Below are 115,343 nucleotides of genomic sequence, written 5' to 3'. Positions count from 1 at the left end.
GCGCCTGATCCTGGACACCCTCGAGGCGCGGTACCCGATGTTGCTAGGGACGATCCGCGACCGGCACACCGGCACGCGTCGGGCATTCGTGCGGTTCTACGCCTGCGAGCAGGACCTGTCCAACGACGCACCCGACACGCCACTGCCTGAAGAGGTGATCGCCGGCAAGGAACCGTTCATCATCCTCGGCGCAATGGCCGGGGGATAGCCCGGCGAGTACCCGGCGGTCATGGTCCTGCTGGGGCTCCCACTGCTGGCCGCCGCGCTCTACGTCCCGACCACCGTGATCGACGTCGACGCAAACGTCGTCGCCGGCGATGCGACGGCGGCGGTGTGCTGGAAGCCGCAGACGTGCAACCGGATCGGACTGGCACTGTGGAGTTCGGCGAGCGCGGTCCAGCGGCGCGGTCTCTTTGCGCGGGTTGTGGCGGTCGCTCGGCAGGTCGTGCAGGTCGTTGACGGCCAGGACCGCTCCCACACCAGCGGGCGTACGGGGGACGGTTGTGGTGCCGCGCGGGTGGTCCACACCGTCGACGGTAGGAAGGGCAACGGCTTCCCGCCTCACCCGTCAAAACCAACCGCCTCCCCCGGCAGAGGGACCCCGGCGGGACGTCACCGGGCTGTACCGGTTCAGGCGTTCCGACTGTTGGAACAGCGAGGCGCGGCCTGGGGTGGTGCGCCCGCGGCCCGCTCCACATCGGTTGTGGAGCGGGCCGTGCTGCACGTGGGCCATACCGGGCTGGCTCAGACGAGCCAAACACCGGTGTCAGGTGCTTGGTTGGCCACGTCTTAGTTCGTTATCTAGGCGGTATTGACGTGACGCAGGTCACTCCGGTTGACTCCGTGCCGGAACCGCTTCCGCAACCGGTTCCGTATCCCGCGTTAACTCATCAGACACACGCGCGGAGGGAGGCGGGGATGCCGATCACCATCGCCGACGTGGCCGCGCGGGCCGGGGTCAGCAAGACCACTGTGTCGCGGGTACTCAACGGCAAGGGCGAGCTCGACGAGACCACCGCGGCGCGTGTTCGGCGGGTGATCGACGAGTTGGGCTACGTGCCGAGTGCCCGCGCGGTCGGGTTGGCCCGCGGCCGAACGCAGATCGTCGGCATGCTGGTGCCGTCGCTGACATGGCCGTGGATGGGGGAGGTCGTGCAGGGCGTCGTGGACGTCGTGGAGAGCGCGGGGTACGGGCTGCTGCTGTTCACCTGCAACCGGGGTGAGGAGTCGATGCGGCAGTTCGCCTCGCAGGTGTCCGCGAAGTCGTTCGACGGGCTGCTCGTGATCGAGCCCGAGGGCACCCTCGACTACATCGCCGACCTGCACCGCGGTGGCCTGCCGGTGGTCCTCATCGACGACCGCGGCCACCAGCGGCCCTTTCCGTCAGTCGCCACCACCAACCGCAGTGGTGGCGAATCCGCCGCCCGCCACTTACTCGAGCTCGGCCGGCGTCGACCGCTCGTCATCACCGGCATCGAGGCTTTCGGCTGCACCCAGGAGCGGCTGGCGGGGTTCGCCGAGACGTACGCCGACGCGGGCCTGCCGCTGGACCCGCAGCTCGTGGTCGAGGGCGACTTCACCTACGACTCGGGTCGGGACGCGGTCGACGGGCGATTCAAGGCCGGCATCGAGTTCGACGCCGTCTTCGCTCACAACGACCTGTCCGCTGGCGGCGCCCTGCAGGCGATCCGCGAGGCGGGTCGTACGGTGCCGGACGATGTCGCGGTTGTCGGCTTCGACGACGTCCCGTACGCGGCACACACCGAGCCGCCACTGACCACAGTGCACCAACCGATGCGCGAGATGGGAGAAGCCGCGGCCCGGATGCTCATGTCGTACTTCGAGGGCGTGCCGCTGCCCGACGCTCCCACCGTCATCCCCACCACCCTGATCACCCGCACCTCGACGGTCTCGGCCCTCGCCGCGACGCACCTCGCCTAACCCCCACGCCGCCCAAGGGCGGCCTTGCCAACGCAAGCAAGAGAGCGCTCTACAGGATGGTCGGGGTCCGCCCAACCGCCCCGACCGCTCCCAGATTTCCCACCGCCGCCATGACAATGGGAGGAATACATGCGCGTGAGACGTACGCTCGCGCTCGCCCTCGCGAGCGTGACCGCGATCGGACTGCTCGCCGCCTGTGGCGACAGCCCGAACGCCAACAAGAACAAGGCTCAGACGGCCACCGTGCTGAACGTCGGCATGCCGAACGGACCGCAGACCGAGAACCACAACCCGTTCCTCACCACGTCGGCTGCTAGGTCGCTGGGCTACGCCTACCAGATCTACGAGCCGCTGATGATGTGGAACCCGGTCAAGCCGGCCGACCCGATGAAGCCGTGGCTCGCCACCAACGCCGAGTGGGCGCCCGACTACACGTCGGTCAAGGTCACCATCCGGGACGGCGTCAAGTGGTCCGACGACAAGCCGCTCACGGCCGAGGACGTCGCGTACACCTACAACCTGGTCAAGGACAACGACGCCCTGAACGACCAGGGCACGCCGTACAAGGAGGTGAGCGTGAGCGGCAACGTCGTCACGCTGACCTTCGACAGCCCCCAGTTCGTCAACCAGCCGAAGGTGCTGTTCCGTGTCCCGATCGTGCCCAAGCACATCTGGGAGAAGATCAGCGACCCGAAGACCGACATCAACAAGAACCCGGTCGGCAGCGGCCCGTACACGTTGAAGTCCTTCACCCCGCAGACCACCACCCTGTCGGTGCGTACCGGCGGCTACTGGCAGGACCTGCCGCAGGTGAAGGAGCTGCGCTACACGTCCTACACGGACAACAACGCGCAGACGACCGCGCTGGCCAACGGCGAGTCGGAGTGGAGCTTCGTCTTCATCCCGAACTACAAGACGGTCTTCGTCGACAAGGACCCGGCCAGCCACAAGGTGTGGGCGCCGGCGGTCCTCGGTATCCACGGCCTCTACATCAACACCACCAAGAAGCCGTTCGACAACGTCGCCCTGCGCAAGGCCATGAACATGGTCGTCAACCGCGAGGACATCTTCGTCCAGGCCGAGGCGGGGTACTTCCACCCGCAGGTGAAGAGCGTCACGGGTCTGCCGAGCCCGGCCGGCGACTCCTTCATCGCCGAGGAGTTCAAGGGCAAGGAGCACGCGGTCGACGTCGAGGGCGCCAAGAAGCTGCTCACCGACGCCGGCTTCAAGCTCGACGGCACCACGCTCAAGGACCCGACCGGCAAGCCGGTCAAGCTGACCCTGACCGACCCCGCCGGATGGTCCGACTACCAGACCAGCCTCGAGATCGTGAAGGACAACCTGTCCAAGATCGGCATCGCGGCGACCGTCGACAAGGCCAATCAGGACGCCTGGTTCAAGAACGTCGAGGCGGGCAACTTCGACGCGACCTTCCGGTGGACCGAGGGCGGCGCCACGCCGTACGACATCTACCGGACCGTCATGGACGGTGCGCAGCTGAAGCCGATCGGCACCGCCTCCCCGGCGGGCAACTTCGGCCGCTTCAACAACCCGGAGGCCACCGCGGCGCTGCGGGCGTACGCGGCCGCGACGAGCGACGCCGACCGCACCACGGCGATGGCCACGCTGCAGCGGATCTTCGTCGACCAGATGCCGATGATCCCAGTCGGCGCGGACCAGGTCGGCGGCGCGTACAGCACGAAGAACTGGGTCGGTTGGCCCGACGATGCGAACCCGTACGGCGCGATGCAGCCCACCCAGCCCAACGCGGTGGACGTGGTCCTGCACCTCAAGCCGGCCGGTAGCTGATCAGCAACACCGCCTCCCCCGGGTGGCCACCGGCCACCCGGGGGAGTGGCACCCGTCTCCACAGTGGCATCACGTCACCTCGGTGACATGGACACCCCCAGACAGGAACTCGGCATGACGGTGAGCGAAAGCGCGGCGGCGCCGGGCAGCGAGGTGGTGCTGGAGGCCGTCGGCCTGACCAAGCACTTCTCCGTCCGTCGGCGGTTACGCGACCTCTTCTCCCGGACGCGGGCCAGCGTCCACGCGGTCGACGACGTATCGTTCGAGCTACGCCGCGGTCGGGTGACGGCGCTGGTCGGCGAGTCCGGCTCCGGCAAAACGACGGTCGCCCGACTCCTGGCCCAGCTGTACCCCCGCACCGGCGGCGACATCCTGTTGCACGGCGTATCGACGTCGGTCCGCGGCGGCCGCCGCTTCCGCGCCTACGTCCGACGCGTGCAGTTGATCTTCCAGGACCCGTTCGCGTCGCTGAACCCGGTGCACACGGTGCGGTATCACCTCACCCGGGCGCTGCGCATCCACGGCAACGCCGGCCGCACTTCCGAAGACCTCGAGCGGGCCCTCGCCGAGCTGCTCACGCGTGTCAGTCTCACGCCACCCGAGCGGTACGTGGACAAGTTCCCCCACGAACTCTCCGGCGGGCAGCGGCAGCGCATCGCGATCGCCCGAGCGCTGGGCGCCAACCCTGAGGTACTCCTCGCCGACGAGCCGGTCTCCATGCTCGACGTCTCCATCCGGCTGGGCATCCTCAACCTGCTGCGGGACCTCAAGGATCGACTGAACCTGGCCATCCTCTACATCACGCACGACATCGCCTCCGCCCGGTACTTCGCCGACGAGACACTGGTGATGTACGCCGGACGCATGGTCGAGGGCGGTGACAGCGAGACCGTCACCCAGAGCCCAGCCCACCCGTACACCCAGCTGCTCATCGAGTCCGCCCCGGACCCGGACCGCATCGCCGGAATCGCCGCCACCACCGCACAGGACCGCGGAAACGGGGAGCCACCAAGCCTGATCCGGCCGCCGGCCGGCTGCCGGTTCCACCCTCGTTGCCCGCACGCGATGCCGCGCTGCACCACCGACCTGCCGCCGCGGCTTCCAGTCGATGACCAGCCCGGCCACTGGGCGGCGTGCTGGCTCTACGACCCGGCCACTGTCGCCGCCGAGGTACCCGGATCGGTGGCCGGCGATCCGACGCTCCCGGCCCCACCGGCCCTCACCCTCTCGGAGGAGGCACGATGACGTTCCTGCTGCGGCGCATCGCCTTCTACCTGTTCACGGCGTGGGCGGCCATCACGCTCAACTTCTTCATTCCCCGGATGATCCCGGGCGACCCGATCAGCTCGCTCCTGTCGAGGTACCAGGGGCGGCTCAGCACCGACGCCATCCAGTCGTTGCGCGTGCTCTTCGGGCTCGACAAGAACCAGAGCCTGTTCGAGCAGTACATCGACTACTGGATCCAGCTGTTCCACGGCAATCTCGGCGTGTCGTTCACGTTCTTCCCGTCGCCGGTGTCGGAGGTCATCGGCAACAGCCTGCCGTGGACGCTCGGCCTGGTCGGCATCACCACGATCATCAGCTTCCTGCTCGGCACCGGGCTCGGCGTGGTGGCCGGCTGGCGGCGCGGCTCGTGGATCGACGGCCTAATGCCGGCCACGACGTTCCTCTCCTCGATCCCATACTTCTGGCTGGGTCTGGTCGCGATCGCGCTGCTGGCCGGCCCAGGGAGCTTCTTCCCGTCGTCCGGTGGCTATGAGCCGGGCCTGGTGCCCGCGTTCGACCAGTACTTCATCCCCAGCGCCGTGCAACACAGTCTGCTGCCCGCGGCAACGATCTTGATCTCGTCGATGAGCGGCTGGGTTCTCGGGATGCGCAACATGATGGTGACCGTCTCGGCGGAGGACTACATCACCGTCGCCCACGCGAAGGGCCTGTCGGAGCGGCGGGTGGCGTTGAGCTACGCAGCCCGCAACGCCCTGCTGCCGAACGTCTCGGGCTTCGCGCTGGCGTTGGGGTTCATCGTCGGCGGCACGCTTCTGGTGGAGATCGTCTTCTCCTACCCGGGCCTCGGATACCAGCTGTTCCAGGCGGTAGGCGCCAAGGACTATCCGCTGATGCAGGGCATCTTCCTGATCATCACGATCGCCGTCCTGGTGGCCAACCTGCTCGCCGACGTCGCCTACCTGCTGCTCGACCCCCGCACCCGAAAGAGTGGCTGACCGATGACCATCTCGTCCTCCAGCATTGAACAGGTCATTCCGGGCCAAGGGTCCATGGCCCAGCCGGCCCTCGAGCCGACCAAGAGCAAGCGAGAGCGGTTGCGCTTCGTCTCGAACGCCAAGGTGGCCACCGGGCTGGGCATCCTCGCCGTCTACGTCCTCTTCGCGATCATCGGGCCGTGGGTCGCGCCATACGACCCGGACGCGCGCAGCTCGGACCTGGTCCAGCCGCCGTCCGCCGAGCACTGGTTCGGCACGACCCATCTCGGGCAGGACATCTTCAGCCAGATCCTGGTGGGCACGCGCGGCGTGGTCGTCGTCGGTCTGATCGCCGGGGTGGTGGCGACCGTGTTGTCCGTCCTGATCGGGGTGACGTCCGGATACCTCGGTGGCGCCGCCGACGAGGGCCTCTCCGCGGTCTCCAACGTGTTCCTGGTGATCCCGGCCCTGCCGCTGATCATCATCGTGACGTCCACCATCAGCAACGCCGGCGACCTGATCGTCGCGCTCGTGATCGGGTTGACGTCGTGGGCGTGGGGCGCCCGCGTGCTGCGCGCACAGACCCTGTCGCTGCGCCGCCGCGATTACGTGGAGGCGGCGCGGGCCAGCGGTGAGAAGACCTGGCGCATCATCGGCTTCGAGATCCTGCCCAACCTCACCGCGATCATCGCGTCCGGCTTCGTCGGTACCGTCATCTTCGCCGTCATGTCGGAGATCACGCTGGCCTTCATCGGCATCTCGTCGATCTCGACGTGGAACTGGGGCACGATCCTGTTCTGGGCGCAGGGCCAGCAGGCCCTCGCGCAGGGCGCCTGGTGGTGGTTCGTTCCCGCCGGGCTGGCCATCGCGCTGCTCGGCACCGCGCTGTCGCTGGTGAACTTCGGCATCGACGAGTTCGTCAGCCCGCGCCTGCGCAGCAGCGGCAAGACCCGGATCAAGAACGCGGCCGGGCACACCGTGCGGATGCGGGTCGGCTTCACCCCGGTCCTGGATCCGCCGCGACCGGGCCCGCCGGGGAACGTTCCGACCGGCGCTGTCGTGGTGAGCAACACCGACGGGAAGGGTGCCGGGCGATGAAGCGACCCGTCCTGGAGATCCGGGACCTCAACGTCGACTACGGGCTGGGCGACGACGCCGTGCACGCGGTCCGGAACGTGAACCTCACCCTGCACCGCGGTGAGGTGCTCGGGCTGGCGGGGGAGAGCGGCAGCGGCAAGTCCACCCTCGCCTATGGGATCACCCGGCTACTGCCCCCGCCCGGTGTGGTCAGCGGCGGATCGGTGCTCTACCACCCGTCCGGCGGCGAGCCGATCGACATCATGGCGCTCACTCCGGCCGAGCTGCGGCGTTTCCGCTGGGCGGAGACGTCCATCGTGTTCCAAGGCGCGATGAACTCGCTCAACCCGGTGCACAAGGTGTCCACCCAGCTGCTCGACGTGATCAAGACGCACGAGCCGACGATGAGCAGATCGGCCCGGTTGGCCCGCGCCCGCACCCTGCTGAAGATGGTCGGCATCTCGGCCGACCGGATGGACAGCTATCCGCATCAGCTCTCCGGCGGCATGCGCCAACGCGTCATGATCGGCATGGCGCTCGCCCTCGAGCCGCAGATCGTCATCATGGACGAGCCCACCACGGCGCTCGACGTCGTGATGCAGCGGCAGATCCTTCGCCAGTTGGTCGAGCTGCGCGAGCGGCTGGGCTTCTCGGTCCTGTTCATCACGCACGACCTGTCGCTGCTGGTGGAGTTCTCCGACCGCATCGCCATCATGTACGGCGGCCGGATCGTGGAGGAAGCGCCCGCCGCCGCCCTCTACCGCGACCCGCTGCACCCGTACAGCGATGGCCTCTTGCACTCCTTTCCCGCGCTGCGCGGCCCGCGCCGCGAGCTGACCGGCATCGCCGGCTCTCCGCCGGACCTGCGCGCGATGCCGACCGGCTGCGCCTTCCACCCGCGCTGCCCGAAGGCGTTCGACCCGTGCGCCGGGGAATTGCCGGTGCTCGGCGCGCCGCCGGTGCCGGACGGGCGGACCCGGACCGTGGCCTGCTGGCTGCACCCGACGAAGGACACCGCCCCCCTGATACCGGCACCTCGCAAATGAGGAGAAGCATGACCACAACCAGTCCCCTGACCAGCGCGCAGTCCGACCTCATCGCCGGCCTGCCACCGAACTTCCGGTGGGGCGTCGCGACGTCCGCGTACCAGATCGAGGGCGCGGTGCACGAGGACGGCCGAACCGCGTCGATCTGGGACACCTTCTGTCGGGTGCCGGGCGCCGTCGCCAACGGTGAGACCGGTGACGTGGCCTGTGACCACTACCACCGCATGCCGCAGGACGTCGCGCTCATCCAGGACCTCGGGGTGGACACGTACCGCTTCTCGGTGGCGTGGCCACGGGTGCAGCCCGGCGGCCGGGGCCCGGCCAACCCCGCCGGCCTGGCGTTCTACGACCGCCTCGTCGACGAACTGCTCGGCCGCGGCGTCGACCCCTGGGTGACGCTGTACCACTGGGACCTACCGCAGGAGTTGGAGGATGCCGGCGGGTGGCCGGCCCGGGACACCGCCTATCGGTTCGCCGACTACGCGATGCTCGTCTTCGACCAGCTCAGCGACCGGGTGCGCTCCTGGACCACCCTCAACGAGCCGTGGTGCTCGGCGATGCTCGGCTACGCGTACGGGGCGCACGCCCCGGGCCGCCGCGACTTCACCGCCGCCATGCACGCGGTGCACCACCTGCTGCTCGGCCACGGCCTGGCCACTCAGCGGATGCGCGCCGCCGCGACCCGCCCGGTCGAGCTCGGCATCACGCTGAACATGGGTACCGCCGTGGCGCAGACGGACAGCGAGCTGGACCGGGCGGCGGCGCGCCGCGCGGACGGTCTGGGCACCCGGATCTACCTGGACCCTCTGCGGTACGGGCGCTACCCCTCCGACGTGCTCATCGACCTCGCCGCGCGCGGGGTCGAGCTCCCGGTGCGCCCGGGCGACCTGGAGATCATCTCGGCGCCCCTCGATCTGCTCGGCGTCAACTACTACAGCAGCCACGTCTTCTCCGGAGTGGACGACAACGGGCGCGCCGAGGACGCGGACGGCAACCCGGTGGAGCGGGCAGTGCCGCGCGGTCTGCCGACCACGGCGATGGACTGGGAGATCTTCCCGCAGGGGCTGACCGACCTGCTGGTCCGGATCAGCCGGGACTACCCCGGCCTGCCGATCGTGATCACGGAGAGCGGGGCGGCGTTCGACGATCGGCCGGACGAGACCGGGTTCGTGCGCGACGACGACCGGACCGCGTACCTCGCGACGCACGTCGCGGCCGTGGCTACGGCCCGGCAGGCCGGCGCGGACGTGCGCGGGTACTTCGCGTGGTCGCTGCTCGACAACTTCGAGTGGGCGTACGGCTACGACAAGCGGTTCGGCATCGTCCGGGTCGACTACGACACGCAGGCGCGCGTCCCCAAGCAGAGCGCGCTCTGGTACGGGGACACCGCGCGGCGGGTGCGCAGCGGCGTGTCCGAGTAGTACGGCGGCCGGTCCGAAGAAAGACATGAAGGAGAAGAGCGTGTTCGACCTCGCCGCCCTGCCGCCGACCTTTGTCTGGGGCGCCGCCACCTCGGCGTACCAGATCGAGGGCGGAGTGACCGCTGACGGCCGTAAACCCTCGATCTGGGACACCTTCTGCCGCGTCCCGGGCGCGATCGACAACGGCGACACCGGCGATCTCGCCTGCGACCACTACCGGCGGTGGCCGGAGGACATCGCTCTGATGCGCCGACTCGGCCTCGACGCGTACCGATTCTCGGTGGCTTGGCCGCGGGTAATGCCCGACGGCGTCGGCCGGCCCAACCCCGCTGGGATCGCGTTCTACGACCGGCTCGTCGATGGCCTGCTCGCGGCCGGCATCCGCCCGTTCGCCACGCTGTACCACTGGGACCTGCCCCAGGTGCTACAGGACCGCGGCGGCTGGCCGGCCCGCGACACCGCGCTCGCCTTCGCCGACTACGCCGCCACCGTAGCCGCTGCGCTCGGCGACCGGGTCACCGACTGGATGACCGTCAACGAGCCGCTCTGCTGCGCCTGGATCGGGTACCTGGAGGGCCGGATGGCGCCCGGAGAGCGCGACCTGACCCGCGCGGTGTCCGCCTCGCACCACCTGCTGCTCGGCCACGGGCTGGCCGCCGCCGCGGTGCGCGCCAACGCCACCGCGCCGGCGTCGGTCGGGGCCGTGTGCAATCTCAGCCCGATCGAGCCGGCCAGCCGCAGCGACGCCGACGTCGCCGCCGCCGTACGCGCCGACGGCCACGTCAACCGCTGGTGGCTCGACCCGCTCTTCGGCCGCGGCTACCCGCCCGACATGCTCGACACCTACCGGGTCGCCCCGCCCGTCCGCCCCGGCGACCTCGAAGCGATCGCCGCGCCGCTGGACTCCTTCGGCCTCAACTACTACTTCCGGCAGGTCGTCGCCGACGATCCCGGCGGGCCCGCGCCGTACGCCCGCCAGGTGCCCGTGCCCGGCGCCCTCGAGACCACGATGGGTTGGGAGAGCCACCCCGCCGGCCTGACGGAGTTGCTCGTCCGCCTCGCCGAGGATTATGGCGCCACCAGCATCTACGTCACGGAGAACGGCTCGGCGTGGCGGGACGAGGTCGGGCCGGCGGGAGAGGTCGAGGACAAGCGGCGCACCGAGTACCTCGAACTGCACCTGGAGGCGTGCGCGGCCGCCGCCGCCCGGGGAGTCCCGGTCGACGGCTACTTCGCGTGGTCGCTGCTGGACAACTTCGAATGGGCGTACGGCTATGACAAGCGATTCGGCCTCGTGTACGTCGACTACCTCACCCAGCGCCGCACGATCAAGGCCAGCGGACACCGGTACGCGGAGGTGATCCGAGAGCACAGGCAGCGTCGGCAGGCCTGAAGCTGCTGACGACGAGGGATTTCAGCTCCGGCCGGCGGGGGTCTACGCCGCGGCCCACGGCCACCGCACGATCTTCGGTCGTCCTCACAAGTCATCGGTGATCAACGCGGTGGCCGTCCTCATGCTCGTGCCACGCCCAACACCCGAAACCAGGTGCCGTCAGGTGCTGGGGTTTGCCGACCCTCAGCCAGGCGAGTGCCAGAGGTATCCACGGCGCTGTGACATGTTGCCCACACCCAGGGGTCAGCGAATCCGACAGCCGATACCTCCGGTCGGGCCATGGGCACCGACGAGGGCGTGCGGGTCTGGCTCCGCCGGCATGGAGCTGAGCAGATCGCGCATCCCGGGGGCATCGACGGGTACTTCGAGACCGTCCGTGAGGTGCTGACGCTTACAGATACCGCTGCACTTCCGTGAGCCGCTCGGTGAGGAAGGCGCGCTCGACTTCGTTGTCGGTGAGGGTCAGCGCCTCTTCGTAAGCCGTCACGGCCTGGGGCCACTGCCTCAACTGGCGCAGGAAGTCGGCGCGGGCGGCACTGAGATATCCGTACGTGGCCAGGGCCGGCTCGGCGAGCAACGGCGCCAGCGCGTCGAGTCCGGCCCGGGGACCGTCGCGCAGCCCGATCGCGACAGCGCGATTGAGATCGACCACGGGCGAGGGCCACAGGCGGAACAAAGCATCATAGAGCCCGACAATCTGGGTCCAGTCGGTGTCCTGCCACGTCGGCGCCTCGGCGTGCAGGGCGGCTATCGCGGCCTCCAGGGCGTACCGCGTCGGCGGTCGTCGGCGCAGCACATCGGTCAACAACGACTGACCTTCGACGATGAGCTGCCTATCCCAGCGTGAGCGGTCCTGCTCGGACAGGAGCACCAGGCGCCCGTCGGCGGTCAATCGGGTGTCCTGACGCGACGCTATGAGGAGCAGCAGCGCGAGCAGAGCGCTGACCTCGGCGTCGGTCGGCATGAGCAGATGCAGCATGCGGGCCAGCCGGATCGCGCAATCCACCATGTCCTGGCGGACCAGATGGGCGCCGACCGGTGCGGTGTGACCGGTGGTGAAGATGAGATGGACGACCTCGAGTACGACGCTGACCCGCTCCTCGAGTTGGTCCGGATCCGGTACTCGGTACGGGATACGTGCCGTGGCGATCTTCTTCTTGGCCCGGGTGATACGAGCGGCCATGGTCGCCGGCTGCACCAGGAACGCGCGGGCTACCTCGGACGTGGACAACCCGCACACCAGGCGCAGGGTCAGGGCGACCTGCACCTCTCTGGACAACGCGGGGTGGGCGCAGGTGAAGATGAGTCGCAGCCGGTCGTCGACGAGGCCGTTCTCGGGTCCCGGCACCGTCTCGTTCGCGACAAGCAGCGGCATCTTGCGACGGAACACCGACTCACGGCGCAGGACGTCCCGGGCCCGGTTACGCGCGATGGTGGTGAGCCAGGCGCCCGGTCGGTTGGGGATGCCAGCCTCCGCCCAGGTCTCCAGGGCCTGTGCGAACGCGTCTTGGGTGCACTCCTCGGCGAGGTCGAGGTCGCGGGTCAGATGGGCAGTGGTGCTGAACACCTGGGCCCAGTCGCGGCGGTGCGCCTGCGCGACCGCCGCGACGACCTCATCGTTCATCCGTGGTTAGCCACTTCATCCGTGGTCGACCACCGGACGGATTTCCACACCGCTGTGTGTCGCGTGCACCTCGGGGAGCAGCGTCACCATAGACAGAACCTCGTCCAGGTCGGCTGCCTCGAGCAGGTAGTAGCCGCCGAGTGCTTCCTTGGTTTCCAGGAACGGCCCGTCCGTCGTGATGATCTGGCCGAGCGCGTCCGAGCGCAACGAGGTGGCCGTGGGGGCCAGTTCCAGCTGTTGCCCGTCGATGATCCGTGAGCCGGCTTTGGCGACGAACGCCTCGTGGGCGGCGTCGTGCGCCTTCCACTGCTCGTCGGTCATCGCGTCCCACTGCTGAGCGTCGCCGTAAATGAGGATCATGTACTTAGCCATATCTCATATCCCATCGTGTGCCGGCCCCTCTGTGGTTGCCTCTACATCACGACGAGCCGGGAGGGTGGCAGATCGACAGCTGGAACGAAATTCTGGGCCCGATGACCTGGGAATCATCGCAGGCCTCACGATCCGGTCAGGAGCGCTCTGCACGACGGTACCGCCTGTAGGTCCCGCGGCGCGCCCATCCCGCGCCCCGTGCCGACCCTGGTGCTGACTGGAGCCGGTCGAGTTGCTTGGCTTCGGGGTGGCCACCGTCCGTATCATCTCGGCATGGTGCTGAACCCGGAGGTACGGTTCAGCCGGCGGGCGGTGCTCCTGGCCGCCGGAGGGCTGCTCGTCGGTTGCTCACCGCAGCCCGTGGCCGACAACGTCCACCTGCGACTGGCCACCGGGCCGGCGGGAGCGGTATACCGGCGGATCGGCGGTGCGCTGGCTGATCACATCTCCGAGCAGGTGCCAGGTGCCACGGTGACCACCGTGCCGAGCGGGGCTTCCACCGACAACATCCGGATGCTGCGGGCCGGCGAGGTGCACCTTGGGCTGACGAGCCTGGATGCGCTGATCACGACCGACGGCAGCGCGCCCGACGGGCTCTCGGCGATATGCCGGCTCTACGACAGTCACCTGCATCTCGTGGTCATGGCCGGTTCGGCGATCGACGAGTTCCGGGATCTTGCGGGCAAACGCATATCCCTCGGTGCCCACGACTCGGGCACAGAGTTCACGTCGCTGCGGGTTCTGGAACTCGGCCCGGTGAAGGCCGACGGCCGGTACCTCAGCCAGGCCGAATCGGCGGCGGCGCTGCGCGACGGCAGGATCGACGCGATGTTCTCCCTGACGGGCGTCCCGACGCCGGCCATCACCGAGCTGGCGCAGCGGCACCCGATCCGGCTGATCCCCTTGGACGCACAGGCGGACGCGCTCTTCACGGCGTACCCGGGTCCCTACGCTCCGGCCATGATCCACGCGACCGCCTACGCCGGCGTCCCGGCCACCCGCACCGTCGCCGTGCCGAACGTGCTGCTCGCGCGCAACGACCTGCCCGATGACCTGGTCTACGCCATCACCGACACCATCTTCACGCACACCGGCACGATCACCTCCGCCAGCCGCGACGGCGCCGAAGCCCTTCCCGAAGCGTGGCAGATCAACGTGCGTACCGGGATCTCCACCGCATCGGTCCCGCTCCATCCGGGCGCGGCGGCCTGGTTCCGCGACCGCAAGCGCTGACGCGGGACAGCCAGGCCGACAACGGAACCGGGTCCTCAGACCGGCGACCGAGCCGGGGCGTTGGACGACGAGGCCACCTGCGGAACGCGCGGCAACGCAACCACTGCGGCGAACCCGTGTCCGGACCCGTCCGGACGCGGCAGGCCCTCCTCCAACCGCAGCTCGCCCCCGGCCGCCGCGACCAGGTCGGCGCAGATCGCCAGTCCCAGGCCGGTCCCGGACACGTTCTGGTGGCGCGGCGACCGCCAGAACCGTCGTAGCGCCTGGGCCCGCTCGGAAACGTCGATTCCCTGGCCGTCGTCACGAACAGCGAGCGCAACCACGCCACCGGCCGCGGGGTCGTTGCGGTGCCCGGCGTTCGCATCACCGGGGACAACTCGGGCGGTCACCTCCACGGCCTGCGCGTCCGACAGCCGTAACGCGTTGCTGATCAGCTCGTCCAGGACGCTGCCCAGTCCGCCCGGCGGCTCCAGCAACCGCAGCCCCGGCGGCACGTCGACGGCCAGTGTCTGCCCCGCCGTGGCTGTCAGTGCCCGCCACCGGTCCACCCGGGTCGCCAGCACCTCGTCGAGATCCACCGGCGACGCCTTCCGCATGCTCTCCATCCGCGCACTGGCCTGCAGCGAGTTCAGCATCCGCTGCATCGCCTTCAGCTCGTCGACGGCGACGTCGTACACCTGCTGCCCGTCGCCCTCGGGCCGCAGGTGTGGTGCGAGGCTCTCCACCGCGAGCCGGAGGCTGGTCAACGGGTTGCGCAACTGGTGCGACGCGTCGGACACGAAGGCCCGCTGCCGCTGCACGGCGTTCTCGACGGCGTCCATCATGGTGTTGAACGACTCCGCCAGCCGCCGCAGCTCGACCGGGCCGGCCTCGGCGTCGGCGCGGATCGTCAGGTCGCCCTCGGAGATCCGCGAGGTCGCCGCGTCCAGTTTGCGCACCGGCCGCAGCACCCACGCCGATACCGGCCAGGCGACGGCCGCCAGTGCGATCAACGGCAGCAGCCCGAGCCCGGCGAGTCGGGCCCAGCGTACGAGGATGAGTTCGCGCGTCTTCGACAGGTCGGAGATCGTCACGACGGCGCCGACGACCTCACTGTCCCGGCCCACCGGCTCGGCCACAACGAGCGCGGAGTCGTCCCACGGCGCCCATTCCCAGGACGGTTCGGACCGCGCCCCGGCCAGCGCCGCGGTCACGATCCGGGGCAACGCCGGCTCTGCGCGCGCGGCCTCCTGGTACGCACCGGCCGGTCCGAGCAGCACCTCGCCCGACGTGTCGATCAGCGCGACCGGGATGCCGTAGAGCTCGTGGTAGCGCGTCAGCTCCTGCTGCAGCGCCTCGGTCCGCCCGGTCGACAGCGCGGTCTCGGCCAGCGAGGCGAACCGGCCGACGTCGTTGAGCCGGTTGACGTACGTCTCCTGCATCTCCCGTTCGGCCACGGTGACGCTGAGCGGCACCCCGAGCGCCGCGACGAGCAGCACCGCGAGGGGAACCAGGACGACGAGCAGGCGGCGGTGCACGGCGCGTCAGCCGATCAGCTCCGGCTGGTCGGCCAGGAGCCGATAGCCGACGCCGTGGATCGTGCGGATGACCACGTCCGGCCCCAGCTTGTGCCGTAGCGCCGCGATGTGGGTGTCCAGGGTGCGACTCGACGACTCCCAGGTCGCGCCCCAGATCTGGTCGAGGATGACGTCGCGGCTGACCACGTTGGGCGCCCGCCGGGCCAGGAGCAGGAGCAGCTCGAACTCCTTGCGGGTCAACGGCACGGGCGTGCCGTCGACGGTGACCTCGCGGGTGCCGACGCCGATCCGCATCGGGCCGAGCAGGAGCGGCTCGTCCGAGTGGCTGAGGGCACGGGCGGCCCGGGTGCGCCGCAGGACGGCGTCGATTCGGGCGAGCAACTCAGGGATGCCGAACGGCTTGACGATGTAGTCGTCGGCGCCGGCGCGCAGGCCACGGACCCGCTCGTACTCCTCGGATCGCGCGGTCACCGCGATGACGGCGGTCTGCGGGTGGTCCCGCAGCTTGCGGATCACGTCGAGCCCGTCGCCGTCGGGTAGACCCAGGTCGACGAGGACCACGTCGGACGGCGCGGCACGCACGGCCTCCGCGGCGGTGGCGATGCGGTGAACCTCGAAGCCCGCCTGGGTCAGGACCGTCACCAGACCCCGCGCCACGCGGTCGTCATCCTCGATGACGGTTATCCGCATACCGGCGGATTGTACGGCCCGGGCGGGCGCTCGTGTTGGCCCGCGAGTTCTTGGGATTTCTCTGACACCATCCGCGTCCCGGCCAGCCGAGACTGGGGCCACTCATTCACCGAGGAATGTGCATGCGCTGATGAGGAGGCCGCTGTATGAGAACGACCAGCAGGTACCGGGCCACCACGCGGATCATCGCCGCGATCGGCGTCGTCTCGCTCGTCGCCGCCTGTTCCGGCAACGGAGGCGCCGCCGGCGGAGGCGACGCCGAGAGCTACCCGGACCAGAACATCACGATCGTCGTGCCGTTCAGCGCGGGCGGCCCGACCGACACCGTCACCCGCATGATCGCCGAACCGATGGCCGCCAAGCTCGGTGCCAAGATCGTCGTCCAGAATGTCGAGGGCGCAGGCGGCACGGTCGGCGCCGGCGAGGTCGCGCGGGCCGAGCCGGACGGCTACACCGTGCTGATGCACCACATCGGTATGTCAACGGCGCCCGCCCTGTACAAGAGCCTGGGCTACCAGCCGCTCGAGGACTTCGAGATGGTCGGGCTCGTCACCGAGGTGCCGATGACGGTCGTCGCCCGCAAGGACTTCGCGCCCGCGACGCTCCAGGACCTCGTGACCCACGTGAAGGCGAACGCCAACAAGGTCACGCTGGCCAACGCCGGCATCGGCGCCGCATCCCACCTGTGCGGCCTGCTGTTCCAGACCGCCGCCGGGGTCAAGCTCCAGGAGGTCCCGTATGAAGGCACGGGCCCTGCCCTGACCGACCTCGTCGGCGGCCAGGTCGACTTCATGTGCGACCAGACGACCAACACCAGCGGCCAGATCGCCGCGGGCAAGGTGAAGGCGTACGCGGTCACCACACCGGAGCGGGTGAAGAGCCTGCCCGACCTGCCCACCACGGCCGAGGCCGGGCTGCCCCAGCTCCAGGTCAGCGTGTGGCACGGTCTCTACGTCCCGGCCGGCACGCCGCAGGAGATCGTCCAGAAGCTGTCCGAGGCGCTGAAGGTGGCCCTGGCCGACCAAGGCGTCGTCGACCAGATGGCCAAGCTCGGCACCGCGCCGGTCCCGGCCCAGGACGCGACCCCGGAGGCGCACCGGGCCAAGCTCGAGGAGCAGCTCGGCACCTGGGCGAAGATCATCGCCGACGCCGGGGTCAAGGTCTCCTGAGGTGGAACGCCGCCGGTCCTTCCCGGACGTCCTCGCCGGGGGAATCTTCGTCCTGATCGGTGGCGCGTTCGCGCTGGGGTCGCTCGGCTACGAGCTGGGCACCCCACTGCGGATGGGCCCCGGCGCCTTCCCGCTGCTGGTCGGCGCGACCGTGGCCGTCCTGGGCCTGGCGATCGTCATCAAGGGGCTCATCGCCGGCGAGGTGGTCTCGTTCGGGCCGGTGCCCTGGCGTGCGGTCGCCGTCATCGTGCTCGCGGTCCTGTTCTTCGGATTCACCGTCCGGCGCCTCGGATTCGTACCGACGTCGGCGGTGACCGCCCTGCTCACCACGCTGGCCAGCTCACGTGTACGGCTGCTCACGGCCGTGGCCGTGGCCGCCGGGCTGACCGTGGCCAGCACGCTCATCTTCGTCGTCGGACTGCAGCTGCGGATCCCGCTATGGGGCCCGTGGCTGGGGTTCTGACGCGACATCCGGATTGAGGCATGGAACTCCTCGACAACCTCGCGCTGGGCTTCTCGACGGCCCTCCTGGTCCAGAACGTCCTCTACTGCTTCGTGGGAGTGCTGCTCGGGACCGCGGTCGGCGTGCTGCCCGGCATCGGGCCGACGGCGACGGTGGCGATGCTGCTGCCGATCACGTTCAGCTTCGAGCCGGTGACGGCGCTGATCATGCTGGCCGGCATCTACTACGGCGCACAGTACGGCGGCTCGACGACCGCCATCCTGATCAACCTGCCCGGTGAGTCGTCGGCGGCGGTCACCGCGCTGGACGGGCACGAGATGGCCCGGCAGGGCCGGGCCGGCCCGGCGTTGGCCGCCGCCGCGGTCGGGTCCTTCATCGCGGGTACGGTGGCCACCGTCGCGCTGGCCGTCGCGGCACCACCGCTTGCCAGCGTCGCGTTGAAGTTCGGCCCGGCCGACTACTTCTCGCTGGTGCTGCTCGGCCTGATCGTGTCGATCACGCTGGCGCGCGGCACGGCGCTCAAGGCCCTGGCGATGATCGCGCTCGGCGTGCTGCTCGGCACGGTCGGCCAGGACATCTACACCGGCACGCCCCGGTTCGTGTTCGACCAGCGCGAGCTGTACGGCGGCCTCGACTTCGTGTCGGTCGCCGTCGGCATGTTCGGGGTGGCCGAGATCCTGCGCAACCTGGAGAACGAGCAGACCCGCACTGCGGTCGTCGGCAAGGTGAAGAACCTCTGGCCGACCCGCGAGGACCGGCGCCGGATCGTCGGCCCGATCCTGCGGGGTACTGGTCTCGGCGCCGCGCTCGGCGTCCTGCCCGGCGGTGGCCACGTGCTGGCTTCGTTCACCTCGTACGCCGTCGAGAAGCGGATCTCGAAGCGGCAGCAGGAGTTCGGGCGCGGCGCGATCGAGGGCGTCGCCGGCCCCGAGTCGGCGAACAACGCCGCCGCGCAGACGTCGTTCATCCCGCTGCTCACCCTGGGCCTGCCCGCCCACCCGGTGATGGCGCTGATGGTCGGCGCGTTCATCGTCCACGGCATCACCCCCGGCCCGAACGTGATCACCGACGAGCCGGCGCTGTTCTGGGGCCTGATCGCGTCGATGTGGATCGGAAACGTGCTGCTCGTGCTGCTGAACCTGCCGCTGATCGGCATCTGGGTGCGCATGTTGCGCATCCCGTACCAGGTGCTGTTCCCGATGATCATCCTGTTCGCCGCGATCGGCACCTACTCACTGAGCTTCAACGCGTACGACGTCTACGCGATCGTGTTCTTCGGGATCCTGGGCTACATCCTGATCAAGTGCGGCTGCGAACCGGCGCCCCTGCTGCTCGGCTTCGTCCTCGGCCCGCTGCTCGAGGAGAACCTGCGGCGTGCGCTCATCATCTCCCGCGGCGACGCGTCGGTCTTCCTGACCCGACCGATCTCCGCGGTGCTCCTGGCCCTGGCCGTGGCAGCGCTCGTCGTCGCCGTGCTCCCGACGATTCGCAAGCGCCGCGCGGTCGTGTTCGCCGAGGAGGAGTAGGCCGGCCGGTCTGTTCCAGTGGTGGTGCGAGCGACCGGTGCAGGGAGCACAGCGGATCACTCGTCCGGTCCCGGATCGGCCGGTCGCCTTGTGCCCGAATCCGGACCGGCTGGCGATCCGGTCCAGCAGGATTGTCCACGTGACGAGTGACAACCCGCACCGATGGTCCGACCGGACCGCCTGGGTCGGCCGGTTCAACGCCCCGCTGCGCTCGTTCCTGCGCACCGAGACCGGCGGCGCACGGGTGGTGCTGGTCGCCGCGGTGGTGGCGCTCATCTGGGCCAACGTGCACATGTCGTCGTACGAGTCGCTCTGGGGCACGTCCTTCACCGTCCAGCTCGGCGACTGGCCCGTGTCACACGACCTGCGTACCTGGGTCAACAGCGGCCTCATGACGTTCTTCTTTCTGGTCGCCGGGCTGGAGCTGCGCCGCGAGTTCGACATCGGAGAGCTGCGCGAGCGACGTCGGCTGGCGTTGCCGATGCTGGCCGGGCTCGGCGGCATGCTCCTGCCGATCCTGATCTATCTCGCGTTCAACGCCGGGCACACCACCGCCGTGGGCTGGGGCGCGGTGATGGCCACCGACACGGCGCTCGCGCTGGGCGCGCTGGCCGTCTTCGGGCCGCGCTTCTCGGATCGGTTGCGGGGTTTCCTGTTGACGGTCTCCGTCATCGACGACCTGGTCGCGATCGCGGTGCTGGCGATCGCCTATCCGGAACATCCTTCGTCAACGGCGCTGATCGTCGCGGCGGGAATCTTCGGCCTCGTCCTGCTCGTCCGGGCCTGCAGCGTGCGGTTCGGACTGGTCTACGCGCTGCTGGGGGTGGCGGCCTGGGTCGCGGTGTCGGAGTCCGGTGTCGACCCGGTCGTGGTGGGTCTGGTGATGGGACTGCTCACCTACGCCTACGCGCCCGGTCGCACCGAACTGCAGCGGGCGAGCGACCAGTTCCGCCTCTTCCGGGAACAGCCCACCCCGCAGCTCGCCCGTTCGGCCCGGGCCGGGCTCGCCTCGGCGCTGTCGCCGAACGAGCGGTTGCAGAACATCTACCATCCGTGGGCGAGTTACGTGATCGTGCCGCTCTTCGCGCTGGCGAACGTCGGGATCGTGATCGACGGCGATCTGCTGGCCAGGGCCGTGACCTCCTCGGTCACGCTCGGCATCGTGGCGGCGTACGTCGTCGGCAAGCCGGCCGGCATCGTGGCCACCTCGTGGTTGGTGGCACGGCTGAGCGGCAACCGGTTCCGCCCACCGGTCGGCTGGGTCGCCGTCGCCGGGGTCGGCACGGTCTCCGGCATCGGGTTCACCGTGGCCCTGCTGATCGCCACCCACGCGCTGCACGGCCCCGCCCTGGAGGAGGCGAAACTCGGCATCCTCGTCGCGACGATTGGTGCGTCCGTCATCACCTGGCTGGTGTTCCGCGCCGCTGCCCGGCTCTCGCCGGCGCGCCGTGCGCGGGCGCTGTTGGGCGTCGCCGAGAGCATCGTCGATCTGATGCTTCCGGTTGATCCGGAGCGCGATCACATGCGCGGGCCGCGCGAGGCGCCGGTGACGGTCGTGGAGTACGGCGACTTCGAGTGCCCCTACTGCGGGCAGGCCGAGCCGGTGGTCCGGGAGCTGTTGGCCGACTTCGCCAACATCCGCTACGTCTGGCGGCACCTGCCGCTGACCGACGTCCACCCGCACGCCCAGCTCGCCGCCGAGGCGGCCGAGGCGGCGGGGGAGCAGAGCGCGTTCTGGGAGATGCACGACCTGCTCCTCGTGCACCAGGACGCGCTCAACCCAGATGATCTGCTCGGTTACGCCGAACGGCTCGGCCTGGACCTCGACCGGTTCCGGGAGCACATGGTCGAGCGCGAGGCCGTCGACCGGATCGCCGAGGACGTCGACTCCGCCGACCTCAGCGGCGTCACCGGAACCCCCACCTTCTTCATCAACGGCCGGCGCCACCACGGCGCGTACGACATCACCGCGCTCTCGGCGGCGGTGAAGGCGGCGTTCGCCAGCGCGAAGCTGCGCCCCGAGTACCACCGTCGGGATCGCGGCAGTCGCCGCGAGGAGGGACCCGCCAGCTGAACACCGAGCACGACAGCGGCGCGATCCATCTGATGACCGGCACCGGCCGCACGACGTGGTCGACGAGGACGAAGTCACCGCCCTGTCCGCCTCGGACCCTAAGCACGTCGGAACCGGTCCGGGTGGCGGGGGAGCGGGGCCGGTCCTGGTGGCACACCCACCGGACCCGGTCCCGCGACGCGCCTCAGCACGGCGTACACCATCCTGCTGCTCCCGAACTCGGAGACGGTCACGAGTTCCCAGCCGAACGTCTCCAGCACCTCCGCGGCGGCGATGGCCTGGGTGACCCGGTCGCCGCCGACTCCGTGCGAGACGACGGACAGCAACCGGTAGGGATAGCCGCGCAGGTCGACGCGGTTGCCCAGGACCGCGTCGGCGGTGACTGTCCGGGTGCGGGCGATCTGCTCGGGAGCTTCGCGGGCTGGCATTGCAATACCCTAGTTGCCGCTCTCCCGGGCAGCCGTGAGCGGCAACGGCCGGTACTGGTCGTTGCCGTTTCCTGGTGGAGCGCGCACGGCGGGTCTGGCGAATCGCCGGACCGATGGTATGAATGCATCGTGGCGTCGTCGCAGAACGTAGACCTGATGGGCAACGTCCGCGCGCTGGCCGAGGATGCGCTGCCGATCCTCATGCCGGGGGCCCGCGTCGCGCCGGACACCGATGAGGTCATCATCCCCGTACCCGGCGGTCGGGCCCGCGTCTCCCTGGTTCCGCTGCTGCGCCTCTGTCTGGATCAGCCCCGCCAGATGTGGCCCGACCTGCTGGCCGACTGGGTGGCGGCGATCCGCCGCCAGTTGCCCGCGCGGGTCACCCCCGACGAACTCGGGCCGGCCGAGCTCGGGCAGCTCCGGCTGCGGCTCACCCCGGCGGCCGCGACCGCGGAGGCCGACAGCTACCTCGCGATGCCGTTCGGCGAGCACTTCACCGCGGCCGTGGTGATCAATCGGTCCGATCGCCTGGAGATGCTCACCCTCGCCCAGGCTGGCCAGCTCGGACGCGAGCCCGTGGAGTTGGTCCATCTCGCCGTGCGGCAGACGGTGCAGCACGAGCTGGCCGCGCTTGACATACGCGATCATGCGATGCCGGGCGGTGGGTTGGTTCGCCTGCTCGCCGCGGACGGCAACCCCTTCGTCACGACCGCGCTCATGTCGCTCAAGCGGTTCCTGCCGGACGCCGTCGAGTACGGCGCGCTGGTCGCGGCGCCGCGCTACAGCGCGGTGCTGCTGCACCCGGTGGATGCCCCGGTGAACGACAGCGCCGTGGCGCTGCAGCGCCTGGCCATGTCCATGTTCACCGCGGCCGACGATCGTTGTTCCGACGAGATCTTCTGGTGGCACGACGGCGAGTTCCATCCGGTACGCATCGTGGCTGGCGAAGCCGGCACGGTGCAGGTACGAGTGCCGGAGTCTCTCGCCGCGGTCGTGGAGCGGCTGGACCGCGATCACTGAGCGCCCTGGCGCCTGTATCGAACTCGTGAGCGCCGTGGTGCTTGATCTGGTCGCTGTGTCGAGACGAGCGCCGCGCTGGTGCGACGCCGCAGGTGGGTGAGAATGACGGCATGCCGAGCCGCCTTGCCGTCATCGCCATCGACGCCAGCCGACCACGACTCATCGCCGACTTCTGGTGCGCGGTTCTCGGCTGGCAAGTGGTGAATGAGGACGATGAGGTGATCACCATCGCGGCCGCCGACCGTGCCTGGCCGATGATCGACGTGGTGGCTGTGCCAGAGAACAAGGTGATCAAGAACCGGCTGCATTTCGATCTGCGTGCCGATGGCGTGACCACCGCGGCGGAGCTCGACCGGTTGTTCGCCCTCGGTGCACGACGCGTCGACGTGGGACAGCCCTCTGACGTGAGCTGGGTCGTGCTCGCCGATCCTGAGGGCAACGAGTTCTGCCTGCTCTCACGCGCTGTCCAGGAGCTCTAGGACAGCGCACGGAGACCTACGCGGCCAGGACCTTGTCGAGCTTCTGTGCGGCCAGGGCCTGGTCCCGCTGCTCGGTCAGGAATCGCAGCGCCGCCTCGCGCTCGCCCTCGTCCCAGCTCTGGCGCAGCCCCTCGTAGAACGCGGCCTGCTCCGACAACTGCCGCGCGCCCTTGGCGGACGCCGCGCGAGCCCGCTCCTGACACAGCTCGGCGAGCTGCGTCGCGGGCTCGACGGGCGACGCCGTGCCGTTGATCACCCGCCAACCGGGTAGTTGATGCCAGTGCGTGCGGCGCTTGCGCGGATCCTGGGCGAAGTCCCGCTCGGCCACGTCGGCGAGGCGCTCGGGCGGCCAGCTGTCGATCTTCTCCAGGCCGGTCTCCAGCACGAACTGCCGCGTCTGATCGGCCGCCGCGTCGGAGAGCAGATCCACCGTACGCGGGCCGGATCGAACCTCGTCCATCCGGACGCCGTAGGTCATGATCCAGCTGGTGAACGGCATCACGAGTGGCTGCACGCCGGCGGACACCCAGCCCTCGGGGCGAGTGGGTGAGCCGGAGTAACCGATCCAGGCCAGGGACCAGTCGACCGGCTCCCGAACCAGCGTCGTCCCGACGCCGGTCCCGCGGATTGACCACTCTCCCGGAAGCTGGGGCCGCAGCTCCGACAGGATCTGCCGCCAGCGCCGCGCCTTCTCAGCAGACGACATACGAACCTTTCGCAGCGGGTGGAACCGGGACCGGGTGAGTCTATCCGCCCAACGGTCGCTTCGTCGGGCGTAGCTCCTCCGGTGCGCTGGGCAGATCCAGCGTCGTCTGCACGTTGTTGGACCAGCTCGGGGCGATGCCGGTCTTCAGACCGGTCTTGAGGTCGTAGGCGTGCGCGACCTCCCAATCGAGGTCACCGGTCACGGGGTCCTTGTACTGCCGCTCGAGGATGACGTCCGGCCGGAAGTCCTGGTCGCGTACCTTCGGAGTCTCGACGCCGTCGGCGTCGAAGCCGACCTCGGCGCGCAGCCGGAAACCCGATTCCGGGGTGAACATGCTGTCCGCCTCGGCGTCGATAGCGTTGGCGAGGTGGCGGTGGGCTTCGGTGCCCATCGCCGTCCGCTCCACGATCAGGTCCGCCACCTCGTCGGGGTAGCCCTTCGCGATGAGCTCCTCGCGCTGCCGCTGGTAGCCCTCCCGTTGCAGAATCGCGTCCTTGTTCTGGTCGACGTGGTCCCACGCCTCGTCGACCATCTCCTGCAGTCGCGGGGCGACCTCGTTGCGCGCCTTCTCGATCTCCGCCACGCTGGCGTCCTCGCGCTTGCCCAACTCGGGGTCGTTCTGTGCGCGCCGCGAGTCCGAGCCGTCACCCTGCGAATCGGTGGGCTTGCCGTCGCGGGAGCCCGGTCCGCCGGGCCGGCCGTCCGCGGCGGCCTCGGCGATGGCCTGGTGGCCCTCGGCGATGGTGGTGGACTTGCCGCTGCGGCTTCTCCGGGGGCGCGGCACTCCGCCGTCGCCGCCGTCGCTCCCGTCACCACCGTCGCCGTGCGGTCCCTTGGGCTTCGCCACGATCCCCCCAGTCAGCCGTTGATGAGCTTGGAGAGGTTGGTGAGGCTGGTGACCAGGGCGGTGGTGTAGCTCAGGATCCGGCCCGCCCACTTGAGCACGGCGGCGGCGATCTGCACGGCGATCACCGGGATGGTGACCACGAAGATCGCCTCGACGGCCCACACGACCACGCGCGCGACCAGGTCCGCGATGAGGTCACGGACGATGTCGCGGGTGAAGGAGACCAGGTTGCCCGCGGCCTGGGTGGCGGCCCCCATCGCGGCGGCCGTCCCGCCCAGGCCGGCGATCGCGTCGACGTTGTTCACCATCAGCGACTGGTACGCCTGGGCGGCGTGCCCCTGCCAGTCCGGCACGTCCCCGGCCAGATGTGCCTGCAGATCAGCTGCCATCCGCTGCAGGTGGGTAGCCATGTTGTCCCACGTCGCCGCGTGCGAGGCGACCACGTCGGGCATGCCGGTCAGCCAGTCGAGCATCTCCCGCAGTGGCTCGAAGTACTCCATCGCCCAGCCGAGACCGTTGGCCAGCAACGCGCTGAACGGGTCGAGCACCGTGGCCACGACATCCAGGCCGAAGGCCGCCCCGGCGAGCAGGTCGTCGACCCAGCCCTCGCTGCGGATCGCGTCCACGAGCCCCTCGACGCCGTCGGCGAGCGAGGAACCGGTCCACACCTCCCGGGTGGACGTGACATCCGCGACCAGTGATTCGTCGGTCATCCGCCCAGCCGGCTTCCGTCCACGACGCTCACGGCGCGGCCACGGATCTGCCCGGGAATCGACCCCTTGCCCAGAGCCCCGCTGTCCATGCGCGCCTCCCCCGAGTAGCCCCCGGGAACGTGGAGATCGCAGCGTCTCCGAACGCCTCGCAGGACGGCGTCGATTGTAGAACACCGACTCACATTCGGTGGGTACGGCATGGCTCTGGGTACGGCAGTCGGGAATGGGAGTCCCCGCCGTCCGGCGGACGGCGGGGACTCCATAGTGGTCCGACGGGCTACTTCAGCGCGAGGGTCCGGGCGTCGGCGGCGATGACGCTGGCGACCTCGACCGGCACCAGCTTGCCGGCCTGCCGGTCGACGTAGTTGGCCAGTTCGGCGTACTGGGCGTGGGCGAGCTTCACGGTCATCGCGTTGATCGCGGCGGCCTCGGCGCCGGAGGTGAGGATCAGGTAGCCGAGGCCGGCCTGGCTCACCGTCACGGTGAAGGTGCTGGTCGCGATCGCGGTGCCCTCCGGGCCGGTGACCTCGGCGCGGATGGTGTGCCTGCCCGCAGTCAGCCTGCCCAGGTCGAGCTTGCGGCCCGCGGCCGACTTCTTGCCGTCGAGGGTGACGGTGACGGTGTCCGCGTTGGTTGCGGCGACCGCGATCACCGGGGACTGGGCCCGGTCGAGGCGAGCCCCGTCGGCCGGCGACGTGATCTCCACGGTCGGGTCGGTGGAGGCCCGCTGCATGAACGCGGAGTTCCACCCGACCAGCTCGGACGCTCGGTTGGTGATGATCGCGTCGGTGCCGATCCGCTCCAGCCGCTGCCACAGGCCGGCGGAGTCCATCGTCCAGGCCATCACGGCGACCCCGGCGGCGTGCAGCGGGGCGACCACCTCCGGCTTTGCCAGCAGCGCGTTGCCATCCGGGTTGTAGGCGGTCAGGTGCAGCTCCCTGGCGATCGCCACCGGGTCGGCGTCGAGGCTGCTGCGCAGCAGGCCGAGCGGCAGCTCGGGGGCGAGTTCGTATGTGTACTTCAGGGCGTCGACCTCGAAGCTCTGGACGAAGACCCGGCCCATCATCTGCTCGTCGCGGATCACCTGGATGATCGTCGCGACCTCGTCCCTGGTGTGCTTGCCCTTGATCTCCAGCAGCAGGCTGCCGCCGCGGGTGCGCAGGTCGGCGAGCTGCTCGGCCAGGGTCGGCACCCGCTCGCCGACGTAGTGCGGGCCGAACCAGGAGCCGGCGTCGAGCGCCTTGATCTGCGCGGCGGTCAGGTCGCGGATGTTGCCGGTTCCGTCGGTGGTTCGGTCGACGGTGCCGTCGTGCAGGATGAACGGAACTCCGTCCTTGCTCGGCTGGACGTCGTTCTCGATCCAGTCGGCGCCACCCTTGCGCGCGATCTCCTGCGCGACCAGGGTGTTCTCCGGCGCGGCGGCGGACGCGCCGCGGTGCGCGATGACCGTGAACGGGCTGCCCTCGGGGCGGATGTAGCCGTTGGGCGGCAGTTCGGTGACGGTGACGTCGTCGTACGAGACGGTGGCGCCGTTGACGAAGAGCGCCTGGACGCCGGCGGCGGAGCGCTGGAGGCTGTTGGTACGCATGGCCTCCCGGCCGTCGAAGATCCAGCGAGCCTGGTTGCCGTGCACCTCGACGGCGACCCGGACATCGCGGCCGGTGCCGGCGGCGTACGGGGCGGAGGCGGTGTTGGTCACCACCCAGGCGTTGGCCGTGGTCCGCTGGGCGAACTCGAGTCCGTTGGCGGCGGTGGTGCCGCTGCGCATGGTGGCGATCCACCACGGGGTGGCGCCGTCGGCCGGGACGTCGATGCCGAGCGACGCCCAGCGGGTCGCGGCGGAGACCGACTCGAACCGCATGGTCGCCTCGAGCCGGAAGTCGTTCAGGTGCCGACCGAAGGTGATCTTGTTGTTCGCGCTCGAGCTGGCCGAGGTCCCGTACAGCCGGCCGTTCTCGACCTTCCAGGCGCCGTCGACCGCGTTCCACCCGGCCGGCAGCGACCCCTAGGAGAAGTTCTCCGAGACCACGACGTTGCCCGGTTCGGCGGCGGCGGGCGCCGAGGTCGCGATGGCCACCGCGGCGGCGCCGCCGGTGACGGCGAGCGCGGCGATGACGGCTGCGGCCCGGGTACGCGTGGCGACGAGCCTCGTCGCGGCGCGCCCGAGCGGCGATGGTGCGGGAAGGACAGTCATGGTCGGGACGCTACGAAGCGCACCCGAATCCATGATCAATTGGACGTGGCCACCGCCGGAACGCCGGGTGTACGCGACCCGCCCCGGCCGGGCGGGCGGGCCACGGACCCAGGCCGGCAGGCGGCGACGGACGCAGGTCGCCGGACGCGCGCACGGCGCCCGGCGACCTGCCCGATCGGTGTCGGGGTTACCGCAGTTGCAGGCGGAACGACTGGGCGGCCGTGCCGTTGCAGGCGTACTGCACCAGTTGGACGCTGTCGGCGGTGGAGCCACCCGGCACGTCCAGGCACTTGCCGCTGAGCCGGTTGACCAGCCGATAGTAGCCGCCGGTCTCCGGTACCGCCTGCCACTGCTGGTTGTTGCCGCCGCTGTAGGTCCAGAGCTGGATCGGCGCGTTGTCGGCGGTGGACACGTTCGTCACGTCGAGCGCCCGGGCGCTGTTGTTGCGGTTGTTCACCCGGACGTAGCCGCCGCTGGTGGGCTGGAACTGGTACTGCTGGGCGAAGCTGGCGTTGCAGGCGTACTGCTGGATCGCGGTGCCGTTGGCGGTGCCGGCGGCGCGGGCGTCGACGCACTTGCCGTTGCCCCGGTTGACCAGGCTGTACCAGGCGGTCGGGGAGATCGGGTCGGTGGGCGGGGGAGTGGTGCCACCACCGCCGCCGAGCCAGAGCAGCCCGTCGATGACGAAGCGGTTCTGCACCTCACTGGCAAACGTGGACGACAACGGCACGTTGTTGGCGTAGTCCATGGCGTTGTGGCCGAAGTTCGCGTACAGCATCTTGTAGTTGGTGTTGGTCCAGATGATGGGGTAGTAGCCGCTGTACCAGGTCTGGTTCGGGTCGGTGCCCAGCGGGAAGCTGCTCGGGTCGACCGAGGCCAGGATGTTGATGCTCGGGTTGGTCCGCAGGTCGCGGCTCCAGCTGTACCACTCGCTCACCGACGAGGTGAAGGTGGCGGGCAGCCGGACGGTTGACGGGTGGGTGCGGTTCTCGACCCGCAGCGTGGCGGTGGTCGGTCCCCAGGTGTTGGTCTGGAACGCGCCGGTGCCGAGGAACTGGTTGTGGTACCAGTCCCAGCCGCCCGGGTTGTCGGTGTACGCCGAGACGTGGAAGCCGAGCCAGGCACCACCGCCGCGCATGTACTGCTCGAAGGCGGGACGCTGGGCGGCCGGCGGCAGGTCGTCGAGGAAGATCACCACCTGGTACTGGGCGAGGTTGGCGGTGTTCAGCCGGCTCCAGTCGTTGGTGGCGGTGTAGGAGAAGTTGTACTCCGCGGCCCGCTGCGGGAACCACTGGTTGGCTTCGCGAACGAAGCTGATGTGGGCAGCGTCCCAGGTGCCGTTGTAGAAGGCGATCACGTTGAAGGCCGGGGCCGCGGCCCGGGCGCTGCCGTGGGCGGGCAGGGCGAAGACGGTCGCCAGTGCCAGGCAGAGCGCGAGGAACTGGGCCAATCTTCGGGTCACGGTGCTGCGGGTACGGGCGATCATGGCGCGTCCTCTCGGTTGTCGTCGCGCTGGGGTGTCGAGACGGGGCGCAACGATCGATGACACGCTATGTCTGTCCGGATCTTGTGTCAATATCGGACTTAAGCGAATTAAGCAAGTTGCGAGTCTTGCGGCGATACCCGGACTAACTGTAATGACTCTTTACCAATAGTCGCAGCAAACCCGCCCGATCCACAACAGAGGTCGTGCGAGTCCATCTAGGAGGCGGCACGGACGGGGCACAACCGGATCGGGCCGGCGGTGACAATGATCCAGTGAGCCTCGACATCGATCACATCTACGTGCCCGTCAAGTTCGACCTCGGTGGCACGGTGCAGGACATGGAGCCGGTGATCCCGCTGCTGGCCCGGTTGGGCGCTGTCACGGTCGACGTGGTCGAGCACGAGGAGACCCGGGCTTACAACATCTCGTACCTCGCCACCCATCCGCCGGTGCTGCAACTCTCCCTCGGTACGTCGGCGGTGCGGATCGGTCGCACCACGTGGGACACCAGCACGCAGGTCGTGATCTACCCGGCGCTCGGGGTGCTCTCGGTGGACCTGAGGTTCGCCGCACCGGAGCCACCGGTGAGCACCGAGGACATCTGCCGGTTCTACGACGACCTCGTCCACGAGAACACCCTCGACTACTTCCGCTACCTGCGTGACCTGGACACCTTCCCGTCGAACCTGGCGGGGCACCTGCGCACGGTCGAGGCCGAGACGCCCGACCCGGGTGGGCTGACGGTCTCGGCCTACGTCCAGGCGATCCGCGGAATCCTCCAGGGCTCGGCCGGATTCGAGCCGCGCGAGCGGTGCTACCCCTTCCAGAACATGCGGCAGTTCTTCGTGCTGCGCGGTCCCGAGCCGGACGAAGGCGCGCCCGTCGTCGAGTCGCTGCTGCGGCTCGCCACCCTCCCGGAGGCCACCGGGGCGGCGACTGACGAGGGGCCGCTGCGGCTACGCGGCCTGGTGGTGCGCACCACTGGATGGTCGACGGTGGCCGTCCTGCACGACGGAGTCGAGGGCGGCGCCGCGGCCCTGCGGCTGGTTCAGGACATGTACGGGCAGATCCATGCGCAGTGGTTCTTCTGCCAGCTCTGGGTGGGGGTTGACCCGAACGACCGCGACGAACTCGTCGGGCCCGGGCACTCCCTCGGCGCTCGCATCACCCAACTCGCGCGGGTGCAACTGCAACTCGCCCGGGGCCTGGCCGAGGTCGGCAACGTGGACCTGATGTACCGGGATCCGGTGCGGATCGCGGTCGCCACCTTCCTGATCGAAGGGCTGCGGGTGACCCGGCACCTGGCGGCCGCCCGGCAGCGTCTGGAACTGCTCCGCACTAATCTGAGCCAGCTCTTCGGGCTGCAGACGGCGCTGTTCCAGCAGCGGCTCCAGTGGCTCTTCTCGATCACCGCGGTGGCCGGGGTCGCCGCGCTCCTGCCGGAGATGTTGCAGGTCAACAGCATGCCCTGGCGGATCGTGACGGTCGCGTTGTTCGGCACGCTGGCGGTGTTCTGCTGGCTGCTGATCCGGCTGCTCGGGCGCGCCGGCCCCACGGCGGAGCGGGCGGGCCAGCGACCCATCCGAACCCGCACAACGCGGTGGGGTGCGCCCGGGTGGATGCGGCGGCTGCGCCGGCGGGTCGCGTGGCCTGCCGTCCCAGGCGTGCGTCGCGGGCCAACCGACTGACGATCTCGACGGGACGTCGAGGGCCTCAGTCGCGGTGGCGAGTCGCGCGAGTGATTCGTTTGCTGGTGCGGCCGCGGGGTAATGGGGCGGTTGTGACGAACCCCGAGCAGAGTCAGCAGCGGCAGGAGGAAGCGCTCGAGACCGGTGCGCTGTATCAGGACGCCGAGGGACGGCGAACCAGAGACCCGGGCGCCGGAGCCGAGAACGCCGACAGCGAAGCCGACCGCAACGCCGAGCACCTCAGGCGCGGCGAGGTCGGTCCGGGTGTGCCGGAAGAGTAGCGAGCGCCAGCGGTCGCGAGACGCCAGCTCCAACCGTTATCGCGCGCTGCGCAGGTTGAGAATGTAGGCCGCGGTAAGCGCGACGGCACGATCTTCGTCGTGGGACAGATCTGCCAGGGCGCGTGACGCCGTGCCCCCCGGGATGTCCGCGAGCGCCTGGGTCAGCCGTCGACGTGCAGACGATTCAGTGTCGTGGGCGAGGCGGTCGACGAGCCGAGTGGCGATCTGATCCGCCGACGTGGGATCACTCGCCAGCGCGCCCAGCGCATCGGCTGCATCCACGTCATTCGTCTCCTCGACGATCATGTCGATGAGCGTCGGGACCGCCTCGACTACTCCACGTGCCCCGAGCGCCAGCGCCGCATGCCTGCGGACCACGAGGTCGGGTCTCGTGAGGGCGTCGCGCAGCAGTGCGGTCGCCGCGCCGTCCGGAATCTCGGCGATGGACCGGACGGCACGTTCCCGCACCTCGGCCACGGGTGAGCCGAGGCCCTCCGCCAACAGCGCCAATCCGCCGTCGCCCGATTGGGCCAGAGCCCATCGAAGAGCTCCGGCGACGTTCGGGTCCGTCTCGCTCAACGCTGCCTCGACCAGAGCCTCCACCGGCACCGGAACCCGTTCGACCGAGGACAAGGCCGCGCGCTGCCGCTTCCCGGCGCTCTCCGACCCCAGGGCCTGCAGTAGCGCGACGGTCTGGAGGACGTCCTCCCAGCCGACGGGCTCCGCGGCACCGATCCGACGGAGTCGGGTGAGCAACTCCATCTCCCCGGCGATGCGTTCTCGCGTCTGGCGGATCAGGTCGTCGACGAGCTCCGAGGGGGTGAAGCCGGGATCATCCAGCGCGCGCCCGACTTCACGCAGCGACAGCCCCAATGACCGCAGGCTCTCGATATGGAAGATCCGCCGGATGTCCTCGCTGGAGTACTCGCGATAGCCACCCTCGGTGCGGCCCGTCGGCCGCACCAGGCCGAGCGAGTCGTAATGCCGCAGCATGCGGGCGCTGACCCCGGACCGTCGTGCCACATCACCGATCAACACTGCGTATCACCCCTCCTGGGCGGTCCTGCCGAGGGCTACGACGCGCTTCGCCTCCTCGATCGCGAGCTCGAACCCGGAATCCGGGTCGCGCAACAGCCGTTCCGTGGCGATCGCGTGCTGACGCCGGCGAGGGTCGACATCCGTCTTGGCCGCGCAGAGGGCCGGCATGATCACCTCACCGAGCGCGATCAGCGCCCGGCTGAGACTCAACTGCGTCGTACGCTCGCCGCGCCCGAGCTGGTTCGCCAGCACCGCGGCCAACTCGGCTTCTTCGCCTTCGGGCACCAGTGCGACCGCTGCTCGCCAGGCGCTCCGCGCCACCTCGTCGTCGGCGTCGGTCAGCAGCGCCCGGGTGATCGCCGGCCACGCCTCCCGATCCCCGATCTTGGACAGCGTGTGCAACGCCTGGCTTCGTGCCTGCGTACGCTCGGAGCGCAGTTCGCCGACGAGCTTCGGGACCGTCATCGACGGTGAGTGGCGGGTGAGTGCCCAGGTGAGCATCTCGCGCACGTAGAAGTCGGGCTCGATCGCGCACCGCTCGACGAGCTTGTCGATGAACCGCGGGTCAGGTGCCGTGCCGACCGCCAGCGCTGCCTGCAGCCGTACGGACGAGCTGCCGTTCTCCAGCCCCTGGAGAGCTCGCATCGCGATCGTGTCCCCCTCTGGCCTGGTCATCCGGACCACCTCCTCGGCACAGTGAAGACCTTGTCACGGTGTCAAGGTCAAGCAGGGCTACGCCGTGAATCGGCCGGCCACCCGCTGCCGACCGAGCGAGTGGGTGATGATCGCCTCTTCTCCGCCGACTCGTGTCACAGGACGGCGCGGGCCGGCGTCTGGTGGGTGACACGCTCGGGAACGATGAGACGGGAGCCAGCATGGCCAGCACGCAGAGCGCGGTGGGGCTATGAGCGCGGACCGCCGCCCGGACCCCGCCACCGCGGTGTTCGTCGCCCATCGCAACCTGCTCTTCACCGTCGCCTACGAGCTGCTCGGCTCGGCGGCGGACGCGGAGGACGTCCTGCAGGAGACCTGGCTGCGCTGGGCGGGCGTCGACCTCGACGCGGTGCGGGACCAGCGTGCCTACCTGGTCCGGATCACCACCCGGCAGGCGCTCACCCGGCTGCGTACGCTCGGCCGCCGCAAGGAGACCTACGTCGGCCCCTGGTTGCCCGAGCCGCTGCTGACCGCGCCCGACGTGGCCGAGGACGTCGCGCTCGCCGACAGCGTCTCGATGGCGATGCTGCTGGTGCTGGAGACGCTCGCGCCGACCGAGCGGGCGGTGTTCGTGCTGCGCGAGGTGTTCGACCTCGGGTACGACGAGATCGCGGAAGCTGTCGACAAGAGCCCCGCCGCGGTCCGGCAGATCGCCCATCGGGCGCGGGCGCATGTCGCCGCCCGCCGCCCGCGCGACGTGGTCTCTCCGGCCGAGACGCGGGCGGCGCTCAAGGCCTTCCAGCGGGCGGTCGAGACGGGCGACCTGCAGGGCCTGCTCGACATCCTGGCGCCGGACGTGGTCGCCCTGAGCGACGGCGGCGGGGTCAAGCAGGCGGTGCCGCGGCCCGTCGTGGGGGCCGACAAGGTGGCCCGCCTGTTGGCCGCCGGCGTGGGCCGGGTCGGTGGCGAGGCGTCGCTCGAACCGGTACAGGTCAACGGCTGCCCGGCTCTGATCATGCGGCTCAACGGGGAGATCGACGGCGTCGTGGCCCTGCGCATCGACGACGGCCTCGTCACCGGGCTCTACTACGTCCGCAATCCGGAGAAGCTGTCGCGGGTGGAACGGGAGACCGCGCTGAGCCGTTGAGCCAGGGGCCTGCGTCAACCGCCCGGGACGCGCATGCGCCACGCGTCGGTGACGAGCTCCGTCAGACGCTCGACGCTCACCTGCGTCAACCGCAGCATCACCAGGGGCAGCCCGTCATAGGCGGGAGTGGTGAAGAAGACCTCGGGCTCGCCGAGGAGCAGGGCCTGCTTCTCGGCTTCGTCGCCGACGTAGAGCACGGCGATGTCGGTGCGGATGCGGCGCGCAGCGCCGGGCCTGCGTTCCGGGTAGGACCAGACGAACCCTTTGTCGGCGACCCGGAAGTCGAAGCCCGCACTGTCGATCTCGACCACGTCCGGCAGCGCCAGCGCCAGCCGACGCACATCGTCGGCGTCAGCCATCGAGGTCGCTCCAGCACACCGCCCGCTGCATCGCTACAGCCTAGTGACCGCGGTGCTCAGCTCGCCGCGAGCAGCGCCATGATGTTCTTCTCGGTGACGTCGGGGCCGGTCAGCTGCCCGGCGACGGCCCCGTCCCGCAGCACCAGGACGCGGTCACAGGAACCGACGAGCTCCTCCAGATCGGAGGAGATCAGCATCACCGCGAGCCCGTCCACCGCCAGGTCGTCGATGAGGGACCGCACCTCGGACTTGGTGCCGATGTCGATGCCCCGGGTGGGCTCGTCGAGCATCAACACCCGCGGGTGGGTGGCGAGCCAGCGGGCCAGCAGCACCTTCTGCTGGTTGCCGCCGGAGAGTTCACCGACCGGCTGGCCCGGGCTGGTCGCCTTGATCCGTAGCCGGCGCATGAAGGTGTCGACGATCCGGTCGAGGCGGGCGTCGGAGACGATGCCGGCGCGGGAGAGCCGGGGGAGCGCGGCGAGCGCGATGTTGTCGCGTACCGACAGCGAGGCGATGATGCCCTCGGTCGTTCGGTTCTGCGGCAGCAGACCGACGCCGGCGCGGACGGCGCCGGCGATCGAGCGCTGGCGCAGCCGGGCGCCGGAGACCGTCACCTGACCGGCGTCCAGCGGCATGGCGCCGGCGATCGCCTTCGCCGTCTCGCTGCGGCCGGCGCCCAGCAACCCGCTGAGGCCGACCACCTCACCCGGCCGCAGGTTGATCGACACGCCACCGAGCACGTGGCGACGGGTGAGACCGGTGGCCTGCAGGATCGGCGGGTCGGCCGGCTCGGTGGCCACGCCTCCGGGGCTGGGCGTCCCGAGCGTCACCCGGCGGCCGAGCATCAGCGACACGAGCCGCATCCGGTCGAGGCCGGCGAGCGGGCCGGTGTGCACCACGCGGCCGTCGCGCAGCACGGTCGCGCGGTCGCAGATCCGCTCGATCTCGGCGAGGCGGTGGCTGACGTAGACGATCGACCGGCCCCGGGCCCGCAGCGTGTCGAGCATGGTGAGCAGCCGGTCGACCTGCTCGTCGTCCAGACCGGCCGTGGGCTCGTCAAGCACGATCACCGACGTACCCATGGCGACCGCGCGGGCCACCGCGACCAGCTGACGGATCCCGCCGTCGAACGACTCGAGGGGCTGGCGTACGTCGATCCGCAGGCCGCAGCCGGTCATGATGTCGCTCGCCCGGGTGTTCATCGCCGCGACGCTGATCAGGCCGAGCCGGCGCGGTTCGTGGCCGAGGAACAGGTTGCGGGCGACGCTCATCTGCGGAACGAGGTTGGCCTCCTGGTGGACGGCGCCAATCCCGGCGCGCTCGGCGTCCCGGGGCGAGCCGAACCGTACCGGCGCTCCGCACAGCCGGAGTAGCCCGGCGTCCGGTGGATCGATGCCGCAGAGCACCTTGACCAGCGTCGACTTGCCGGCGCCGTTCTCACCGAGGACGGCGTGCACCTCGCCCCGGCGAAGCGTGAACGAGACGTGGTCGAGCGCGCGTGTGCCGGGGAAGTCCCGGACGACGCCGGCGGCTTCGATGACGGTGCTCGTGCCTGCCACGGTGCCTCCTCGCAGCGACCGGCGAGCCGATTGAGGCGAATGATTGCGTACGGCGGGTGGAAAGGTAAAGACGTCAGGGTCGGGCGACGTGCAGCCGGACGGCCCGGTTGGCCAGCTCGTCGAGCACGTCGTGCGGGGCGGCGTCGTCGGTCACGAGGTGGTCGATCTCGTCGGTGGGGACGGTCTGCACCATGGTGTCGACTCCGATCTTGGTGTGGTCGGCCAGTACGACGATCTCCTCGGCCGCCGCGGCGAGGGCCCGGTCGACGCTGGCCACCTGCATGTTCGGCGTGGAGACGCCACGTTCGGCGGTGAGCCCGTTGCCGGAGATGAAGGCGCGACGCACCCGCAGACCGGCGAGCGAGCGCTCGGCGGCGCTGCCGACCAGCGCGAGGATGGCGCCGCGCAGCGTGCCGCCGGTGAGGACGACCTCGACCCGCGGCGCGTTGGCGAGCGCCTGGGCCACCAGCAGGGAATTGGTCACCACGGCGAGCTCGGCGTGCCGGGTGAGCTGCTGGGCGAAGAGCTGCGTGGTGGTGCCGGCGCCGACGACGATGGCGTCCCCGTCCTCGACGAGGGAGGCCGCCAGCTCGGCGATCGCGGCCTTCTCGGTGGCGGCGAGCTGGGCCTTCTGGGCGTACGTCGGCTCGCGGGAGAGCGCGCCGGGCAGGGTGGCCAGCGCGCCGGGCAGGGTGGCGCCGCCGTGATGGCGGTTGAGCAGCCCGTCGGCTTCCAGGATCCGCAGATCACGCCGGACGGTGACCTCGGAGGACTGCACGGCCTGGGCGATGTCCCGGAGCGAGACCGCCCCGTTGGCATGCATCAGCTCGAGGATGCGTTGCCGGCGCTCGGCGGCGAACATGGTCCGCCGGCCCTCGGTCGCCGTCCGGGCGTCGTCGCCAGGTGCCACGTGGTCCTCTCCTCGTGAACGAGTCGGTCTGGTTCTGATCGTACTCGGTAGCGCCTCCGCGCCTGGTGACCGCGTTTCGGGATCGTTTCTGATCGGAACTGATCGAACAGTATTGACTTGGGATCGTGACGGTGATTGATTGTTTCTCAACGATTTCCGGCAGACCGCCACCCGACCCGACCGGTTTCCACCCGGCCCGGTGCCCGGGCGCTGCGGCCTGCCCTCTCACGCCACGCTCGTGAGAAAGGGGCCCTGAACGATGAGGAAAGCAGTCACCGCGCTGGTCGCCGCGGCCTGCGTCGTCGCCGGCGTGCCGAGCGTCGCGCACGCCGAGGCCAGCTGGCAACCGGGGACGCCACCGATCACCACCCCCTGGACCGACCAGGTGTCACCGGACAACGCGCTTCCCGAGTACCCCCGCCCGCAGCTCGTCCGTCCGAGATGGGCGAGCCTCAACGGGGTCTGGCAGTTCGCCGGGGCGCACGAGGGCGAAGCCCCGCCGATCGGAGAGCAGCTCAGCGAGCGGGTGCTCGTGCCGTACCCGATCGAGTCGGCGCTGTCGGGCATCCAGCGGCACGAGGACCGGATGTGGTACCGGCGCGCGTTCGACGTGCCGGCGAACTGGCGGGTCGGCGGCGACGAGCGGCTGCGTCTGCACTTCGGCGCCGTCGACTACGACGCCACCGTCTGGGTCAACGGCGTCCAGGTCGCCACCCACCGCGGCGGCTACGACAGCTTCAGCGTCGACGTCACCGACGTCCTGCGCGGCCGCCGCGCCCAGGAGCTGGTGGTCGGCGTCGAGGACCGCACCAACCAGACGTGGCAGCCGGTCGGCAAGCAGCGCAACGTGCCGGACCGGGGCATCTTCTACACGTCGTCGTCCGGCATCTGGCAGAGCGTCTGGATGGAGCCGGTGTCGGCGAGCCACGTCGAGCGGCTGCCGATGACGCCGGATCTCGACGACGCCAGCCTGCGGGTCACCCCCGAGGTCGCGGGCGGCAACGGTCGTACGGTGGAGGCCGTCGCGTACGCCGGCAACAAGGTCGTCGGCCGCGCGTCCGGCCCGGCCGGCACCGAGCTGCGCGTACCGGTGCCGAAACCGCGGCTCTGGTCGCCCGACTCCCCGTACCTCTATGACCTGAAGGTGCGGGTGCTGAACGGCCGGAAGGTGGTCGACCAGGTCGACTCCTACTTCGGCATGCGCGAGGTGAGCAAGGTCAGGGGCGCCGACGGCAAGCTCCACCTGGCCCTCAACGGCAAGATCCTGTTCAACATGTCCACTCTGGATCAGGGCTACTGGCCGGACGGCATCTACACGGCGCCCACCGACGAGGCGCTGCGCTTCGACATCGCCGAGACCAAGCGGCTCGGTTTCAACACGATCCGCAAGCACATCAAGGTGGAGCCCGACCGCTGGTACTACTGGGCCGACCGGCTGGGCCTGATGGTGTGGCAGGACATGCCGTCCATGCGTACCGGCGGCATCCCGCCGGTCGACGCGCAGCAGGAGTTCGAGCGGCAGCTCAAGGAGATCGTCGCCGAGCACCAGAGCTGGACCTCGATCACGGTCTGGGTGCCGTTCAACGAGGGCTGGGGCGAGTGGGAACGCACGGCCACCGGGCGGATCGCCGACGAGCTGCGCGCCCAGGATCCGAGCCGGATGGTCAACGCGCACAGCGGGGTCAACTGCTGTGACTCCAAGGGCGACTCCGGACGCGGCGACATCATCGACTTCCACCAGTACCTCGGCCCCGCCTCGCCGACGCCGAGCGGGGACCGGGTCGCCGTGGACGGCGAGCACGGCGGGCTCGGACTGGAGGTGCCCGGGCACATGTGGTTCGGCGAGGGGCACGGCTACGAGATGACGCCGGACAGCGCCACCCTCACCCGGCGCTACGTGGAGAACCAGCGTGACCTGCTGACCGTGGCCAACCGGTGTGGGCTCTCCGGCGCCGTCTACACCCAGACCACGGACGTGGAGCACGAGGTCAACGGCTTCTACACCTACGACCGCCAGATCAAGAAGATGGACTTCGACCGGGTCCGGGACATCAACCGGGCCATCGTCCGCTCGGTGGACGGCACCGGCGGGGACGCGCCGCAGCTGCCGCCGGGCACGCCCGGCCTCACCGGGGTCAGCTGGTGGCCGCTGGACGAGGGCAGCGGCACCGCCACCGACGACCGGGCCGGCGAGCACGACGGGACGCTGGTGAACGGCGCGACCTGGACGACCGGCCGCACCGGCGGCGCCGTTCAGCTCGACGGGGTGAACCAGTACGTCGACACCGGCGCCGCGATCCTCGACACCACCGGCAACTACACCGCCTCGGCCTGGGTCAAGCTGGACAGCCTCGGCGGCTTCGCCACCGCGGTGAGCCAGGACGGCACCAACCACAGCGCCTTCTTCCTGCAGTACTCGGGCGCCGACAACCGGTTCGCGTTCAGCTTCGCCGGGGTCCGGGCGCTCGCGCCGACCGCACCGGAGCCCGGCCGCTGGTATCACCTGGTCGGCGTGCGCGACGCCGCCGCCGGCACGCTGACGCTCTACGTCGACGGACAGCCCGCCGGCACGGCCAGCTCCTGCTTCGGCGAGACGTCCACCGGACCGACCGTCATCGGGCGGGCCAAGTTCAACGGCGGCCCGGTCGACTACTGGCGCGGCGCGATCGACCAGGTGCGGGTCTACGACCGCCCGCTGTCCGCCGCCGAGGTGGGCCAGCTCTACTCCTCCGGAGGGCTCCGGTGAGGCGAACCCGCCGCACCGCCGTCGCCGCGGCGGTGCTCGCCGCGGCGACGGCCGCCCCCCGCACCACCTCCCCGCGACCGACAACCCCGCCCCAGGAAGGAAACGCCATGTCCAGGACATCCAGATTGGTGGCGGTCGCGCTGGCCGCCCTCCTGACCACCGCGGCCTGCGCCAAGAGCGAGGACGGCGCAGGCACGCCGGAACCGGCCGGCAGCGCGGGCAACCAGGTCGTGCAGAGTTCGGGCGCCACCGGTCCGACCTGCACTCTGCAGAGCTTCGGCGGGCAGAAGTTCGACCTCAAGAAGGACGTGGTCGGCTTCTCGCAGTCGGAGAAGGAAGCCAACCCGTTCCGGATCGCCGAGACCAGGTCCATCAAGGACGAGGCCGCCACGCTGGGCATCGCCAACCTGCGCGTCACCAACGCGCAGTCCCAGTTCTCCAAGCAGATCTCCGACGTGCAGCAGCTCATCGCCCAGGGCGCCAAGCTGCTGGTCATCGCGCCGCTGAACTCCGATGGCTGGGAGCCGGTGCTGCGGCAGGCGGCAGAGAAGAAGATCCCGATCATCACCATCGACCGCAAGATCAACGCTCAGCCGTGCACCGACTACCTCACCTTCATCGGCTCGGACTTCTACCAGCAGGGCCAGCGGGCGGCCGACCGGATGATCGAGGCCCTCGGCGGCCAGGGCGACGTCGCCATCCTGCTCGGCGCGCCCGGCAACAACGTCACCACGGACCGGACCAAGGGCTTCAAGGACCAGATCCAGCAGAAGGCCCCAGGCATCACCATCTCCTTCGAGCAGACCGGCGAGTTCACCCGCGAGAAGGGCCAGCAGGTTACCGAGCAGCTGATCCAGTCCCGCCCCGGCACCAAGGGCATCTACGCCGAGAACGACGAGATGGCGCTCGGCGCCGTCACGGCGCTCAAGGGCGCGGGCAAGTCGCCCGGCGACGTGAAGATCGTGTCCGTGGACGGCACCCGCGCCGCCGTGCAGGGCATCGTCGACGGCTGGCTGGCCGCGGTCGTCGAGTCGAACCCGCGCTTCGGGCCGCTCGCCTTCTCCACCGCCCAGAAGTTCCTGGACGGGGAGGGGATCCCGGCCACGGTCATCATCAGCGACCGGGAGTACACGACGGCGAACGCCAAGGAGAGCCTGGGGAACGCCTACTGATGGCTACCGCGGTTCTGCAGGCCCGGGGAATCTCGAAGGGGTTCCCCGGGATCCTCGCCCTCGACGACGTGTCGTTCCGGCTCGACGCGGGGCAGGTGCACGCCCTGGTCGGCGAGAACGGCGCCGGCAAGTCCACCCTCATCAAAGTGCTCACCGGCGTCTACCGGCCGGACCGCGGGACGCTGCTGCTGCACGGCGAGCCGGTGAGCTACGACAACCCCCTCGCCGCCCAACGGGCCGGGATCTCGACCATCTACCAGGAGGTCAACCTCGTCCCGCAGATGAGCCTCGCGCAGAACCTGCTGCTCGGGCGGGAGCCCCGCAGCCGGTTCGGGGTCATCGACACGGCGCGGTTGAACGCCGAGGCTGAGCGGGTGATGACCCGGTACGGCATCCGCACCGACGTACGCCGGCCGCTTCGCTCGCTCGGCATGGGCACCCAGCAGATGGTGGCCCTGGCCCGCGCGGTCTCCGTCGAGGCCCGCGTGGTGATCATGGACGAGCCCACCTCGGCCCTGGAACCGCGGGAGGTGGACACCCTCTTCGGCGTCATCGCCGACCTGCGGTCCCAGGGCATCTCGGTGGTCTACGTGAGCCACCGCCTCGACGAGCTGTACCGGATCTGCGACCGGGTCACCGTCCTGCGTGACGGCCGGGTGGCGCACGCCGGGCCGCTCGACGAACTGCCGCGGGTGGACCTCGTCGCGCTGATGCTCGGCCGCGACCCGGCCGAGATCCGGCGGGAGGGCGCCACGAAGTTCTCCGGTGAGCACACGGCCGCTGCCGGCGACCCTCTGGTGGAAGCCCGCTCGGTGTCCCGCCGGCCCGTCCTGCACGACGTGTCCGTGCAGGTACGCCCGGGCGAGGTGGTCGGCCTGGGCGGGCTGCTCGGCGCCGGACGCAGCGAGACCGCCAAGGCGATCGCCGGGGCCCTCCCGGTCGACGGCGGCTCCGTGACCGTGGCCGGGCAGGAGGTACGGCGTGGCTCCCCGGCCGCGTCGATCCGGGCCGGCGTCAGCCTCGTCCCCGAGGACCGCAAGGCCGAGGGCATCGTGCCCACCCTGTCGGTCCGGGACAACATCGCGCTGGCCGCCCTGCCCCGACTGTCCCGCTCCGGTGTGGTGTCCGAAGCCAGGATCGACCGGCTCGTCGACAGCTTCATGCGGCGGCTGCGCATCAAGGCCGCCTCGCCGCACCAGAAGGTCTCCGAGCTGTCCGGCGGCAACCAGCAGAAGGTCCTGCTGGCCCGGTCGCTGGCCACCGGCGCGAAGGTGCTGCTGCTCGACGAGCCGACCCGCGGCATCGACGTCGGCGCCAAGGCCGAGGTGCAGGCGCTCATCGACGAGCTGGCGGCCGAGGGGCTCGGCGTGCTGCTGATCTCCTCCGACCTGGAGGAACTCGTCGAGGGCGCGGACCGGGTCGTCGTGCTGCGCGACGGCGCGGTCGCCGGCGAGCTGAGCGGTGACGAGGTGACGGAAGAAGCGATCATGGCGACGATTGCCGCGACGGGAGACACCGATGGCTGAGACCGCGGCCGCGCCGCGCGCGTGGGGCGGGCGCGTACGCCTGCTCGGGTGGCTGCAGGAGTACGGCGTGTACGCGTCGGTGCTCACGCTCCTGCTGTTCAACGTGGCGTTCACGCCGCACTTCCTGGAGGTGGCGAACTTCCGGACCCAGCTGATCCAGGTGGCGCCCATCGTGATCACCTCGCTCGGCATGGCCCTGGTGATCGGCACCGAGGGGATCGACCTCTCCGTCGGTTCGGTGATGGCCCTCGCCTCGGCGATGGTGGTGCTCTACCTCGGATACGGCGCCCCGGTCGCGATCATCGCCGCCCTGATCGCCGGCGCGGCCGTCGGCGCGGGCGGCGGTGCGCTGGTCGCGTACGTGGGGGTGCAACCCATCGTGGCGACGCTGGCGTTGCTGGTGGGCGTACGCGGCCTGGCGAACGTGCTGGTGCCGCAGCTCACCGAGTTCCGCAACCCCACGCTGATCACGCTCGGCAGCCGATCGGTGCTCGGCCTGCCGCTCGTGGTCGTCATCGCGGCGGTGCTCACCGTGCTGGTCGCGTTCCTGGTCAAGCGCACCACCTTCGGCCGCCAACTCGTGGCCGTGGGCGGCAACCGGGCCGCGAGCCGGCTGTCCGGCCTACCGGTACGGCGCATCCTGGTCACCGTCTACGTCATCTCCGGCCTGCTCGCCGCGGTGGCCGGCGTCCTCGCCACGTCGCGGCTCCAGGCCAGCGACCCCACCTCCCTGGGCCTGCTGATGGAGCTCTCCGCGATCACCGCCGTGGTGGTCGGTGGCACCCCGCTCACCGGCGGTCGGGTCCGGGTCCTCGGCACGGTGATGGGCGCCCTGCTCATCCAGCTGCTCCAGGCCACGCTCATCAAGCACAACCTGCCGCAGTCCTGGACCCAGATGGCCCAGGCGGTCATCATCCTGGCCGCCGTCTACGCCGCTCGAGGGAGGCGCGCATGACCACCACCATCGCCGACGCGGACACCGGCGCCGAGGCGCGACGCAGACCGGGCGCGCTGCGCCGCGAACGGATCGGCCACCTCCTGCAGCACCACGGCGCGCTCGTCGTGCTGGCGGTCACCGTCCTGGTCGGGGCCGCCACATTCGACTCGTTCGCCACCCCGCAGAACGCCGCGAACATCGTGGTGTCGTCGTCGTTCCTGGCCATCGTCGCGATCGGGATGACCTTCGTCATCATCAGCGGCGGCATCGACCTCTCCGTCGGCTCGTCCTTCGTGCTAGCCGGGGTGCTGGCCGCCTACGGCTCCCGGTACGGGCTGCTCGTCGCGCTGCTGCTGCCGCTCGCGGTGTGCGGTGCGATCGGGCTGATCCAGGGCCTGATCGTGGCGCGTACCGGCATGGCGCCGTTCATCGTGACCCTGGCCGGGCTGCTCGGCATGCGAGGCCTCATGCTCGCGGTCTCCGACGAGGGGGCGAACACCTACCTGGTGCGCGACGACGCCTTCAGCGCCCTGGGCCAGGCGGCCTTCCTGGGCCTCACCGTGCCGGTCTGGATCACCCTGGCTCTGGTCCTGCTGGGCGGGGTGCTGCTGCAGCGCACCGGCTTCGGGCAGAACGTGTTCGCCATCGGCGGCAGCGAGGAGGCCGCGGTGCTCATGGGCGTACCGGTGACCCGGGTCAAGGTCCTCGTCTATCTCATCTCCGGTCTGCTGGCCGGGCTGGCCGGCGCGCTCAACGCCGCCCGCCTCTCCTCCGGCGTCACGATCCTCGGCGTCGGCATGGAACTCGACGTCATCGCCGCCGTCGTGATCGGCGGCACGCTGCTCACCGGCGGCGCCGGTGGGCTCACGGGCACGATGGCGGGCGTGCTGCTGCTCGGCGTCATCCAGAGTTTGATCAACCAGATCGGGGTGCTCACCTCGTCGTTCCAACAGGTCGTCAGCGGGGCGTTCCTCGCTCTGGTGGTGGTCACCCAGCGGCTCCTGCACCGGGCGCAGCGGTTGTCGTGAGGGCGGGTCGCGGCAGGCGACGGCCTGAACCGCGTCTTCGCCGCGCACGAGCAGTGGCGCCGCAGCCGCGAACAGAACGGCTGCACCGCCACCGGCGCACCGGCCTGCCCTGCCGTCGCCTGGCCCAGCCCCGCCAGCCGTGGCAAGACCGACGGACCCACCCCTGACCACCACCAATGACAGCCAGGGTTCAGCTGGGCGTTTCGGGTGTCGTCGGGCGGGGGCAGAGGCAGAACGGATGGCCGGCCGGGTCCGCCAGGACCCGGACGTTTGCGAGGTCGGGTTGCTCGGCCAACCTCGTCGCGCCCAGTTCGACGACCCTCCGTTCGGCCTCCTCCACGTCGTCGACGCGCAGGTGCAGGTGGAACTGCATGGACGAGGCGGGGTCGGGCCAGGTCGGCGGTTGGTGGCCGGGCGCCAACTGGAACGACAGGTGCAGTGGGGCGTCCTCGCTGGGTCCGATCGAGTACCAGTCCGGGGCGGCGTACACGATCGGCCAGCCGGTGACGGCACTGTAGAAGGCCGCCAGCGCGGCCGGGTCGGGGCATTCCAGGGCGATGCCGCTGAGCTGGGCGATGCCTGCCATGCGGTGAGCCTAAGCAATTCGCCGCGCCGATCGGGGCGCGAGACGCTTCGAGCGCACCAGGAAACCGCCAGGTGGGTCGCTCGGGGCGGGAGCGGGGAGGGGCCGGCTGATGCCCGTCCCCGGTGCGGTGCGGCAGGGACGTCACGGTCCGCCGCGGTGCGGATGGCGTCCCGGGCGCTGCTCCGGTGGGCGCGTCCGTCCCGGATTTTCCCGGCCGTCATCTGGCGGAAACAATCACGCCAGCAAGTATTGACGACGGCGAGGTTAACGCTAACATCATCTGTGACTCCACTCACAATGGCCTGGGAACCCCCGCCTCGGCCTCGCGCTATCCCTGTGAGGAGCCACCGATGCCGTCGCCCGCTGTTATCGCTCACTCCGCTGACAAGGGCGGGGTGTCGACTGTGGTGCGCTGTCCGGTCGGGCCGTCGAGGCTCACGTCCCGGGCGGTGCGATGGACGGCCGCGCCGTCCACAAACGAACACACGGTTTTCACCGACCAGGCTCCGGCCGCTACCGCGAAAGCCGGCCGCCCACCGGGTCGCCCGTCGGTGGGCTTGTCCGCCCGGCCGACCGAATCTGCGGTTCGTGCTGCCCACCGGCGACAGCTCCACCTCATCGAGAACCGAAGTGACGAACACGAGATACCGGCTCGGCGGGACCGCGCAGCGGCTCCCGGTGAACGACGAACCCTAGGAGAAACCATGACAAGACCTCTGGGCAGGCGAACTGCCCTGCGGTCGTTGGCCGGAGTCCTCGTTGCGGCGCTGAGCGTCGGCGTGGCGGCGTGCAGCGGCGACGACCCGGCCGGTTCGAGTGCGGCCGAGGCCGGGCCCAATGGCGTCGACGACGGCAGTGAACTCACCCTGTGGACCCGTGCCCCGCTGGAGAAGCAGGCGAAGCTCCTCGTCGACGCCTACAACGCCAGCCACAAGAACAAGGTCCAGCTGACCGTCGTCCCCAACGACGACTACGTCGCCAAGGTCGGCGCGGCAGCGGGCTCCGGCGGCCTTCCGGACCTCTTCGCCGCCGACATCGTCTACGTGCCGAACTGGGTGAACCAGGGGCTGTTCCAGGACCTGAGCGCGAACATCGACGGCCTCAGCTTCAAGGACACCATCAACAAGGGGCACCTGTCGGCCGGCACGGTCGAGGGCAAGGCGCACGTGCTGCCCTTCGTGCTGGACCTGTCGATGATGTTCTGGAACAAGCAGCTGTTCAAGGAGGCCGGGCTGGACCCGGAGAAGGCTCCGGCGACGCTCGAGGAGTACGCCGCCGCCGCCAAGGCGGTCCAGGCGATGAAGAAGGACGGCGTCTACGGCACGGCGGCCGGTCTGAACTGCGGCGGGTGCCTGGTCTTCACCTGGTTCCCGACGGTGTGGGCCGACGGCGGTGAGGTGCTGAGCGCGGACGGCAAGGAGTCCAAGCTCGCCGACGACACCGCCCAGAAGGTCTACCGCACCTGGCAGGACCTGTGGAAGTCCGGTGCCGTGCTGCCCGCCTCGGCGGACGAGACCGGCCCTACCTGGACCGCCGCGTTCACCGAGGGCAAGGTCGGCCTGATGTTCTACCCGGCGACGTTGCTCTCGTCGACGCCGTTCGACGTCGGTGTCGCCGGCATCCCCGGCCCGAGCGGCGGGGCCTCCACGTTCGTCGGCGGGGACGGCATCGGCGTCTCGAAGGACTCCAAGAAGGCCGCCCAGGCCTGGAACTTCCTGAGCTGGATGATGTCCGAGGAGGCTCAGGTCGAGGTACTGGCGAAGAACAAGGACGTGGTGTCGCGCTCCGACCTGGCGAACAACAAGTACGCCGCCGAGGACCCGCGGCTGGTCACCATCAACGAGGTGGCCGGTAAGGGAGACACTCCCGTCGCCCTGAACTTCCAGCAGGCGTTCAACGCGCCGAGCAGTCCCTGGCTGACCCTCGTACGCAACCAGGTGCTCAACGGAAATGGCGACGTCCGGAAGGACAACGACGAGATCACCGGCGTGCTCAAGCAGTAGTCGCTGCCCGCAGGCGTATGGCGACCGACGGGTTCATCGGCCGACCTACGCCTGCGGCAGGGCCCTGCCCGGGACGCGTCGACGATCTGCTCGCTGCCGAATGAACGAGGGGTTCCCATGAGTGTCAACGCGCCGTCTCGCCCGGCCACGGTGGCGACGCGCGGCCGTGTCCGTTCCCGCGGCCGCCACGCCCTGCTCGGCTGGCTCTACGCGACACCGACGGCGGTCTTCGTGGTGGCGCTGTTCGCGGTGCCGCTGTTGCTCGTGATCAAGATGTCGGTGTCGAGATGGCCCCTGCTGACCGGCGACCAGGGAATCAACGCCCCCGACAACTTCGTGAAGGCGATCGACCACCGCTTCTTCACCGACTCGGTGGTGTTCACCATCAAGTACACCGTGCTCGCGACCGTACTGCTGCTGGTTCTCGGGCTGGGTCTGGCCCTGCTCGTGCAGGAGTCGAGTCGGTGGAACAACCTGCTCCGTGCGTCGTTCCTGATTCCCAGCGCCCTGGGGCTGGCCTCGGCATCGCTGCTGTTCTACGTGCTCTACTCGCCGTACGCGAGTCCGCTGGCTCCCCTGATGGAGAGCCTGGGAGTGACGTTCCTCGGATCGCCGAACGCGGCGCTCTTCTCCACCACCTTCCTCATCGTGTGGCGCTACGCCGGCTTCTACATGGTGCTCATGCTCGTCGGCCTGCAAGGCATTCCCGCGGACGTCTACGAGGCCGCCCGCTCGGACGGCGCCAGCCGGTGGCAGACCTTCCGGAAGATCACCCTGCCGTTGCTGCGCCCCACGCTGGCACTGACGACCGTGCTCAGCGTGACCGGCTCCCTGCTCGCCTTCGAACAGTTCTACATCCTCACCAAGGGCGGCCCGGACAGCAGCACGATCACCGTCGTCCAACTGATCTACATGATGGCGTTCCAGGGCCAGAACGACCTCGGTGTGGCGGCGGCCCTCTCCGTCATCGTGCTGCTCGCCCTGATCCTCATCAACGCGCTGCAACTGCGCGCCTTCCGGTCCGAGGAGAGCTGATGGCCATCGCCACCGGTGCCACGTCAACCGCTGCCGGCGGACCGCCGAGCCCGACCAGCACGGCCCGGGCCGGCCGGAGCAGGTCGAGTGGCGTCACCATCGCCGGGATCGCGTTACGGACGCCGTACTGGGTGTTCACCGGGGCGGTGGGGCTGATCTTCCTGGCGCCGATCGTCTGGACCACGGTCGCCTCGGTCGCCCCACAGGCCGGCACGAACCAGGTGGACGGCTGGGGATTCGGCAACTACAAGACCCTGGCCGGCTACCAGGCCGGCATCTGGGTCTACCTCGGCAACTCGGCCTTCGTGTCGCTGCTCACGGTCGCCCTGACGCTGCTGCTCTCCCTGCTCGGCGGCTACGCGTTCGCGCGATTCCGCTTCCCCGGCAAGAACATCCTGTTCCTGGTCACGCTCGCCATCCTCATGGTCCCGTACGCGACGTTGCTGATTCCGCTCTACGTGCTGCTCAACGAGGTGGGGCTGGACAACTCGCTCGTCGGGGTGGCCCTGGTGCTCACCATGTTCCAACTGCCCTTCTCCACCTTCCTGATGCGCATCTCCTTCGAAGCGGTGCCACGCCAGCTCGACGAGGCCGCGATGGTGGACGGCTGCTCGTCGTTCGGCGCGCTGTGGCGGGTGCTGCTGCCCGCGGTCAAGCCGGGCCTGATCACGGTCGGGCTCTTCGCGTTCCTGGCCGCGTGGAACGACTTCATGGCACCGCTGATCCTCATCAACGACACCGAGCGGATGACCCTTCCACTCGCCGTCTCCAACCTGCGCGGACAGGTACAGGGCGTCGTCGACTACGGGGCGACCGAAGCGGGCGTCGTCGTGCTGGCCCTGCCGTGCATCGTCCTGTTCCTCCTGCTTCAACGACACTACGTGCGCGGCTTCATGTCCGGCGCGCTGAAGGGATGACTATGAGCGGCACGGCACCCACGGCCGCGCCCGTCCTGCCGACCCGTGGCCGACTACGGCCGCTCGGTTTGGGGGAGGTCCGGATCACCGACGGATTCTGGGCCGAGCGTCAGTCGGTCAACGCCGGCGCGAGCCTGGAGCACATCCAGTACTGGCTCGAGCGGGAGGGCTGGATCCGCAACTTCGACCTTGCCGTCCAGGGCGACCTGTCCGGCGAGCGTCGGGGGCGCGAGTTCTCCGACTCGGAGGTCTACAAGTTCCTCGAGGCGCTGGCGTGGGAGATCGGCCGGACCGGTGACGCCGGGCTCGAGTCGCGGTTCCGAGCCGTGGTGCGGCGGGTGGCCGCGGCGCAGGAGCCCGACGGCTACCTCAACACCAGGTTCGGTCGCCGGGGGCAGGCGCCGCGGTGGTCCGACCTCGAATGGGGCCACGAGCTCTACTGCGTCGGGCACCTTCTCCAGGCCGCGGTGGCCCGCGCCCGGACGCGCCCCGGCGCCGACGACGGGCTGCTCGAGGTCGCCCGACGGGCCGCCGACAACGTGTGCGAGACGTTCGGACCCGACGGCATCGACGGCCTGTGCGGGCACCCGGAGATCGAGTGCGCGCTCGTGGAACTCGCCCGGACCACCGGTGACGACCGCTACCTCGCCCAGGCCGCCCTCTTCGTCGACCGCAGAGGCCATGGCCGGCTCAGCGATGTGGAGTTCGGTCGGGAGTACTTCCAGGACGACCTTCCCGTCCGGGAGGCGGCGGTACTGCGCGGGCACGCGGTGCGGGCGAACTATCTCGCCGCCGGCGCCGCCGACGTCGCGGTCGAGCTGAAGGACGCCGGCCTGCTGGAGGCGGTGCGCGACCAGTGGAAGAACGCGGTGGCGCGGCGTACGTACGTCACCGGAGGACAGGGCTCCCGCCACCAGGACGAGGCGTTCGGCGGGGACTGGGTGCTGCCACCCGACCGGGCCTACTCCGAGACCTGCGCCGGTGTCGGCTCGGTGATGCTCGCCTGGCGGCTGCTGCTCGCCGAAGGTGAGTCCCGGTACGCCGACCTCATCGAGCGGACGCTGTTCAACGTCGTGTCGGCCTCGCCGTCGGCTGACGGGCGGAGCTTCTTCTACACCAACACCCTGCACCGCCGGGAGCTGGGCACGCTACCCGACGCCGACCGGCCCAGCCTGCGCGCGGCGGCGTCCCTGCGGGCGCCCTGGTACGAGGTCTCCTGCTGCCCGACCAATGTCGCCCGCACCCTGGCCAGCCTGGCGGCGTACGTCGCGACGTCCGACGACGACGGCCTGCAGCTGCACCAGTACCTGCCCGGCACGGTCGAGCACCGCCTCGCCGACGGGCGGGAGCGGCGCCTGAGCATCGCGACCGACTTTCCCCACGACGGCGAGGTCCGGGTGCGCATCGACAGTGACGACGACCAGCCCTGGTCGCTGTCGTTGCGAGTGCCGGGTTGGGCGGCCGAGGGCGCGACGGTCACCGTTGCCGGCGGAACCCGTCCCGTCGGTCCGGGCGTGGTGACCGAGCGGCGGAGGTGGCGACCCGGCGACGAGGTCGTCCTGTCCCTGCCGATGGAGCCCCGGTTCACGTACCCGGACCCCCGCATCGACGCCGTCCGGGGTTGTGTCGCGGTGGAGCGCGGCCCGGTGGTGCTCGCTCTGGAGTCGGTGGACGTCGCCGGCGTCGAGAGCGTCGACGAGCTCCGCGTCGACACCAGCAAGTCGCCCCGGCTGGTCGACGGCAGGGTCACCGTGTGCTGCCGGCGGGTGCGCCTGGACGACGACGACTGGCCCTATCGGACCAACCCTGAGCCGGCTCGCCTGGTGGACGAGCGGCTCGACGAGGTGCCGTTGGTGGCGTATCACGCCTGGGCCAACCGCGGGCCCTCGACGATGCGCGTCTGGCTCTCCACCGAGGACTGATCACCAGGAAACGCCTGAGCAAACTGAACAATGTGCAACATGTTAGCGCTAACACTCACCCGGATCGAACCACCACCCGAGGTGCGGCGCCGGCGACGCCTCGCATGCCGGCCGCACCGATACCGAGGAGGAGAAGACATGATCCGTCCGCGCGTGCGGAGGGCGCCCCTCTGGGCCGCCCTGACCGCGCTCGTGGTGGGAGGGGCTGTCGGTGTGCCGTCCCCGGCACACGCCGACAGCCCGGTCCTGCCCGGCAACGAAAGTGACGTGGGCGTCTACACCAACGGGCAGAGCCACGCCATGGAGATCGGGGATCCGGTCTACAACAACGTCGGTGACGTCGCCAACCAGCTGAAGCCCGGCGTGCCGTTCACCGCGACGAGCATGCACCAGTCGATCTTCGACAAGGATCTCGCCGCCGGCGGCACCGACTACTACCTCGACCGGGTCCTCGGCGTCAGCGGGCCGGTCGGGTCGGCGGTGCTGATGACCCGGGGCCGCTCGCTGTACATGCGCGGCGCGAGCAACAACAACTTCACCGTCATGGGCTTCGCCGGCAGCACCTTCGTCGGCGGCCCCAACAACCTCGGCAACCTCTACACCGTCACCGTGCCCGGGCAGACGGTCACCGAGGTCAACGCCGACCGGTTCAACGCCCCGAGCCACGCCAGGGGCCGGTACACGATCGGCGCCACCGGGGTCTCCGCCAACCTGACGAAGTTCATCACGTACGACAACGTGGCGGTGACCGCCATCGACTTCACCAACCCCGGCGACGCGCCGGCGACGTTCACCGTCCGCGCCGCCTCGCCACTGGCCACCCAGCCCGGGAGCGGCTCGGCCGAGCTCTCCGGCACCCGTACGATCACCAGCGGCTCCAACAACGGGCTGGTCGACACCGCCTGGAACACCGTCAGCATCGACCTCACCGGTGCCGGCTTCACCCGCAGCGGCACCAACCTCGACCGCGAGGTCACGGTGCCCGCCGGCGGCTCGGTGTCGTTGTCGGTCGTCGGCGCCGTCTCCTCGGCCACCCTGCCGGAGACAGTCGAGAACTATCGGGACTACGCCGCGCTGTCCCCGGCCGAGGCCGTGCGCAACGGCATCACCGAGTTCAACCGGCGCTGGGCCCAGGACATCCCCTACATCGACGTCCCGGACCCCGCGATGGAGAAGGCGATCGTCTACCGCTGGTGGGGCGAGCGCTACAACAGCCTCGACGCCAACGCGCCCGGCTACGTCTACCAGTACCCCACGACGATCGAGGGGGTGAACCTCTACCAGAACTCCGTCGCGCTGACCCAGCCGATGCACCTGCAGGACACCAAGTGGATCCGTACGCCCTATCTGCCGTACGGCCAGATCCTCAACATCGGCGAATTGTCCGGCTCCTCGGCGTTCCTGGACAGCCCCGGCCACACCAGCTGGAACAACCACTACTCGCAGTACCTGGGCACCGCCGGGCTCGAGGCCTACAACGTGCACGGCGGGGGAGCGGAGATCGCCCGCAAGTTCGCCGGCTACTTCGAGGGTGACGGCGTCGGTCAGCTCGAGCACTACGACGGCAACGACGACAAGCTGATCGCCTACGACACCAACTACATGCCGGGCAACGACGCGGACGCCATCTCCTTCGGCTTCCCGAAGGCCAACGGCGGCGCGCCCGGTGCCCGCACGATCGAACGCCCGGAGTCGGCGTACGTGTGGGGAGCGTTCGACGCGGCCCGGCAGCTCTACCAGCTCTCCGGCGCCGACCAGGCGAAGGTCGACGCCATGGCCGCCTCGGCCGACGGCATCCGCGAGGCGATTCTCGGGCGGCTGTGGAGCCCGGAGATGCGGATGTTCCTGGCCGGCACCTCGCACGGAGCCACCTCCGCGGCCAGCTCCAACGGCCGGGCCAACCCACTTCCGGCGGAGGCCCGTGACCTGGTCCCGGCCAAGGAGTCGAACCTCTACGACGTCTACGCCGAGAACCTCATCCCGTTCGACCAGTGGCAGACCTACGTCGACGGGTACCGCTTCCTGACCTACGGCGACAACTTCCCGATCTTCCCGTTCTACACCGCCAACCAGTACGACCGGACGGCCTACGGAGTCGGCGGCTCCAACAACTTCTCCAACATCAACTTCACCGTCCAGTACCGCGGCGTCCGCTCGGCGCTGCGCCACTACGACCGGGAGCAGAAGTACATCACCCCGGCGTACGCCAAGCGGCTGCTGGACTGGATGGCCTGGAGCATCTACCCCAACGCCGACCTGCGCGCCCCGAACCAGGCGGAGTACTACTCCAACTGGAACGCGGCCGAGAAGACCTACAACCGCAACAACCCGAACCACGTGATGCTCGGGAACATGAACTACATCTTCGTCGAGGACATGGCGGGCCTGCAGCCGCGTTCCGACGACAAGATCGAGCTGTGGCCGATCAAGTTCGGCTACGACCACTTCATGGTCAACAACCTGCGGTACCACGGGCAGGACGTCACGATCGTCTGGGACCCCGACGGCAGCAGGTACGGGCTGGGCGCCGGCTACAGCCTGTTCCTCAACGGCGAGAAGAAGGTCAGCACCGACCAGATCGGCAAGCTCACCTACGACCCGAACACCAACCAGGTCCAGGCCGAGGCGGGCCTGACCGTCACCTTCACCGCGACCACCGGCACCACCTTCCCGACCGCGGTGACCACCTCGATCGAGGACGACCGCGTCGTCACGTACCTCAAGACGGCCGGCATCGACCTCACCGAGGACGCGCCGAACCTGGCGGCGGGCGCCAACCTCAGCTCGTCGTACACCCAGCAGGGCGCCCGCTCGACGCCGTGGCGGCAGTTCCACACGCCCGGCTGGAGCACCACCTCGATGAACTACACCCCCGGCGCGATCAAGGAGACCGAGCGGCCGGTGTCGCTGGCAGCCGTGACCGACGGCGTCACCGCCAACGAGCCGTACTGGGGCAACCACGGCACCACCGACCGCAACGGCTACGTCGAACTCGACCTGCGCTCGGCCAAGTCGTTCGACAACGTGAAGGTGACCTTCGTCAGCGACCGCCAGGCCGGCGGCTACCGGGAGCCCGCGCGTTGGTGGGTCCAGGTGCCCGACGGGAACGGGGGCTGGAAGGAGGTGCCGGGCCAGTTCAAGAACCCGACCGTGCCGGCGGCGAAGTTCAACGAGGCGCTCTTCGAGTCCGTCACGTCGAACAAGGTGCGCATCGCGTTCACGAACAACCCGACCTTCTACACGGCGATCTCCGAGATCCAGGTGTTCGACTCCGGGCGCGACGTGCCACCCGTCTCCAACAAGGCGCCCACCGTCACCGCCACCCGCGACGGCTCGGCGGACGGCAACCTCTCCACCCGGCTGGTCGGCACCGCGTCCGACGACGGCATCCCCTACGACAGCGACCTCACGTTCGGCTGGGAGACCGTCTCGGCCCCGGCCGGGGCGGGGGTCATCTTCGCCGACGCCAAGGCGCTGGCGACCCGGGTGACCGGCACGGTCGCCGGCGACTACGTGTTCCGCTTCTTCGCCAACGACGGCGAGAAGCGCTCCGAGGCGACCGTCGCGGTGACCATCACCGAGCGCGAGGTCACCGCGGAGTTCGGCTCCTCGGCGACGATCACCACCAGCGGCACCGCGTCGTGGGAGAACCACCAGCGGGTCAACGAGGCGACCACGCCGAACAACTCGAATCCCGGTGCCGGGACCGGCTGGGGCAACTGGGGTCAACCACAGAACGGCACCAGCACCGAGCGGGCGGCGTGGATCCAGTACCGGTGGAACTCGCCGGTGCGGCTGTCGTCGACCGACATCTACTGGTACGACGACAACGGCGGCACCCGCCGGCCCACGGCCACGACGTACGCGATCGAGAGCTCCACGGACGGCACCACCTGGACCCCGGTCACCCTCGCGGAGGGCTCGTCGTACGCCGACGCGCTGGCCACCAACACCTACAACCACCTCGATTTCCAACCGATCACGACCAGCCACCTGCGGATCCGCATCTGGGGTGTGATGAGTGGCGGTGCGGGTACGGGCGTGCTGCGCTGGCGCGCCAACGGCGAGACCGTCGACTCCGTACGCTCGCCGGTGCTGATCCGGACCACCGTCGGCCAGGTGCCCACCCTGCCGAGCACGCTCGACGCGGTCTACGCCAGCGGCGCTCGTGGCGCCGTCGCCTTCAACTGGCAGCAGATCACGCCCGAGATGGTCGCGGAGACCAACGTCGAGCCGTTCGTGGTCTACGGCACGAACGACGCGTACGGCCTGATCGCCGAGGCCCGCGTCTACGTACGGCCGGAGACGGCCCCGGGCGGCATCTCGATCCAGGGCGCCGAGTCGTTCGAGCAGGCCGTCGACGTGGGCGAGTTGCCCTACCTGCCGAACAAGGTGGAGGTCTCCTACAACGACGGCTCCCGGGACAACCAGGCCATCGGTGTCGACTGGCACTTCGACGAGAACATCGTCAAGACTCCCGGTCGCTACACCGTCATCGGTGACCTGATCCGGCCCGACTACGTGGGCGATGCCGGTGCCACCCGGACCACGCTGACCCTCACCGTGGGCGACGTCCCACCGGCCCCGGCGTGGGACGTCGAGGTCCAGGCACGTACCCAGTGCATCGGGACCAACGCCTACGTCTCGGTCAACGCCCGCAACGGCGACGACGTCCCGCTCACCATCGAGCTGATCACGCCGTACGGGTCGCGCACGGTCTCCGACGTCGCCGCGGGAAACTCCGCGTACCAGGCGTTCAACGCCCGAGCCAAGTCGATCCAGGCCGGCACCGCGACGGTGAAGGCCACCGGAACGGTCGACGGGCAGCCGGTGACCGCGCAGATCGAGGCGCCGTACGGCGCCGTCAGCTGCGGCTGACCCTCACTGGTGGCGGCGCCTTCCCGGCGCCGCCACCACCCCGCCCAGCAGCGAGGAGATCGACACCGTGAACACCACAGTGGGGCGCGCAGCCGCCCCACCGAAGCCCCGGTCGTCGCACCGGTTCCGCAGGGTGGTCGCCGCGGCGGCGGCCGCCGGGCTCGTCGCCGGCGGCCTGCTCGCGACCGCCGCCCCCGCCTCCGCCGCCGACTCGTACACCTTCACCAACACCGTCAACCCGATCCTCGGCGACGGCAGCTACTACTCGGCCGACCCGGCGCCGGTGGTCGTGCCGGCCGGCGCGCCCGGCAACGACAGCGGCCGGGACCAGCTCTACATCTACACCGGCCACGACCAGGCCGGGCCTTCCACCAACGACTTCGTCATGAACGAGTGGGGCGCGTTCCGCACCGCCGACGTCGAGGCCGGCGAGTGGACCCACTTTCCGTCCCTGATGCGGCCGGAGCAGGTCTTCGCCTGGGCGACGCCGGGCCGCGCCTACGCCGGCCAGGTGGTCCGGGGCGTCGACGGGCGCTACTACTGGTACGTCCCGATCAACGAGCGGGACAGCCCGGCGTCCGACAAGTTCGCGATCGGCGTGGCCGTCTCGGACAGCCCGACCGGCCCGTGGACCGACCACGCCGGCGGGCCGATCATCTCCCAGCGCGTGCCCACCCCGAACACCATCCACAACATCGACCCGACGATCCTCATCGAGGGCACGGCGCCGAACCAGCGGGTGTTCGTCTACTGGGGCTCCTTCAGCCAACTGCGCCTGCAGGAGTTCCAGCCGGACATGAAGACCCCGGTGGGCGCCCAGCGCACCGTCACCGGGCTGACCGGCTTCTTCGAGGCGGCCTGGATCTTCAAGCGCAGCGGCACCTACTACCTGGCGTACGCCGGCAACAACGCCGGCCCGACGTCGCAGTGCACCCCGGCGAACTACCACGCCTGCATCGCGTACGCGACGGCGTCGTCGCCGGAGGGACCGTGGACCTACCGGGGCACCGTGCTCCGGCCGGTCTCCTCGACGACCAGCCATCCCGGCATCCTCGAGTTCAACGGCGAGTGGTACATCGCGTACCACACCGCCGACGCCGCGGGCGGCGGGCACTTCCGCCGGTCGGTGGCGATCGACCCGGTCGAGTGGGACGACACGCAGACCCCGCCGCGGATGAAGCTCGTCACGCCGACACCGGCCAAGGGCCGGGACCTGACCCCCCGGGCCAACATCGCCCAGGCGGCGAAGGTCACCGTCTCCAACGAGCCGGTGCCCACGCAGTACTGGGTGAAGGCGCTCAACGACGAGATCGTCCGGTCGAACCCGCTGCCGCCGGACATGTGGGGGACCTGGACCGGCAACAACCCGCCCCAGCAGTGGGTGCAGTACACCTGGGACCAGCCGATGCGGATCTCCGGCTCGCAGATCGAGTTCTGGAACGACAATCCGCAGGGCAGCGGCGTGGGTGTCGCGGCCCCCGCCCGCTGGCGCGTGCAGTACTGGGACCTCGGCGCCGGGCAGTGGGCCGATGTGCCCAACCCGAGCGGCTTTCCGACCGGCACGCAGGGCTTCCAGGACACGAGCTTCGACCCGGTGACCACCACGCAGGTTCGCGCGGTGTTCGACGCGTCGACCAACGGCAGCACGTACTCGGCGGTGGCGGTCGAGGAGTGGAAGGTCCTCGCCGCGCAGCCGGCGACCGTGGCCGCGCCGCGGCTGACGGTGGAGGTGGGGGAGACCGAACTCCCCGACACCACCGCCGTGTCGTTCGGCGACGAGACGCTGCGGGTGCCGGTCTACTGGGACCCGGTGCGACCGGAGGACGTCGCGGCGCCGGGGTCGTTCACGACCCGGGGCACCGTGCTCGGCTACGCGGCGGGTCGCGTCTCCGCGCAGGTGACGGTCATCTCGCCGGGCGACACCGAGGGTGACGAGACCCCGCCGACGCTGACGCTCACTCCCAGCGGGAACGCGGGCAGCGCCGGCTGGTTCCGGTCCGCGGTGCGGGTGCGCGCCGCGGGCGTCGACGACCGTGGCGGCCGGCTGAGGATCGAATCGCGGGTGGACGACGGCCAGCCGGTGGTCACGACCGACGTGCGATCCGTCGACGTCAACGTCTCCGGGGACGGCCAGCACACCGTCACGGCGACCGCGACCGACCGGGCCGGCAACCTCTCGGAGGCCGCGAACCTCACCGTACGCATCGACGCCACGGCACCGGTCAGCACGGCCACCGTGAACAGCGCCACCCGGGCGGTCACGGTGACCGCGAGCGACGCGACCTCCGGCGTCGCCCGGATCGAGTACGCCATCGGGGCGGGCCCGTGGACCGCCTACGGGGGTGCGATCGGGGCACCGGACCCGGACCGGCACACCGTGTCGTTCCGGGCGCTCGACGCGGCCGGAAACCTGGAGACCGCCAGGACGGTCACCATCCCGGCGGACCTGTCCGGGCCGCTCACCGGCAACATCGCGCCCGTCGCGACCCCGACCGCCTCGTACACCGCGGGTTGGAACAGCCTCACCGCCCTCAACGACGGGGCCGACCCGTCGAACCCGAGCCAGGCGCAACTCTGGGGCACCTGGTCCGGCACCCGCCCGGCGACCCTGTGGGTCCAGTACGACTGGGCTCGCCCCGTCCGGATCACCGGAACGGAGTTGAAGTTCTGGCGGGACGCCAACCGCGGCACCGGCGACGGCGTCGCCGAGCCCGACGGGTGGGTGCTGCAGTACTGGGACGAGGCCGGCGCGGCCTGGCGGGACGTGACCGGCGCTGGCGCCTACGGCACGAGCACCACCGCGTTCAACACCGTCACCTTCGACCCGGTCACCACGCCCCGGGTCCGCGCCACGATCCGGGCCAACGGCAACGGCACCACCTACTCCGCGGTCGCGATCACGGACTGGCGGGTCTTCGCCGACGACCCGGGTGTCCAGCCCGAGTTGCCGGTCACGGTCACCGTCCAGTCGCGGTGCCTCGCCGGCAGGGCGTACGTCGCCGTGCAGGCGCGCAACGACCACGACGCGCCGGTGGACATCGCCCTGGAGACCGCGTACGGCCAGCGGTCCTTCGCCGACGTCGTGCCGGGCGCGAACGCCTACCAGTCGTTCGGCACGCGGGCGGTCTCGGTCGCGGCGGGCTCGGTGACCGTCCGGGCCACCGGAACCGTCGACGGCGAGGACGTGACGACTGTCCTCACCGAGGAACACCCCGGCGTCGACTGCGCCGGCTGACCCCACCCTGTCCGACCACCACACATCACGATGGAGCATCGCATGAACACGTTCAAGCGCAAGCGGCTGCTCGCGGCGGGTGCCGCCGGTGCCGCCCTGGCCGGGACGATGGCGCTGCAGGCGCCGGCCCTGGCCGATCCCGACGACAGCGCCGATGTACGGGTGACGGTCGACATCGAGGAGATCAGGGAACCCGGCGTCCTGGCGATGTCGATCGCCGGCGACTCCGTCGCGCTGTCCGAGGACGGCTCGACGCTGCTGGTACGCCAGTTCGTCGGCACCCTGCCGACCGTGACCGTCACCGACACCCGTACCGAGGAGGAGGTGCCGGCGGGCGCCGCGTGGGCCGTGCTGGGTAGCGCCACCGATTTCACCGGCAGCGCCGGCCAGGCGCCGATCAGCGCCGGGCATCTCGGCTGGGCTCCGCGTCTGCTCGACGGCGGCGACACCGGCCTGGTCACCGAGGGCGAGGAGGTCGTGACCGTCCTCGACGAGCCGACCCAGCCCGGCAACAACGTGGGCCTGGTCGACCAGGAGCTGCTGGTGTCGACGTTCGACTCCGGGGCCGTCGCCGATGACTCGTATTCGGTCAACGCCGACCTGTACCTGCGTACCCCGGCGGAGGTCGCCGCCGGCGAGTACACCTCGACGTTGACCCTGTCCCTGTTCGAGTAGCGCACGGGTGGGGGGCCGCGCGGCGGCCCCCCACCACGCCCCCCGTGTCGAAGGACTCCGCATGAACCGAACCCTGCCGCGGTTGCTCGCCGTGCTGGCCGCGCTGCTCGTCACCGTGCCGATCGCGCCCGCCGCCGCTCCGGCACAGCCGGCCGCTCCGACGCTCACCTGGTCGGTCCAACCGGCCGATCGGCACGGCCCGGACGGCCGCCGGTGGGTCGAACGCACGCTCGACCCGGGTCAGGTCGTGACGGAGCACCTGGCCGTACGCAACTTCAGCGACGGCAGTGTGGTCTTCGCCCTGAAGGCGGCCGACGGCTACCTCACCGACAAGGGACGCTTCAACATGCTCGCGTCCGACCAGGAGTCGGTGGACGGCGGCACCTGGATCCAGGTGCAGCAGAAGGTCACCGTCGGCGCCGGAGAGACGAAGGTGGTGCCGTTCACCATCACCGCGCCTCCGGACGCCACACCGGGGGACCACCCGGCCGGCATCGCGGCGACGGTCACCAGCGCCGGGGGTACGGTCGCCGTCGAGAGCCGGGTCGGCTTCCGGGTCATGATGCGGGCCAGCGGCACGGCCACGGCGGCCGTGGCGATCAGCGACCTCACCGCCAGGTACCGGCGTTCGTGGAACCCCTTCTCCGCCGGCGCCATCGAGATCAGCTACACCGCGACGAACGACGGCAACGTGGCGGTGACCGGCAGCGGGCGGGTGACGGTCGCGGGTCCGTTCGGCCTGGGCAGACAGAGTGCCCCGGAGGTTAAGGGCGAGGAACTCCTGCCGGGCGGCAGCCGAAAGGTCGGCAACCGCGTCGCCGGCGTCTGGGCCTTGGGTCCGCTGCGGACGAGGGTCGACGTGACCCCCGTCGTCCTCGGCGGCGACCAGGGCGGCGCCGACGTCCGACCGGCCTCGCGGACCGTGACGGTCTGGACGGTGCCCTGGCCGCAACTGGGCCTCGCCGCCCTTCTCGCCGTCCTCGTCCTAACGTTGCGGGCCCTCGCACGGCAGCGCCGGCGGCGGCTCGGGCGGCTAATCGCGCAGGCCCGGGAGGAAGGCCGCGCGCAGGGTCGGGAGGCGACGCCCATCGGTGGTCCACCACCGGCGTCGTGACGCCGCCGGACGCCCCGCCTCACACCGCCAGCGGCAGTTGATCGTGGTGGAGCCGGAAGCCGTCGAGGTCGGCGGGGTCGACGGCGAGGCGCAGGTCGGGAAGCTGTTGCGCGATTCGCTCGATCATGATCCGGCTTTCCAGCCGAGCCAGGTGAGCCCCGAGGCAGAAGTGGATCCCATGCCCGAAGGCGATGTGTTTGCGGACGTCCGTGCGGTGGATGTCGAACACGTGCGGGCGGTCGAACACGCCGGGGTCCCGGTTGGCCCCCCACAACGACAGGGCCACGCGGTCGTAGGCGGGAATCCGCCCGCCGGCCAGCTCGACGTCCTGAAGGGCGAATCGCGGTGGCACGATCTCGACCGGCCCCCGGAACCGGAGTGTCTCCTCGACCACCGCCGCTGCCAGCAGCGGATCGTCGCGCAGCGCCTGCCACTGCGCGGGGTGGGTGAGCAGGAGGCGGATGCCGTTGCCGATCAGGTCGACGGTCGTCTCCTGGCCGGCGACGAGCAGCAGCTGCACGAGCGCCACCAGCTCGTCACGATCGAGCTGGTCGCCTCGGTCCTCGATGGTCACCAGTTCCGAGATCAGGTCGTCGGCGGGCACGGCCCGCCGCCGGGCGGCCAGCTCGTCGAGGTACGCCCCGAACGCCAGCGTGGCCGCCGAGCTTCCGTTCCCGGCCGACACGATCGCCGCCGACCAGGCGCGGAACTGCGAGCGGTCCTGCTCGGGAATGCCGACCAGCTCCGCGATGACGTTGACCGGCACCGGGTCGGCGAGGTCCGCGATCCCGTCGAGGCGTCCGAGCTGGCGGGCCCGCGCGACCAGCTGGTCGGCGAGTTGGCTGATCCACGGCTCCAACCGGGCCACCGCGCGGGCCGTGAAGCCGCCGCTGACCAGCCCTCGCAGGCGGGTGTGGTCGGGCGGATCGAGGTTGATGAGCTGCCGGGACTCGATTCTCGCCAGTTCGGACAGTTCGTGCGGGGCGGGTCGCCGGCCGCCGGGGCAGTGCCGTTGGATCTCGTGCCCTATCGCCGGGTGGCGAAGGGCCTGCAGCACGTCGGAATGTCCGGCGATCACCCAGAACCTGGTGCCCGCCGGGTCGACCTGAAGGACGGGTCGGCCGGCGGCTCGCACCCGGTCGTAGAACGGGTGCGGGTCACGGCGTACCGCGGGGTCCCACAACTCCGAGACGCCGAACTGGGCGGCCACGTCGCCTCCATGAAGGGCAGTTGGGTGAGCGCTAACATAGGACTGTTTCCGGTAGATGTCAACCAGGTTCAAGTGCTTGTCTGTGCGGGTCGGCGGTCATAGAGTTAACGCTCACAATCCCGACGCGATCGCGATACCTGCCGCCGGCGATCACAGTCCCCCTCCGCGGCCGCTGAGTGCGTCGACGTCGGTGGACCAAGCACCACGGTTTCGTGCCGGAAACGGCCGAGCGGTCAGTCCGTAGCTACCTGGGAAGGATGATCCACAGTGGTTGAACCCGAGAAGGTCCCTGTCAGCCGACGTCACGTTCTTCAGGCATCGGCCGTCGGCGTGGCTGCCGCAGTCGGCGCGGGCGCGCTCCCGGCGGCAGCCGCTCCGGCCGTGACGGCCACCGAGACCACGGCCGGCCCGGCCCCGCTGCCCGCGACCCCGCCCGAGCCCGGCCCCGGCGGCACCGCCCCGGTCCGGCCTTTCCAGCTACGCGACGTGAACCTGGGCAACGGTCTGCTCCAGGAGAAGCGCGACCGCACGAAGGACTACCTCCGCCAGTTCGACGAGCGGCGCTTCCTCGTGTTGTTCAACAACCAGGCCGGTCGGCCCAATCCGCCGGGGGTTGCCGTGCCCGGCGGCTGGGAGGACGGCGGACTGCTCAGCGGTCACTGGGCCGGGCACTACATGACGGCCCTGGCCCAGGGCTACGCCGACCGTGGCGAGCCGATCTTCAAGAGCAAGCTCGACTGGATGGTCGACGAGCTCGCGGCGTGCCAGGCCGCGATCACCGCGCGGATGGGCAACGGCGGCCCGGGTGGCGAGGATCCCGAGGAGCCGCAGATCGGTCGGGTGCCGGGCCGCTTCGGCAACGCCCTCCGGCTGAACGGCCCCAGTCGGGCGCAGCACGTCACCCTTCCCCAGGAGGCGATCAGCCAGCTGGCCGACTTCACCATCGCCACCTGGGTGAATCTCGCGGCCACCCAGAGCTGGAGTCGGCTGTTCGACTTCGGTCAGAACACCACCGTCAACATGTTCCTGACTCCGCGTGCCGGCGTCACCGGCAACGTGCCGAGGTTCGCGATCACGGTCAGCGGCGGCGGCGGGGAACAGCGGATCGACGGCAACGCGGCCCTGCCGACCAACCAGTGGGTGCACCTGGCCGTGACGCTCACCCAGAACACCGGCACGCTGTACGTCAACGGTCAGCAGGCCGGCCAGAACACGAACATGACCCTCAACCCGTCCCACCTCGGAAACCCCGGAAACCGGTGGATCGGGCGTTCGCAGTACGGCGACGCGTTCCTGGACGCGACCATCGACGAGTTCCACATCTTCGACCGGGCCCTGAGCCCGGCGGAGGTCCAGTCGATGCAGGACTCGCCGACCGGGAGCACCGCCGGCGGCTCGATCGCCTGGTACCGGTTCGAGGAGGAGGGCGGTACCGCGATCAAGGACGCCTCGCCCAACGGCCGGGACGGCGGCATCGTGGCGAGCCAGAGCGGCGGGGCCGCCGACTGGGTGCCGACCCACCCCGGCTATCTCGGCGCGCTGCCCGAGGATTCGGTCCTGCGGCTCGGTCCGCCGCGGTGGGCCGTGTACGGCGGCAACGCGGCCACCAACACGTGGGCGCCGTGGTACACGCAGCACAAGATCATGCGCGGACTGCTCGACGCGTACTACCACACCGACAACCAGAAGGCCCTCGACGTGGTCGTCAAGATGGCCAACTGGGCGCACCTCGCGCTGACCGTCGGGGACAAGAACCACCCCCAGTACACGGGCCCGATCACCCGGGACAACCTGAACTACATGTGGGACCTCTACATCGCCGGCGAGTCCGGCGGCGCGAACGAGGTGTTCCCCGAGATCTACGCGCTCACCGGCGACGCGAAGCACCTGGACACCGCCAAGTGCTTCGACAACCGGGAGTCGCTGTTCCAGGCCTGCGTCGAGAACCGCGACATCCTGGTCACCACGCCGGCCACCCGTCCCGGCCGGCGCCGCCCGGATCGGCTGCACGTCAACCAGCACATACCGCAGTTCGTCGGGTACATGCGCGTCTACGAGCACAGCGGGGACCCCGAGTACTTCCAGGCCGCCAAGAACTTCTTCGGAATGCTCGTCCCGCACCGCAGGTACGCGCACGGTGGTTTGGGCGGCAACTTCCCCGGCTCCAACAACAACACCGAGTTGTTCCAGAACCGGGACAACATCGCGAACTCGATCGCCCAGGGCGGTGCGGAGACCTGCAGCGCGTACAACCTGCTCAAGCTGGCCCGCAACCTGTTCCTCCACGAGCACGACCCGGCGTACATGGACCACTACGAGCGGGGGCTGCTCAACCAGATCGTGGGCTCGCGGGCCGACACGACGAGCGTCAGCAACCCCCAGGTCACCTACTTCCAGCCGTTGACCCCGGGCGTCACCCGTAGCTACGGCAACACCGGGACCTGCTGCGGCGGGACGGGCCTGGAGAACCACACCAAGTACCAGGAGACGATCTACTTCAAGTCGGCCGACGGCAGGACGCTCTGGGTCAACCTGTACGCGGCGTCGACGCTGACCTGGGCCGACAAGGGCTTCGTCGTCACCCAGGAGACGAATTACCCGCGGGAGGACCACACCAAGCTGACCGTGAACGGCCGCGGCCGGCTCGACATCAAGCTGCGGGTGCCGAGCTGGGTGCAGCGGGGCTTCTTCGTCACGATCAACGGCGTCAGTCAGAAGGCCACCGCCAAGCCTGGCAGCTACCTGACGTTGAGCCGCACCTGGAAGCCGGGCGACACCATCGAGATCCGGATGCCGTTCAGCATCCGGATCGAGCGGGCGCTGGACCGCCCCGACACGCAGTCGATCTTCTGGGGTCCCCTGCTCATGCAGATCCTGGGGAACCCCGGGGGTGGCAGCTACCGCGAACTGTCCCTGTACCGCCAGCTGAAGCGCGACGGAGACTACGGTCGCTCGGCGATCACCTACGCGAGCACCACGGCGGCGGGTGACCCGATCTTCACCACGCACGGCTTCACCCTGCGGCCGTACTACATCAGTGACACGCAGGCCGCCTCGTCGTACTTCCGCCGGGTCGAGCCGACAGTGGTGTTCGGATCGGTCGACACCGGTGTGCCCAACCGCAAGCGTGACGACAACCTGCCGAACTACGACGTACCGGTGGCGGGCATCACGTCGCCCGGCGACGACGGCCCGACCTTCCTCGACCTGGTCTGGGATGAGGCGCCCTTCAAGAATCACGGCCAGTTCGTGTCGACCGTCAACCGCGTCGCGGCGGAGTTCCGCCAGGCGGGGATCTTCACCGAGGAGGAGCGGGACCTCGTCGTAACGCATGCCGCCCGATCGAACAAGGAGCTCGCCCCGTAGGCGACGCCCCGTCGTCCAGCACACCGACGAACGCCGCGGCCCGGTCGAGTCGACCGGGCCGCGGCCGGGCGGAGTTCGGGCGAATCGCCGTGTCGCCGTGCTGACGCCGGCTCCGGTGGCGTCCTGACCGGCGGATACGATCCCGGGTTTGTCGGTCACGGCGGTACGCATTCGGGTTGGCTGCGAAGCTCGACGATTGGAGCTGCCGCATTCGGCCCACCGAAGGTGTCGCGGCCGCTCCGGTGGGCGACGTCGGGTCGGCAAGACCCCCGGCGATTTCGCGGGATGCCGATTTGTTTCTCCAATCCCCGTCGCGCAGCGCCTGGCAAGCGTGGGTAAGTGTGCTGCGGTGCGAACGGCAACGTCGGAACGGTGACGGAAGAAATGGTCGGCGCGACGGGCTCGCGCAACCGGTGGCCGCAGCCGGCCTGTGGCGCGCGGACCGCAGGTCGGCGCTGGTGCGCCGGTGTGGGAGCCGCCGCAGCTTCACCCGCGGGGCGGCCGGCGGTGGCGGCCTGCCACCGGCCGTAAAGTGCCCGCGACAGGCCCGTTACCTGTTCGGTGCGGGTCCGGAACAGGCCGTTCGGTTAATCGGTCCGACAAAGACGGGCAGTCGCGTCTGGCAGCTCCAGCGGAAAGGGGCAAGAATGTCACAGCCACGAATCCATGAGAATCTCGACATGCTTCAGCGGGGTGGCCCCGCCGTGCCGCGGTAAGCGCGGCAACTGGCGTAGACTCGGCGATCTGGCGGCGGTGGGCGGAAACAGCATCCGCGTGCCGTCCGCGACAGAGCACCGGAAACTCCGGATCGATTCGGTGAACACCGGCTGGCCACGGTTCCAGCAGGCAGGCGGGGAGAGCGACATGACCATGCGCGGTCCGGCGATGACGGACGTGGCCCGCCTCGCCGGCGTCTCCCACCAGACGGTTTCCCGGGTGCTCAACGGGCATCCCAACGTGCGCGAGCAGACCCGCCTGCGGGTGCAGGCGGCGATCGCCGAACTGGGCTACCGGCCCAACCGCGCGGCCCGGGCACTGGTCACCGGCCGGTCTCAGGTGATCGGCGTGGTCGCGCAGAACACCACCCTCTACGGCCCGGCGTCACTGCTCGCCGCGCTTGAACAGGCGGCGGCCGAGACGGGCTTCGCCGTCAGCGTGGGCAGCGTGCGCGACCTGGACCACGAGTCCATTTCCGCAGCGGTGGAGCGGCACCTGGCGCACCGGGTCGCCGGCATCGTGGTGATCGCGCCGGTCGAATCGGCCGGCGAGGCGCTGGAGCGCCTACCCAAGGACGTTCCACTGGTCACCATCGACGGTGACCCGCGGCGACCGGTGCCCCTGGTGACGGTCGACCAGGTCGCCGGCGCTCGGGCCGCCACCCAGCACCTGCTCGACGCCGGGCACCGCACCGTCTGGCACGTGTCCGGGCCGCCGGGCTGGTTCGACAGCGCAGGGCGGATCGAGGGCTGGCGGGAGGCGTTGCAGTCCGCCGGCGCGGAGCTGCCGCCGTTGATGCCGGCGGACTGGTCCGCGGCGGCCGGCTACCGGTGTGGACAGTTGCTCGCCCGGATGCCGGAGGTCACCGCGGTCTTCGCCGCCAACGACCACCTCGCCCTCGGTGTGCTGCGCGCGCTGCACGAACACGGCCGGCGGGTGCCGGACGACATCAGCGTGGTCGGTTTCGACGACGTGCCGGAGGCCTCGTACTTCATCCCGCCGCTGACCACCGTGCAGCCGGACTTCGCCGCGGTGGCTCAGGCGAGTCTGGAGATGCTGCTGACCCAGATCGAGTCGGGCGGCGTCACCGCACTGCGCCACTCCATCGCGCCGACCCTCATCGAGCGGCAGAGCGTGGCTGGTCCGGCCCGCCGCTGACCGTGCGCGGCGTGGTGCGACGGTTCGTGCGTGATCGGCGGAGAGTACCCGGCAGGAACTCGTTGGGCAAGCAACTCGACAACCTCTCCTGGTAGCGCTAACACATCGTCCGTTCGATCTCTCGCCCGGCGTGCCACGGCTGCGGGATGACAGGGCGACGGCGCTCCTGACGGGACTGGACCCAGCCAGCTGTGGCGGGCCTCGGTGCCCCGGCGCTGATCCGCGGACTGAGCTGCGGATCCAAGGGCTGTTACTCGAATGTCGACCCGACGAGGCGCCAGCCCGTACCCCGGTCGCCCGGAGGCGGTGATTCCTGGAGCCGGGCCGCCGACGGCGCCTCCGCCGGCCTGACGCCTCCGCGAGGTCCGGTCTGAGTCGAGTGCCGACGGACGGGTTGTGGCCCATGAGTGTTAGCGATAACATCTGACCGCTCCTTAACACCCTCGACGTAACCAGCAGGACATAACTGCCACCCGGCTCAGCACTGCGTCGGGCGGATCTTGAGGAGGAGACCTGATGACGAGAACCAAGCTTTTCCGTCGGCTGCTGAGCGTCGCCAGCGCGGGAGTCCTGGCAGTGGGCCTGGCGGCGTGCTCCGGCGGCGGTGACGACGCCGGCGGTGACGACGGCGTGACCACGATCGGCTTCGTGGCCGTCGGCCCCGAGGGCGCGTGGCGCCAGGCCAACGAGGCCAACATGCAGGAGACGTTCACCAAGGAGGCGGGCTTCGAGTTGAAGTACGCCCCGGCCACGAACCTGGACCAGAAGTCGCAGATCGACGCCTTCACCTCCTTCGTGGACGAAGGCGTGGACGTCATCCTGCTGTCCGCGACCGAGGGCTCGGGCTGGGAGGACTCGCTCAAGCGCGCCCAGGAGGCCGAGATCCCGGTCATCCTGATCGACCGCGGTATCGAGCCCGACGCCACCGACCTGTACGCCACGCGCATCGCGCCGGACAACCTCAAGGTCAGCAGCTCGGTCGCCAGCTGGGCCGTCGAGACCTTCCCTCAGGGCGCGAACTACTTCGTGCTCGAGGGCCCCGCGGGCGTCTCGGTGGTCAACGAGCGCAACCGTGGCTGGAACGACACGATCGGCGCGAAGCCGGAGTTCAAGAAGCTCGGCGCGCAGACGGCCAACTGGTCGACCGAAGAGGCGAAGAGCGTCTTCGAGACGGTGCTCAAGTCGAACAACAACAAGGTGCAGCTCGTCTTCGCGCAGAACGACGAGATGGGCCTCGGCGCCGTCCTCGCCGCCGAGGAGGCCGGTCTGGTGCCCGGCAAGGACGTCAAGATCGCCACGATCGACGGCACCCGCAACGCCCTCCAGGCGCTGGCGGACGGAAAGCTCAGCTTCGTCGCGGAGTACAACCCGCTGTTCGGCGAGACCGCCCTGGATGTCGTGAACAAGGTGATCAAGGGGGAGAAGGTCGAGTCGTACATCGTCGTGCCGAGCCTGACGTTCAACTCGGCGGATGCGGCCACGAAGGCGCTCCCCGAGCGGAAGTTCTAGCCCCGGGCGCAGGCCCGGTCGGACACGGATCGGCGGTGCTGGCGCCTTCCGCAGGGAAGGCTCCAGCACCCCCACTACTGAGAGTCGGTCGTGGTGGTTGCAGGCGGCGGTTGCGAGGTAAGGGAATGACAGGATCACTGCCGATTGTCGAGATGCGCGGAATCTCCATCGCGTTCCCCGGCGTGAAGGCGCTCGACAACGTCGACTTCCGACTCCTCCCGGGTGAGGTCCACGCCCTGATGGGCGAGAACGGAGCCGGCAAGTCCACCCTCATCAAGGCGCTGACGGGGGTCTATCGGATCGACTCCGGATCCATCCTGATCGCGGGCCAGCAGCGGAACCTGCACGGCACCGCCGAGGCCCAGGCGGCCGGCATCTCCACCGTCTATCAGGAGGTGAACCTCTGTGCGAACCTGACGATCGGTGAGAACGTCATGCTCGGACACGAGGTTCGCGGACGGTTCGGGGTGAACTGGCGGGCCACCAACAGGGCGGCCACCGAGGCGCTCGCCAAGCTGGGGCTCGGGCATCTCGACCCGCGTCGTCCGCTGGCCAGCATCTCGCTGGCCCTGCAGCAGTTGGTGGCGATCAGCCGGGCGATGGTCACGGACTCCAAGGTGCTCGTCCTCGACGAGCCCACGTCGAGCCTCGACGCGAACGAGGTCGACGGACTGTTCCGGGTGATGCGCCGGTTACGTGACCAGGGCGTGGCGATCCTCTTCGTGTCGCACTTCCTCGACCAGGTGTACGCGATCAGCGACCGCCTCACCGTGCTACGGAACGGACGGTACGAGGGAGAGTACGTCACCCGCGAGCTGGGCCGCGCCGCGCTCATCTCGAAGATGATCGGCAAGGACCTCGACGCGCTGAAGTCGCTGGGATCCAACCGGGAGACCGAAGATCGCGACCGTACCGTCGTCCCCCTCGTGAAGGCGACCGGGATCGGCCGGACGGGTTCGATCGAGCCGACCGACCTGGACCTCCATCGTGGTGAGATCGTCGGCTTCGCGGGGCTGCTCGGCTCGGGTCGCACCGAACTCGCCCGCCTGCTCTACGGGGCTGACCGCGCGGACAGCGGCGAGGTGGAGATCGAGGGGGAGCGGTCGGCGCTGCACAACCCGGTCGACGGACTCGGACACCGCATCGCCTACTCCACCGAAGACCGCCGCGAGGAGGGCATCGTCGGCGATCTCACGGTCCGCGAGAACCTCGTCCTGGCCGTTCAGGCCAAGCGGGGCTGGGCGCGGCCGCTGTCGCGCCGCGAGCAGGACGCCATCGTCGGCAGGTACATGGCCGCGCTGAACGTGCGCCCCGCCGATCCGGAGCTGCCGATCAAGAACCTCTCCGGGGGCAACCAACAGAAGGTGCTGCTCGGCCGTTGGCTCGCCACCGACCCGCAACTGCTGATCCTCGACGAGCCGACCCGGGGGATCGATGTGGGCGCCAAGGCGGAGGTCCAGGAGAGCGTCGCCGAACTCGCCGGACGCGGCGTCGCCGTCGTGTTCATCTCCTCGGAACTCGAGGAGGTGGTGCGGCTCAGTGAGCGCATCGTCGTCCTGAAGGACCACCGCAAGATCGGCGAAATCGTCAACGGGCCTGACGTCACGGCCGAGGAGGTCGTCGCGATCATCGCCGCACACGGCGAGGAAGCCGCGCTCGACAGCGCCATCATTGATCCCGACGAAAAGGACGGCACCGCGTGAGTACGACAGAGCGGCGGACCGGCGTGGCGGTGCGTGGCCTGATCCGCCGGCAGTACTTCTGGGGCATCATCGCGATCGTCCTGCTCCTGCTGGTGAACGTGGTCAAGGACCCGGCTTTCCTCGCGGTGTCGGTCAATTCGTTGAACGGCAACCTGGTGGGCAACCTCGTCGACATCCTCCGGGCGTCGGCGCCGATCCTGATGATCGCGGTCGGCATGTCGCTGGTCGTGGCGACCGGCGGGATCGACCTGTCGGTCGGCTCCCTCATGGTCGTCGCCGGCGCGGTCTCCATGGAGTTCATCAAGGCGAGCGGTGACGGCGCCTCCGGCGGGATCGCGCTCGGCGCGTTGGGGCTGGCCCTGGCGGTCAGCGCGCTGCTGGGCGTCGTCAACGGCCTGCTGGTCTCGGTCGTCGGGCTTCAGCCGTTCATCTCCACGCTGGTCATGATGCTCGCCGGCCGCGGGCTGGCGAAGGTGATCACGTCCGGGCAGAACACCGCCGCCGCCAACGAGCCGTTCCGGTGGATCGCGAACGGATACGTGATCGGGCTGCCGGTCGTGGTGCTGCTCGCCGTCGTGGTGGTGGTGATCGTCGCGCTCGTCGTCCGTCGCAGCGCGCTGGGTCTGATGATCGAGGCCGTCGGTATCAATCCCAAGGCCAGCCGGATGGCGGGGATCAAACCCCGCGGCCTGCTCATCACGGTCTACACGCTCAGTGCCGTGCTGGCCGGCATCGCCGGCGTCTTCGCGACCGCGAGCGTCATGACCGTCGACGTCTCCCGGACCGGATACCAGCTCGAGCTGGACGCGATCCTCGCCGTGGTGATCGGCGGCACCTCTCTCGCCGGTGGGAAATTCTCCCTCGGCGGCGCGGTCGTCGGTGCCCTGCTGATCGCGACGCTGGACAAGACGATCGTGTTCCTCGGCGTCTCCTCGTCCGCGACCCCGGCCTTCAAGGCCGCCGTCATCATCGTCCTGTGCCTGCTTCAGTCGGAGCGGGTACGCGGCCTGTTCAGACAGCGACGCGTACCGGATGCCCGCGTACCAGGCGCCGAGGCGCCGAGAGCGAGCGTGAACGCATGACCATCACCGCTCTTCCCGGCGGCCCGTCCGGGACACCGTCGAAATCACCGATCCCCCGGTTGCGGGATGCCGCGGTACGGACCTGGCGGACGAACCTCGCCGCCCTGCCGACCCTCGCGGCCGTCGTGATCTTCATTGCGATGATCGTCTACGGCGAACTCGCCTACGGCCGCATCACGCAGTACAACACCCTGTCGAACCTGCTCATCAACAACGCCCACCTCGTGATCATCGCGGTGGGGATGACGTTCGTGATCCTGACCGGCGGAATCGACCTGTCCGTCGGCGCCGTGATCGCGTTCTCCAGCGTCGCCGGGCTGCTGCTGGCCAACGCCGGGTGGAACCCGTGGTTGGTGATGCTGCTGATGATCGGGTTCGGCACGCTCTTCGGCGTCGCGTCCGGCGTCCTGATCCAGTACTTCAACGTGCAGCCCTTCATCGCGACCCTGGCGATGATGTTCCTCGCCCGCGGGCTGGCCTCGACGCTGAGCACCACACCCGAACGGCTCGCCGACGACTCGTCCATCAGATCGCTGGCCACCAAGTTCAAGATCATCGACGGTGAGCGGGTCAACGACCTGGTCCTCACGCCCGGCGTGCTGATCGCCGTTCTCGTCGTCCTCGTCGGCTTCTTCGTGCTCCACCGGACCCGGACCGGTCGCACCGTGTACGCCATCGGCGGCTCCGAGCAGTCCGCCACCCTCATGGGCCTGCCCGTGGTGCGCACCAAGCTCTGGGCGTACGCGATCAGCGGCACCTTCGCCGGTCTGGCCGCGGTCGTCTACACCGCGCGGTTGGGTATCGCCCAGAACATCACGGGCATCGGCTGGGAGCTGGACGCGATCGCGGCCGTCGTGATCGGCGGCACGCTGCTGACCGGCGGCGCGGGGTACGTCCTCGGGTCGGTGGTCGGGGCGCTGGTCCTCGGACTGATGAACGTGCTGATCACCCGGGACGGCGGGATCCGGCCCGAGGCCACAACCATCATCACCGGCGGCATCCTGCTGGTCTTCGTGCTGCTGCAGCGGGCACTGACCGCACGAAGACGCCAGTAGGGACGGTATCGATCGTGCAGGTTCGCCAGCGTGTTGACGGAGGTGTCCGGGTGAACAACAACGGTAGTCAAGAGCGGTACGTGATCGGCGTCGACTACGGCACCCTGTCCGGCCGGGCGATCGTCGTCCGCGTCTCGGACGGGGCGGAGCTCGGCTCAGCCGTCCACGAGTACGAGCACGGCGTCATGGACGACGTCCTCACCGCCGCACCGGCCGCCGCCGGACCGGTGCGGCTCGGCCCGGACTGGGCGCTGCAGGCGCCGCAGGACTACGTCGAGGTCCTCAAGCACGCGGTCCCGGCCGCGGTCGCGGCGGCGGGGATCGACCCGGGCGAGGTGATCGGCGTCGGCACGGACTTCACCGCCTGCACGATGGTGCCGACACTCGCCGACGGCACTGCGCTGAGTGACCTGCCCGAGTTCGCCGCACGACCGCACGCCTACGTCAAACTCTGGAAGCACCACGCCGCCCAGCCGCACGCGGACCGCATCAACGCCCTCGCGCATGACCGGCGCGAGCCGTGGTTGGCGCGCTACGGCGGCCTGATCTCGAGCGAGTGGGAGTTCGCGAAGGGACTCCAGTTGCTGGAGGAGGACCCCGAGGTCTACTCCCGGACCGAGCACTGGGTCGAAGCGGCCGACTGGATCGTCTGGCAGCTCACCGACAGGTACGTGCGCAACGCCTGCACGGCCGGCTACAAGGGCATCTACCAGAACGGCGAATATCCGAGCCGGGAGTTCCTCGCGGCACTGAATCCCGACTTCGCGGGCTTCGCCGACGACAAGCTCGCCCACGAGATCGGTCAGCTGGGGGACGTCGCGGGCACCCTGAGCGCCCGAGCGGCGGCGTGGACCGGGCTGCCCGCGGGCATCGCGGTAGCGGTGGGCAACGTCGACGCGCACGTCACCGCGCCGGCAGCGCAGGCCGTCGAGCCCGGCCAGTTGGTCGCGATCATGGGCACTTCGACGTGCCACGTGATGAGCCACGACCGCCTCGCCGAGGTCCCGGGCATGTGCGGTGTCGTCGACGGGGGCATCGTCGCGGGACTGTACGGCTACGAGGCCGGCCAGTCCGGGGTCGGCGACATCTTCGCCTGGTACGTGCACCACCAGGTGCCGGGACGCCTGCACGACGAAGCCGCCGCCGCGGGCCGGAGCATCCACCAGCACCTGACGGAGCTGGCCTACGCCGAGCCCGCCGGAGCCCACGGTCTCGTGGCACTGGACTGGCACTCGGGCAACCGCTCGGTGCTCGTCGACCACGAGCTGTCCGGCGTGATCGTGGGCCAGACTCTCGCGACCCGCCCCGAACAGGGCTACCGGGCGCTGCTCGAGGCGACCGCGTTCGGCACCCGCGTGATCGTCGAGACGTTCGCCGCCGCCGGCGTGCCCGTGACGGAGTTCATCGTCGCCGGCGGGCTGCTGAAGAACCCGCAGCTGATGCAGACGTACGCGGACGTGCTGCGGCTGCCGATCTCGGTGATCGCGAGCGAGCAGGGTCCCGCGCTCGGTTCAGCCATCCACGCGGCGGTCGCGGCCGGCGCGTACGCCGACATCCGGGCCGCCGCCGCCGCGATGGGCGCGGTCCACCGCTCGGTCTACCACCCCAACGAGGCGGATGCCGCGGTCTACGACGAGCTGTACGCCGAGTACCGCACGCTGCACGACTACTTCGGTCGGGGCGCGAACGGGGGCATGAAACGACTGCGCGCCCTTCGTCGCGCCGCGCTGCGCAACGCCAACCGGGCGGCGGAGACCGCCCCCGAGCTCGTCGAGGGAGTCAGGGCATGAGTGGGTCGTTCAGCGACGACGTGCAGTCGGCGATCGATGCCATCCGGGTGGACGTGGCGCGCCTGCACGGTGAGCTGACCCGGTACGGGCTCGTCGTCTGGACGTCCGGCAACGTGTCGGGCCGGGTGCCGGGCGCCGACCTGTTCGTCATCAAGCCGTCCGGGGTCTCCTACGACGAACTGGCACCCGAGAACATGATCCTCTGTGACCTGGCCGGCACGGTCGTCCCGGACACCCCCGGCAGTGAGCGGGCGCCCTCGAGCGACACCGCCGCGCACGCCTACGTGTACCGCCACATGCCCGACGTGGGCGGCGTCGTGCACACGCACTCCACCTACGCCACGGCGTGGGCGGCGCGCGGCGAGGAGATCCCCTGTGTCATCACCGGTATGGCGGACGAGTTCGGCGGGGCGGTCCCGGTCGGCCCGTTCGCGATCATCGGTGACGACTCGATCGGCCGCGGCATCGTCGAGACCCTCACCGGCCACCGCTCGCGGGCCGTACTCATGCAGAACCACGGGCCGTTCACCATCGGCGCGACGCCGAGGGACGCCGTGAAGGCCGCGGTCATGGTCGAGGACGTCGCGCGCACGGTGCATCTCGCCCGCGAGGCGGGGCCGCTCATCCCGATACCGCCGGAGGCGATCGACCGCCTGTACGACCGGTACCAGAACGTGTACGGACAGGCCGACGACGCCCGCCGCGTCCCCCCGGCCCAAGACGCCCCCGCACAGGAAGAGATCTACGCATGACCCGTAGCCCGCTCGCCACCACCTTTGATCCCTACGAGGTGTGGTTCCTGACCGGCAGCCAGGACCTGTACGGCGAGGAGACCCTCCGCCAGGTCGCCGAGCAGTCCAGGGCAATCGCCGAGGAGCTCGGCGCCGGTGTGCCGGTCCGGGTCGTCTGGAAGCCCGTCCTCAAGAACCCCGACGCCATCCGACGGCTCGCCCTCGAGGTCAACGCCGCCGAGAACGTCATCGGTGTCATCGCGTGGATGCACACGTTCAGCCCCGCGAAGATGTGGATCGGCGGCCTCGACGCGCTGCAGAAGCCGTTGCTGCACCTGCACACGCAGGCGAACGTCGAGCTTCCGTGGGCCGACATCGACTTCGACTTCATGAACCTGAACCAGGCCGCGCACGGCGATCGCGAGTTCGGATACATCCAGACGCGCCTCGGCGTCGCGCGCAAGACGGTCGTCGGCCACGTCTCCAACCCGCAGGTCGTCCGGCAGGTCGAGGACTGGCAGCGCGCGGCCGCCGGATGGGCGGCGGTCCGCAGCCTCAAGCTCGCCCGCTTCGGCGACAACATGCGCTACGTCGCCGTCACCGAGGGCGACAAGGTGGAGGCCGAGCTGCGGTTCGGCGTGCAGGTCAACACGTGGGGTGTCAACGAGTTGGCCGATGCCGTGGCCGCGGTGGCCGACGTCGACGTCGACGCCCTCGTCGCGGAGTACGAGGAGTTGTACGACGTCGTTCCCGAGCTGCGCGCCGGCGGCGAACGGCACGCTTCGCTGCGCAACGGCGCCGCGATCGAACTGGGCCTGCGCTCGTTCCTCGAGGAGGGCGGCTTCGGGGCGTTCACCACGAGTTTCGAGGACCTCGGGGCGCTGAAGCAGCTACCGGGCCTCGCGGTGCAGCGGCTGATGGCCGACGGCTACGGCTTCGGCGCGGAAGGGGACTGGAAGACCGCGATCCTGGTCCGCGTCGCCAACGTGATGGGCGCCGGTCTTCCCGGCGGCGCGAGCCTCATGGAGGACTACACCTACGATCTGGTGCCCGGCGCGGAGCGCATCCTCGGCGCCCACATGCTGGAGGTCTCGCCGTCGCTCACGACGTCGAAGGCACGCCTGGAGATCCACCCACTGGGCATCGGCGGCAGGGAGGACCCGGTCCGGCTGGTCTTCACGGCGGATCCCGGTCCCGCCCTCGTCGTCGCGATGAGCGACATCCGTGACCGCTTCCGCCTCGTCGCGAACGTCGTCGAAAACGTTGAGGCGCCCGACCTGCCGAGACTCCCTGTCGGCCGGGCCGTGTGGCGTCCCATGCCCGACTTCGCGACCTCGACCGCGTGTTGGCTCGTCGCCGGTGCCGCGCACCACACCGTGATGACGACGGCCGTGGGCCTCGACGTGTTCCGCGACTTCGCCGAGATCGCGAAGACCGAACTGGTCGTCATCGACGAGAGCACCACCGTTCGGGACTTCCAGCGGGAGCTGCGGTGGAACCAGGCCTACTACCGCCTGAGCCAGGGGCTGTGACCCGGTGGAGGGCCGCCGGGATCCCGGCGGCCCTCCACCGACCTCGCTGGCCTTGGCCGGCGGCTACTGCCGCGCGTGCACCGGCAGGACGACGACGCCGTCGTCGTCGCTGTGCACCTCGGACCCGGGGGAGAAGACGCAGTTTCCGAACGTGACCGGCACGTCCCGCTCACCGACGCCGCTCTTCGCGCTCTTGCGCGGGTTGGCGCCGAGCGCCTTGATGCCGATCGGCAGCGCCGCCAGCGCGGCGACGTCGCGGACCGCTCCGTTGATCACCACCCCCGCCCAGCCGTTGTCCGCCGCGGCGGCCGCGATCAGATCGCCCATCAGGGCGGTGTGCACCGACCCGCCGCCATCCACCACCAACACCCGGCCCGCCCCGGGCTCGGCGACGATCGACCTGACGAGGGCGTTGTCTTCGAAGCAGCGCACCGTGACGGCCGGCCCGGCGAAGGCGTGGACGCCGCCGAACTGGCGTAGCTGGGTGTCGCACGAGCCGAGCAGGTCGCCGTAGCGGTCGTAGAGGTCGGCGGTGGGAGTCAGCATGGTCGTTCCCTCTCTGGTTGAGGCGGCTCAGCGTGGTTCCCTGTGGACGGTGCGCGGGCTCGCGCTCAGTCGCGGGTCGGCGCACCCCACCAGCACGGTCATCCGGTCACCAGCCTTTCCCGAACTCCTCGCACGACGAAGCGGCCGAGCACCGGCCAGAGCAGCACCACCAGAACGGTGGCGTAGATGGTCCAGGAGACCCAGCCGCCGATCAGGCCGTGCAACTCGCCGCCGGAGAGCTGCAACGCGCGCCGGCCCTGCAACTCGGCACGGGGACCGAGGATCACCCCGACGATCAGCGGCAGGATCGGCAGCCCGAAGCGCCGCATGCCGAACCCGAGCAGGCCGAGGGTGAGCAGCAGGAACAGGTCGAACGGTTGGGCGTTGACCGCGTACGCCCCCATCGAGGCGAAGAAGAGGATGCCGGCGTAGAGGTACGGGCGCGGAATGCGCAGCAGCCGGGCCCACGCGGGCGCGAGCGGCAGGTTCAGCACCAGCAGCAGCAGGTTGCCCACGAAGAGGCTGGCGATCAGCGTCCAGACCAGGGCGGACTCCCGCTCGAAGAGCAGCGGGCCGGGTTGGATGCCGTACTGCTGGAAGGCGGCCAGCATCACCGCGGCGGTCGCGTTCGTCGGCAGGCCGATCGCCAGCATCGGCACCAGCGTGCCGGCGGCGGAGGCGTTGTTCGCCGCCTCCGGGCCGGCGACGCCCTCGATCGCGCCCCGGCCGAACTCCTCCGGGTGCTTCGTCAGCTTCTTCTCCGTGGCGTACGACAGGAAGGTCGGGATCTCCGCGCCGCCGGCCGGCAGCGCCCCGAACGGGAACCCGTACGCGGTGCCGCGCAGCCACGGCTTCCAGGACCTTTTCCAGTCCTGGCGCCCCATCCAGGGCCGGCCGACCGGGATCACCTCGGCGGCGCGTCGGCGCAGGTGCGCGGCGATCCAGAGCGCCTCGCCGACGGCGAAGATGCCGACCGCCACCACGACCACGTCGATGCCGTCGGCGAGCTGCGGGATGCCCAGGGTGAGTCGCTGCTGGCCGCTCACCGCGTCGATCCCGACGGTGCCGATGACCAGGCCGAGCAGCAGCGAGGCGAAGCCGCGTACCCGGGAGGCGCCGAGCACCGCGGTGACCGCCACGAACGACAGCAGCATCAGCGCGAGGTAGTCCGGCGCGCCGAGGCTGATCGCGAACTGCACCATCGGCGGGGTCACCAGCACCAGCAGCAGGGTGGCGATGGTTCCGGCGACGAACGAGCCGATCGCGGCGGTGGCCAGCGCCTGCGCGGCGCGACCCGCCTTCGCCATCTTGTTGCCCTCGATGGCGGTGACCACCGACGAGGACTCGCCGGGGGTGTTCAGCAGGATCGAGGTGGTGGAACCGCCGTACATGCCGCCGTAGAAGATGCCGGCGAACATGATGAACGCCTGGGTGGGCTCCATGCCGTAGGTGACCGGCAGCAGCAGCGCCACCGTCATCGCCGGGCCGATCCCGGGCAACACGCCCACGGCGGTGCCGATGGTCACCCCGAGCAGCGCGATCAGCAGGTTCATCGGGGTCACCACGTTGGCGAACCCGTCGAGCAGGTTTCCGAGGTTGTCCATCACAGGATTCCTTGCAGCACGCCGGCGGGCAGGGTCACGCCGAGCCCGATGGCGAACGTGTAGAAGGTGATCAACGACAGCGCGACGGCGATCAGCAGGTTGCGCACGTGGTGCCGGTTGCCCAACGCGAACGCCGAGCCCCAGAAGAGCAGCGTCCCGCTGATCACCCAGCCGAGCGGGTCGATGAGCACCGCGTTGACCAGGAACGCGCCGATGAGCAGCAGCACAGTCCGCCAGTCGATCGGGGTCGTGAGATCGACGTCCTCGCCGGCCTCCGGCTCACCGCTGCCGCCGCAGGCCACGTCCACCGCGTAGATCGCGGCGACGATCAGCAGCAGCACGCCGAGCAGGATCGGCAGCGGCTTCGGGCCGATCGGGTCGGCGGTGCTGATCGCGTGCCCGGTCCGGAGCCCGTCGACGATGACCAGCCCGCCGACCAGGACGAGGAACGCGCACACCCCGTACTGGGCGCGGTCCGGCCGGGCAGGCGGTTCCGCGGCGGACTCCGCGTCGGGCGCAGCCGGCGGGTCGGTGGCCGGGGCTGCCGCCGGGCCGCGCGGCTGCGCCGGTACCGGAGGTACGACCGCCGGGGTGTCGGCGGCTGACCGGGGCGGCGGGTCGCCGCCCCGGTCCGGTCGGGTCGTCATGCCGCTCACGCCAGCCCGAGCTGCTTGAGCAGGTCCGCCACCGACTTGTCCTGCTCGGTGAGGAAGGCGGCGAACGCCTCGCCGGTGATGAAGGCGTCGGTCCAGCCCCGCTTGGTCAGCTCGGCCTTCCACTCGTCGGACTCGTGCATCTTGGTCAGCGCGTCGATCCAGACCTGCTTGTCGGCGTCGCTGATGCCGGGCGGGGCGACGATGCCCCGCCAGTTCGTGAAGACCAGGTCGATGCCGGCGGACTTCAGCGTCGGCACGTCCTTGAGCGCGTCGATCGGCGCCTCGCTGGTGACCGCGAGGACCCGGAGCTGGCCGGCCTCCACCTGGTCGAGGAACTCGCCGAAGCCGCTCGCGCCGAAGGCCACCTTGCCACCGAGCACGGCCGGCAGCAGCTCGCCGCCGCCGTCGTACGAGATGAAGTTGACCTGGCGAGGGTCGATGCCGACGGTCTTTGCCAGCTGCATCGGCAGCAGGTGGTCCGGGCCGCCGGGGGAGGAGCCGCCGCCGACCGCGATGGCCTTGGGGTTGGCCTTCCAGGCCGTGACCAGGTCACCGATGCTCTGGTACGGGGAGTCCTTCGGCACCACGATGGCGCCGGCCTCCTCGATCATCTTGGCCAGGGCGGTGGTCTGGGTGAGCGTCGCCGACGACTTCGAGGTGTACGACGCGCCGACCACGCCCAGCCCCATCTGCATGGCGAGCTTGCCGTTGCCCTTCTCGTTCACCATTCGCTGGAGGCCGACGGTGCCGCCCGCGCCGGGCAGGTTGAAGACCTGCACCCCGGTGGCGATCTTGGCGTCCTCCATCACCTTGGCCGCGGTGCGGGCGGTGGTGTCGTACCCGCCGCCGGGGGTGTTCGGCACCATGATCCGTAGTCCGGTGGCCGGCTCACCGTCGCCGCCGGACCCGCTGCCGTTCTTGTCCGCGGTGGCGCCGCAGGCGGCCAGCGCCAACGCCGTGGCGGCGGCCACGCCCATCACCAGCAGGTTTCTCCGAGTTGCCATCATGTTTCTCTTCCGTTTCGAAGGAGTCCGGCGGCAAGATGATGGCCCCCGGGCAGACGCCACGTCTGCCTTGTGTCAGCAGCGGAAATTGAGGTCTTTGTGGTCGCGGTCACGCCTCGCCGTACGTTGGCCGGGCAGCTGCTCGTGCTCCAGCTCGCGATCATCGTGGTCGTGCTGGTGGCGGTGGCCGCCGTCTCGCTGGCCCAGTCCGCAGCGACCTTCAACCGGGTGGAGGGGCGGCGGGTGGCCGCCCTCGGCGAGCAGCTCGCCGGCAGCCCGCTGCTACGCGAGCAGCTCAACTCGCCGGCGCCGGCGGAACTCGTCGCGCCGCTGGTGCAGAACGTGCTGACCCAGTCCCGGGTGACCTCGGTGACCGTGGCCGACGCCCGCGGCCGGGTGGTCAGCTCCACCGACCCGACGCTGGTCGGCAGCCCGCTGGTGCTGGGCGACGGGGCGGTGGCACGAGGCCGGAGCTGGTCCGGCGAGCTGGCCGTCGGCGACTCCCGGGAGCTGGTCGCCCAGGTGCCGGTGCTCGGCGACCGGGAGTGGAACCTGGGCCAGCAGCTCGGCGTGGTGATGATCGGCGAAGCCTCGCCGAGCTGGTCGGCCCGGCTGGTCGGCGCCTCGTCCTACCTCTTCACCTACCTCGGCATCGCCAGCGTGCTCGGCCTCGTGGGGTCCTGGCTGCTGGCCCGCCGGATCAAACGGCAGACCCTCGGCCTGGAGCCACGGGAGATCGCCGGCCTGGCCGAGCACCGGGAGGCGCTGCTGCACGGCATCGCCGAGGGGGTGATCGCACTCGACCCGCAGCTGCGGATCACCCTGGTCAACGCGGTGGGCCGGCGACTGCTCGACCTGCCCGAGCACTGCCTCGGCCGGAGCCTCGCCGAGCTGGGGATCTCCGGTCGGTTGCGCGACGTGCTGGCCGGCGCCGACAACGACCCGGAGGCCCGCGACGAGGTGGTGGTGCGCGCCGGCCGGGTGCTGGTGATGAACCGGATGACGGTCAGCAAGGACGGCCGCCGGCTGGGTTCGGTGACCACCCTGCGCGACCGCACCGAGCTGGCCCGGCTGGAGCAGGAGATCGGCTCGTTCCGGAGCACCACCGAGCTGCTGCGCGCCCAGACCCACGAGTTCGCCAACCAACTGCACACCATCTCCGGGCTGATCCAGATCGGCGAGCACGACGAGGTCGTCCGGTACGTCGACGCGCTGAGCCGGCACCGCGCCTCCCTCGACCTCACCGTCACCAGCCGGATCCAGGACACCGCGGTGGCGGCCCTGCTGATGGCGAAGTCGGCGCTGGCCGCCGAGCGCCGGGTGGAGCTGCGGATCTCCGAACGGACCGGTCTGGACCGCCTGGAGCCGGCGGTCGCCGCGGACGTCGCGACGGTGCTGGGAAACCTGGTCGACAACGCCGTCGAGGCGGTGGCCGGCGGCCGGGAGAGCCGAACGCCGCCGCTCGGCGGCCCGGCCGATGCCGGTCAGGAGGGCGGCGACCTCGCGGACGGACCGGCCTGGGTGGAGGTCGAGTTGCGCCGGGACGCCTCCTCGGTGGAGATCGTGGTCCGCGACTCCGGTCCCGGGGTGGCCCCGCAACTGGCCCGGGAGGTCTTCACCCACGGATTCACCACCAAGGCGGCGCGGGGTGGCGAACGGGGCATCGGGCTGGCGCTCACCCGGCTGGTCTGTCACCGTCGCGGCGGTGAGGTCGCGGTGACGAACACCGAGGAGGGTGCGATGTTCACGGCCCGGATGTCGGTGACCGGCGCGCTGGAGGCGAGCCGGTGATCGACGTACTGGTCGTCGACGACGACTTCATGGTGGCCCGGATCCACCGTGGCTTCGTCGAGCGGATCGACGGCTTCCAGGTGGTCGGCACGGCCAGTACCGGCGAAGAGGCGGTCGCGGCCGTCGACGAACTCCGCCCGGACCTGGTGCTGCTCGACCTCTACCTGCCGGACATGTTCGGCCTGGATGTGGTGACCCGGCTGCGGGCCGCCCGGCGCGACTGCGACGTGCTGGTGATCAGCGCGGCCCGCGAGGCAGAGGCGGTGCGGCAGGCGGTTCGCTACGGCGCGGTCAACTACCTGCTCAAGCCGTTCGGCTTCGACGAGCTGCGGACCCGCCTGGAGCAGTACGCCGCGCGGCGCAACTCGCTGCGCGCCACGGTGGTCAGCGACCAGTCCGACGTGGACCGGGTGCTGTCCCGCAGCGGCTCGCACATCGCCAGCTCGGCGCTGCCGCGCGGGCTCAGCGCGGAGACCGCCGAGCTGGTCAAGCGGGCCCTGCAGGGGCACGCCGGCACGTTCTCCGCCGCCGAGTGCGCCAACGTGGTGGGCATCTCCCGGGTCAGCGCCCGGCGATACCTGGAACACTTCGCCGACACCGGCCGGGCACAGGTCGGTCTCCGCTACGGCTCCGCCGGCCGTCCGGAGCGGCGCTACAGCTGGCTCTCCTGACGGCCTGCCGCTCGAACGGAATTCTCGCCGCCCTGCGTCGCACTCCGAATCTCCTGGTTCGCCGACGTCGGGTCGCAACCGGTGGCTCGAAGTAGGTCGCTCGCGGCAGTACGGAGTTGGGTCACCACCGCGTCTCCGAACTCGTCGACTCCGCGGGCTCGGGCTCGGGCAGCCCGGTAGGCAGCGTCGCGTACCGCGTGGCGGGTCTTTTCGGTGGGGCGCCCGGCGCGGTGCTCACGGCGCAGCAGCTCGACCGCATCGGCGAGTCGTCCGACGCTGGCGGGCAGCTCGGCAGGGATCGGCTCGTGGTACTGCAACGCCATCGCCGATCGGCGGGCCACTCCTCGGCTGTGTTCGATGACTCGTTCCAGGTGCACGGTCGCGCGGGCGAAACGTTCGACATCCTGACGGCGCAGCCAACGGGCAGGTGCCAGGCTGACCACCTCCTCGGCGCCGCTGAGCGCCTGGTGCATCCGGTCGAGGTCGGGTCCCATGCCGCGCAGCGTGTCCAATGCTCGAACCGCCCGCTGCTGATCGCCGTCCGTGAGCGCGGCGGAGACCTCCCTCAGCTGACCTGCGAGGCACCGGAAGATCGGAGCTGCGTCGCGGTCGAGGATGCGCATCGGGTTCAGCGGCACCAGCAACGCGACCACCACGAGGCCCACGCCGCCGCCGACCATCGCCTCGACAATCCGAGGCCATTCGAGGTCCGTCTGGGCCGGAGCCAGCGCCGCGAGTAGCACCGCCGTACCGCCGGCCTGGCCGACGGCCGCCCCGCTGCGCCCGAACAGCACAAGCGTGGCGAGGATGGCGCATCCGACGATGAATCCGGTCTGCCAGAATCCGGTGCCCAGAAAGGCCAGCAGGAAGTCGGTGGTGGCGATACCGAGTCCGACGCCGAGCAGCAGTTCGATCGTGCGGTGGGCGCGCTGGCCGAGTGAGGCGACGATCGTACCCACCGCGGCGGAGGGGGCGAAGATCGGCGAGGGATTGCCCAGCACATCGTGCCCGATCGACCAGGCCAGGGCCGCGGCGAGCCCCGCCTGCACCGAGATCACCAGGGCGGCTTCGAGCTGACTCAGCCGCAACCGTCCCGCCCGGCCACCTCGAACGCGAAACTCAGCAGCGGTCGCCTTCGCCTTTTCGTCGACACGGTCGAGCCGCGACCGGTCAACGCCTCTCCGGCGGCGGCCATCAGGACTCATCGAGCACTCGTACCATGCCGCCGCCCAGCAAATCCGACCAACTATCAAGACCATCACGAGATCGTCACGGTGTCGCTCAGGTGGTGTGGGGCAGCGGACGAGGGCGCGGCCGGTCGGGCTGCGGCTACAGGGGTCGTAGCAGTCCTGCGACGAGCAGTTCGACCAGGTGCCGTGGGTCGTAGCGGGGGTCGTTGTCGGCGCCGATGCAGAGGTTTCCGACGCCGCGCATGAGTTCGTAGGCGGCGATGCCGGGGCGGGTCTCGCCGGCCTCGGCGGCGGCGTCGAGCAGTTGCGTGCAGACGGGCACGAGGCGGTCGAGGAAGTAGGCGTGCAGGGTGTCGAAGCCGGCGTCGTCGGACCGCAGCACGCCGGCGAGCCCGCGCTTGGTGACCAGGAAGTCGACGAAGAGATCGATCCATCGGGCCAGGGCGGCGTACGGGGTCGGGCTGCTCGCCAGCAGGGCCGGGCCGGCCTCGGCGCAGGCCTCGACCTGGTGCCGGTAGACGGCGATGATCAGATCGGCCCGGGTGGGGAAGTGTCGGTAGATGGTGCCGGTACCGACGCCCGCTTTGGCCGCGATGTCCCGTACCGGCGCTTCCACGCCGGCGGTGACGAAGACCGCGGCGGCCGCGTCGAGCAGGGTCTTCTCGTTGCGTACCGCGTCTGCCCTCCTGCGCTGAGGTGCGCGTTCGGAACCCCCGTCGTCGGTCACCGCTCTGTTCCCTCCGCCACTCGGCTTGGCAAACGGAACACTGTTCCGTATCGTTAACGGAGCAATGTTCCGTTTGGCTCATGATGCCAGACCAGGGGGCCGGCGACCAAGCCACGTGTCACCACCACCCCTCAGCGACAGGGAAGGGAACACCTCATGCAGTACCGCACCTTGGGTCGCACCGGCGTGCAGGTCAGTTCGCTCGTGCTCGGCGCGATGAACTTCGGCGCCATCGGACGCACCACCCAGGACGAGGCCACCGCCATCGTCGACGCGGCCCTGGCGGGCGGCATCAACCTCATCGACACCGCCGACATGTACAGCCAGGGCGAGTCGGAGGAGATGGTCGGCAGGGCCATCGCCGGGCGCCGCGACGACATCGTGCTGGCCACGAAGGCGAGCATGCCGATGGGCGACAAGCTTAACCACCAGGGCAGCTCACGCCGCTGGCTGGTCACCGAGTTGGACAACAGCCTGCGCCGCCTCGGTGTCGACCACGTCGATCTCTACCAGATCCACCGGTGGGACCCGCGTACCAGCGACGAGGAGACGCTGTCGGCGCTGACCGACCTCCAGCGCGCCGGGAAGATCCGATACTTCGGCTCCTCGACCTTCCCCGCCTACCGCATCGTCCAGGCCCAGTGGGCCGCCCGGGACAACCACCTGAGCCGCTACGTCACCGAACAACCCAGCTACTCGATCCTGCAGCGCGGCATCGAGGCCCACGTCCTGCCCGTGACGGAGCAGTACGGTCTCGGTGTGCTGGCCTGGAGCCCGCTGGCCTCGGGCTGGCTTTCGGGCGCGATCCGTGCGGGCCGGGACGTCACCACCAACCGCTCGACATTCATGCCGCAGCGCTTCGACACCGCCATCCCCGCCAACCGGGCCCGGCTCGACGCGGTCGAGCAGTTGGCCAAGGTGGCCGACGAGGCCGGCCTGACGATGATCCAGCTCGCCCTGGGCTTCGTCACCGCCCACCCCGCGGTGACCAGCGCGATCATCGGCCCCCGCACCCTGGATCACCTGCACGCACAGCTCGCCGCCGCGGACACCGTGCTCTCCGCCGACGTGCTCGACGCGATCGACGCGATCGTCGCTCCCGGCACCGACCTCGCCGCACACGAGAAGTTCGACACTCCGCCCGCCCTGCTCGACCCGGCACTGCGGCGCCGCTGATCGCTCGCGCCCGAAGCCCCGCGCCTTCGACCGGCGCCGGTCCGCTGACCGGCGCCGGTCGAATGCGCCTTTTGGCAGTATTTGCCCCCCTATGCTGGCGGCCAGTGGTCCGAACGAAGGGCGATGCCGTGAACGGGGCTGAAGCACTGCTGCGGACGTTGGCGGACGGCGGGGTGGAGGTCCTCTTCACCAATCCCGGCACCACCGAGCTGCACCTGGTCGGGGCGCTGGACTCGGTGCCGCGGCTGCGGGGGGTGCTCGCCCTCTTCGAGGGCGTGGTCACCGGCGCCGCCGACGGGTACGCCCGCATCGCCGGAAAACCCGCCGCGACCCTGCTGCACCTCGGTCCGGGGTTCGCGTACGGCCTGACCAACCTGCACAACAGCCGGCGCGCGAACTCGCCGGTGGTGAGCATCGTCGGCGACAATCCGACCTACCACAATGTGTTCGACTCGCCGCTGACCTCCGACATCGCCGCCCTCGGCGGCTGGCTGCGCGGTCCCGTGCGCCGTCCCGAGAACGCCGCCGGCGCCGGGACCGACGCCGCCGCGACGCTGGCCGACGCCGTCGCGCCACCCGGGCAGATCGCGACCGTGATCATGCCGGCGGACGTCGCGTGGGCCGACGGCGGAGTGGTCGGCACACCGGTGGCCCCCAGGCCGACGCCGGCGGTCGCCCAGGAGGTGATCGCCCAGGTAGCGCAGGTCATCCGCGGTGGCGAGGCGACCGCGCTGGTCATCGGAGGGCCGGCGCTCCGCGAGGCGGGCCTGTGCGCGGCGAGCCGCATTGCCACCGCCACCGGCGTCCGGGTGTTCCAGGAGCTCTATTCCAACCGGGTCGAGCACGGGGCGGGCCTGCCCACGTTCCCCCGGCTGGGTTTCTACCCGGAGCAGGTGCTGGAACAGTTGGCCGGGGTACGCCACGTGATCGTCGCGGGCGCCAAGGTCCCCGTCGCGTTCTTCGCCTACCCCGACCAGCCGAGCTGTCTCGTCCCGGAGGGCGCCGAGGCGCACGTCCTCGCCGAGGTCGGCCAGGATGCCGTCGCCGCGCTCGGCCAGCTCGCCGACCTGGTGGCCCCCGGCGCGGCGCCCGACGTCGCCGAGCCGCGGCGACCGGCGCTGCCCAGTGGCCCCCTCACCCTGCAGAACTGGGTCGACGTCGTCGCGGCGCTGCTCCCCGAACGGGCGATCGTCATCGACGAGACGGTCAGCTCCGGGACCGCGTTGGCGGCCGCCACCGCGGGCGCACCCCGGCACGACGTGCTCATGCAGACCGGCGGTGCGATGGGTGACGGCCTGCCCCTGGCCGTCGGCGCCGCCGTCGCCGCGCCCGACCGGCCGGTGGTGGCACTCGAGGCCGACGGATGTGCCATGTACACGGTCACCGCACTCTGGACCCAGGCACGCGAGCAGTTGAACATCACCACGGTTATCCTCGACAACCACGCGTACGCCGTCCTGCGCCAGGAGTGGGCGCACTTCAGCCGCCGGCCCAGCGCCGGTGGCCCGGACACCAATCCGCTGTTCGACCTGGCCGATCCGGCGGTCGACTTCGTCCGGCTGGCGGAGTCGTTCGGCGTGTCCGCCACCCGCGCCACGACCGCCGAAGAGCTCGCGGAGCAGTTCAGCGCGGCCCTCGCCGAACCGGGCCCGCATCTCATCCAGGCCGTGATCCCACCCGCCGCCTGATCTCCCGTTGCGACGACGGTTGTTGACGCACGGCCGGGGCGGGGCCCGCGACCGTCGACGCCGAGGCGGCACGACCGGCTGGCCGGCCTGACCCGCCTCGACGTCGACGCAACGTCCTACCACTGGTCGCCGACGGGCTCCCGGTCGGCGACTAGCTGCCGTCCCCCGCCGGGGCCTGCCGGGGAACGGACACGCCAGGCCGGTAGCTCCGCTCGACGTGGCCCTTCAGATCCTCGGGATAGAAGTAGACGGGCCGGAGCTCGCCGCTCGCGTACCGTTCGGCCTGGTCGTTGAAGTGCGGCGAGCCCGGATGCCCACTCGCGCCACCCGCCGTCACCGCCCAGGCGCGCAGCCTGGGCCCGAATTCCACCACCGCCACGAAGCTGTTGCCGCTGGTGCCGTAGTAGCGCTTCGTACCCGGGTAGCGCCTCGCTCCGAACGAGGCGAGCGAACCCCACTGCGCGGAGGTGAAGGGCACCGGAAGGCTGGGCTTGGCGTCGTCGAAGGTCTGCGTGATCGCGCCGTCGTTGCGCTGGAAGCGGTTGATCTCGCCCCAGGGCACCTGCCAGCTGCCGAAGTCCTGGGTCAGCCGGTCCGCCGCTGCTTCGAGCGCGGTGAGTCGCTGCGCATCGGTGGCACGCTCGGCCAGGTAGTCCCACATCGACATGCCGGCGTCTCGCGCCGTCTGGGCCAGGGGCGCCCAGAGCGCCTCGCCCCAGAACACCGCCAGGGACGTCGCGGTCGACTCCGCGCTCCAGCGGAAGTCCCAACCGCGCAGGAGCTCGATCGGCTCGGCGAGCGCCGCCTTCTGCTGGTCGCCCTCGGGCAGCTTGTCCCACGCCGCGACCAGCCCCGGCACGAGCCGGGCGAAGGCGGTGAGGTAGGTGTCGAAGGCGGCTTCGATCAGCGTCTGCGGGGTGAAGTCGCGCCGCGCCGTCAGCACCCGGATGGCCTGCGGTCCGCGCGGGTTCTCGCCGGCCTGGTCGAAGTAGCGGGGGTAGTCGGCGGCCTTGGGGCTGTACGGCCCGGCCGCGGTCCACGGCCAGTTGTTCGTGTTGAAGGCCCAACCGGTCTTCGGGTTCACCGCCTGCGGAAGGCTCCGAAGGGTGTGCAGCCCGCGCCAGTCGGTCGCCGGGTCGCTGCCGTCGACGGGCTTGCGATAGTCGAAGCGATCATTCCGGACGGGCATGAACTGCGGCATCAGGAAGGCGATCTCGCCCTTGGAATCCGCGAAGAGGGTGTTGTTGGAGCTGTTGGCCTTGAGGCCCGCTACCTGGAGGTAGTCCGCGTAGTCCCGGGTCTTGGTGCGCAGGAAGCTCTGCTGCAGCGCCTCGAGGGGCTTGTTCATCAACGCGAACGCGATCCACTTGCCGTCGGCCTCGCGCACGATCGGGCCGTGGTGGGTGGCGAAGGTGGTGAAGCTGCGCCGCGCCCGTGCGCCGTCCGCGGTGCGATAGGACAGGGTGATCGTCTTCGTCGACACCGGCCGCAGTCCGGTGCCGTAGCGGTAGTAGCGGCGACCCCCGGCCCCGGTCACGACGGTCTCGGCGAACTCGTCGACGTTGTCGACGCCGCTCGACGTGTGCATCCAGCCCGTGTGCGCGTTGAAGCCCTGGTAGATGAAGAACTGCCCCCAGGTTGCCGCGCCATAGGCGTTCAGCCCTTCGCGGCTGGTGACGTGCTGCTCCGAGCGGAAGAAGAAGCTGGTGTGCGGGTTGATCAGCAGCAGCGCGTGGCCGTCCCGGGTGTGACTCGGCGCGATCGCCATGCCGTTCGAGCCCTTGGGCTCGCGGAACAGCAGACCGCGCTCCTCGTCGGTCATCTCCACCGGACGCTCGGTGTAGAAGGCTTCGAGCTGGGTGAGCGGCACCCGCTCGATGTCGCCGCCGATGCTGCCCTCGGAGAAGCTCAGCGGCATCCACGGCTCGAACCGGGTGATCACGCGGGGCCGCACCTCCGGGTGGGTCGCCAGGTAGTAGTTCAACCCGTCGGCCCAGGCCTGCATCAGCTTGCGCAACCAGGCCGGGCACTTCGCGTAGTCGCGCTTCAGCACCTCGGGGTCGACGAACAGCCGCTGGCGCAGGTCCTGCCAGATCGCGGTCTCACCCTCGGCCTCGGCGAGGCGGCCGAGGCTGACCAGATAGTTGCGTTCGATCCGGTTGAAGTCGTCCTCGGCCTGGGCGTACATCATGCCGAACACCGCGTCGGCGTCGGTCTTGCCCACCACGTGCGGGATCCCCCAGTCATCGCGGGTGATCGTCACGTGCGCCGCCTGCCGACGCCAGCGGGCGAGGTCGGGGGCGTGCTGCGCGGGCGCGGCGGACGCGCCGCCGGCCGGCAGTCCCGCCGCCACGGCCGCGGCTCCAGCGGCCAGGCCGGCCGCACCGCCCAGGATGCGGCGCCGGCTCAGCCCTTCGTTCTGCGGGTGGTTCATGGCTTGGTCCACCTTCTCGGGAGTTCAACCGATCGTGCGCGGTCAGCGGGATCGGTGGGGTGGTGGGGCGCGCCCGCGGAGTGCCCGGTAGCGGTCCGGAGCGGATGGTGTGGACGCGGGCTCACCGCCCTGAAGGAGAGGTCCGTCATGGGCAGCTCCTCGGATGCTCGATTCGAGGAGCGTATGTTGTATACGTTGCGGGGAGCAAGACCTCGATCGATGCCACCATCGGGCAGGCCGTTCGCGGCACAGCCGCGTCGCCGCGCACCGCTGCTCGTTCAGAGCCAGCCGCGGTCGCGGGCGAGGCTCAACGCCTCGCCGCGGTTGCGGGTCCCGGTCTTGCCGATGGCCGCCGAGAGGTAGTTCCGCACTGTGCTCGGCGACAGGTGCAGCCGGCCGGCGATGTCAGCGATCGTCGCCCCGCCGGTGGACGCGCTCAACACCTCCCGTTCCCGTTCGCTGAGCGGGTTCGGACTGGCACTCAGCGCCTGCGCGGCCAGCAGCGGGTTCACCACGATCTCGCCGGCGAGGACCCGGCGGATCGAGGCGGCGAGCTCCTCGACCGGGTCGTCCTTCACCAGGAACCCCTTCGCGCCGGCCTCCATGGCGCGCCGCAGGTAGCCGGGACGGCCGAACGTCGTCACCACGATGACCGCGCAGCCCGGCAGCGCCCGCGCCACGTCGCCGACGAGATCCAGGCCGCTGCGGCCGGGCAATTCGATGTCGAGCAGCACCACGTCCGGACGGGTGTCCCGGGCGGCAGCCAGCACCTCGTCACCGCGCCCGACGCTCGCCACCACCGTCAGGTCCTCCTCGAGGTCGAGCAGGGTGGCGATGGCCGAGCGCAACATCGCCTGGTCCTCCGCGATGAGGATCGTCGTGGGCATCAGCGTCGCCCCGACCGTGCCTGTGCGGGTACGGAGGCCGCCAGGCGGAACCCGGACGGCGTCGCGGTCGCGGTGAGCTCGCCGCCCAGGTCCTCGACGCGTTCCCGCAGGCCGCGTAGGCCACTCCCGTCGGTTGCCGCGCGGCCACGCCCGTCGTCGACGACCTCCACGCTCGCGTGCTCCCCGTCGGACGTCACCGTGATGTGGCAGCTGGTGGCCCCGGCGTGCCGCAGCACGTTCGTGGCGCCTTCGCGGACGACCCAGCCGAGCAACGAGTCGACCTGGGCGTCGAGTTCGACCACCGGCGGCGTGACGGCGACCCGGATGTCGGCGGCCGACAGCGCCGTGCTGGCGTTGGCGAGCTCCTCGCGCAGGCGCACCGAGCGGTAGCCGGTCACGGCCTCGCGCACCTCCGTGAGGGCCTGCCGGCCGATGGTCTCGATGTTCCGCGCGTGCTCGGTGGCCGCCTCGGGATCCCGCCCGAGGAGGCGCCTGATCGCTTCGGCCTTGATCACCACCACCGACAGGGTGTGCCCGAGCAGGTCGTGCAGGTCCCGGGAGAACCGTAGCCGCTCCTCGGAGACGGCGACCCGCGCCAGCTGCTCCCGGGTGCGGGTGAGCTCGCCGACGACGCCCACGAGGTACTGCACCAGGTACGTCCCCACTCCGGCGAAGAACGTCGAGAAGCCCAGGAAGAGGGCCACGTCGAGGGAGCCGCTCTCCAGCCCGGCGGCGACGGCGCCGCTGATCGTCAGCGAGGCGATCATGCCCAGCGCCCCCCGCTGCCGCACGGCGACGGCCGCGGCGATCGCGAGCAGCGGGAAGACGAACTCCCGGTCGGTGCGCCACACCACGAGGTACGCGGTGCACAGGACGGTGAGGACCAGCAGGGCGACCTCCGGGGTGCGTCTGCCGCGCAGGCCCGCCCGGAACGGCAGCCGCACCGTGAGGGCGTAGACCGCGCCGAGGAGTAGCAGGTGGGCCGTCCGGAGGACCTGCCTGTCGGCCAGCGAATCGACGACCGGCGCGAGCAGGAGCACCGGCGCCCAGATGAGCGCGAACCACGGGCCGGGATGGCGTGCGACCCACGCGAAGGCCGGCTCGATCCGGACGCAGTCAAGGGTCTCGTCGTGCGTCCTCATCGACGCGTCCACACTCAACGGGACCGCATCCGACCGGTCGGGGTCGGCGCGAGGCCGAAGATGAGCACTGTTCCCACGGCGATGTGCATGGCCGACAGGCTCGCGAGCACCGCGCCCGAGGCGCCGGAGGAGGCCGGCCCGAGCAGGGACAACGCCAAGACCACCCAGGCGGTGATCCGCCAGGCACGCAGGCCGTTGCGGAACGATCGAGCAAGGAACGCCAACAGCCCCCACGCCGCGCCGCCCACCAGCAGCGGCACGACGGCGACCGCCGCCGGGCCGACCGTCTGCGCCGTGGGGCCGGACCCTACCGTCAGGTCCAGCCCGGCGACCGGCACAGTGATCGCCCAGACCGCTAGCGCGACGGCGGACGCGGCGACCAGCGTCACCCCGCCGCGCAGGCTCCGGCCGTGTTCTGCCGCGTGATCGGCGATTCTCGTTGTCTGTGTCATGGCCCTTCGCCTCTTCCTGTCCGACCGGTGCTCCACCGCTTGATCCGCAGAGCTGGTCCGGGTCACTGTCTCTGCCTGCCGATCCCGCTTCTTGCGTCCCCGACGCTACGGCGGCGGCCGGGGTACGCGGCAGGCTGAGATGTCACCTGATCCGTAGGACGAATGTCCCTGCACCCGCGGCGGAGCGGCCCGCGCAACCGTCGGTCGTCCGGCCCGGGGCCATCGCTGGTCTGGCGGAAACGCGCCGCGGGGACCGTCAGTCGCCAGGGTGTGTCGATGGCTCCGGCGATCCGGTACGTGCGCTGGAGTGACGCCGGTGGTTCCCGCCCCGGCGATGGGTGTGGCCCAGCGTCGAGCGCCGCCGGGCGTGCGGACGGCCGTGCGGCTGCGGCCCAGTTGTGGACCTGGCTCGACAGGCGGGGGAGCGAGGTTGGTCAGCGGGTGGGTAGGGCGTCGTGAACCGCTGGCGCGCTGAGGCCCCGCTGCCGAAGGTCGGGGCGGGGTAGGTGGAAACAGTCGGCGGTGCGGCCACCGCTGGACGGCGGGCGGGTCGGCCGACGTGGGTGACACCGGGCACGCGAAAAGCGCTCGCCGGCACGCGGACAGGACGCCGCGAGGCGAGCGGTGCTGGCGACCGGATCCACCGTGCCGACCCGCTACGGCGGCGCGGTCCTCGAGGTGCCGCTCAGCGGGTCTTCTTCGTCGCTCGTTTGCGGGGCGGCGTCAAGAGATCGGCTATCGCCGCGATCGCGTCCGGCACCAGGCGGTAGTACGCCCAGACGCCGCGCTTCTCGCGCTCGAGCAGGCCGGCTTCGGTGAGGATCCGAAGGTGATGGCTCACGGTCGGCTGGGAGAGATTCAGCGGCGCGGTGAGGTCGGTCACGGACGCTTCGCCCTCCGGAGCGGCCTGGATCAGGCTGAGCAGCCGCAGCCGGGCCGGATCGGCGAATGCCTTCAGCACCCCCGCGAGCCGCTCGGCATCGGCGCGCTTGATCGGCTCGCCGGCCAGCGGCGAAATAGCAGGCATGGCAGTTTTCGCAGTTCCCACGCCTACCATCGTTCCACCAGAACCATCGATAGGCCGGTGGAACCGGAAGCATCACACCGATGGCGATGGCGAGGACGCTGTCAGGGACGTCCGGGAGGCCGGGGCGGCGAGGTCACCGACAACCCCGGTAGTCCGTCGAGGTCGCGTTCCGGGAGCCCGGGAGGGGCGCTGCCCCGCTGGTGGGGACGGCCAGTGGCGCGGTTACCCTGCGGCGGTGGTGGTCGGTGAGGACGGGGAACGGTTGGCGGAGTCGCTGGCTGACCGACTCGACGCGGTCACCTTCACCGACCTGACCACCGACCAGGTGACCGCCCGGCTGATCGACGCCGTAGTCGAGTGGGCGGGAGAGCAGGGCTGGCGGGTCTACCGGCGGGCACCCAGCGTGCTGCCGCTGCCGCCGCCGATGTCCGCACAGCAGTCGGTGCTCGACGTGGCCTGTGCCCGCCCGGACGGGCCGCCGGTCGTCGTCGAAATCGATCACAGTACGCGCCGCCGCACCTGGGAGAAGCTGCTCGCCGAAGCAGACGCGGGGCGGATCGCGTTCTGGGTGCGCTGGGGTGCCGGCCGGTTGACCGCGCCGCCGACGCCGATCCGGATGGTGACCTGCGAGGTGAGCAGGCGGTCGGACCCGACCGGCCGGGGTTGGGTGCACAGTCGCTCGCCTCGCGCCGACAAGCTGCCGCCGGCGCACTCCGACGTGCCGGTCGGGCCGGTGGCCGCCGTCGAGTTGCCGCTGCCACCGCCCGAGTCGTCCGACGCGGGGAGCTAAGCCCCGACGCCGGCGTCAGCGGTATTGGCGATGCGTCTCGGGCCGGCGGTGCGGCAGACTGGCCCGCATGGTCGCGTCCGTGCGCAGCGTCGCCGAACTGACCGACGCGATGCGTGCCGGCTCCAGGGTGAAGTTTTTGTTCTTCTGGGGCCACCAGCCGCAGCGCGACGGCGGCATCGGGGCTGGTTGCCTGAGCCAGTGGTGGCCGGCGCCGTTCAGCGTCGACGGGCTAGAGTTCGCGACCGCCGAGCATTACATGATGTGGCGCAAAGCCATCTTGTTCGGCGACGAGGCGACAGCCGCCAGGATCCTGACGGTGGTGCACCCGCACGCGGCGAAGACGCTCGGCCGGCAGATCACGGGTTTCGACGAGCAGGTGTGGGAGCAGCACCGCTACGACATCGTGATGGCGGGCAACCTGGCGAAGTTCGGCCAGCACCGGGAGCTACGCGGGTATCTGTTCGACACCGGGGAGCGGGTGCTCGTGGAGGCCAGCCCGCTCGACCGGGTGTGGGGCATCGGTCTGGCCGTCGGCCACCCGGACGCCGTCGATCCCGCACGGTGGCGCGGGTTGAACCTGCTCGGCTTCGCGCTCATGCAGACCCACGCGATACTGCGCGCACAGGCAGCCACCGGTGGGTAAGTCGCCCGACCTCGTCGCCGTCGAATACGCCCTGGGCAGCGCCGATGTCGAGCGGGTGCCGTGGTGCGCGGCGGACTGGCTCGCGGACGGGCACGACGGGCCGACGCTGCGGGAGCTGGCCGGTCTCGACGGCACAAACCCGCCGCTGATCGGCGAGTTGCTGCCCGCAGCGCTCGCCGAGGTCGGCGTACCCATTCCCAGCGCGGCCGAGGCCTCCGACGCGTGGTTTGCCGCGCTGGCGCAACGACTGCTCGACGGTGCGGTCGATGAGCGGACCGTCAGCGAGCAGACGTCGGCGTTCGTGTCGTGGCAGCTGGACCTGGAGGAGGTCTGGCGCAGCCCGTTCATCGACCTGCACCTGCTGGCCGACGAGTGGGACCAGGGCTGGGGGCGCGGCAATCAGGAGTTCGCGGCGACGGTGCGTCGGCTGTGCCGTGATCACCTTCTCCGTCCTCCGACTGCGCCGAGGCTCGACCCCGCCGGCTGACGCCGTTCGAGCGACGTGTTTTACGGCTGGATACGTGGGGCATCTTTTCGCTGGTCGCGTCAGCGCTGACGACCTGGCCGATGGTGCCGTTGGACGGGTCGCCGGTTCCGTCCCTTCGAGTCACCCGGGAGGCAACCGATGCCAGCAGGGTCCAGCCCCAAGCGAGAGCGGCAGTACGAGCACATCAAGGCGAGCGCGAAGAAACGCGGCGCCTCCACCGACCGGGCCGAGGAGATCGCCGCCCGGACCGTCAACAAGGAGCGGGCCCGCTCGGGCGAGTCCCGTACCGCGAGCCGCTCCTCGGTCAATGACGTCTCGTCCGGGCATCGCGGTGGCAAGCGCTCACACAGCGGGGCGCAGGGACGTACCAAGGAGCAGCTCTACAACGAGGCGAAGAAGCGCGGCATCAAGGGCCGCTCATCCATGTCCAAGGCAGAACTGGAGAAGGCCCTGTCCCGCTGACCACAGCGCCGGACGGTCCGGGGCGGCGTTCGGCCGCCACCCCGGACGTCGCAGTGGTCAGGCGATCCGGTACGCCCGCTGGATCGTCTGGGTCACCGTGTTGCCGGCGGTGTCGGAGGCGGTCAGACGCAGTGACACGAAGCCGGGCCGCCGTGGGTGGACGATGACGGCGACACCCCGGAAGACCGGCAGGGTGACCCACGTCCTGCCGTCGTCGAACGACGCCGCGACGCCGAGCGTCCGGCTCGGCGCGGCTGTCGAACCGGCCTGCCGGTCCAGCATTACCGGGATCTTCATGATCGTGCCCGCCCGCGCCGCGTTGGTGTCGTCGAGCGCGGGCGTCGGCCGGGCCGTCGTCAGGGGCAACGGCTCCGGTGTCGACGTGTGCGCCGAGATGAAGGCCCAGGCCACCGAGACCGACGTCGACAGGGCGTCCGGAGCGCCGCGGGTGACGGTCGCCTCCAGCCGGTACGCGGCCTTGGCGGCGGGCACCGAGAACTCCGCGTACGAGCCGTCGGCGGTGCCGATCTCCGTGCCGTTGCGCGACAACCGGTAGTGGACCTGCAGGTCGTCGCGGCTGGCGGGGCGGCCGTTCGCGTCGCCGAACAGGGGCGGCGACGCGATCGAGATGGTGTCGCCGTCGCGGCCGACGTACGCCGTCGGCGACCAGGCCGGCGCCCGGCCCACGGTGGGTCCGAAGGGCGCGACGTTCCAGGTCCGGGTGTAGGTGCGACCCGGCTGGTAGGTGTCCTCCTGCGTGGTGAGATTGTCGCCCTCGACGAAGGTCGACGTCCAGACGATGCCGCCGTCGGTGTTGTAGTACTCGGTGGCGCGGAACGGCAGGTCGAACGACGTGCTCGTGCCGATCGGGCCCGGGCCGCCGGGGGAGGCCGCGCGATGGGAGCGGACGGCGGTCGCGGTGCTGGACTGGCTCCGGTAGGTCGTCTTGACGGTGGCGAGGTTCTTCGGTGACAGCTTCCTGGTCAGCCCCGTGAACATGTCGCCCCGACGGACGTACGCGAGGTCGTACGTGTAGGGGCTGTTCCGGAACGTCCCGTCCCGGCCGGGGCGGGCGAGGCCGATGCCCAGCGTCACGGTGAACTCGGGGGCCGCGACGGCCGGCCCGATCCGCCCGAAGAAGACGTCCGCGAACGATGCCCCGCTGAGCTGCACGCCGGGGTAGCGCAAGCCGTCGTCCCAGTTCGCACTCAGATTGATCGAGACCGGTGCGGCGTCCCGCTGGGGCACGGTCAGCGAGACCGGCCGCGCCGTGCGGGCGTCGAGCGCCTCGGTGAGCGGGCCGCGCACGTCCAGGACCGGCTGCGCGAGCAGGGTCGACACGGTGCCCTCGTGGATGGTGCCGTACAACGCGTACCGGCCCTTGGGCAGCCGGAGCGTGCCGCCGCCCGGCACCCCGGAGAGGGTGCTGAACTCGCCGGTGGCCAGGTTCGCCGCCACGGTCTCGTACGCCGTGGCCGGCCGGCCGTCGCGCCCGGTGTGGTCGAGCCGGACGTCATAGCTCTCGATCTCACGGTTGAGCGCGAACGGTGTCCGTACCCGCAGGTCCCCGGCGCCGGTCGCGGTCAGCGCGCCCTGGTAGAGGCCGTCGGGGGCGTCGACGCGGGTGTCCACGGTGATCGTCGCCTCGGCCCGGCCACCGGCCGGCACCAGCAGGGTGGCCGGGCTGACGGTGATCATGCCGGCCGGCGCCGGGGCGACGGCCAGGGACAGGGTGACCGGCGCGGTGCCGGTGTTGCGGTAGCCGACGACCTGGGAGACCGGGGTGTCATCGGCGTGCGGCCACCGCTGGACCGGGAAGTCGACCGCGGCGACGTCGGCGGCGATCGGCTGGGCGACCGCGCGGGCGACGTCCACCCGGCCCGCGCCCTGCTCGTAGAGGCTGTCGTCACCGGCCGGCTTTGCCGAGTCCATCAGCGCGGCCTTGAGCTGAGGGCCGGACCAGTCCGGGTGCTGCCCGGCGAGGATGGCGGCCGAACCCGCCACGTGCGGAGTCGCCATCGACGTGCCCGACATGGAGGCGTAGCCGCCGCCGGGGGCGCCCGCCACGATGTCGACGCCGGGCGCGCTGATCTCGGGCTTGATGTGGTTGTCGCCGATCCGGGGGCCCCGGGCGGAGAAGTACGCCCGCTGGTCGTCGGCGTCGACGGCGGCGACGGCGAGGGCGTCGTCCGCGGAGGCCGGCGACATGACCGACTTCGGCTTGCCCTCGTTGCCGGCGGCGACCACGAAGAGCGTGCCGTACCGGTGACTCAGGTCCTGGATCGCGGTCTCCAACGGGTCGAGAGCCGGCGTGTCCGTGCCGCCGAGGCTCACATTGACCACCTTGGCCTGCGGCGCGGCCCACTGCAGGCCGGCGATGATGTCCGAGTCCTGGCAGTCGTTGGTGGCGCAGACCTTGCCGACGACCAGCTTCGCGCCCGGTGCCACGCCGCGGTACCTGCCGGCGGAGGCGGCGCCGCTGCCCACGATGGTCGACGCCACGTGGGTGCCGTGGCCGACCGCGTCGCCCGGGTCGTCGCCGCCGGTGAAGTCGCGGATCGCCGCGAGCTGCCCCGCGAAGTCGGGGTGGCTGGCGTCGATCCCGGTGTCCAGCACGCCGACCGTGACGCCGGTGCCGTCGAAGCCGGCCTGCCAGGCCGCCGGAGCGCCGATCTGCGGCACGCTGCGCTCCAGGGAGACCTTGCGCTTGCCGTCCAGCCAGATCTGGGTGATCCCCGCGGCGAGGGTGCGCTCCGACGTGGTGCCCCGGGTGAGGGACGCCCAGAGCGCCGCCCGGTCGCGCAGGCCGGCCCGGACGGCCAGCGCGTTGGCGGCGGGCAGGTCCGCCCGCACGCGCGCGGCGCCCCCGACGGCGGCGGACCGCGCCTGGGCTGCCTTGTTGTCCGGGTACGCGACCAGCAACGGCAGCTCGGCCGTCCGGTCGTCGTAGCCGAACTCGCCGAGCGTGGTGAGGTCGAAGAGCCGCCGGTCGAGCCGCCCGTCGTGCAGCAGCGGCACCGCGTCGACCGGGACCACGTACTGATGGCCGCCTTCCCGGCTGCTCACGAACCGCATGCCCGCCCGACCAGGTGCCCGCTGGATCTCCGGGTGGCCGTCCGCGTCCAGCGACACCCTGTCCCCGGTGATCAGCGTGAAGCCGCGCGGCCCGGAGACCGTCGCCGCCTCCGGCCTCTCCTGCGCCTGTGCCGGGGGAGCCGTCAGCCCGGCCGCAACCAGCGTGGTCGCGAGCACTCCGGCCGTCAGGGCGCGTCGTTGCCGTCGTCGCACATCGTCCTCTCCGCCACGGGCCTCTCCCGGGACGGCACGATGACGCCTGGCACGGTCGGTGGGTTGATCATTCACGGTGTGACGGTGGCCACAATCCTGACCCGCGCCGGCAGGACCAGGCACCCCGCCCGAGTGTCATTCCGCGGTGACCACGGGACGAGGCTTCGGGAGACACAGGTCAGATGCGTGACGCCGAGGAGTTCGACGCCTTCTACGCGGCCTGCGCCGGGCGGGTCGTCGGTCACGTCCACGCGCTGACCGGCAACCGCAGCGAGGCGGAGGACGCCGTCGCCGAGGCGTTCATGCGGGCCTGGCAGCGCTGGCACAGCGTGCGGGAGGCGGACAGCCCGGAAGCGTGGGTCCGCCGGGTCGCCTCCCGGATCGCCGTGAGCAGCTGGCGCAAGACCTTCAACCGGGTCCGCGCACACCGCCGGGCCGCCGTCGAGCAGAGCGTGCCCGGGCTCAACGAGGACCACGTCGCTCTCCTGCAGGCACTGCAGCGGCTCAGCGCCAACCAGCGCCGCGCCGTGGTGCTGCACCACCTGAACGACCTCAGCGTCGCCGAGGTGGCAGCCGAGATGCAGGCGCCGGTCGGGACCGTCAAGACCCACCTCGCCCGCGGTCGCAGCGCGATGGCCCGGATGCTGGGCGAGGCACACCAGGAGGGGACCACTCATGGCTGACCCGGATGACGACCTCAAGGCCATCGCCGACCTGGTCCGGCACGCCACGAGGCTCCCTCCGGCGCAGACCGTGCGGCGCCGCAGCGACGAGCGCCGCCGGCGGCGGGTGTCCGTCGCCGGCGCGGGGCTGGCCGTGCTGCTGGTGACCGGGGGCGTCACCCTGGCCCAGGCGCGGGACCGCTTCGAGACGCCGGAGCGGGAGGTGGCCCCGGCCGTCGAGGCTTCGCCGTCGGTCGTCCCGTCCGCGACCGCCTCGGCGGGGCCGCAGGAGATCCTCGACGGCCGGCGGCAGGTCCGGATCGTGGTGCCGGGCCTGAGCGGGGCCCCGCTGGCGATCGGTCGGGACGACGACCGGGTGCGGGCCAGCACCGAGCCGGGGGTCGACGACCGGGCATTGTGGATCCTGCGCCCCGAGGACGGCGGGTTCCGGATCGTCCTGGCCACGCCGCACGTCGCCGGTCAGCTCTGCATGACGGTCGTGCACGACACCGCGCCGGGAAGTGTCCGTGGCCGGGTGTGCGACCGGAGCGTGCAGGCGCAGCTCTTCAAGATCGATCAGGTGGCCGACGGCAGCTACTCGATCTTCCAGGGAAAGCGTTACGTCCAGGTGGTCGACGGCACCAACGCCCTGGTCCCGGACCTGCCCGAGGGCCTGACGACCACGTACGAGTTCGAGGACGGCGGTCCCGCCGACGCGGCAGGTGGGACGAGCAGCCCCATCCGCTGAACGCCTACCGGTCAGCCCCGGCGCGAGGCCGAGCGGGCGGTGCTGGTGGGTGAGCCGGGCGGCCCACCCACCAGCGCCGGTCAGAAGTCGTCGTCGAAGCTGACCGTGCCGGTCACGCCGACCTGGTACGCCGACACCCGCCGCTCGAAGAAGTTGGACAGTTCCTGCACGTCCTGCAGCTCCATGAAGGCGAACGGGTTCTTCGTCCCGAAGATCGGGGCGATGTCGAGCTGCGCGAGCCGCCGGTCGGCCACGTGCTGGAGGTATTCCCGCATGTCGGGCAGGGAGAGCCCGGAGACGCCCTGTTCGAGAAGGTCCTCGGCGAACTGGACCTCGCACTCGACCGCCTCGGCGAGCATCTCGCGTACCTGCTGACGCAGCTCGTCGTCGAACAGGTCGGGCTCCTGCTGGCGTACCGTGTCGACGACGTCGAACGCGAACGCCATGTGCATCGACTCGTCGCGGAACACCCAGTTGGTGCCGGAGGCGAGCCCGTGCAGGAGACCGCGGGAGCGCAGGAAGTAGACGTACGCGAACGCGCCGTAGAAGAACAGCCCCTCGATGCAGGCGGCGAAGCAGATCAGGTTGAGCAGGAACGCCCGCCGGTCCTCGCGGGTCCTCAGCTCCCGAAGTTCGAAGATCGAGTCGATCCAGCGGAAGCAGAACTCGGCCTTGCGACGGATCGAGGGGATGTTCTCGATCGCGTCGAACGCGGCGAAGCGTTCCTGCTCGTCCGGCACGTAGGTGTCGAGCAGGTTCAGATAGAACTGGACGTGCACGGCCTCCTCGAAGAGCTGGCGGGACAGGTAGAGCCGTCCCTCCGGGGAGTTGACGTGCTGGTAGAGGTTGAGCACCAGGTTGTTGGCGACGATGGTGTCGCCGGTGGCGAAGAACGCCACGAGACGGCTGACCAGGTGCCGCTCGGCGGGCGAGAGCCGGTCCAGGTCGGCGAGGTCGGAGTGCAGATCCACCTCCTCCACCGTCCAGGTGTTCTTGATCGCGTCCCGGAACCGGTCGAAGAAGTGCGGGTAGCGCATCGGCCGCAGGGTCAGGTCCATCCCCGGGTCGAGCAACATGGCGGTCTTCGCGGTGCTGGTCATCCGAATGCCTTACTTTCGTTGCGGCTGGCGGAGCGGGTCACTGGCAGGCGTCGCACGATTCGGGGTTCTCCAGGGAACAGGCGAGGGCTTCCTCGTCGGTGACCACCACCGGGCGACTGATCGCGACGGTGGCCTGCTGGATCCGGGTGGCCGGCCGGGAACGCAGGTAGTACGTGGTCTTCAGCCCGGACTTCCACGCGTACAGGTACATCGAGGAGAGCTTGCCGATGCTCGGCGCGCTCATGAACAGGTTTAGCGACTGGCTCTGGTCGATGAAGGGGGAACGGGCGGCGGCAAGGTCGATCAGGGCCCGCTGCGGCAGCTCCCACGCGGTGCGGAACAGCTCGCGTACCTCGGCCGGTAGCGCCTCGATGCCCTGGACCGACCCCTCCGCCCGCCTGATCTCGGTCCGGATCTCGTCGGTCCACATGCCGAGGTCCTTCAGTTGCCGGACCAGCGCGGTGTTGATCTGCAGGAACTCGCCGGAGAGCGTCTCCCGCTTGAACAGGTTGGACACCTGCGGCTCGATGCACTCGTAGCAGCCGGCGATGGAGGCGATGGTGGCGGTCGGGGCGATCGCGACCAGCAGCGAGTTACGCAGCCCGTGCGTCGCGACGCGTTCCTTCACGGCGGCCCAGCGCTCGGCCTGCGTCGGGGTGACGCCCCACAGGTCGGGCTGGAGCTGGCCCCGGGCGGCCCGGGTCTGCTGGTACGCCGGATGCGCACCGAACTGTTCGGCCAGGCCGGCGGAGGTCTCCAGGGCGGTCAGGTAGATCTCCTCCGAGATCCGGGTGGAGAGTTCCTTCGCCGCTTCGGAGTCGAACGGCAACCGGAGTGCGAAGAACGCGTCCTGCAGGCCCATCAGGCCTAGCCCGACCGGCCGCCAGCGCGGGTTGCTCGCCGCGGCCTCGACGCTCGGGTAGTAGTTGATGTCGATCACCCGGTCGAGGAAGACCACCGCGGTCCGTACGGTCTCGCGCAGCCGCGCCCAGTCGATGTCGTCGCCGGCCAGGTGGGCCGCGAGGTTCACCGAACCGAGGTTGCAGACCGCGGTCTCGCCGTCGCTGGAGACCTCGACGATCTCGGTGCAGAGGTTGGACAGGTGCACCACGTTGCCCGGCTCGGCGGTCTGGTTGCACAACCGGTTCGACGGGTCCTTGAACGTCATCCACCCGTTGCCGGTCTGGGCCAGCGTGCGCATCATCCGCCCGTACAGGTCCCGGGCCTTGACCTGGCGCACGAAACGGCCGGCGGCCTCGGCGGACCGGTACGCGGTGTCGAACTCGTCGCCCCACAGGTCCGACAGTTCGGGCACCTCAGCCGGGTCGAACAGCGACCACATCCCGTCGGCCTCGACCCGCCGCATGAACTCGTCCGGGATCCAGTTCGCCAGGTTCAGGTTGTGCGTACGCCGGGCGTCCTCACCGGTGTTGTCGCGCAGTTCGAGGAACTCCTCGACATCCGGGTGCCACGGCTCCAGGTAGACACAGGCCGCCCCCTTTCGCCGGCCGCCCTGGTTGACCGCGGCCACGCTCGCGTCCAGAGTGCGCAGCCACGGCACGATGCCGTTGGAGAGACCGTTCGTGCCCCGGATCAGCGCACCCCGGGAACGCACCCGCGACCAGGCGATCCCGATCCCGCCGGCGAACTTCGACAGCTTCGCCACCTGCGCGTACCGGTCGTAGATCGAGTCGAGTTCGTCGCGGGGCGAGTCGACCAGGAAACAGGACGACATCTGCGTGTGCGCGGTGCCGGAGTTGAACAGCGTCGGGGAACTCGGCAGGTACGCCAGCGACGACATCAGCCGGTAGAAGCCGATCGCCTCGGCAGGGGTGCGCGACAGCCCGCAGGCGACCCGCAGCAGCCAGTACTGCGGCGTCTCCACCACCAACCGGCTGGTGGGGTGCCGCAGCAGGTAGCGGTCGTGGACCGTACGCAGCCCGAAGTACTCGAACCGCAGGTCGGCCGCGGGGTCGATCGCGTCGTCGAGCTTGCGGGCGTTGAGCGACACGAACTGGGCCGTCTGGTCACCGATCAGCCCGTGCTCGTGACCGAGCTGGATCGCCTGGCTGAACGAGGCGATGCCCTGCCCCCGTACCTCCTTGTCGACGTAGCCGGCCAGCAGCCGGGCCGCGAGCCGGGAGTACTGGGGTTCCTCGCCGATCATCTCGGCCGCGGTCTGGATCGACAGCCGGTCCAGCTCGGCCGTCGTCGCCCCGTCGTAGAGACCACTGATCGTCCGCGTGGCCACCCGCAACGGGTCGACGTCGGTCAGGTCGTCCGCCCACCGCTCCACGGCTCGGACGATCTTGTTCACGTCGACCGGTTCGAGCGCGCCATTGCGCTTGCGCACCTGCATCGGGGTACGCCGCTGCCCCGGCACGGCCAGCTCGTGATCCGCCGCCGGATCGCCCGCCACCAACTGTGTGACCGTCACCTGTCGCTCCTCGTGCTCGCATCCGACGAGGTCCGGAGCACGCGCAGGCAGGCGGAGACGCACGCGAGGGCGCACGTCGCAGCCGTCGACCGTCCCGCGCGGCCTCGGACCGCCGCGCACGGTTGACCGGCGCGGCGCGACTGGCAGGTCTTCGGACTCGCGGGCAGGGCCGCGAAGAGAAATCGCGACCTCCTACTGACCGTCGCTTCCCGGGCGGTCGGCTGATGCCGGTTGTCGCCCAGTGCTGTGTGACGGCGTTCGTTCCCACTCACCGCTGCGGGGCAGTCCCGGACTCACACCGGGTTCCCTCTTGCCTCAGCCAGGTTGGATGCCCGGCCGAACCAGTTGCGTCACGGACTATATATGGGGGAGGTGGGAAGCGCGCACACCAGATGTCGTGCCGGCGTGTTGCTGAGGAGACAGTCTGGGTGAGCGGGAGAGACGCTCCTGCGGGCGTCGCCACCGACGACGTGAGGCATGGTGTCGACGCGCCACGGCGTGACACTGCTATGAAGGTGCGGGCCGCCACCGCCGGGGGGAGAGGTGGTGCCCCACCCGCGCTTTGTAGGTTCCCTACAAAGCGCGCTGTGAGTCTCCGCAACTTTCGACATGGCGCTGCCCGCCGGTAGCCGGAAGGGTGAACCCTGTCGGCGGCTGCCGTGTCGCGCCGCGCGCGTTGTCGGTCTATCGGAAGGCTCGGTCGAGTGTTCAGTCGTGTCGCCATCGTCAATCGTGGTGAGGCCGCCATGCGGCTTATTCACGCCGTGCGGGACATCGCCGCGGAGACCGGGGCACGGATCGAGACCGTCGCCCTGCACACCGACGTCGATCGCGCCGCCACGTTCGTGCGCGAGGCCGACATCGCCTACGACCTCGGTCCCGCGTCCGCGCGCCCGTACCTCGACCTGAGGGTGCTGGAGCGCGCGCTGGTGGAGACCGGGGCCGACGCCGCGTGGGTCGGCTGGGGCTTCGTCGCGGAGGACCCGGCGTTCGCGGAGCTGTGCGAGAAGATCGGGGTCACCTTCGTCGGCCCGAGCGCGGAGGCCATGCGCCAGCTCGGCGACAAGATCGGCGCGAAGCTGCTCGCCGAGGAGGTCGGCGTGCCGGTCGCGCCGTGGAGCCGCGGCGCGGTCGAGACCCTGGACGCCGCCCTGGCGGCGGCGGCGGAGATCGGTTACCCGCTGATGCTGAAGGCGACCGCGGGCGGCGGCGGGCGTGGCATCCGCGTGGTCACGAACGAGTCTGAACTCGCCGACGCCTACCTGCGCACCAGCCAGGAGGCCGCGCGGGCCTTCGGCAGCGGCATCGTGTTCCTGGAGCGCCTGGTCACCGGCGCCCGGCACGTCGAGGTTCAGGTGATCGCCGACGGCGAGGGCACCGCGTGGGCGCTGGGCGTGCGCGACTGCTCGGTGCAGCGACGCAACCAGAAGGTCATCGAGGAGTCGGCGTCGCCGGTGCTCAGCGCCGTGCAGGCGGCCGAGCTGAAGGCGTCGGCCGAACGGCTCGCCGTCGCGGTCGGTTACCGCGGCGCGGCGACCGTCGAGTTCCTCTACCGCCCCGCCGACAAGCTGTTCGCGTTCCTCGAGGTCAACACCCGCCTGCAGGTCGAGCACCCGATCACCGAGACCACCACCGGGTTCGACCTGGTCAAGGCGCAGCTGCTGGTGGCCTCCGGTGGCCGCCTCGAAGGCGAGCCGCCGGCGGAGCGCGGGCACGCCATCGAGGCCCGGCTGAACGCCGAGGATCCCGACCGCGACTTCGCGCCCTCCCCGGGTCGCATCGCGCGACTGGACCTGCCCGCGGGCCCGGGCATCCGGGTGGACACCGGCGTCAGCGAGGGCGACACCATCCCGGCGGACTTCGACTCGATGATCGCCAAGATCATCGCGTACGGCCGTGACCGCGACGAGGCGCTCGGCCGGCTGCGCCGGGCGATGAAGAACACCACCGTGATCATCGAGGGTGGCGCGACGAACAAGAGCTTCGTGCTCGACCTGCTCGACCAGCCCGAGGTGATCGACGCCAGCGCGGACACCGGCTGGATCGACCGCGTCCGGGGCGAGGGCCGGCTCGTCGCGCATCGGCACTCCGCGGTCGCGCTCGCGGCCGCTGCCATCGAGGCGTACGAGGAGGAGGAGCGCGTCGAGCGGCAGCGTCTGCTGTCCACGGCGTCCGGCGGACGCCCGCAGGTGCAACATGCCAGCGGCCGACCGCTCGACCTGAAGCTGCGCGGCATCACCTACCGCATGCGCGTGGCGCGGGTCGGCGCGCACCGCTTCCGGGTCGGCATCGAGGCGGGCGACGCCGTGCGCACCGCCGACGTCGAGCTCGACCGCTTCGACCGGCACACCGGCCAGATCGTCGTCAACGGCGTGCGGTACCGCCTGCTCACCGGCACGCACGGGCCGACCCACCTGGTTGAGGTGGACGGTGTGACGCACCGGGTCAGCCGGGACGAGGGTGGCGTCCTCCGCTCGCCCATGCCCGCGCTGGTCGTCGCCACGCCGCTGGAGGTCGGCGCCGAGGTCGAGGCGGGCGCCCCCGTGCTGGTGCTGGAAGCGATGAAGATGGAGACGGTGCTGCGGGCGCCGTTCAAGGCGCGGCTCAAGGAATGCGCCGTCTCCGTGGGCAGCCAGGTGGAGGCGGGCGCACCGCTGTTGCGGCTGGAGCCGCTCGCCGGCGAGGCCGCCGAGACCGCGAACAACCCGGCCGCCGTCTCCGTCGAGCTGGACCTGCCCGCCCTACCCGAGCAGATCCCGGCGCTGCAGCGCAGCCGGCGCGGTCAGGAGGACCTGCGCGGCCTGCTGCTCGGTTTCGACGTCGACCCGCACGACGACCGTCGGGTGCTCGACGACTACCTCACCGCGCGGCGGGCGGCCACCGAGGACGGACATCGGCCGCTGGCGGCGGAGCTCGACCTCGTCGACGTGTTCGCCGATCTCACCGAGCTGAGCCGCAACCGGCCGACCGGTGAGGAGAGCGGCGCCCACGCGCACAGCGCCCGCGAGTACTTCCACACCTACCTGCAGAGCCTCGACGTGGAGCGGGCCGGGCTGCCGGCCGCCTTCCAGGCCAAGCTCGCCAAGGCGCTCGGGCACTACGGTGTCACCGACCTGGAGCGCTCCGGAGAACTCGAAGCCGCCGTGTTCCGGATCTTCCTCGCCCAGCAGCGCGCGTCCGCCGACGCGACGGTCATCGCGACGCTGCTGCGCGCCTGGCTGGGGGAGACCCCACCGGACGAGACGCTGCGCGAGCCGGCCGGTCTGGCGCTGGAGCGGCTGGTGGCCGCGACGCAGGTCCGGTTCCCCGCGGTCGCCGACCTCGCCCGTGGGGTGGTGTTCGCCTGGTTCGCCCAGCCGTTGCTGCGCCGCAACCGCGCCCGCGTCTACGCCGAGGTCCGCGGGCACCTGCGCCACCTGGACGCGCACCCGGACGCGCCGGACCGCGCCGAGCGCATCGCGCAGATGGTACGCAGCACCGAGCCGCTGGTGCGGCTGCTCGGCCAGCGGCTGGTCCGCGACCACCTCGACAACGCGGTCATGCTGGAGGTGCTGACCCGCCGGTACTACGGCAACAAGGCACTCACCAGCGTCCACACCCGCCCGGTCGCGGGCTGCACCTTCGTCGTCGCCGAGCGCGCGGACTCCAGCGTGATGTCCGCCGCGGTGAGCTTCGACGCGCTGGGCAGCGCGCTGCGCGGGCTCGCCGAGCTGGCCGGCGGCGCGGACGAGGTCGACGCCGACATCTACCTCGGCTGGGAGAACCAGCCGGAGGACTTCGACGCGATGGCGGCCGCGCTGCTCGAGGTCATCGCCGCGCACCCGCTGCCGCCCCAGGTCCGCCGGCTGACCACCACCGTCGCGGGGCGCGGCGGAGCGGTGATGCACCACCACTTCACCTTCCGGCCGTCGGGCGCGGGGATGAGCGAGGACCGGCTGATCCGGGGCCTGCACCCGTACATCGCGCAGCGGATGCAGCTGGAGCGGCTGCACAAGTTCGACCTGACCCGGCTGCCGTCCTCGGACGAGGAGGTCTATCTCTTCCAGTGCGTGGCGCGGGAGAACCGGTCGGACGAGCGCCTCGTCGCGTTCGCGCAGGTGCGTGACCTGACCGAGCTGCGGGAGCAGGACGGCCGGCTGGTCGCGCTGCCGACCACCGAGGACGCCATCGCCGCCTGCCTCGACTCGATCCGCCGCGCCCAGTCGCGGCGGCCGTCGAAGACGCGCTTCAACACCAACCGCATCGTGATCTACGTCTGGCCGCCGAGCGAGCTGACCCCGGAGGAGATGCAGATGATCGCCGGGCGGGTACGCCCGACGACGGCGGGCGCCGGGCTGGAGGAGATCCTGTTCATCGCCCGCCAGCGCGACCGCCGGACCGGCGAGCTGACCAAGATCGCACTGCGGATCTCCTTCGACGCCGCGGGCGGCGCCGAGCTGATGACCATCGGCGCCCCGCCGGTGGAACCGGTCGAGCCGCTCGACGACTACCGGCTGAAGGTGCTGCGGGCCAGCAGCCGAAACACGGTGTACCCGTACGAGCTGACCGGCCGGCTCGGTGACTTCGTCGAGCACGACCTCGACGACGACCACGCGCTGGTGCCGGTGGACCGGCCGAGGGGGCGCAACAGCGCCGCGATCGTCGCCGGGGTGCTCACCACGCCGACCGAGCGGCATCCGCAGGGCGTGACCCGGGTCGTGCTGCTCGGCGACCCGACGAAGTCGCTGGGCGCCCTGTCGGAGCCGGAGTGCCGGCGGGTGATCGCCGCACTGGACCTGGCGGAGCGGATGCAGGTGCCGCTGGAGTGGTGGGCGTTGTCGGCCGGGGCCAGGATCTCGATGACCTCGGGCACGGAGAACATGGACTGGGTGGCCGCGGCGCTCAAGCGGATCGTCGAGTTCACCCAGGCCGGCGGCGAGATCAACATCGTCGTCGCGGGCATCAACGTCGGCGCCCAGCCGTACTGGAACGCCGAGGCCACGATGCTCATGCACACCAGGGGCATCCTGGTGATGACGCCGGACTCGGCGATGGTGCTCACCGGTAAGCAGTCGCTCGACTTCTCCGGTGGCGTCTCGGCCGAGGACAACTTCGGCATCGGCGGCTACGACCGGGTGATGGGGCCGAACGGGCAGGCGCAGTACTGGGCGCCGAACCTGACCGCCGCGCGGGACGTGATGATGTCGCACTACGACCACACGTACGTCGCGCCCGGCGAGGACGCGCCACGGCGGGCGACCACCAGCGACCCCGTCGACCGCGACATCTCCGCGTTCCCCCACGACGTGCCGGGCAGCGTGTTCAGCACGGTCGGGGAGATCTTCTCCGCCGAGGCCAACCCGGACCGCAAGAAGCCGTTCGACATCCGGACGGTGATGCGCGCCCTCGCCGACCAGGACCACCCGGTGCTCGAACGCTGGGCGGGCATGGCCGACGCGGAGACCGCGGTGGTGCAGGACATCCACCTCGGCGGTATCCCGGTGAGCCTGGTCGGCATCGAGTCGCGCGCGGTGCCGCGGCGCGGCTTCCCGCCCACCGACGGTCCGGACACCTACACGGCGGGCACGCTCTTCCCGCGCTCGTCGAAGAAGGCCGCGCGGGCGATCAACGCGGCCAGCGGCAACCGGCCGCTGGTGGTGCTGGCGAACCTGTCGGGCTTCGACGGCTCGCCGGAGTCGATGCGCAAGCTGCAGTTGGAGTACGGCGCCGAGATCGGCCGGGCGATCGTGAACTTCCGCGGGCCCATCGTCTTCTGCGTGATCTCGCGCTACCACGGCGGCGCGTTCGTGGTGTTCTCGAAGGCGCTGAACCCGAACATGACGGTGCTCGCGCTGGAGGGCTCGTTCGCCTCGGTGCTCGGCGGCGCGCCCGCCGCCGCGGTGGTGTTCGCCGGCGACGTGAACGCCCGCACGGCGGCCGACCCGCGCGTGCGTGACCTGGAGGCGCGCGCCGCGGCCGCGACCGGCACCGAGCGCGCCGCGTTGACCGCGGAACTCGACGAGCTGCGCTCGTCGGTCCGCGCGGAGAAGCTCGGCGAGGTGGCCACGGAGTTCGATCGCGTGCACAACATCGAGCGCGCCGTCGAGGTCGGCTCCGTGGACGCGGTCATCCGTGCCGCGGAACTGCGGCCACGGATCATCGAGGCCATCGAGTCCCGCCTGCGCGGCGGCGCCTCGGCGCGACAATGACCTGACCGCGGGGTTCCGCGGCCCCGGCTCCGCGCACCGACCGGTCGCTGGTCGGTGCGCGGAGCTGGTCTCGTCGCCGCTCAGCGGGACACGGCGAGGCTCGGTGCGGTGGACGGCGACTCGCCGGAGTCCGCCGCGGTGGTGGTGGGGCTGTTCGGGGTGACCCGGAGCCACACCGCCGTGCCGGCTGCGATGCCGAGGGCGAGGAACTCGTTGCGTGTGAGGGTGACGGCGACGTCCTGGCCGGCCGCGGTGGTGACGTCGACCCGGATCTCGAAGCCGATGCGGGTGACCCGGGTGACCCGGGCGGGAACGTCGGCCGGATCCGGGTCGCCGGTGCGGATCTGGAGGTCGTGCGGGCGCACCAGCTGGTCGCCGAGCTGCGTCACCGGGCCGAGGAAGCGCATGACGAACTCGTTGGCCGGGTTGTCGTACAGCTCGTCGGGTGGCCCGATCTGCTCCACCCGGCCCTCGTTGATCACCACGATCTCGTCGGCGACCTCCAGCGCCTCCTCCTGGTCGTGGGTGACGAAGACCGTGGTGACCTGCACTTCGTCATGCAGCCGGCGTAGCCAGTCACGCAGCTCCTTGCGAACCTTGGCGTCCAGGGCACCGAACGGCTCGTCGAGCAGCAGCACCGTCGGCTCGACGGCCAGCGCGCGGGCCAGGGCCATGCGTTGACGCTGGCCGCCGGAGAGCTGCGACGGTAGCCGGTCGGCGAACTGCTCCAGGTGCACCAGCGCGAGCAGCTCGTCGACGCGCCGACGGATCTCGTCCTTGCCGCGTTTGCGGATCTCCAGTCCGAAGGCGACGTTGCGCCGCACCGACAGGTGCTTGAACGCCGCGTAGTGCTGGAACACGAAGCCGACGTTGCGCTTCTGCGGTGCGAGGTTCGTGGCGTCGACTCCGTCGATCTCGACCCGTCCGGTGTCCGCCCGCTCCAGCCCGGCGACGATGCGCAGCAGGGTGGACTTCCCGCCGCCGGATGGGCCGAGCAACGCGGTGAGCTGACCTGCCGGGATGCTCACCGACACGTCGTCGAGCGCGACGAATCCGCCGAAACGCTTGCCGACACTAGCGATCTCGATACTCAACGGGCTTCCTTCGGCCTGATGGCGGATACGACGATGATGGCGGCCACCGCGACGAGGGCGAGGAGGAAGGCGGTGGCGTACGCGCCGCCCTTGTCGAAGTTCAGGTACTTCTCCTCGACCACGAGCGTGGCGGTGCGGGTCTGACCCAGCACGTTGCCGGACACGACCTTGACCGCCCCGAACTCGCCCAACGACCGGGCGAGGCTCAGCACGACCCCGTAGATCACGCCCCACTTGATCGAGGGCAGGGTGATCCGGCGGAAGGTCTGCAGGGCGTTGGCGCCGAGGCTGCGGGCGGCCTGCTCCTGTTCGTCGCCGACCTCCTGCAGGACCGGCACGACTTCCCGGATGACCAGTGGCAGCGCCACGAACACCGTGGCCATCACCATGCCCGGCACGGCGAAGATGATCTGCAGCCCGGCCGCCTCGAGCGAGGGCCCGAACCAGCCGTTGCGACCCCCGTAGACCAGTGCGAGGGCGAGGCCGACGACGATGGGGGAGACCGACAGCGGCATGTCGAGCAGCGCGTTGAGCAGCCGCTTTCCCGGGAACTCGTAGCGGACGAGCAGAATCGACACGCCGACGCCGAAGACCGTGTTGATCACGACGGCGACGAGCGCGATGGCCACGGTGAGCCGCAGCGCGTGGACCACGTCGGGGTCGGTGAGGATCGTGTTCAGGTCGGTGAACCCGGCCGCGAACGCGTTGCGCCCGACGAGGTAGAGCGGCCACGCGACGAGGAGGAACAGGTAGGCGGTGACCACCAGCCGCAGCAGGTGACGGCCGGGGCCGCGCCGGCCGGCCCGGGTGGCGAGGGAACGGTCAGCCACGGCGCACCACCCTGCGCTGGATGACGTCGAGCACGACGATGACGGCGAGCGAGATGGCGAGCAGCACGACGGCGACCGCCGCCGCGCCGTCCGGGTTGTCGTTCTCGATGCTGCTCAGGATGCGCACCGACGCCACCTCGGTACGCATGGGCAGGTTGCCGGAGAGCAGGACCAGAGAGCCGTACTCGCTGACCCCGCGAGCGAAGGAGAGCGCGGCGCCCGCCGCGACGGCCGGGGTGAGGCTCGGCAGGATGATCCGCCGGAAGGTGGTGAGCCGGCTGGCGCCCAGCGAGGCCGCCGCCTCCTCCACCTCCGGGTCGAGTTCGGCCAGCACCGGCTGCACGGTGCGCACGACGAACGGCAGCGTCACGAACAGGAAGGCGAGGAACACGGCGACGCGGGTGTTGGCGATGTCGATCCCGAGCGGGCTGCCCGGGCCGTACAACGACAGCAGCACCAGGCCGGCGACGATCGTCGGCAGCGCGAACGGGATGTCGATGAGGATCTCCAGCAGCCGCTTGCCGAAGAACCGGTCGCGTACCAGCACCCAGGCGATCAGCGTGCCCATCACGACGTTGACCAGCGTCACGAGAAACGCGGTGCCGACGGTGAGGCGGATCGCGGCCGCGGTCTGCTCGTTGGTCACCGTCTCCCAGAACGAGCTCCAGCCGCCCTGCGACGCGGTCACGACCACTGCGGCCAGTGGGATGAGCACCAGCAGGCTGAACCACAGCATCGCCACCCCGAGCCCCAGGCCGGAGACCCGGCTCAGCGGCAGGCCGGCCCGGGCCGGCCTGCGGGTGTCCGCCGGCCGGCCCGGTGCGAGTGCCGTCGAGCTCACTTCGCCTTCCCGGAGGCCGCGATGACCCTGGTGACGATGCCGTCCTTCTCGTCGAAGAACTTCTTGGACAGCTCGGACCAGCTGCCGAAGTCCTTCTCCACGGTGAGGAGCTTCTGCGGTGCCGGGAACGGGTTGTTGGGATCGATCGCGCCCTTGACGCCGGTGGTCTCGACGCCGTCGATGATCGGGCGGAAGCCGGTCAGCGCGAACTGGCGCTGGCCCTGCGAGCCCAGGACGAAGTCGAGCCACTCCTTCGCCTTCGGGTTCGCGTTCTTCAGGACCGCGCCCGGGTTCTCGATCAGGATGGTCGTCGCGGGCAGCACCCAGTCGAGTTCCTCGCCGTTCTGGCGGGCGAGGATCGTCTCGTTCTCGTAGGCGAGCAGGACGTCGCCGGTGCCACCGAGGAAGGCGGTCGTGGCGTCGCGGCCGCTGTTGGGCAGCGCCACCACGTTCGCGAAGAGCTTGGTCAGGAACTCCTCGCCCTGCGCGTCGCTGCCGCCGTTGGCGGTGATGTGCCCCCAGGCGGCGAGCGCGTTCCAACGGGCGGCGCCGGACGAGCCGGGGTTGGGCGTGACGATCCCGATGCCCGGCTTGATCAGGTCGTCCCAGCTCTGGATGTTCTTCGGGTTCCCCTTGCGTACGGCCAGCACGACGACCGACGACGAGACGATGCCCTTGTTCGGGCCGTCGTCCCAGCTCTGCTCGACCAGACCGGCGTCGACCAACCGGGTCACGTCACTCGTGACGGAGAAGTGGACGTAGTCGGCCTTGAGGCCGGAGACCACCGCCCGGCTCTGGTCACCCGAGGCGCCGTACGAGGTCTGGAACCGGACCCCCTTGCCGGCGTCGGTCTTGTTCCACTGCGCGGCGATCGCCTTGTTCGCCGCCTCGGGCACCGCGTAGCCGACGATGCTCAGCGTCGTACCGTCGCCCGCCGACGCCCCACCCCCGCAGGCCGACAGTGCCAGCCCGGCCACGAGCGCGAGAGCGACGGTCGCCCTACCTCTGTGCTTCATGGGGAACCCAACCTCCTTTGGCGCGTCTCCGCGCAGAACGAAATTGCCAACGACGACGGCTGCTCGTGGCTGGCCCCGAGCAGGTCGGCGAGAGTGACGTTGTCGACGATGTCCGCGACGGACCGGTGGACCGCCCCCCAGAACTCACCCAGTCCCGCGGCGACACCCTGGTAGATGGCGGCGTCCACGGAGAGACCTCGGACCGTGGTGATCGCCCCGTTGGTGGCACGCAGCACGTCGCCCACCGTGACCTCTTCCGGTCCACGGGTGAGGCAGTAGCCACCGTCGGCGCCCCGAAGGCTGTGCAGCAGGCCGGCGCGGCGCAGGTCGAGCAGGATGTTCCGCAGGAATGGGGGAGGGATGTCCTGGCTGGCGGCCAGCGTCGCCGCCTTCACGATCTCCGGGTGCCGCGCCGCCACCGCGAGCATCGCCCGCATGGCGTAGTCGGTCCGCGCCGAGACGTACAGGGCCCGCCCCCCGTTCTCGATGTTTCCTACCTGACATGTAGGAATAGTGGCCTAGGCGTGCCGACGCGTCAATACCGGTTCGGACGAGCCGGCCACGTCCGCGCGGCCACCCCGGCCGCGACGTCGCCGGTGATGCTCCGGGCGTCGCCGGTGGCCCGGGTCATGGTGTTCACATGAGTGGTCGGGCGCCCCGTGGGTACCTGACCGCCATGGATCTGGAAGCGGAGAAGTGGCAGACGCTCGCCGAGCGCCATCGACAGTGCTCCGACGACCCTCGTCGGTGCCGGGACTGCCAGGCCTACTGGCCCTGCGCCTACCGCCTGCGGGCCGACCGCGAGTTGTGCGACTTCGCGTTGCGCTAGACGCACCTGCTTGAGGCGGAGAAACCTGGGGTACCAGGAACGTGTGTCGAGTGTCGGGCAACTCGTCGGAGACCGTTACCGCCTCACCGGTCGAATCGCCGGCGGCGGCATGGGCGACGTGTGGCGAGCCGTCGACGAGACGCTGAAGCGGCCGGTGGCCGTCAAGATGCTGCACCCCCGGTTGGTCACCGACACCGGCTTCAGTGAACGGTTCCGCCGGGAGGCCCGGGCGATGGCGTCG

General features: G+C 70.5%; 91 protein-coding genes and 1 riboswitch (2 of these 92 cut by a window edge). Of the genes, 54 read left to right on the top strand and 37 right to left on the bottom strand.

Translation table 11 applies throughout. The features are described 5' to 3' along the window. From AB0C04_RS16765 to AB0C04_RS16725, 9 genes are all read left to right on the top strand, one after another. Positions 1 to 208, top strand: partial view of a MoaD/ThiS family protein gene (locus tag AB0C04_RS16765; protein WP_357054756.1) — the 3' portion only. It extends 89 nt beyond the left edge of the window; the window shows 208 of its 297 coding nt (coding positions 90-297); its start codon lies off the left edge, out of view; the stop codon is at positions 206 to 208. A gap of 710 nt (positions 209 to 918) precedes the next feature. After that, a complete protein-coding gene (locus AB0C04_RS16760; protein WP_357054753.1) occupies positions 919 to 1,941 on the top strand; it encodes a LacI family DNA-binding transcriptional regulator in 1,023 nt (340 codons plus the stop codon). A gap of 129 nt (positions 1,942 to 2,070) precedes the next feature. Then, entirely contained in the window at positions 2,071 to 3,750 is a 1,680-nt protein-coding gene (locus AB0C04_RS16755) for an ABC transporter substrate-binding protein (protein ID WP_357054750.1), read from the top strand. Positions 3,751 to 3,864: 114 nt separating this feature from the next. Further along, positions 3,865 to 4,995: an ABC transporter ATP-binding protein gene (locus tag AB0C04_RS16750; RefSeq protein ID WP_357054747.1), complete on the top strand. Its 1,131-nt coding sequence runs from the start codon at positions 3,865 to 3,867 to the stop codon at positions 4,993 to 4,995. Next, a complete protein-coding gene (locus tag AB0C04_RS16745) occupies positions 4,992 to 5,972 on the top strand; it encodes an ABC transporter permease (RefSeq protein ID WP_357054743.1) in 981 nt (326 codons plus the stop codon). Before AB0C04_RS16750 ends, AB0C04_RS16745 begins: the two co-directional genes overlap by 4 nt. 3 nt (positions 5,973 to 5,975) lie before the next feature. Next, positions 5,976 to 7,049, top strand: a complete 1,074-nt coding sequence (locus AB0C04_RS16740) for an ABC transporter permease (protein WP_357054739.1) — start codon at positions 5,976 to 5,978, stop codon at positions 7,047 to 7,049. Then, complete coding sequence (locus AB0C04_RS16735) at positions 7,046 to 8,074, top strand: ABC transporter ATP-binding protein (protein ID WP_357054736.1); 1,029 nt, start codon at positions 7,046 to 7,048, stop codon at positions 8,072 to 8,074. The genes AB0C04_RS16740 and AB0C04_RS16735 overlap by 4 nt, the downstream gene beginning before the upstream one ends. Before the next feature lie 8 nt (positions 8,075 to 8,082). Beyond that, on the top strand, positions 8,083 to 9,495 hold the full coding sequence (locus AB0C04_RS16730) for a GH1 family beta-glucosidase (RefSeq protein ID WP_357054732.1): 1,413 nt from the start codon (positions 8,083 to 8,085) through the stop codon (positions 9,493 to 9,495). Between the two features lie 25 nt (positions 9,496 to 9,520). After that, positions 9,521 to 10,888, top strand: coding sequence for a GH1 family beta-glucosidase (locus tag AB0C04_RS16725; protein ID WP_357054729.1), 1,368 nt, complete (start codon positions 9,521 to 9,523; stop codon positions 10,886 to 10,888). 391 nt (positions 10,889 to 11,279) lie between these two features. Here the strand turns inward: AB0C04_RS16725 and AB0C04_RS16720 are convergent, their stop codons facing one another. Together AB0C04_RS16720 and AB0C04_RS16715 are read right to left on the bottom strand one after the other, a co-directional pair. Next, positions 11,280 to 12,512 (bottom strand): sigma-70 family RNA polymerase sigma factor, encoded by a 1,233-nt coding sequence (locus AB0C04_RS16720; RefSeq protein WP_357054726.1) that lies wholly within the window; start codon positions 12,510 to 12,512, stop codon positions 11,280 to 11,282. A gap of 15 nt (positions 12,513 to 12,527) precedes the next feature. Next, positions 12,528 to 12,872 carry a YciI family protein gene (locus AB0C04_RS16715; protein WP_357054723.1) on the bottom strand — a complete coding sequence of 115 codons (345 nt, stop codon included), beginning with the start codon at positions 12,870 to 12,872 and terminating at the stop codon, positions 12,528 to 12,530. A 285-nt stretch (positions 12,873 to 13,157) separates the two neighbouring features. On the opposite strand from AB0C04_RS16715, the gene AB0C04_RS16710 reads away from it, so the two are divergent. Next, entirely contained in the window at positions 13,158 to 14,117 is a 960-nt protein-coding gene (locus tag AB0C04_RS16710; RefSeq protein WP_357054720.1) for a TAXI family TRAP transporter solute-binding subunit, read from the top strand. A 35-nt stretch (positions 14,118 to 14,152) separates the two neighbouring features. Here the strand turns inward: AB0C04_RS16710 and AB0C04_RS16705 are convergent, their stop codons facing one another. Together AB0C04_RS16705 and AB0C04_RS16700 are read right to left on the bottom strand one after the other, a co-directional pair. Beyond that, positions 14,153 to 15,634 carry a HAMP domain-containing sensor histidine kinase gene (locus AB0C04_RS16705; RefSeq protein ID WP_357054717.1) on the bottom strand — a complete coding sequence of 494 codons (1,482 nt, stop codon included), beginning with the start codon at positions 15,632 to 15,634 and terminating at the stop codon, positions 14,153 to 14,155. A gap of 6 nt (positions 15,635 to 15,640) precedes the next feature. Continuing rightward, entirely contained in the window at positions 15,641 to 16,324 is a 684-nt protein-coding gene (locus AB0C04_RS16700) for a response regulator transcription factor (protein ID WP_357054714.1), read from the bottom strand. Positions 16,325 to 16,470: 146 nt separating this feature from the next. Between AB0C04_RS16700 and AB0C04_RS16695 the strand changes: the two genes are divergently transcribed. The 4 genes from AB0C04_RS16695 to nhaA all read left to right on the top strand — a co-directional run bounded on the left by AB0C04_RS16695 (position 16,471) and on the right by nhaA (position 21,556). Next, positions 16,471 to 17,493: a tripartite tricarboxylate transporter substrate-binding protein gene (locus AB0C04_RS16695; protein ID WP_357054711.1), complete on the top strand. Its 1,023-nt coding sequence runs from the start codon at positions 16,471 to 16,473 to the stop codon at positions 17,491 to 17,493. A 1-nt stretch (position 17,494) separates the two neighbouring features. Next, on the top strand, positions 17,495 to 17,956 hold the full coding sequence (locus AB0C04_RS16690; protein WP_357054708.1) for a tripartite tricarboxylate transporter TctB family protein: 462 nt from the start codon (positions 17,495 to 17,497) through the stop codon (positions 17,954 to 17,956). Between the two features lie 20 nt (positions 17,957 to 17,976). Next, positions 17,977 to 19,482, top strand: coding sequence for a tripartite tricarboxylate transporter permease (locus AB0C04_RS16685; RefSeq protein ID WP_357054705.1), 1,506 nt, complete (start codon positions 17,977 to 17,979; stop codon positions 19,480 to 19,482). A 139-nt stretch (positions 19,483 to 19,621) separates the two neighbouring features. Further along, on the top strand, positions 19,622 to 21,556 hold the full coding sequence (gene nhaA, locus AB0C04_RS16680) for a Na+/H+ antiporter NhaA (RefSeq protein ID WP_357054702.1): 1,935 nt from the start codon (positions 19,622 to 19,624) through the stop codon (positions 21,554 to 21,556). Positions 21,557 to 21,654: 98 nt separating this feature from the next. Here nhaA and AB0C04_RS16675 read toward each other — a convergent pair whose 3' ends face one another. Continuing rightward, positions 21,655 to 21,984 (bottom strand): transcriptional regulator, encoded by a 330-nt coding sequence (locus AB0C04_RS16675; RefSeq protein WP_357054699.1) that lies wholly within the window; start codon positions 21,982 to 21,984, stop codon positions 21,655 to 21,657. Positions 21,985 to 22,113: 129 nt separating this feature from the next. Between AB0C04_RS16675 and AB0C04_RS16670 the strand changes: the two genes are divergently transcribed. Both AB0C04_RS16670 and AB0C04_RS16665 read left to right on the top strand, forming a co-directional pair. Beyond that, a complete protein-coding gene (locus AB0C04_RS16670) occupies positions 22,114 to 23,004 on the top strand; it encodes a hypothetical protein (RefSeq protein ID WP_357054696.1) in 891 nt (296 codons plus the stop codon). Between the two features lie 92 nt (positions 23,005 to 23,096). After that, entirely contained in the window at positions 23,097 to 23,483 is a 387-nt protein-coding gene (locus AB0C04_RS16665; RefSeq protein ID WP_357054693.1) for a VOC family protein, read from the top strand. 16 nt (positions 23,484 to 23,499) lie between these two features. Here AB0C04_RS16665 and AB0C04_RS16660 read toward each other — a convergent pair whose 3' ends face one another. The 6 genes from AB0C04_RS16660 to AB0C04_RS16635 form a co-directional block, all read right to left on the bottom strand. Beyond that, a complete protein-coding gene (locus AB0C04_RS16660) occupies positions 23,500 to 24,189 on the bottom strand; it encodes a hypothetical protein (RefSeq protein WP_357054690.1) in 690 nt (229 codons plus the stop codon). A 40-nt stretch (positions 24,190 to 24,229) separates the two neighbouring features. Continuing rightward, positions 24,230 to 25,036, bottom strand: coding sequence for a hypothetical protein (locus AB0C04_RS16655; protein ID WP_357054687.1), 807 nt, complete (start codon positions 25,034 to 25,036; stop codon positions 24,230 to 24,232). Between the two features lie 11 nt (positions 25,037 to 25,047). Next, a complete protein-coding gene (locus AB0C04_RS16650; RefSeq protein ID WP_357054684.1) occupies positions 25,048 to 25,749 on the bottom strand; it encodes a hypothetical protein in 702 nt (233 codons plus the stop codon). Between the two features lie 277 nt (positions 25,750 to 26,026). Further along, a complete protein-coding gene (locus tag AB0C04_RS16645) occupies positions 26,027 to 27,610 on the bottom strand; it encodes a glycerophosphodiester phosphodiesterase family protein (RefSeq protein ID WP_357054681.1) in 1,584 nt (527 codons plus the stop codon). A 144-nt stretch (positions 27,611 to 27,754) separates the two neighbouring features. Beyond that, positions 27,755 to 27,943 carry a hypothetical protein gene (locus AB0C04_RS16640; protein ID WP_357054678.1) on the bottom strand — a complete coding sequence of 63 codons (189 nt, stop codon included), beginning with the start codon at positions 27,941 to 27,943 and terminating at the stop codon, positions 27,755 to 27,757. Between the two features lie 187 nt (positions 27,944 to 28,130). Further along, positions 28,131 to 29,429: an RICIN domain-containing protein gene (locus AB0C04_RS16635; protein WP_357054675.1), complete on the bottom strand. Its 1,299-nt coding sequence runs from the start codon at positions 29,427 to 29,429 to the stop codon at positions 28,131 to 28,133. A 272-nt stretch (positions 29,430 to 29,701) separates the two neighbouring features. Here AB0C04_RS16635 and AB0C04_RS16630 point away from each other — a divergent pair, with 272 nt between their 5' ends. Then, positions 29,702 to 31,117: a hypothetical protein gene (locus tag AB0C04_RS16630; protein ID WP_357054672.1), complete on the top strand. Its 1,416-nt coding sequence runs from the start codon at positions 29,702 to 29,704 to the stop codon at positions 31,115 to 31,117. Positions 31,118 to 31,209: 92 nt separating this feature from the next. Further along, positions 31,210 to 31,398, top strand: coding sequence for a ribonuclease (locus AB0C04_RS16625; protein ID WP_357054669.1), 189 nt, complete (start codon positions 31,210 to 31,212; stop codon positions 31,396 to 31,398). Between the two features lie 36 nt (positions 31,399 to 31,434). Here the strand turns inward: AB0C04_RS16625 and AB0C04_RS16620 are convergent, their stop codons facing one another. Further along, positions 31,435 to 32,436, bottom strand: coding sequence for a HEAT repeat domain-containing protein (locus AB0C04_RS16620; RefSeq protein ID WP_357054666.1), 1,002 nt, complete (start codon positions 32,434 to 32,436; stop codon positions 31,435 to 31,437). 6 nt (positions 32,437 to 32,442) lie between these two features. Further along, entirely contained in the window at positions 32,443 to 33,111 is a 669-nt protein-coding gene (locus AB0C04_RS16615) for a HEAT repeat domain-containing protein (RefSeq protein ID WP_357054663.1), read from the bottom strand. A gap of 229 nt (positions 33,112 to 33,340) precedes the next feature. Between AB0C04_RS16615 and AB0C04_RS16610 the strand changes: the two genes are divergently transcribed. Continuing rightward, entirely contained in the window at positions 33,341 to 34,237 is an 897-nt protein-coding gene (locus AB0C04_RS16610; protein WP_357054660.1) for an RNA polymerase sigma-70 factor, read from the top strand. Positions 34,238 to 34,251: 14 nt separating this feature from the next. Here the strand turns inward: AB0C04_RS16610 and AB0C04_RS16605 are convergent, their stop codons facing one another. The 3 genes from AB0C04_RS16605 to AB0C04_RS16595 all read right to left on the bottom strand — a co-directional run bounded on the left by AB0C04_RS16605 (position 34,252) and on the right by AB0C04_RS16595 (position 37,065). After that, the gene (locus AB0C04_RS16605) at positions 34,252 to 34,596 is read right to left on the bottom strand and encodes an MmcQ/YjbR family DNA-binding protein (RefSeq protein ID WP_357054657.1); all 345 of its coding nucleotides are present in this window, start codon (positions 34,594 to 34,596) and stop codon (positions 34,252 to 34,254) included. Between the two features lie 56 nt (positions 34,597 to 34,652). Then, positions 34,653 to 36,155, bottom strand: a complete 1,503-nt coding sequence (locus tag AB0C04_RS16600) for a sugar ABC transporter ATP-binding protein (protein ID WP_357054654.1) — start codon at positions 36,153 to 36,155, stop codon at positions 34,653 to 34,655. 73 nt (positions 36,156 to 36,228) lie between these two features. Then, complete coding sequence (locus tag AB0C04_RS16595) at positions 36,229 to 37,065, bottom strand: DeoR/GlpR family DNA-binding transcription regulator (protein WP_357054651.1); 837 nt, start codon at positions 37,063 to 37,065, stop codon at positions 36,229 to 36,231. A 259-nt stretch (positions 37,066 to 37,324) separates the two neighbouring features. Between AB0C04_RS16595 and AB0C04_RS16590 the strand changes: the two genes are divergently transcribed. The 5 genes from AB0C04_RS16590 to AB0C04_RS16570 all read left to right on the top strand — a co-directional run bounded on the left by AB0C04_RS16590 (position 37,325) and on the right by AB0C04_RS16570 (position 44,474). Beyond that, the gene (locus tag AB0C04_RS16590; RefSeq protein ID WP_357054649.1) at positions 37,325 to 39,811 is read left to right on the top strand and encodes a LamG-like jellyroll fold domain-containing protein; all 2,487 of its coding nucleotides are present in this window, start codon (positions 37,325 to 37,327) and stop codon (positions 39,809 to 39,811) included. Between the two features lie 107 nt (positions 39,812 to 39,918). After that, positions 39,919 to 40,983, top strand: a complete 1,065-nt coding sequence (locus AB0C04_RS16585; RefSeq protein WP_357054646.1) for an ABC transporter substrate-binding protein — start codon at positions 39,919 to 39,921, stop codon at positions 40,981 to 40,983. Next, positions 40,983 to 42,509 carry a sugar ABC transporter ATP-binding protein gene (locus AB0C04_RS16580; protein WP_357054643.1) on the top strand — a complete coding sequence of 509 codons (1,527 nt, stop codon included), beginning with the start codon at positions 40,983 to 40,985 and terminating at the stop codon, positions 42,507 to 42,509. Before AB0C04_RS16585 ends, AB0C04_RS16580 begins: the two co-directional genes overlap by 1 nt. Next, positions 42,502 to 43,464 (top strand): ABC transporter permease, encoded by a 963-nt coding sequence (locus tag AB0C04_RS16575; protein ID WP_357054640.1) that lies wholly within the window; start codon positions 42,502 to 42,504, stop codon positions 43,462 to 43,464. Before AB0C04_RS16580 ends, AB0C04_RS16575 begins: the two co-directional genes overlap by 8 nt. Continuing rightward, positions 43,461 to 44,474, top strand: a complete 1,014-nt coding sequence (locus AB0C04_RS16570) for an ABC transporter permease (RefSeq protein WP_357054637.1) — start codon at positions 43,461 to 43,463, stop codon at positions 44,472 to 44,474. The genes AB0C04_RS16575 and AB0C04_RS16570 overlap by 4 nt, the downstream gene beginning before the upstream one ends. Before the next feature lie 190 nt (positions 44,475 to 44,664). Here the strand turns inward: AB0C04_RS16570 and AB0C04_RS16565 are convergent, their stop codons facing one another. Next, a complete protein-coding gene (locus AB0C04_RS16565) occupies positions 44,665 to 45,060 on the bottom strand; it encodes a VOC family protein (protein ID WP_357054634.1) in 396 nt (131 codons plus the stop codon). Positions 45,061 to 45,764: 704 nt separating this feature from the next. Between AB0C04_RS16565 and AB0C04_RS16560 the strand changes: the two genes are divergently transcribed. From AB0C04_RS16560 to AB0C04_RS16525, 8 genes are all read left to right on the top strand, one after another. Further along, positions 45,765 to 47,063 carry a sugar ABC transporter substrate-binding protein gene (locus AB0C04_RS16560; protein ID WP_357054631.1) on the top strand — a complete coding sequence of 433 codons (1,299 nt, stop codon included), beginning with the start codon at positions 45,765 to 45,767 and terminating at the stop codon, positions 47,061 to 47,063. A 117-nt stretch (positions 47,064 to 47,180) separates the two neighbouring features. Beyond that, on the top strand, positions 47,181 to 48,098 hold the full coding sequence (locus AB0C04_RS16555) for a sugar ABC transporter permease (RefSeq protein WP_357054628.1): 918 nt from the start codon (positions 47,181 to 47,183) through the stop codon (positions 48,096 to 48,098). Next, positions 48,098 to 49,015: a carbohydrate ABC transporter permease gene (locus AB0C04_RS16550; protein WP_357054625.1), complete on the top strand. Its 918-nt coding sequence runs from the start codon at positions 48,098 to 48,100 to the stop codon at positions 49,013 to 49,015. Before AB0C04_RS16555 ends, AB0C04_RS16550 begins: the two co-directional genes overlap by 1 nt. Positions 49,016 to 49,017: 2 nt before the next feature. After that, complete coding sequence (locus AB0C04_RS16545) at positions 49,018 to 50,937, top strand: beta-L-arabinofuranosidase domain-containing protein (protein ID WP_357054622.1); 1,920 nt, start codon at positions 49,018 to 49,020, stop codon at positions 50,935 to 50,937. 138 nt (positions 50,938 to 51,075) lie between these two features. Continuing rightward, entirely contained in the window at positions 51,076 to 55,815 is a 4,740-nt protein-coding gene (locus tag AB0C04_RS16540; RefSeq protein ID WP_357054619.1) for a discoidin domain-containing protein, read from the top strand. Between the two features lie 58 nt (positions 55,816 to 55,873). Then, positions 55,874 to 59,050, top strand: coding sequence for a family 43 glycosylhydrolase (locus AB0C04_RS16535; RefSeq protein WP_357055287.1), 3,177 nt, complete (start codon positions 55,874 to 55,876; stop codon positions 59,048 to 59,050). A 42-nt stretch (positions 59,051 to 59,092) separates the two neighbouring features. Beyond that, complete coding sequence (locus AB0C04_RS16530) at positions 59,093 to 59,725, top strand: hypothetical protein (RefSeq protein WP_357054616.1); 633 nt, start codon at positions 59,093 to 59,095, stop codon at positions 59,723 to 59,725. Positions 59,726 to 59,786: 61 nt separating this feature from the next. After that, positions 59,787 to 60,839 (top strand): hypothetical protein, encoded by a 1,053-nt coding sequence (locus AB0C04_RS16525; RefSeq protein WP_357054613.1) that lies wholly within the window; start codon positions 59,787 to 59,789, stop codon positions 60,837 to 60,839. A 19-nt stretch (positions 60,840 to 60,858) separates the two neighbouring features. Here the strand turns inward: AB0C04_RS16525 and AB0C04_RS16520 are convergent, their stop codons facing one another. Next, entirely contained in the window at positions 60,859 to 62,049 is a 1,191-nt protein-coding gene (locus tag AB0C04_RS16520) for a cytochrome P450 (RefSeq protein ID WP_357054610.1), read from the bottom strand. A 381-nt stretch (positions 62,050 to 62,430) separates the two neighbouring features. On the opposite strand from AB0C04_RS16520, the gene AB0C04_RS16515 reads away from it, so the two are divergent. From AB0C04_RS16515 to araA, 9 genes are all read left to right on the top strand, one after another. After that, on the top strand, positions 62,431 to 65,415 hold the full coding sequence (locus tag AB0C04_RS16515) for a beta-L-arabinofuranosidase domain-containing protein (RefSeq protein ID WP_357054607.1): 2,985 nt from the start codon (positions 62,431 to 62,433) through the stop codon (positions 65,413 to 65,415). Positions 65,416 to 66,285: 870 nt separating this feature from the next. Next, positions 66,286 to 67,290, top strand: coding sequence for a LacI family DNA-binding transcriptional regulator (locus tag AB0C04_RS16510; RefSeq protein ID WP_357055284.1), 1,005 nt, complete (start codon positions 66,286 to 66,288; stop codon positions 67,288 to 67,290). Positions 67,291 to 67,806: 516 nt separating this feature from the next. Further along, positions 67,807 to 68,799, top strand: a complete 993-nt coding sequence (locus tag AB0C04_RS16505; protein WP_357054604.1) for an ABC transporter substrate-binding protein — start codon at positions 67,807 to 67,809, stop codon at positions 68,797 to 68,799. Between the two features lie 35 nt (positions 68,800 to 68,834). Further along, a complete protein-coding gene (locus tag AB0C04_RS16500) occupies positions 68,835 to 70,502 on the top strand; it encodes a sugar ABC transporter ATP-binding protein (RefSeq protein WP_357054601.1) in 1,668 nt (555 codons plus the stop codon). After that, on the top strand, positions 70,499 to 71,584 hold the full coding sequence (locus AB0C04_RS16495; protein ID WP_357054598.1) for an ABC transporter permease: 1,086 nt from the start codon (positions 70,499 to 70,501) through the stop codon (positions 71,582 to 71,584). Before AB0C04_RS16500 ends, AB0C04_RS16495 begins: the two co-directional genes overlap by 4 nt. Beyond that, entirely contained in the window at positions 71,581 to 72,639 is a 1,059-nt protein-coding gene (locus tag AB0C04_RS16490; RefSeq protein ID WP_357054595.1) for a sugar ABC transporter permease YjfF, read from the top strand. Before AB0C04_RS16495 ends, AB0C04_RS16490 begins: the two co-directional genes overlap by 4 nt. A 50-nt stretch (positions 72,640 to 72,689) precedes the next feature. Further along, entirely contained in the window at positions 72,690 to 74,429 is a 1,740-nt protein-coding gene (araB, locus tag AB0C04_RS16485) for a ribulokinase (protein WP_357054592.1), read from the top strand. Then, the gene (locus AB0C04_RS16480) at positions 74,426 to 75,181 is read left to right on the top strand and encodes an L-ribulose-5-phosphate 4-epimerase (RefSeq protein ID WP_357054589.1); all 756 of its coding nucleotides are present in this window, start codon (positions 74,426 to 74,428) and stop codon (positions 75,179 to 75,181) included. The genes araB and AB0C04_RS16480 overlap by 4 nt, the downstream gene beginning before the upstream one ends. Beyond that, positions 75,178 to 76,692 carry an L-arabinose isomerase gene (gene araA, locus AB0C04_RS16475; protein ID WP_357054586.1) on the top strand — a complete coding sequence of 505 codons (1,515 nt, stop codon included), beginning with the start codon at positions 75,178 to 75,180 and terminating at the stop codon, positions 76,690 to 76,692. The genes AB0C04_RS16480 and araA overlap by 4 nt, the downstream gene beginning before the upstream one ends. Before the next feature lie 63 nt (positions 76,693 to 76,755). On the opposite strand, the gene rraA is transcribed toward araA, so the two are convergent. From rraA to AB0C04_RS16455, 4 genes are all read right to left on the bottom strand, one after another. Next, complete coding sequence (rraA, locus tag AB0C04_RS16470; protein WP_357054583.1) at positions 76,756 to 77,238, bottom strand: ribonuclease E activity regulator RraA; 483 nt, start codon at positions 77,236 to 77,238, stop codon at positions 76,756 to 76,758. Positions 77,239 to 77,336: 98 nt separating this feature from the next. Continuing rightward, positions 77,337 to 78,842: a tripartite tricarboxylate transporter permease gene (locus AB0C04_RS16465; RefSeq protein WP_357054580.1), complete on the bottom strand. Its 1,506-nt coding sequence runs from the start codon at positions 78,840 to 78,842 to the stop codon at positions 77,337 to 77,339. Beyond that, positions 78,842 to 79,489 (bottom strand): tripartite tricarboxylate transporter TctB family protein, encoded by a 648-nt coding sequence (locus tag AB0C04_RS16460; protein WP_357054577.1) that lies wholly within the window; start codon positions 79,487 to 79,489, stop codon positions 78,842 to 78,844. The genes AB0C04_RS16465 and AB0C04_RS16460 overlap by 1 nt, the downstream gene beginning before the upstream one ends. 5 nt (positions 79,490 to 79,494) lie before the next feature. Then, positions 79,495 to 80,502, bottom strand: coding sequence for a tripartite tricarboxylate transporter substrate binding protein (locus AB0C04_RS16455; protein WP_357054574.1), 1,008 nt, complete (start codon positions 80,500 to 80,502; stop codon positions 79,495 to 79,497). Between the two features lie 144 nt (positions 80,503 to 80,646). Between AB0C04_RS16455 and AB0C04_RS16450 the strand changes: the two genes are divergently transcribed. Further along, complete coding sequence (locus AB0C04_RS16450; RefSeq protein ID WP_357054571.1) at positions 80,647 to 82,293, top strand: ATP-binding protein; 1,647 nt, start codon at positions 80,647 to 80,649, stop codon at positions 82,291 to 82,293. Then, positions 82,290 to 82,964 carry a response regulator gene (locus tag AB0C04_RS16445; protein WP_357054568.1) on the top strand — a complete coding sequence of 225 codons (675 nt, stop codon included), beginning with the start codon at positions 82,290 to 82,292 and terminating at the stop codon, positions 82,962 to 82,964. The genes AB0C04_RS16450 and AB0C04_RS16445 overlap by 4 nt, the downstream gene beginning before the upstream one ends. On the opposite strand, the gene AB0C04_RS16440 is transcribed toward AB0C04_RS16445, so the two are convergent. Next, positions 82,946 to 84,169: an FUSC family protein gene (locus AB0C04_RS16440; RefSeq protein ID WP_357054565.1), complete on the bottom strand. Its 1,224-nt coding sequence runs from the start codon at positions 84,167 to 84,169 to the stop codon at positions 82,946 to 82,948. The genes AB0C04_RS16445 and AB0C04_RS16440 overlap by 19 nt on opposite strands. Positions 84,170 to 84,293: 124 nt before the next feature. Next, positions 84,294 to 84,881: a TetR/AcrR family transcriptional regulator gene (locus AB0C04_RS16435; protein WP_357054562.1), complete on the bottom strand. Its 588-nt coding sequence runs from the start codon at positions 84,879 to 84,881 to the stop codon at positions 84,294 to 84,296. 156 nt (positions 84,882 to 85,037) lie between these two features. Between AB0C04_RS16435 and AB0C04_RS16430 the strand changes: the two genes are divergently transcribed. Both AB0C04_RS16430 and AB0C04_RS16425 read left to right on the top strand, forming a co-directional pair. Further along, on the top strand, positions 85,038 to 86,057 hold the full coding sequence (locus AB0C04_RS16430) for an aldo/keto reductase (RefSeq protein WP_357054560.1): 1,020 nt from the start codon (positions 85,038 to 85,040) through the stop codon (positions 86,055 to 86,057). A 128-nt stretch (positions 86,058 to 86,185) separates the two neighbouring features. Then, entirely contained in the window at positions 86,186 to 87,745 is a 1,560-nt protein-coding gene (locus tag AB0C04_RS16425; protein WP_357054557.1) for an acetolactate synthase large subunit, read from the top strand. Positions 87,746 to 87,896: 151 nt separating this feature from the next. Here the strand turns inward: AB0C04_RS16425 and AB0C04_RS16420 are convergent, their stop codons facing one another. The 5 genes from AB0C04_RS16420 to AB0C04_RS16400 all read right to left on the bottom strand — a co-directional run bounded on the left by AB0C04_RS16420 (position 87,897) and on the right by AB0C04_RS16400 (position 93,687). Beyond that, the gene (locus AB0C04_RS16420) at positions 87,897 to 90,179 is read right to left on the bottom strand and encodes a penicillin acylase family protein (RefSeq protein ID WP_357054554.1); all 2,283 of its coding nucleotides are present in this window, start codon (positions 90,177 to 90,179) and stop codon (positions 87,897 to 87,899) included. A 278-nt stretch (positions 90,180 to 90,457) separates the two neighbouring features. Then, positions 90,458 to 91,066, bottom strand: a complete 609-nt coding sequence (locus AB0C04_RS16415; protein WP_357054551.1) for a response regulator transcription factor — start codon at positions 91,064 to 91,066, stop codon at positions 90,458 to 90,460. Continuing rightward, positions 91,066 to 92,208, bottom strand: coding sequence for a sensor histidine kinase (locus tag AB0C04_RS16410; protein WP_357054548.1), 1,143 nt, complete (start codon positions 92,206 to 92,208; stop codon positions 91,066 to 91,068). Before AB0C04_RS16410 ends, AB0C04_RS16415 begins: the two co-directional genes overlap by 1 nt. A 14-nt stretch (positions 92,209 to 92,222) precedes the next feature. Continuing rightward, positions 92,223 to 92,660 (bottom strand): DUF6069 family protein, encoded by a 438-nt coding sequence (locus tag AB0C04_RS16405; protein ID WP_357054545.1) that lies wholly within the window; start codon positions 92,658 to 92,660, stop codon positions 92,223 to 92,225. Positions 92,661 to 93,345: 685 nt separating this feature from the next. Further along, positions 93,346 to 93,687 (bottom strand): metalloregulator ArsR/SmtB family transcription factor, encoded by a 342-nt coding sequence (locus tag AB0C04_RS16400; protein ID WP_357055281.1) that lies wholly within the window; start codon positions 93,685 to 93,687, stop codon positions 93,346 to 93,348. A 235-nt stretch (positions 93,688 to 93,922) separates the two neighbouring features. Here AB0C04_RS16400 and AB0C04_RS16395 point away from each other — a divergent pair, with 235 nt between their 5' ends. From AB0C04_RS16395 to AB0C04_RS16380, 4 genes are all read left to right on the top strand, one after another. Next, a complete protein-coding gene (locus AB0C04_RS16395) occupies positions 93,923 to 94,477 on the top strand; it encodes a hypothetical protein (protein WP_357054542.1) in 555 nt (184 codons plus the stop codon). Between the two features lie 67 nt (positions 94,478 to 94,544). After that, complete coding sequence (locus AB0C04_RS16390; RefSeq protein WP_357054539.1) at positions 94,545 to 95,120, top strand: NADAR family protein; 576 nt, start codon at positions 94,545 to 94,547, stop codon at positions 95,118 to 95,120. Next, positions 95,113 to 95,607 (top strand): hypothetical protein, encoded by a 495-nt coding sequence (locus AB0C04_RS16385; RefSeq protein ID WP_357054536.1) that lies wholly within the window; start codon positions 95,113 to 95,115, stop codon positions 95,605 to 95,607. Before AB0C04_RS16390 ends, AB0C04_RS16385 begins: the two co-directional genes overlap by 8 nt. A gap of 138 nt (positions 95,608 to 95,745) precedes the next feature. Next, positions 95,746 to 96,069 carry a plasmid stabilization protein gene (locus tag AB0C04_RS16380; protein ID WP_357054533.1) on the top strand — a complete coding sequence of 108 codons (324 nt, stop codon included), beginning with the start codon at positions 95,746 to 95,748 and terminating at the stop codon, positions 96,067 to 96,069. A 57-nt stretch (positions 96,070 to 96,126) separates the two neighbouring features. Here the strand turns inward: AB0C04_RS16380 and AB0C04_RS16375 are convergent, their stop codons facing one another. Continuing rightward, positions 96,127 to 99,357: a S8 family serine peptidase gene (locus tag AB0C04_RS16375; protein ID WP_357054530.1), complete on the bottom strand. Its 3,231-nt coding sequence runs from the start codon at positions 99,355 to 99,357 to the stop codon at positions 96,127 to 96,129. A 182-nt stretch (positions 99,358 to 99,539) separates the two neighbouring features. On the opposite strand from AB0C04_RS16375, the gene AB0C04_RS16370 reads away from it, so the two are divergent. Then, a complete protein-coding gene (locus tag AB0C04_RS16370; RefSeq protein WP_357054527.1) occupies positions 99,540 to 100,040 on the top strand; it encodes a SigE family RNA polymerase sigma factor in 501 nt (166 codons plus the stop codon). Then, the gene (locus AB0C04_RS16365) at positions 100,033 to 100,767 is read left to right on the top strand and encodes a hypothetical protein (RefSeq protein ID WP_357054524.1); all 735 of its coding nucleotides are present in this window, start codon (positions 100,033 to 100,035) and stop codon (positions 100,765 to 100,767) included. The genes AB0C04_RS16370 and AB0C04_RS16365 overlap by 8 nt, the downstream gene beginning before the upstream one ends. A gap of 80 nt (positions 100,768 to 100,847) precedes the next feature. Here AB0C04_RS16365 and AB0C04_RS16360 read toward each other — a convergent pair whose 3' ends face one another. Further along, complete coding sequence (locus tag AB0C04_RS16360; RefSeq protein WP_357054521.1) at positions 100,848 to 101,867, bottom strand: ribonucleotide-diphosphate reductase subunit beta; 1,020 nt, start codon at positions 101,865 to 101,867, stop codon at positions 100,848 to 100,850. 37 nt (positions 101,868 to 101,904) lie between these two features. Beyond that, positions 101,905 to 104,226 (bottom strand): ribonucleoside-diphosphate reductase subunit alpha, encoded by a 2,322-nt coding sequence (locus AB0C04_RS16355; protein ID WP_357055278.1) that lies wholly within the window; start codon positions 104,224 to 104,226, stop codon positions 101,905 to 101,907. A gap of 202 nt (positions 104,227 to 104,428) precedes the next feature. After that, positions 104,429 to 104,665, bottom strand: a riboswitch (cobalamin riboswitch). Positions 104,666 to 105,008: 343 nt separating this feature from the next. Between AB0C04_RS16355 and AB0C04_RS16350 the strand changes: the two genes are divergently transcribed. Continuing rightward, positions 105,009 to 110,492, top strand: a complete 5,484-nt coding sequence (locus AB0C04_RS16350) for a carboxyl transferase domain-containing protein (RefSeq protein ID WP_357054518.1) — start codon at positions 105,009 to 105,011, stop codon at positions 110,490 to 110,492. Positions 110,493 to 110,572: 80 nt separating this feature from the next. On the opposite strand, the gene AB0C04_RS16345 is transcribed toward AB0C04_RS16350, so the two are convergent. From AB0C04_RS16345 to AB0C04_RS16325, 5 genes are read right to left on the bottom strand one after another with little or no spacing between them, the layout of a single operon-like run. Beyond that, positions 110,573 to 111,586, bottom strand: a complete 1,014-nt coding sequence (locus tag AB0C04_RS16345; RefSeq protein WP_357054515.1) for a TOBE-like domain-containing protein — start codon at positions 111,584 to 111,586, stop codon at positions 110,573 to 110,575. Beyond that, the gene (locus AB0C04_RS16340; protein ID WP_357054512.1) at positions 111,583 to 112,416 is read right to left on the bottom strand and encodes a sulfate ABC transporter permease subunit; all 834 of its coding nucleotides are present in this window, start codon (positions 112,414 to 112,416) and stop codon (positions 111,583 to 111,585) included. Before AB0C04_RS16340 ends, AB0C04_RS16345 begins: the two co-directional genes overlap by 4 nt. Next, entirely contained in the window at positions 112,409 to 113,257 is an 849-nt protein-coding gene (gene cysT, locus AB0C04_RS16335) for a sulfate ABC transporter permease subunit CysT (protein WP_357054508.1), read from the bottom strand. Before cysT ends, AB0C04_RS16340 begins: the two co-directional genes overlap by 8 nt. Next, the gene (locus AB0C04_RS16330) at positions 113,254 to 114,273 is read right to left on the bottom strand and encodes a sulfate ABC transporter substrate-binding protein (RefSeq protein ID WP_357054505.1); all 1,020 of its coding nucleotides are present in this window, start codon (positions 114,271 to 114,273) and stop codon (positions 113,254 to 113,256) included. Before AB0C04_RS16330 ends, cysT begins: the two co-directional genes overlap by 4 nt. After that, positions 114,270 to 114,740 (bottom strand): Rrf2 family transcriptional regulator, encoded by a 471-nt coding sequence (locus AB0C04_RS16325; RefSeq protein WP_357055275.1) that lies wholly within the window; start codon positions 114,738 to 114,740, stop codon positions 114,270 to 114,272. The genes AB0C04_RS16330 and AB0C04_RS16325 overlap by 4 nt, the downstream gene beginning before the upstream one ends. Before the next feature lie 173 nt (positions 114,741 to 114,913). Between AB0C04_RS16325 and AB0C04_RS16320 the strand changes: the two genes are divergently transcribed. Together AB0C04_RS16320 and AB0C04_RS16315 are read left to right on the top strand one after the other, a co-directional pair. Beyond that, complete coding sequence (locus AB0C04_RS16320) at positions 114,914 to 115,102, top strand: hypothetical protein (protein ID WP_357054502.1); 189 nt, start codon at positions 114,914 to 114,916, stop codon at positions 115,100 to 115,102. A 43-nt stretch (positions 115,103 to 115,145) separates the two neighbouring features. Then, positions 115,146 to 115,343, top strand: the start of a protein-coding gene (locus tag AB0C04_RS16315) for a protein kinase (protein WP_357054498.1). 1,239 nt of this gene lie beyond the right edge of the window; the window shows 198 of its 1,437 coding nt (coding positions 1-198); its start codon is at positions 115,146 to 115,148; the stop codon falls past the right edge of the window.

This window comes from Micromonospora sp. NPDC048909, from assembly GCF_040649635.1.
Taxonomy (GTDB): domain Bacteria; phylum Actinomycetota; class Actinomycetes; order Mycobacteriales; family Micromonosporaceae; genus Micromonospora.
Note: the sequence above shows the minus strand (reverse complement) of the source record. Positions and strands in the feature narration are given on the sequence as shown.

Bases quoted from the DNA above. Each gene is read 5' to 3' on its own strand.
- AB0C04_RS16760 (WP_357054753.1), top strand. From the start codon at position 919: ATGCCGATCACCATCGCCGACGTGGCCGCGCGGGCCGGGGTCAGCAAG.
- AB0C04_RS16755 (WP_357054750.1), top strand. From the start codon at position 2,071: ATGCGCGTGAGACGTACGCTCGCGCTCGCCCTCGCGAGCGTGACCGCG.
- AB0C04_RS16750 (WP_357054747.1), top strand. From the start codon at position 3,865: ATGACGGTGAGCGAAAGCGCGGCGGCGCCGGGCAGCGAGGTGGTGCTG.
- AB0C04_RS16745 (WP_357054743.1), top strand. From the start codon at position 4,992: ATGACGTTCCTGCTGCGGCGCATCGCCTTCTACCTGTTCACGGCGTGG.
- AB0C04_RS16740 (WP_357054739.1), top strand. From the start codon at position 5,976: ATGACCATCTCGTCCTCCAGCATTGAACAGGTCATTCCGGGCCAAGGG.
- AB0C04_RS16735 (WP_357054736.1), top strand. From the start codon at position 7,046: ATGAAGCGACCCGTCCTGGAGATCCGGGACCTCAACGTCGACTACGGG.
- AB0C04_RS16730 (WP_357054732.1), top strand. From the start codon at position 8,083: ATGACCACAACCAGTCCCCTGACCAGCGCGCAGTCCGACCTCATCGCC.
- AB0C04_RS16725 (WP_357054729.1), top strand. From the start codon at position 9,521: ATGAAGGAGAAGAGCGTGTTCGACCTCGCCGCCCTGCCGCCGACCTTT.
- AB0C04_RS16720 (WP_357054726.1), bottom strand. From the start codon at position 12,512: ATGAACGATGAGGTCGTCGCGGCGGTCGCGCAGGCGCACCGCCGCGAC.
- AB0C04_RS16715 (WP_357054723.1), bottom strand. From the start codon at position 12,872: ATGATCCTCATTTACGGCGACGCTCAGCAGTGGGACGCGATGACCGAC.
- AB0C04_RS16710 (WP_357054720.1), top strand. From the start codon at position 13,158: ATGGTGCTGAACCCGGAGGTACGGTTCAGCCGGCGGGCGGTGCTCCTG.
- AB0C04_RS16700 (WP_357054714.1), bottom strand. From the start codon at position 16,324: ATGCGGATAACCGTCATCGAGGATGACGACCGCGTGGCGCGGGGTCTG.
- AB0C04_RS16695 (WP_357054711.1), top strand. From the start codon at position 16,471: ATGAGAACGACCAGCAGGTACCGGGCCACCACGCGGATCATCGCCGCG.
- AB0C04_RS16685 (WP_357054705.1), top strand. From the start codon at position 17,977: ATGGAACTCCTCGACAACCTCGCGCTGGGCTTCTCGACGGCCCTCCTG.
- AB0C04_RS16675 (WP_357054699.1), bottom strand. From the start codon at position 21,984: ATGCCAGCCCGCGAAGCTCCCGAGCAGATCGCCCGCACCCGGACAGTC.
- AB0C04_RS16660 (WP_357054690.1), bottom strand. From the start codon at position 24,189: ATGTCGTCTGCTGAGAAGGCGCGGCGCTGGCGGCAGATCCTGTCGGAG.
- AB0C04_RS16650 (WP_357054684.1), bottom strand. From the start codon at position 25,749: ATGACCGACGAATCACTGGTCGCGGATGTCACGTCCACCCGGGAGGTG.
- AB0C04_RS16645 (WP_357054681.1), bottom strand. From the start codon at position 27,610: ATGCGGTTCGAGTCGGTCTCCGCCGCGACCCGCTGGGCGTCGCTCGGC.
- AB0C04_RS16640 (WP_357054678.1), bottom strand. From the start codon at position 27,943: ATGACTGTCCTTCCCGCACCATCGCCGCTCGGGCGCGCCGCGACGAGG.
- AB0C04_RS16635 (WP_357054675.1), bottom strand. From the start codon at position 29,429: ATGATCGCCCGTACCCGCAGCACCGTGACCCGAAGATTGGCCCAGTTC.
- AB0C04_RS16615 (WP_357054663.1), bottom strand. From the start codon at position 33,111: ATGACCAGGCCAGAGGGGGACACGATCGCGATGCGAGCTCTCCAGGGG.
- AB0C04_RS16610 (WP_357054660.1), top strand. From the start codon at position 33,341: ATGAGCGCGGACCGCCGCCCGGACCCCGCCACCGCGGTGTTCGTCGCC.
- AB0C04_RS16605 (WP_357054657.1), bottom strand. From the start codon at position 34,596: ATGGCTGACGCCGACGATGTGCGTCGGCTGGCGCTGGCGCTGCCGGAC.
- AB0C04_RS16590 (WP_357054649.1), top strand. From the start codon at position 37,325: ATGAGGAAAGCAGTCACCGCGCTGGTCGCCGCGGCCTGCGTCGTCGCC.
- AB0C04_RS16585 (WP_357054646.1), top strand. From the start codon at position 39,919: ATGTCCAGGACATCCAGATTGGTGGCGGTCGCGCTGGCCGCCCTCCTG.
- AB0C04_RS16580 (WP_357054643.1), top strand. From the start codon at position 40,983: ATGGCTACCGCGGTTCTGCAGGCCCGGGGAATCTCGAAGGGGTTCCCC.
- AB0C04_RS16575 (WP_357054640.1), top strand. From the start codon at position 42,502: ATGGCTGAGACCGCGGCCGCGCCGCGCGCGTGGGGCGGGCGCGTACGC.
- AB0C04_RS16570 (WP_357054637.1), top strand. From the start codon at position 43,461: ATGACCACCACCATCGCCGACGCGGACACCGGCGCCGAGGCGCGACGC.
- AB0C04_RS16565 (WP_357054634.1), bottom strand. From the start codon at position 45,060: ATGGCAGGCATCGCCCAGCTCAGCGGCATCGCCCTGGAATGCCCCGAC.
- AB0C04_RS16560 (WP_357054631.1), top strand. From the start codon at position 45,765: ATGACAAGACCTCTGGGCAGGCGAACTGCCCTGCGGTCGTTGGCCGGA.
- AB0C04_RS16555 (WP_357054628.1), top strand. From the start codon at position 47,181: ATGAGTGTCAACGCGCCGTCTCGCCCGGCCACGGTGGCGACGCGCGGC.
- AB0C04_RS16550 (WP_357054625.1), top strand. From the start codon at position 48,098: ATGGCCATCGCCACCGGTGCCACGTCAACCGCTGCCGGCGGACCGCCG.
- AB0C04_RS16545 (WP_357054622.1), top strand. From the start codon at position 49,018: ATGAGCGGCACGGCACCCACGGCCGCGCCCGTCCTGCCGACCCGTGGC.
- AB0C04_RS16540 (WP_357054619.1), top strand. From the start codon at position 51,076: ATGATCCGTCCGCGCGTGCGGAGGGCGCCCCTCTGGGCCGCCCTGACC.
- AB0C04_RS16530 (WP_357054616.1), top strand. From the start codon at position 59,093: ATGAACACGTTCAAGCGCAAGCGGCTGCTCGCGGCGGGTGCCGCCGGT.
- AB0C04_RS16525 (WP_357054613.1), top strand. From the start codon at position 59,787: ATGAACCGAACCCTGCCGCGGTTGCTCGCCGTGCTGGCCGCGCTGCTC.
- AB0C04_RS16510 (WP_357055284.1), top strand. From the start codon at position 66,286: ATGCGCGGTCCGGCGATGACGGACGTGGCCCGCCTCGCCGGCGTCTCC.
- AB0C04_RS16505 (WP_357054604.1), top strand. From the start codon at position 67,807: ATGACGAGAACCAAGCTTTTCCGTCGGCTGCTGAGCGTCGCCAGCGCG.
- AB0C04_RS16490 (WP_357054595.1), top strand. From the start codon at position 71,581: ATGACCATCACCGCTCTTCCCGGCGGCCCGTCCGGGACACCGTCGAAA.
- AB0C04_RS16480 (WP_357054589.1), top strand. From the start codon at position 74,426: ATGAGTGGGTCGTTCAGCGACGACGTGCAGTCGGCGATCGATGCCATC.
- araA (WP_357054586.1), top strand. From the start codon at position 75,178: ATGACCCGTAGCCCGCTCGCCACCACCTTTGATCCCTACGAGGTGTGG.
- rraA (WP_357054583.1), bottom strand. From the start codon at position 77,238: ATGCTGACTCCCACCGCCGACCTCTACGACCGCTACGGCGACCTGCTC.
- AB0C04_RS16465 (WP_357054580.1), bottom strand. From the start codon at position 78,842: ATGGACAACCTCGGAAACCTGCTCGACGGGTTCGCCAACGTGGTGACC.
- AB0C04_RS16460 (WP_357054577.1), bottom strand. From the start codon at position 79,489: ATGACGACCCGACCGGACCGGGGCGGCGACCCGCCGCCCCGGTCAGCC.
- AB0C04_RS16455 (WP_357054574.1), bottom strand. From the start codon at position 80,502: ATGGCAACTCGGAGAAACCTGCTGGTGATGGGCGTGGCCGCCGCCACG.
- AB0C04_RS16440 (WP_357054565.1), bottom strand. From the start codon at position 84,169: ATGAGTCCTGATGGCCGCCGCCGGAGAGGCGTTGACCGGTCGCGGCTC.
- AB0C04_RS16430 (WP_357054560.1), top strand. From the start codon at position 85,038: ATGCAGTACCGCACCTTGGGTCGCACCGGCGTGCAGGTCAGTTCGCTC.
- AB0C04_RS16420 (WP_357054554.1), bottom strand. From the start codon at position 90,179: ATGAACCACCCGCAGAACGAAGGGCTGAGCCGGCGCCGCATCCTGGGC.
- AB0C04_RS16415 (WP_357054551.1), bottom strand. From the start codon at position 91,066: ATGCCCACGACGATCCTCATCGCGGAGGACCAGGCGATGTTGCGCTCG.
- AB0C04_RS16410 (WP_357054548.1), bottom strand. From the start codon at position 92,208: ATGAGGACGCACGACGAGACCCTTGACTGCGTCCGGATCGAGCCGGCC.
- AB0C04_RS16405 (WP_357054545.1), bottom strand. From the start codon at position 92,660: ATGACACAGACAACGAGAATCGCCGATCACGCGGCAGAACACGGCCGG.
- AB0C04_RS16400 (WP_357055281.1), bottom strand. From the start codon at position 93,687: ATGCCTGCTATTTCGCCGCTGGCCGGCGAGCCGATCAAGCGCGCCGAT.
- AB0C04_RS16390 (WP_357054539.1), top strand. From the start codon at position 94,545: ATGGTCGCGTCCGTGCGCAGCGTCGCCGAACTGACCGACGCGATGCGT.
- AB0C04_RS16380 (WP_357054533.1), top strand. From the start codon at position 95,746: ATGCCAGCAGGGTCCAGCCCCAAGCGAGAGCGGCAGTACGAGCACATC.
- AB0C04_RS16370 (WP_357054527.1), top strand. From the start codon at position 99,540: ATGCGTGACGCCGAGGAGTTCGACGCCTTCTACGCGGCCTGCGCCGGG.
- AB0C04_RS16365 (WP_357054524.1), top strand. From the start codon at position 100,033: ATGGCTGACCCGGATGACGACCTCAAGGCCATCGCCGACCTGGTCCGG.
- AB0C04_RS16360 (WP_357054521.1), bottom strand. From the start codon at position 101,867: ATGACCAGCACCGCGAAGACCGCCATGTTGCTCGACCCGGGGATGGAC.
- AB0C04_RS16355 (WP_357055278.1), bottom strand. From the start codon at position 104,226: ATGCAGGTGCGCAAGCGCAATGGCGCGCTCGAACCGGTCGACGTGAAC.
- AB0C04_RS16330 (WP_357054505.1), bottom strand. From the start codon at position 114,273: ATGAAGCACAGAGGTAGGGCGACCGTCGCTCTCGCGCTCGTGGCCGGG.
- AB0C04_RS16320 (WP_357054502.1), top strand. From the start codon at position 114,914: ATGAGTGGTCGGGCGCCCCGTGGGTACCTGACCGCCATGGATCTGGAA.